The organism is Bradyrhizobium sp. (assembly GCF_035935975.1).
In the GTDB taxonomy this organism is placed as follows: domain Bacteria; phylum Pseudomonadota; class Alphaproteobacteria; order Rhizobiales; family Xanthobacteraceae; genus Bradyrhizobium.
Genome location: NZ_DASYWN010000026.1, coordinates 1 through 112,669, shown reverse-complemented (window position 1 = coordinate 112,669; position 112,669 = coordinate 1). Strand labels below are relative to the sequence as shown.

Sequence of the window (112,669 nt, the reverse complement as noted above, 5' to 3'; positions counted from 1 at the left end):
CAACCCGCCGCTGATGGCCGCCCCGACCTGAAACCCGAGCGAGGCACCGCTGTAGCGCAGCCGCGCCGAGAACAGCTCCGAGTACCAGGGCGCACCGATGCCGAACATGACCATCTGGCCGAAGGTGATCGCGACCACGATGGTGCCGATGACGATGGCGGGATCGCGGGTGTCGAGCAGCCAGAACAGGGGGAAAGCAAACAGCGCCGAGAACACGCAGCTGGCATAGAACATGGTCTTGCGGCCGACGAGGTCGGACAGCCAGCCGAACAAGGGAATGGCGAGCAGCGCGACCAGCGATGCGGCGAACGCGCCGTTCAGGACCACCGCGCGCGGCAGCCCCAGATTGGCCGTGGCGTAGGACATCACGAACACGCCGCCGATGCTGGCATAGGCGATCTCGGAGATCTTCAGACCAACCGCGGTGAAGAACGGCCTGCGGTGATGCCTGAAGATCTCGACCAGCGGCATGCTTGCGACCTCCTTCTTGGCCTGGACCTGGCGGAAGGCCGCGGTCTCTTCCATGTTGAGGCGGATGTAGAGACCGACGCCGACCAGAAGGATCGAGACCAGGAAGGGAATGCGCCAGCCGTACGTCATGAAGTCGCTTTCCGGCAGGCTCGCCACCAGCGCGAACATGCCGATCGCGGCGAGATTGCCGATGGGATTGCCGACCTGCACCATGCTGCCGAGCAGGCCGCGGCGATGCGTCGGGCAATTCTCGACCACCATCAGCACGGCCCCGCCCCATTCGCCGCCGAGGCCGATGCCCTGGAGAAACCGCAGGCCGATCAGGAGCAGCGGCGCGGCGATGCCGATCTGCTGGTAGGTCGGCAGCAGGCCGATCAGGAAGGTGCCGATCCCCATCACCATGATGGTGATCGCGAGCATCGCCTTGCGGCCGACGCGGTCGCCGTAATGGCCGAAGATCGCCGCGCCCAGCGGCCGTGCCAGGAAGCCGACGGCGTAGGTGCCGAAGGCGGCGATGGTGGCGAGCGTGGGATTGCCTGCGGCGAAGAAGACCTTGTTGAACACCAGCGCGGTCGCTGTGCCGTAGATGAGGAAGTCGTACCATTCGACCGCGGTGCCGATCACGCTCGACCACACGATCCGTCGCAAGCTCGCCGCCTCGTCCGGCGCTACGTTCAGGGTTACGTCGTCTGCTACGGTCATCGATCTCTCCAGAAAGGTACCGGCACCAGGGGAAGCAGTTGATTTGTCCGCGGAGCCCATCGGCAGCCGCGACGGTAAAATCGATCATGTTTACTATTGGAAATCAACGCCACGGGACGCGGCAACTGCCGCCGATCGCGGCAGAGAGCATAAAATGCACTATTATTCGGCTATTTTGCGCGATATACCAGCAAATCTGCTCACTTTATCTGCGGCCTTGCACGAAATTTCCGCTCGATAGTTTTCCTTTGGAATACACGCCGGCGCACGCGAAATGAGCAGCGCCCTTGCCGGGCTGGCGGTTCGGCCGCATCTGTTGCAAAAGGAGCCTCAGCAGTTCGGGAGACTCATGCGTGCTTGACGTCAGCAAAGCGACAGCGGTCGGGGCCAATATCCGCCAGGCGCGGATTGCCAAGGGCCTGACGCTGGACCAGCTTGCGAAGCAGAGCGATCTCACGCGCGGCTACATCTCGCTGGTCGAGCGCAACCTGAAGATCCCCTCGCTCGCCGCGCTGCTGCGGATGGCCGCTGCGCTCGAGGTCAATGTCGCGAACTTCTTCGACCCGAACGCCGAGCCGGCGCCGCGCTACACCTTGTTCCGCCGTGAGGACGGCAACGTCCCGCTGTTCCAGGATACGTTCGGCGTGGTTCCGCTGGTGACGGGCCGCACCCGCAAGATGATGGAGCCGTTCCTGCTGAGCCCGCCGCACAAGTCCGCGACGCGCGCCTCGCATGCGGGCGAGGAACTGCTGTTCGTCATCAACGGCAAGATCGCCATCAAGCTCGACGGCGAGGAGCTGACGCTCGGCAAGGGCGACTGCCTGTATTTTTCAGGAGAGACGCCGCACGAGGTCAGGAGTCTCGGCCGGCAGAAGGCCGAAGTGCTGGTCGTCGTGGCCCAGAGCCCGACGTAACGTCAGAGGTCGCGGGAGACCCTAGCGGAACCAGAAGAAGCGTCCGGGCGGCGGCGGGACCGGCTCGGGCGGACGCGGCCGCTTCGGACGCGGCGGCCTCGGCGACGGCTCGTCCGACGAGATCGTCTCTGCCGCCGGTAGGATCTCGCTGCCCGGCACCTTCACCGACAACAGCAGGTTCGATTCATGCATGCGCCAGCGATAGCCGACGCCGAAATCGATCGGCGGCGCGCGTGTGAACAGTTCGGCATAGCGCTCCTGATAGCGGCCGGGGAATTCGTCGATCGGTCCGAGATAGCGGCCGAACGGGAAGAACCGCCACTGCCGCGCATTGTAATTGGCGAGCGGAATGCCTGAATCATCCTGGATGATGGTCGCGCTGTTGGCCAACAGCCAGTCGCGGGTGGCCGCGAAGTCGCCCTTGTGCAGCAGGTAGGATGCGCTCTTGAGCAGGCTGTTGCCCGGCCCGAGCGTCTCGCAGAATCTCAGGAACCCCGTGTTGCGCGCGCCGGCATTGGAGAGGTCGGTCGAGAAATAATACAGCGTGCGCGCCTCGCCGTCGCTGCCGGCAAACGTAATGCGGACGCCGCGCGTGGCGTTCCGTCCGGGATTGTCGTTGCCGGTGTGCATCCCACCCCTGGCGTCGAGCGCGATCATCTCGACGTTGCGGATGGTCTTGCCGGAGCGCGCCAGGAAGACATAGAGGATCGGCAAGGTGCCGTTGACCTGGTTGGCGTGCAGGTCGACCTTCATCTGCTTTGTGATGAAGAAGGAGAAGCTCAGGATCGAGCCGAGCGAGCGCTCGACATTGTAGACCGCAGCGCCGACCGCCCCGCGCGGCAACCTCGACAGATCAGCCACGGCGCCGACCGGCTCCAGCGCGCCAAGCACATAGGTGCTGGCCTTGGAATAGAAGGCGTTGGCGTAGAGGAAGTCCGGGCCGCTGAACATGTAGAACATGGTCGGCCGGGGCGCAGCGAGGTTGACGTCGGACCAGGCGCGGATCTTCGAAAGCTGCCGCTGCTCGAGCTGGGCGAAGGCGCCGTCGAAGAACTTGGCGTGATGCTGCCAGCCCGGGTCCCGGGTCAACGGCACCAACGGCGAGTCCGCCGAGGGCTGCATGCCGGCGAGGAAGCGCGCGGTGTCGTCGAAGGTGACGTCGGCGGCACGCACGGACGAGACGGCCGCAGCCAACAGGGACACAGCAACGGCCGCAATTCTGAGGGCTCGAAACATGTCTATTCGCGATCGTGTGACGTGCCAGCGGCAACCGGCCGCCTGCGGAAAATAGCATAAATCAGCAGGCCCGAGAGCATGACGAGCAATCCTGCGAGGGAATGCACCGGTCGCTCGGTCAAAAGGTAGTACATCATGAACCCGGTCACGAGCAGGAAAACCAGCGGCGTGAAAGGGTATCCCCAGGCGCGAAACGGCCGCGGCAGGTCGGGATCGGTGATGCGCAGCTTGATGACGCCGGCAACCGTGAAGAACGAACAGAACAGCAGCGAGAACTGGATGAATTCGAGCACCGCCTCGAAGCTGCGGGTGAACAGCAGCAGGGTCGCGACGGCGAGCTGAAACAGGATGGCATAGGCCGGAGCGCCGCTTGCCGATCGCGTCGAGAACACGCGCAAGACCGGGATATCCTCCCCCATCGTCATCATCACGCGCGGGCCAATCCACATCATCGCGCTGATCGAGGAGATCAGGCCGAAGCAGATCATCGCACCGACGATGCGGCCACCGAAATTGCCGAAGATGGCGGTGCCGGCGACGCTGGCGACGTCGAGCTGGCCGGCGAGCGCGCTGATCGGCGTGGAATAGAGAAACACCGCGTTCAGCGCGACGTAGAGGATGAGCACGATCAGCGTGCCCGCGAGCAGCGCTCGGGGCAGATCCCGCTGCGGCATGTTCATCTCGCCGATGATGTAGGTCGCGGCGTTCCAGCCCGAGAACGAGTACATCACGAAGACGAGCCCGATCGCGAACGGCGCGCTGACGATATGGGCGAGATCGCCCGGCTGCGGCGTGAAGGCGATCGGCTGCGGCACGCCGATGACGAAGCCCGCGACCAGGAAGCCGACGATCAGCACGACCTTGAGGATGGTCGAGATCAGTTGGAAGGTCGAAGAATGCCTGACGCCGGTCAGTTGCACGATCGAGACCAGCCAGACCACGCCGATGGCAAGCGGGATCGGCGGCAGATCGGGCACGACCGATTTGGCGTACTCACCGAACGCCATGGCCGCGAGCGCGACCGGTGCGGCAAAGCCAACCGTCGCCGAGACCCAGCCCGCGAGAAACCCGAAGGCCGGATGATAGGCGCGGCTAAGGAAATTGTATTCGCCGCTCGAGCGCGGAAACATCGCCCCGAGCTCGCTGTAGGAGACCGCCCCGCACAGCGCGACGATGCCACCGACGGTCCACAGCAGCAGGATCGAGAAGCCGGACGGGATGTCCTTGACCTGGAAGCCGAGGCTGGTGAAGACGCCGACCCCGATCATGTCGGCGACGACGATGGCGGTTGCCACCAGAACGGAGACCCCCGGCCCGCTTCCGGTCAGCCGGCCAGTCGAGGACGCAGTACCCGCATCTGATGCCGTCATCGGGGTCCTTTTCAGCCGCCACGCTACGTGCGGGAACCATTGTGCAGTTGGCCCAGTCAATTCAAGCAGGGTTAACAAGGGTTAAATGAGGCGGTCAAAACAGGTATTTTAGCACCTTTTATGCACGCTCCCGGGCAATAAACCAGCGGAAACACCGGAGAATCACGTTTTCCTCCCCCACAATCACGACACGATTGCATGGTCCTTTTGAGCGTTCCGGATGTGGGGAAGTTTCTCCGGACACTTAACGTCGCCTAAACGCCAGTCGGCTCAATTGTCTAGAGATTGCCGGTGGGCGTGACTTTGGGGTCATGGGTGGATGGTCGGGGCCGTTCCGAAATCGAGAGCTGATGGTCGTGCGGACCGGACATCGTCCGGTCTGTACGGTCGCGTGCTCCGGATCGGCCTGATCTCAGCCTTGGTGCCGCTGTCGCTGACGCTGGTTCAATGCGGCAGGGCGCCCAATCCGGCGGCGCTCGCGGCGAACTCGCAGGCCAACGTCCAGGTTGTCGCCAAGACCAATCCCAAGGCCACCAGTCAGCAGGTTGCGAGCGGCGACACGTTCGAGGACCGCTTCCCCGCGCCGCAGTTCACGGAGCGCTTCCCGTCGGCGAGCGAGAGTTTTCTGCAACGGCAGATGTCGGACTTCTCGCCCAAGCGCGCCGTGCAGCAACAGCCGGAGCAGGCGCCCTACAAGGTCGCCTCGCTCACGCCGCAAGTCCCCTACCAGCGTCCGGCACGCGACGATCTGACGACGCTCGTCAGCATGAAGTCGTCGGCCTTCCCCTATTTCGGCAACAACCCCGCCTCCGACGCGCCCTTCCTCAACATCTCCAAGGGCGACCGCCGCGGCCATCGCAGCTATTCGGGCCGCGTCTATTGGCAGGACGAGACCTACAGTGACAGCCGTGTTCTGGTGCACGTCCCCGAGCATTTCGACGTGCGCAAGCCGGGCGTGATCGTGGTGTTCTTTCACGGCAATGGCGCGACGCTGGAGCGCGACGTGCGCGACCGCCAACTGGTGCCGCAGCAGATCACCGATTCCGGCGCCAATGCCATCCTGCTCGCCCCGCAGATGGCGGTCGATGCCGCCGATTCCAGCGCCGGAAAGTTCTGGCAGGCGGGCGGCCTGAAGCGCTTCATGGAGGAATCGGCGAACCACCTCGCCCGCCTCACCGGCGATCCCAACAGCGCGCGCGCCTTTGCCAACATGCCGATCGTGATCGTCGGCTATAGCGGCGGCTTCCTGCCGACGGCGTGGAGCCTCGAGGTCGGCGGCATCAGCGACCGCGTCCGCGGCGTCGTGCTGCTCGACGCCATCTATGGCGAGATGGACAAGTTCGCGTCCTGGATCGAGAGCCACCGCTCCGGCTTCTTCGTCAGCTCCTACACCCGTTACACCGCCAGGCGCGACCGCGAGCTGATCAGCATGCTCAGGCAGAAGGGCATCAGCGTCTCCGAGGGCATGGACGGCCCCTTGCGTCCCGGCAGCGTGGTGTTCGTCGAGACCGGCGAGGGCATCACCCATCGCGACTACGTCAACCGCGCGTGGACGCAATATCCGCTGAAGGACGTGCTGGTGAAGATGTCGGCAACGCCCGCGATGGCGCTGACGCGCGTGGCGGCGACCAGTTCCTCCGCATCGGGCCGATAGCCGCAATATTGCGCGCCCCGGCATTTCGGCGCGCTGCCTGCAATTGTCTCAGGCCTTGATCAAATTGTGATGTTGATGGCCGAGATCCCCGGAAGCCACCGGATTGTTTCCGCCGGCAACACACATAATTTGGCGGCCGAATTGCTTTTGGAATTCTGCGGGGACAGGCCGTGCGTCAGGGACTGTACAAGGTCGACTTCCACACGGTTCACGGAACCGGGTGCGGCGTGGTCTATGTGACGGATGGCAAGATGCGCGGCGGCAATTCCGCCTTTGCCTTCATCGGCACCTATACGGGTGAAGGCGACAGCATCAAGGTCAAGATCTCGACCCGGCGCTATAACGATGATCCGTCCTTCAAGGCACTGTTCGGCATCGACCGGATCACGCTGACGCTCAGCGGCCGGGAGGACGGCGACACGGCTGAATTCGAAGGCACCGCTCTGCAGGTGCCGGGCGTCGCCTTCAGGGCCGTGTTGAGCCGGATCAGCGACTAGCGCTGTCCGGTTCGAGCCATCAGGTCTTGGGTCGCTTCAGGTCTTGGGCGGTTTCAAGTCTTGGGCAGCTTCGGAATGCTCTCGGCAAAGCCGTTGAAGCAGGCCAGCCGCTCGTCCTCTTCCTTGATGAAACGGCAATCGGCGTAGCCCTTGGCCTTCGCCGGCTTCGGCTTCGGCGCCGGCGGGATGATGGCGTCGTAGCAATTGAGCCGGTCCTTGGTGCCGTCGTCGAGGTCGAGGCAGGCCTGGAGCCGCGCCGCGATCGATTGCGGCTTGCCCTTGGGCGCCGGAGTGGCCGCGGCGGCGGCCGCCTTGGTCCCCTTCGGCTTGACCTGCACCAGCGGCGCGTCCCCCACCATCGGCGGCTTGTCGGTCTGTGCAAACGCGGAAGCTGAATAGAGCACCGCGGCAACCGCCAGAATCATCCTCATTTCAGTCATCTCTCTTTGGTCCCTATGCCCGGCCTTCTAGCGCTCTGACGCGCCGTTTGCCAAGCACCTTGCGCACACGAAAATGCGGGATTCAGGCCGTGGCGGCAGCCGGCCGCGGCCTGGTCAGGACCACCAGGATCAGCGCGACCACGACGAAGCCAATCGCCGCGAAGCCGAGCGTATGCAGGAGCTCGCGGGCGAACAGCAGTCCACCGATGGCGGAGCCGACGGCCTGGCCGATATAGAGGACCGACGTGTTGAGCGCGACGGTCGCCGACGCCAGCGGTGGCGCGGCCGCCACCAGCCGCACCTGCTGCATCGAATTGGTCGAGGCAAAGCCGAGGCCCCAGATCGCGACCGCGCCTGCCATCAATACGAGCGCGCCGGCACCGATCGCCCAGCCCGTGATGCCCGCAAGCAACAGGCAGGTGAACAGCAGCGAGGTGCGGTAAGGTCCCCAGGTGTCGACGATGCGCGTCGCAATGACGACGCCGAGGAAGCCGCAGACACCGTAGATGCCGAACACCAGGCCGATAGCATCGGGGCTCGCATCGGTGAGCTTCTTGAGCAGCGGGCCCATGAAGGTGAACACCACGAACTGCCCCGACATCTGCAGCATCGTGATCGCAAGCAGCAGCAAAATCGGCTTGCTGCGCCCGACCGCGCTCCAGGTCTTCAGGTCCACCGGCGTGCCCTTCAGGCCCGACGGCAGGCGCAGCAGCAACAACAGCAAGCTGATGCAGCCGAGTGCGCCGATCCCGCCATGGGCCGCGCGCCAGCCGTAGCGGCTGGCCAGGAATGTGATCAGCGGTAGCCCGACGGCGGCAGCGAGCGACCAGCCGAGAAAGATGTAGGCGATCGTACTGCCGCGTCGCTCGGCCGGCACGATCAGCGCCGCCGTGCCGGCGGCCTGAGGTGTGTAAAGCGCGCCGACCGCGAGCATCACGAGGCGAATGACGAGGAGGCTCGTGTAGTCGGGTGCGAAAGCGGAGGCGAGATTGCCTAAGGCGAGCCCCGCAAGCGTCGTCGCAAGCAGTATCCGCCGTTCGATCCGGCTGGTGAGCCAGGCCGTCAGCGGCGAGCCGATGCACAGCGTGATCGCGCCGAAGGTGATCAGGAGCCCGGCCGCATGGATGCTGATGCCGAGCCCCGCCGACAATTCCGGCAGCATGCCCGCCGGTGCCAGCACCGAGCAGCCGGTGACGAGATTGCCAAGCATCAGGGCGGTTGGCGCGAAACGGCCGGCGCGGGAGCTTTCCATGCAAATGCATGTAGAACGGGCCTGCGGCCAGTTAAAGGGCGTTGCGCGAATTAGTTGGTGCGAGGCCCCGACTTTTGCGCGCTGCTTTCTTGGAAATGCCGGATTGCACAGGCCGAATCGCCTGATATATCGCTCGTTCCCGCTTACCTGCGCTCGTTCGCAGGAGTGAGCCTCAGGAGAAAAGCAATGTCCGACCAGCCCAAATCCGAATCCGGCTTTCAATACAGCCTCAGCAATCTGAAGCCCGTGACCCCCGCCGCCAAGGTTACCCTCACCTTCCCCGACGGCGCCCAGCGCCAATATGACAAAAGCATTACCGGCCTCGAGATCGCCAAGGGCATCTCGCCGTCGCTGGCCAAGCGCACCGTTGCGATGGCGCTCGACGGCGTCGTCGCCGACCTCGACGATCCCATCGAAGACGATGCCAAGATCGAGCTGATCAACCGCGACGATCCGCGCGCGCTCGAATTGATCCGCCACGACTGCGCACACGTGCTCGCCGAAGCCGTGCAGACGCTGTGGCCGGGCACCCAGGTCACCATCGGTCCCGTGATCGAGAACGGCTTCTACTACGACTTCTTCCGCAACGAGCCGTTCACGCCGGAAGACTTTGCCGCGATCGAGAAGAAGATGCGCGAGATCATCGCGCGCGACAAACCCTTCACCAAGGAAGTCTGGGACCGCGAGAAGACCAAGCAGGTGTTCCGCGACAAGGGCGAGGCCTTCAAGGTCGAGCTGGTCGATGCCATTCCCGGCAACGAGCCGATCAAGATCTACTACCAGGGCGACTGGTTCGATCTCTGCCGCGGCCCCCACATGACCTCGACCGGCAAGGTCGGCAACGCCTTCAAGCTGATGAAGGTGGCCGGTGCCTATTGGCGCGGCGACAGCAACAACCCGATGCTGACCCGCATCTACGGCACGGCCTTCGCCAAGCAGGAGGACCTCGACGCCTACCTGAAGCAGATCGAGGAAGCCGAGAAGCGCGACCATCGCAAGCTCGGACGCGAGCTCGACCTCTTCCACTTCCAGGAGGAAGGTCCGGGCGTCGTGTTCTGGCACCCGAAGGGCTGGACCATCTTCCAGCAGCTGATCGCCTACATGCGCCGGCGCCTCGCCGGCGACTACAACGAGGTCAACGCGCCGCAGATCCTCGACAAGGTGCTGTGGGAGACCTCGGGCCATTGGGGCTGGTACCGCGAGAACATGTTCGCGGCGCAGTCGGCCGGCGACGAGGCCGAGGACAAGCGCTGGTTTGCGCTCAAGCCGATGAACTGCCCCGGCCACGTGCAGATCTTCAAGCACGGCCTGAAGAGCTATCGCGACCTGCCGCTGCGCCTCGCCGAGTTCGGCGTGGTGCATCGCTACGAGCCGTCGGGCGCCATGCACGGATTGATGCGCGTGCGCGGCTTCACCCAGGACGACGCGCACGTCTTCTGCATGGAGGACCAGCTCGCCGACGAATGCCTGAAGATCAACGATCTGATCCTGTCGACCTATGCCGATTTCGGCTTCACCGGCGATCTCACGGTGAAGCTCTCGACCCGGCCGGAGAAACGCGTCGGCACCGATGCGATGTGGGACCACGCCGAACGCGTGATGGCGACCGTGCTGAGCCAGATCCAGGCGCAGAACAACCACATCAAGACCGAGATCAATCCGGGCGAAGGCGCCTTCTACGGGCCGAAGTTCGAATATGTGCTGCGCGACGCCATCGGCCGCGACTGGCAGTGCGGCACCACGCAGGTCGACTTCAACCTGCCGGAACGGTTCGGTGCGTTCTACATCGACCATGACAGCGGCAAGAAGGCGCCGGTGATGGTCCACCGCGCGATCTGCGGCTCGATGGAGCGTTTCATCGGCATCCTGATCGAGCACTATGCCGGCAACTTCCCGCTCTGGCTCTCGCCGGTGCAGGTGGTGGTCACCACCATCACCTCGGAGGCCGACGAGTACGCCAAGCAGGTGCTGGAGCAGGTCCGCCGCGCCGGGCTTCGGGCCGAGATCGATCTTCGCAACGAGAAGATCAACTACAAGGTCCGCGAGCACTCGCTGGCCAAGATTCCGGCGCTGCTCGTGTGCGGCAAGAAGGAAGCCGAGACGCACTCGGTCTCCGTCCGCCGGCTCGGCAGCGAGGGCCAGAAGGTGATGTCGACGGCGGAGGCGATCGCCGCCCTCGTCGACGAGGCCACCCCGCCGGACGTCCGGCGGGCGCGCGACGCGGCCTGATCCCTGAAATCGATCTAAATTCGCTTCCGGTTGCGGGCGTGCATGCTTATCTGAGCCTGGCACGCCCGACGACCAGCCGAAGAGGATATCGCAGTGCCCGATGCCATCGAACTCCTGAAAACCCGCCGCTCGGTCAAGCCGCGCGAGATGACCGGGCCCGGCCCTTCGGCGGCCGAGCTCGAGACCATTCTCACCATCGGCGCGCGCGTGCCTGACCACGGCAAGCTCGCGCCCTGGCGCTTCATCATTTTCGAGGGTGACGCCCGCCAGCGCGCCGGCGAGGTCATCGCCAAGGTATTCGCCCGGAAGAATCCCGGCGCGCCGGCGGCCGACGTCGAGGTCGAGCGCAAGCGCCTGATGGATGCGCCGCTGGTGATCGGCATCGTCAGCTTCACCAGGCCGCATCCGAAGGTGCCGGCCTTCGAGCAGGAATTGTCGGCGGGCGCGAGCGCCATGAACATCGTCACGGCCGCGACCGCGCTCGGCTACGGCGCCTGCTGGCTGACCGGCTGGTTCTCGTTCGATCGCGACGTGCTGGACGGCCTCGGCCTCAAACCGGACGAGAAGCTCGCCGGCTTCATCCATATCGGCACGCCGACCAAGCCGAGCGAGGATCGTCCGCGACCGTTCCTTTCGGAAATCGTGACGCGATTTTAATCGAAGTCCTGTTGACGCTTCCGACGTCTTGCGGCTTTGATCCCGGCAAGGGAGGAAGCCCGGATGAAGCGTCGTGAATTTCTGGTCGGAGCCGCGCTGCTGGCCGGCTCGATGGCGCAAGGCCGCGCCGCCGCCAACATCCCCGCCCCCTCGCCCGAGGGCCTCGACCGCATCACCGACTATTTCAACAACGAGGTGACGAGCGGCCGGCTGCCGGGCGCGGTGATCCTGGTGCAGCAGCACGGCAAGCCGGTCTACTTCAAGAATTTCGGCGTGCGCGACACCAGGACGGGCCTTGCGATGACGCCCGACACGATCTTCGCCATCCACTCGATGACCAAGCCGATCACGTGCCTTGGCGCGATGATGCTGATCGACGAAGGCAAGCTCGCGCTGACCGATCCCGTGTCGAAATACGTCCCGCTGTTTGCCGACACCAAGGTCGGCGTCGAGCCGGACGGCTCATCGACGCTCACACTCGAAGCGCCGGTCCGCCCCGTCAACATCGAGGATCTGCTGCGACAGACCTCGGGCATCAGCTACGATTATATCGGCGCGCCCTGGGTGATGAAGGTCTACGAGGCCGCCAATATCTTCGACGGCCCGTTCAACAACAGGCAATTCGCCGACCGCATCGCCAGGCTGCCGCTGACGCGCCAGCCCGGGACACTGTGGCGCTACGGCCATTCCACCGACGTGCTCGGCGCCGTCATGGAGATCATCTCGGGCCAGACGCTGTACCAGTTCCTCAAGCAGCGCATCCTCGATCCGCTCGGTATGACCAGCACCAAATTCGTGCTGACGACCGAGGAGGAGCGCACGCGCATGGCGCGGCCGCTGCCGAACGACCCGGTCCTGCTCGCCGGCGAGCGCGACCGCCTCGCCCATCCCGAATGGGAGTCCGGCGGCGGCGGCCTGCTCTCGACCATCACCGACTATCAGACCTTCTCGCAGATGCTGCTCAACGGCGGCGAATTCGGCGGCAAGCGTTACCTGAGCCCCGCGGCCTTCAAGGCGATGACGACCGATCACATCGGCCCCGGCTCCGGCGTTGCGCGCGACTATTTCTATTTCCCCGGCGACGGTTTTGGCTATGGCTACGGCATCGGCGTGCGCACCGATCCCGGCAACGCAAAGCCGCCGCCGGCGGGCTCGATCGGCGAATTGAAATGGGACTCAGGCAGCGGCACCTATTTCGGCGTCGATCCCAAGCTCGACATGGTCTACCTGATGATGCAGCAGACCCAGAACGAGCGCAGCCGCATCACGCCCGCGTTCAAGGAGCTGGTCTACGGCTGCTACCCGCCCGAACTACGCCGCCCGTGAGGCGCGCTGGCCGAATTCGGCAAGCAGCTTTGCGATCTCGGCGGCAGGCCGCGCCGCGCTGAACAGAAAACCCTGCACCTCGTTGCAGCCCTCGGCGCGAAGCCAGTCGAGCTGATCCTCGGTCTCGACGCCTTCCGCGGTCGTGGTGATGTTGAGGCTGCGGCCAAGGCCGGAGATCGCCCGCACGATCGCGCCGCAATCAGGTCGCTGCGCCAGATCCTTCACGAAGGAACGATCGATCTTGATCTTGTCGAACGGAAAGCTGCGGAGATAGCTCAGGCTGGAATAGCCGGTGCCGAAATCATCCATGGAGATGCCGACGCCGAGCTCGCGCAATTGATGCAGGATCGCGAGATTGGCATCGGTCTCGGCGAGGAAGATCGATTCGGTGATCTCGAGCTCGAGCCGCTTCGGCGACAGGCCCGACTGCGCCAGCGCGGAGATCACGACCTGAACCAGGTTGCGGCTGCGGAATTGCGCCGGCGACAGATTGACCGCGACCTTGACGTCGGAGGGCCACTTCACTGCTTCGGCACAGGCCTCGCGCAGCACCCACTCGCCGAGCTGCGAGATCAGGCCGATGTCTTCGGCGACCGGAATGAACTCCGCCGGCGAGATCATGCCCTTGTCGGGGTGACGCCAGCGCAGCAGCGATTCGAAGCCGGAGATGCGGTCGGAGGCGATCGACACCAGCGGCTGGTAGTGCAGCTCGAACTCGCCATTGGCAAAGGCGCGGCGCAAATCGAGCTCCATGTCGCGGCGCTTCTGCGCCTGCAGGTCCATCTCGCGCTCGAAGAAATGATGCACGCCGCCGCCGTCGGACTTGGCCCGGTACAGCGCCATGTCGGCGTTGCGCATCAGTTCTTCCGAGGTCACGCCATCTCCCGGCGACAGCGCAATGCCGATGCTGGCGCCGATCACCATCTCCTGGCCGTCGATGTCGTAGGGTGCTTTGAGCATGTCGATCAGCAAGGTCGCGCAGGCGCTGGCCTCGTTCGGCGAGACGTCGGCAGCGAGGATCACTGCGAACTCGTCGCCGCCGAGCCGGGCTGCGAGATTGGCGCCGCGGACGGCCGTGGTGAGACGTTCGGCAACTTCCTTCAGGAGGCGGTCGCCCGACGGATGCCCGAAGGAATCGTTGATGTTCTTGAACAGATCGAGATCGATATAGAGCACGCCGACCCGCTTGCCGGCGGCCTGGTCGAGCGCCTGCTTGAGGCGATCCTGGAAATATTCGCGGTTCGGCAGGTCGGTGAGCCCGTCGTGATGCGCCATATGGGCGATCCGCGCCTCGGCCTTGCGCCGCTCGGTGATGTCGGCGACCGCAACCAGATAGCCGTCGCGATCGTTGAAGGTGACGCGGCGGCCGAAGGTGAGCACCTCGATCTCGCTGCCGTCGGCGCGCAGATGCCGCCAGTTGCGCGAGGAGTGGTAGGTGTCGCCGACGCGTTCGAGCGCCTTGGCGTGGCTGTCCCACTCGTCCTCTGGCCAGATCTCGTGCAGCTTCATGCGCAGGAACACGGCGCGGCTATAGCCGTAATGCTGGATCGCGGCGTCGTTGACGCTGAGGAAATCCTTGGTCTCGGCGTCGAACACCCACATCGGCATCGGGTTGTTGTCGAACAGCAGGCGGAACGAGGCATCGCGCCGCTTCATCGCGGTGACATCGGAGATGGCCAGCGAGATGACGTCGGCGAAGGCCGTCGCGCTCATCCGCAGGTATCGGCCACCGCTCTCGATCTCGAGCTGCTCGCCGCGGCCGCCCGACACCGCCTTCACCAGGAATGCCATGACCTCGGAGGCAGCCAGCAGCGTGGTCCCCTCGCCGATCTGGCGCCACAACAGCTCTCCGCTCGCGACATTCAGCAGCAGCTCGGCGCTCTTGTTGTGATGCACGACCTGGAAATCGGAGGGTTGGCCGCCCGCATCGCGCAACGTCGCCAGCGAGATCACGGCGTCGTCGGTCGCGGAGAAAATCGCATCCAGCAGGTTGTATTGCGCGCCGCGCTCGTTGACATAGGCGCCGACCAGCGTGGCACCCCAGCGCGAGGCGGTCGGCAGTGCCAGCACGTCATAGGTCCGGACCATGCCGTCGCGCACGCAATGCGCGCTCGCCTGGTGCGGCCGTCCGTTGTTCAGCGCGTTCGCCACCGCTTCCGACAGGGCCGTGGCGCAATCCGGCGGCAGCTGCGCGACCGGAATGTCCCAGCGCTCCTCGCCGAGCCATTTCTGCACATAGCGTCCGCTGCGCGACAGCTCGAGCGTGCCGTCGTTCTTGAGCAGCGCGATGTGGTCGGCGAGCCTGCCGAGGCTCCCGAGCATCACGTCCTCATAGCGCGGCAGCCGTTCACCCGGCTTCAACGCTGCGCGCCATTTGCGCTGAAGCACCGGGATGTCGTCAAACATTTCGGTGGCCGGTTTTCCCGGCATCTTCTTCGCGGCAGTCATCGTAGTCCCCAACGCACTTTCCCCGCGCATCCAATGCAGCCGCGCTTAATGCCGTGTAAAAAGGACGCAGGTCGAGGTTCCATTCGGCGTATATGACAGTTTTAAGTCAGGTGTTGGTTAGTGGGCGTTAGAGACTATGACGGTTGCTTAAAATGCGATGCGTGTCTCGGCGCGCGAGATCGAAGTGTCGACGCATCGCTGCATCGACGCACTCTCTCTCGTGTCCCGGACGCGCTGCTGCGCTCTTGCGCTGCTGCGCAGAGCCGGGACCCAGGAGGCCGCGGAATTCGCTGATGCATGGGCCCCGGCTCTGCAGCGCACCGCTGAAGGAGCGCTGCGCTGCGTCCGGGGCACGAGAGCGGAGTTTGGCGCAAAATCGTAGGATGGGTAGAGCGAAGCGAAACCCATCGATGCTTTCTTCACACTGAAAGGTGATGGGTTTCGCTGCGCTCTACCCATCCTACGGCCGCAGACACACCTTCGCATCCTCGCGGCTTGTTTCGCCCGAGCTTTGCTTCTGCACTTCGCCCTCCAATGAAAGAGGGCGCAGGGAAGGCCGGGAGCCGGCTGGCTCCCGTTGACCGCCATGCGAGAAGCAGATTGCGCTACCGTGCACAGCGGGGAAACAGGGCAGTCGGGGCATCCCGGCCTTCCCTGCGCGATGGTTGGAACGGCTTATGTCGTGCGCTCCCCGGGGAGCGATGCACTATTGCCCCCGTCGCCTTGCCGATGACTGATGCGCGGGCCCGGTTGGGCCGCACGCATCACCGCAAGGCTTGACGCACAGACCCCGGGCGTCAGGACCACACGATTTTGCCGTACGCGAACCGCACCTGTCGTTGGCGCGAGGTCTTCGCTCACGGTTGCCCGCCCTGCGAAACTTGTCGCGCCGATGTGATCCGCGTCCACCGCCGCCCGGCCCGCGTGTCGTGACGATCGCGATACGCCCCTCTTCCTTGGGCCGGGTTGCGGCGATGGATACGCCGTTTCCGAATTTCGGTAAAGTAGAATATTTTCGAGACCACGGCTTGACCGACCGCTTGGGTGTTTTGCCCGACGGGCAACGCAAGGTCTCGTAGCCCGGATGAGCGAAGCGACATCCGGGATTTGCGGCATGAGCGGCCCCGGGTATCGCTTCGCTCACCCGGGCTACGAAGCTCCACCCGCCAGCTTCTCGATCACCAGATCCAGCAGCGCGCGCAACCGCGCCAGCCGCCTGAGATCGCGGTGATAGCCCACATAGGTGTCGCGGCCGGGCGGCGGCGTGCCGATGTCGAGCGCGACGAGGCGGCGATCGCGGTCGCCGAGCGGACGCGGCAGCACGGCGAGGCCGCCGCCACCGGCGCAGAGCTCCGCCTGCGCCTGCCTGTTGTTGCTGCGCGAGCCGACCTCCGCCTTCGGCAGCATGCGCTTCAGCCAGACCGCGTCGGGCATGTCGGCGAATTCAGCATTCATGGTCACGACGCGCACCCCGCTGCCGTCGCCGGCGCGCGGCGGCTTGCTGCCCTTCCTGCCGTAGAGCGCGTAGGGAATGTGGATCAATTTTCGCGAGATCACCTCGGGCTCGCTGAACGGCTTGATGCGGAAGACCAGATCGGCCTCGCGACGCGGCAAACTATATAGGCGCGCATCGGTCAGGAGCTCGACGGTTACCTTGGGGTGACGCTTGCCGAAGGCGGCGATGACCGGCGACAGCATCAGCGTTCCGAACCAGTCCGACGACGACAGACGCAGCACGCCGTCGAGCTGCGTCTCCGCGCCGGTCGCATGCCGCTGCAATGCGAGCGCCTCCTCCTCGATCCGCTCGGCGTGGCGCAGCACGGCGGTGCCTTCGTCGGTGAGGACGAAGCCGTCGGCGGTGCGTTGAAACAAGGTCTGCCCGAGCGCCTGCTCGAGCGCGCGCAGCCGCCGCCCCATCGTCGGCTGGGTCTGGCCGATCTTTCGCGCGGCAGCCCCGAGCGTGCCTTCGCGCGCAATCGCCAGAAAGATGCGCAGATCGCTCCACTCCATCGGAATCCCCGCTCATTCAAAAATGCACGGTGATCGTACATCCTTGATCCTTTCCATGCAAAAAATCATGGGCATATTGGAGGCCGACAACGGAGCAAGACGTTCATGACCAGACCATCGACGATGCGCGCAGGCGTGCTGGAAACCCACAATGCCCCCTTGCGCATCTCCACCATCTCGACGCCTGAGATCGGCCCGCGCGACGTGCTGGTGCGGGTGCGCGCAAGCGGGGTCAATCCGCTCGACACCAAGATCCATGCCGGGGCCGCGGCGCATGCCCGCCATCCGCTCCCCGCGATCCCCGGAATCGATCTCGCCGGAATGGTCGAAGAGACCGGGCGCGAGGTCACGCGGTTCAAGGTGGGCGACGAAGTCTACGGCATGACCGGCGGCGTCGGCGGCGTGCCGGGATCGCTCGCCGAATTCGCCGCGGTCGATGCCGACCTGCTGGCGTTGAAGCCGGTCAATCTCAGCATGCGCGAGGCCGCCGCCCTGCCCCTCATCTTCATCACGGCCTGGGAAGGCCTGATCGACCGCGCGGCCTTGAAAGCCGGGCAGCAGGTGTTGATCCATGGCGGCGCCGGCGGCGTCGGCCATGTCGCGATCCAGATCGCAGGTGCGAACGGAGCCAACGTGTTCGCGACGGGCTCGGCATCGCAGCGCGCGACGATCGAAGGTTTTGGCGCCGTCTTCATCGACCGCGACACCGCGATCGAGACTTACGTGGCAGAGCACACCGGTGGTCGTGGCTTCGACATCGTCTACGACACCGTCGGCGGCAAGGTGCTCGATGCCTCCTTCGCAAGCGTGCGCCGCTTCGGTCATGTCGTAAGCGCGCTCGGCTGGGGCACGCATGCACTGGCACCGCTGTCGTTTCGTGCCGCGAGCTATTCAGGCGTGTTCACGTTGCTGCCGCTGCTGACGGGCGAAGGCCGCGCGCATCACGGGGAGATCATGGCCGAGGCAACGCGCCTGGTGGAAGCCGGCAAGCTCGTGCCACTACTCGATGCCAGGCGCTTCACGCTGGAGAGCGTCGGCGACGCCTATGCGCTGATCAGGGATCATGCCGCGAAGGGCAAGCTGGTGGTGGATATTTGAGGTTTGGCTCGTAGCCCGGATGAGCGAAGCGATATCCGGGTATCAACGGAGCGAGCGGTCCCGGGTGTCGCTTCGCTCAGCCGGGCTACGAAACCGCCCGCGACTAGTCCTCGCTGGACGCGGCGGAGCGGTTGCGCAGATAGGCCTGCGACAACAGGAAGAATAATGCGCGCTCGCCATGATATTTGGCGGCCGGCCGGGTGCGGTCGAAGCCGTCGGCAAATATCTTGCCGGACTGGTCGCACACCTGCCACCGCCAACCGAACCGCTTGCGCCTGGTAAGGATCACTTCGAACATGCCGACGGAATGGGCCCCCTGCTCGTGCCGGTCTCGCAAGCTCATGCCTGCTCCAGCATCCCCCGTTAGACGGATGCCCGACATATAACGCAGCAGGATGGAAAGAGAATAAAATTGATTATCGGAAATACGTATCTTCCACCGTCGTGATGAACGGCACGACGTTCACGGAATAAGCTGATGCTGGCGGTGTTTGCGGGCCTCGCCGTCGCGCGTTGATAGCGCTTTCAACGATATTCAAATCAGAACACAAGACGCGGAGCCCGGTAAGCAAACGCTCACCGGGCCTTCACACAACATTTGTTAGCGGCCGACACGCGCCTGGAGATGAGCGGGATAGCGATCGCCCTGCACCGCCACCTTCGCCAGCACGCCTGCAATGGCCGCGAGATCGGCCTCAGACAACGTTACCACCGCCGCACCGAGATTTTCCTCGAGCCGGTGCAGCTTGGTGGTGCCGGGAATCGGCACGATCCAGGGCTTCTGCGCCAGCAGCCAGGCCAACGCGATCTGCGCCGGCGTCACTTTCTTCGCTGCTGCGATGTCGCCGAGCAGATCGACCAGCGTCTGATTTGATTTGCGTGCGCTGGATGAGAAGCGCGGTACGATGTTGCGGAAATCGCTCGCATCGAACGTCGTGCTTTCATTGATCGCACCGGTCAGAAAGCCTTTGCCGAGTGGACTGAAAGGAACGAAACCGATTCCGAGCTCCTCCAGCGTCGGCAGGATCTCCTGTTCCGGCTCACGCCACCACAGCGAATATTCGCTTTGCAGTGCGGCAACGGGCTGCACGGCATGAGCCCGGCGGATGGTCGACGCTCCCGCCTCCGACATGCCGAAATGCAAAACCTTGCCTTCGCGGATCAACTCCTTCACCGCACCCGCGGTGTCCTCGACCGGCACGTCGGGATCGACGCGATGCTGATAGAACAGATCGATGCGATCGGTCTTGAGCCGCTTCAAGGCGGCCTCCGCCACCGCCTTGACGTTGGCGGGCCGGCTGTCGAGCCCGGCCTCGACCTTGCCGCCCTTGAAACCGAACTTGGTGGCGATCACCACCTTGTCGCGGAATGGCGCCAGCGCTTCGCCGAGCAGTTCCTCGTTGACGAAGGGGCCGTAGGCCTCGGCCGTATCGAACAAGGTCACGCCGCGCTCGAACGCGGTCCGGATCAGTGTGATGGCCTGTGATGTCTCTGTCGCGGGACCGTAGCCGTAGCTCAATCCCATGCAGCCGAGGCCGAGGGCCGAGACCTCCAGACCACTTTTGCCCAGTTTGCGCTTCTGCATCTCAAGCTCTCCTTTGAAGATGATGTCGGCTGCGAATTTAGGTCGCATGCGGGTCTGCGATTAGGTGATAAAAGCGACATGTACTCATGATCGGGATTCATGAATGGCCCGCGCCAACATCAACGACCTGCTCGCCTTCCTCGCGGTCGCGCGCGAGCGCAGTTTTACCCGCGCGGCAGCACAGCTCGGGGTGTCGCAGTCGGCGCTGAGCCACACGGTGCGCGGCCTCGAGGAACGGCTCGGCCTGCGGCTGTTGACCCGCACCACCCGCAGCGTCGCGCCGACGGAGGCCGGCGAGCGCCTGCTGCGCAACGTCGCGCCGCGCTTTGCCGAGATCGACGCCGAGCTCTCGGCGCTGACCGCGCTGCGCGAGACGCCGGCGGGCAACGTGCGCATTACCACGGGCGAGCACGCCGCGCAGACCGTCCTGTGGCCGGCGCTCGCAAAACTGCTGCCGCGCTATCCCGACATCAAGGTCGAGCTCGTCGTCGACTACGGCCTGACCGACATCGTCGCCGAGCGCTACGACGCCGGCGTGCGGCTCGGCGAGCAGGTCGCCAAGGACATGATCGCGGTGCGGATCGGGCCGGAGATGCGCATGGCCGTGGTCGGCGCGCCCGCCTATTTCGCCACGCGCGGCAAGCCGAAGCAGCCGCAGGATCTCACCGAGCACAATTGCATCAATCTTCGCCTGCCGACTTACGGAGGGATCTATGCCTGGGAGTTCGAGAAGCGCGGCCGCGCCATGAAGGTGCGCGTCGACGGCCAGCTCGTGTTCAACACCGGCCTGCTCAGGATGAATGCCGTGCTGGCCGGCCTTGGCCTCGCCTATATCCCCGAGGATCTCGTGAAGCGCGAGATCGCGGACGGCCGGCTGATCCGCGTGCTCGCCGACTGGTGCGCGCCGTTTGCCGGCTATCACCTGTATTACCCGAGCCGGCGCCAGCCGACCCCGGCGTTCGCCGTGCTGGTGGAGGCGCTCAGGTATCGGAAGTGAGAAGGTCTCGTGCCCCGGACGCAGCGCAGCGTCTCTTCGACGGTGCGCTGCAGAGCCGGGGCCCATGTCTCCGCACTGTACCGTATCGCCTTCTGGGTCCCGGCTCTGCGGAGCGGCATTTCATGCCGCACCGCGTCCGGGACACGAGAGCTAACTTGGGGCTGCCTCTTTAAACGAAGAGAGGCGGCGTCAGCGCGCCACGACCTCGACTTCGCCGTCGACGCCGTTCACGACGTTGAAGCCGCGCTCGTAGACCTTGCCCTCGTTCTTGGCGATGGCGCGGTATTCGCCTTCGGAGAGCACGACGCGCGGGAAGGCACCGATCGATTCCTTGATGACGTCGCCGCCGGGGGTCAGCACCGACCAGGCGGTGTTGGCGAGCGCCTCGCCGCCCCTGTCGCTGACGAGCTTCAGCGTGATCACGGCGGCGCGATGGGTGATGGTGACGTCGGTGAGCTTGCCGGCCTGAACGCGGATGTCCGAGCGCACCACCGAGTTGGCGTCGCCATAGTTGGAGATGATGTAGTAGGTGCCCTCCGGGATCAGCACGACGTCGCCGGCGGCCACGTTCGGCACCAGCGAGGCGCGCTCGCCGGCCTCGAACTGGCTGCCCTTGTAGATCGCGAACGAGATCTGGTTCTGCGGAATGCGGCTGGTGCCGACGCGGCCCTCGATGCGCAGCCCCCCGGCCGGCAGCACGAAGGATTCGCGGTCGGTCTCGGCCTTCAGGCTGACGGTGCGCACCGCGCTGACGAGGCCGAAGGCGACGTGCACGACGTAATTGCCGGGCGGCAGCACGATGTTCGGCGTCGCGTTGCGGTCTTCCTTGATCAGCTTGAAGGTGCCGTTCTCGTCGGGACGGTCGGCGAACACCCGCCAGACCAGGCCGCTGGTGATCTGGGGCGAGTCCTTGCCGTATTTGGCGGTCAGCGACAGCACGCCCTGGCCGGGCACGGCCGCGTTGAGCGGCGGGGCCGACGGCACGGTCGTGACGGCGGGCGGCGGCATGCTCGGAGTCACCGGCTGCGTCAGGGTCGGCGGCAGGCTGGGCGGGCCGGCGCCCGGGCCGGTGGGCGGCGCCAGGCTCACGGCGCCACCGGGATCGGGCACCGAGGCCGGCGGGATCGGCGGCGGGCGATCGGAGAAAAGCTGCGCCTGCGCAGCGTTTTGGCCTGCGGTAACGAGGCACGCGGCAAGGATCAGCGCCGGCAGCAGCCTGCCGCTGCGCCGCCATCCGATGATGCCGTCACCCCCGCGTGTCATGTCCCCTGCTTTTCACCGAAAACGCGGCAAATTCAAGCCTCTGATACCCCAGGAAATACGGGCCGGATAGGTTCTGTGGAACCTGGTTGACGCCTGCGTGATTAGACCTGAGGCAACCGCCCTCGCCATACTCCTGCCCAGCCCCCTCCCCAAAGCGGCATAAACCATGCTTCGCCTCGGTTCTGGCGGAGAGCGAATGCGGTGCCTAGTCTCGTGGCGCGGGCTGGCCTCGGCATAGGAGAGTTTGAGTGCTGGACATCTTGAAGGGTCGTGGCGCGAACGGCTCGAACGGCGAGAAGATTGGCCTCGGCCCCACCCGCCGGCCGGTCATCGGCCTTGCCCTCGGCGGCGGCGCGGCGCGCGGCTTTGCCCATATCGGAATCCTGAGGACCCTGATCGCCAACGGCATCGTGCCCGATGTCGTGGTCGGCACCTCGATCGGCGCCGTGGTCGGCGGCCTCCATGCGGCCGGCCGGCTCGATACATTCGAGGAGTGGGGGCAGAGCCTGCAAGGCATGCGCAACATCCTCGGCTATCTCGACATCCGCCTCAACGGCTCCGGCCTGCTCGGCGGCGAGAAGCTGGCCGCCCGTCTCGAGGCGGCGATCGGCCAGACCCTGATCGAGGATCTTCCGATCAAGTTCGCGAGCGTCGCGACCGAGGTCCGCACCGGCCACGAGATCTGGCTGACGCGCGGCCGCGTGGTCGATGCGATGCGCGCCTCCTACGCCCTGCCCGGCATCTTCGCGCCGGTGCTGATCGGCGACCGCTGGCTGGTCGACGGTGCACTGGTGAATCCGGTGCCGGTCTCGGCGGCGCGCGCGCTCGGCGCCGAAATCGTCATCGCCGCAAATCTTTCCAGCGACATCTTCACCCATTCCACGACGATCTATTCGCACGGCGCCACGCCGGCACCGGTCGCGTCTGTGCCCGAGGAGGCAACCGCCAAGCGGCGCTTCCCGCGGCTGTTCTCGCCCGAGAAAACCATGAAGCGCGAGTTCTTCGGCGCCGGCGGACGGCCCGGCATCTCCTCGGTGATGGTCGATGCCTTCAACATCATGCAGGACCGCATCACCCGCGCCCGCCTTGCCGGCGATCCGCCTGATCTGTTGATCACGCCGCGGGTCGGCCAGTTCGGCTGGTTCGACTTCCACCGCTCGGAGGACTTGATCGCCCACGGCACGCGCGCAGCCGAGCGCGCGCTGGAGTCGATCCAGGAGGCGATCGATGTGCTGGCGCCCGCGCCCGCGGGTCACGCGCCCAAGGCGGACGAGTAAGGCAGACGCGCGCCTAAAGCCCGCTCAGGCGGTCTTGATGTAGTCGCGCAGCGCTTCCTGCTCGGACTCGTATTCGCGCACGCGCCATTTGACGATGTCGCCGATCGAGATCAGGCCGACCACCTTGCCGTTGTCGATCACGGGCAGATGGCGGAACTTGCCTGTCGTCATCGTCTCCATGATCTCGGCGACCGTGTCGGTCTCCTTGCAGGTGACGACCTTGCGGGTCATGACCTGGCTCACCGGCTCTTCGAGAACGCCGGCGCCGCGCTCGCCGATCACGCGGACGATGTCGCGCTCGGACAAGATGCCTTCGAGCCGGCTCTGGTTCATCACCAGCACCGCGCCGATCTTCTTCTCACCGAGCAGCTTGATGGCGGCGGCCATCTTGGCGTCGGGCTCGACGCTCATGATCTGGTGGCCCTTGGTATTGAGAATGGAACGTACCGTCATTGTTGCCTCCCTGAATCGGGTCCGTCCGCCTTTTGGCGGTCCGGACTTGTTCGCGAGTCTTCAACTAACAGTTACAGCGCAGGTTTCATGCTCGTGCGCTTTGCGAAGCATTGCCGCTAGCGGCTTGTCGCTTCGGAACATTCTTCACGGGAATGATGGATGAATTCGGGCCGCATCGCAAGCACCGCCTCAAATACGGTCCGAAACGTCCTGTGATGACGCATCCGCAGCATCGTTTCGCACGCGCGGCACCGGATCGAACAGCGCAAACAGCAGGAGCCCTGCGAAGAAGCCGCCGATATGCGCCTGCCAGGCGACGCTCGTGGTTTCGGAGTCCACGCCGATCGCGCCGACGCCGAAGATGATGTTGACGCCGAACCACACCGCAAGGAAGCCGAGCACCCGGCCGTCGCGCAACGCGCGCGACAGCGGCAATGCGGGAACCCTGGCGGCGGTATCGGCATCCGATCGGGTGAACGACAGGAAGCTGCCGCGGCCGAAGGCGAAGCGGATCGCCGCAGCCATCGCACCCGACACCGAGGCCGACGCGCCGATCATCGGCGCCACCGCATGCTCATGGGTCACGAGATGGGCGAGCGCGCCGGCCGCCGCCGTCACCGCCATGAACACGAAGAACCTGATGGCACCGAAGCGCCGCGCCAGCGCGCTGCCGAACGGCAGCAGCCACAGCACGTTGAAGCCGATATGGGTCAGATTGGCGTGCAGCAGCGAATAGGTGACGAAGGTCCAGACCTTCGCCCCCGCCCCGCCCGGGATCTGCAGATTGAGCAGCGAGGAATCGTAGCGCTTCGGGATGAAGCCGAAGACGTCGATGGTCCAGTTCTCCAGCTCCGGCGGCAGCAGCACCCGCAGATGGATCACCGCCAGCAGCGCGACATAGGCGGTCAGCGCCCCCGGCAGCGTCAGGATCGGCTCGCGCGGAGCCTCTTCCGTGACGGCAGGCAGGTCCGGCTGAGAACCCTTCGGCGGAAAATCTTGCGGGGAATCCAAGGCAGCTTCGCTTTCAGGCGCGATCGGAGCGATACGCTTGGAGATAGTCGCCTTTGCCGGCCTTGCGCAAGTGTACAAAAGGAAAAGGCGGGGCCCTGGGAAAGCCCCGCCTGTCCGTGTCGGCCTTCCGTGCCAGAGAAATGAAGGTGTATCCCCACCCCTCCCCGCGGCCCGTGACCAAACTGTTTGACGCCCTGTGTACAGGCCCCGCCGAGAACCTGGAGAAAAGCGGCGAGGCTTGCGACCGCGATCACCATAGCAGTGCACGGTCGGGTGCAAAGTCCATAGTTAATTTAACGTTAACGACGCAAAGGCGGTCTTAAGGGCCGCGAAAACACGCCTGCGGCATGGACGCTGCAAATCCCCTCCTGCACAACAACGAAAGGGATCGCGGGTGCACTGAAGCGGGACAGGTCTGTCCCGCGCGGTTGCGCCCCGGGGTTAGCGTTCACACATGAAACATCCGTCGAGCCGCGAGTTCTTCGCGTATTGGGACAAGAAGCGCGGCGCGGCGCGGGCCCCTGACCGGGCCGACATCGATCCGGCCGCAGTCCGCGGCCTGCTCGGCGACATCTTCGTGCTGTCCTGCGAACAAAATCTCGGCTTCCCGTTCCGCGTCGCCGGCACGCGCGTCTGCGCGCTCGCAGGATGCGACCTCAAGGATGCGAGCTTTGCCGCGCTGTTCACCGATGCCAGCCGCGGCGAGATCGAGGAGATCACAACCATCGTCGCCGACGAGACCCTGGGCGCGATCGCCGGCGTCACCGCCGCGCGCGAGGACGGCAGCAAGGCGCATCTCGAATTGCTGCTGCTGCCCTTCAACGCCCGCCCGCACACGCCTGTCAGCGTCACCGGCGTGCTCGCCCCGTTCGACGACGCATACGGCGCGCTTGGGCCGTTCACCCTCACCTCCTGGCGCTATCTGCACCAGCCGGAGAAGCTCTTGCCGCGCGCGATCCGCAAGCTGCAGATCGCACGCGGGTTGATGGTGTATGAGGGGCTGCGCTAGGCAGCCTCGCGCATCACGGCATCGCCAGGTGCCAGGCGCCATTCAGAAAGCCGTCGCCGGTGATGTCGCCGGGCTTGGTGTCCTTGGCGAAGGTGTAGAGCGGCTTGCCCTTGTAGGCCCACTGCTTGGAACCGTCGTCGCGCGTGATGATGGTGTAGCCATCGCCGGCGGCATCGCTGGCCTCGGCCTTCAGCACCGGCCAGTTCGTCGCGCACGGTCCGTTGCAGGCGGACTTGCCGTCCATGTCCTTGTCGAACGTGTAGAGCGTCATGCCCTTGGCATCCGTGAGCACGTTGCCCTTGTCGGTCTTGCCGGTCTTGGTCGGCGGCGCGGCGAAGGCAGCGGGAACGATCGCGAGTGAGACGGCGAGCGTGAGTGCGAGGCGGATCGAGGACGTCATGGGTTCTCCTGTCATGCAATTGGCTTGCATGGGATAGGACGCCGCACAGCGCCTCGTATTCCTCCGGCGGCGGCAACGATATTTTTCGCTGCGCGCATCATTGCAGCGGAATAAACTGGATGAGGTGAGACGGACCGACATGACCAAGCCGCACTGGCGCCCTGCGCACATTTCCAATCTGCCGGCGATCAGCGCGGTCGCGGCGCAGATCCATCCTGGACTCCCCGAACGCCCCGAAGTGTTCATGGAGAAAATGCAGCTCTATCCAAGCGGCTGCTGCGTGCTCGTTACGGGCGATGCGATCGCCGGATACGGACTCGCGCATCCCTGGACGCAGTACAACATTCCACCGCTCGACGGCTTCCTCGAACGACTGCCCGAGAATGCGGACTGTCTCTACATCCACGACGTCGCCGTGCTGCCTGATTTTCGCGGCGGCGTTGCGCGAAACTATGTCGCGGTCATCGAACAGCTCGCGCGCACATCCGGCATCGCGACGCTCGCGCTGGTCTCCGTCTACGCGACGCGGCCGCTGTGGGAGCGCCTCGGCTTTCGGCCCGTCGCGGTGGGCGCGCAACTGCGCGCCAAGCTTGCGTCCTACGGCGACAGCGCGACCTACATGCTGCGCGACTTGACTGCGACGTAACGTCCCTCCCCCTGCCGCCCCGGCTCACGTGGGCGTGAAGCAGCTAGCTCGAACCGGATTCAGCCGGCTTCCGTCGAAGTTGCGTGCGAGCCGTTCCGGTCTCGCCAATCCGAGGCTGGAGAAAATCCATGAAACTGACTTTGTCGAAACTTGCCTTGATTACACTCGCAGCGACGGCCGCGTTCAGCGCGACCAGCGCCAACGCCACGCAGTACCGCAGCTATGGCTGCGAGTTCGCCTTCTTCGAGGGCTGTGGCAGCTTGATCGAAACCCCGCAGCAGGGCGGACGCCGCGTCGTTCGCACCGATCACGACATCTCGCCGATCTACATGCGGCAGACCGATCCCCGCTACAACGGCTCGCTGCGCGATGCCGGCGGTGGTGGTGGCGGCGGAGGTGGCGGTGGTGGCGGCGGCGGCCGCTGAGCTCAAACCTGATCCTTAAAGTGATGCCGCCGGATCGCTCCGGCGGCATTGCTCGTATCCAGACCGTCAGACTGAAATTCAGCCGCGATGCTTTTTCTTCTTCGGCTTTTTTCCCGGCGCGCCTTTCGCGGGCCACGGCGTGACCGACGGCTCTGCGTGGCCCGGCTTGCCTTTGTGCTTCTTTTTCTTCCCGAAAGACGGAGCATCGTCGAATTTTGGCCTGCGCTCGCCGTGCGCCTTGTCGCGGGACTTGAATCCACCGGCATCGCGCGGGCGATCGCCCTGGTGTTCGCGACGCTCGCCCTCGCTGCGCTCGCGCCGCGGCGCGTGTGAGCGCTGTTCCGAACGCTCGTCCATGCGCGCTTCCGAACGTTCTTCGGAGCGCGCTTCCGAACGCTCTTGCCGCTGCGGTGCCTCCGCCATCAGCTCGATGCGGATGCTGTCTTCCTTGTCCGGACGCTTGACCTTGGCGGCGAAGGACTCCGCCACCCGCTCGGAAATCTCGAACTCGGTGGTCGTGTCCATGATCTTGATGGCGCCGATGTCGCGCTTGTCGATGCCGCCGCGGCGGCAGATCATCGGCAGCAGCCAGCGCGCTTCCGCATTCTTGCGCCGTCCGATCGCGGCGCGGAACCAGACGCTGCCCTCCGCCATGCCGTGCTTCGACGACGCTTTGCCCGGTTTCGACCGAGGCTTGGCGGCGCGATCGTCACCACCCTCGCCTCTGCCCTCAAACCTGTCGCGACCGCGATCGTCACGCGGCCGGCTGCTGCGTTCGCCGGGATCGATGATGTCTTCGGGCGACGGCAGCCGCTCGCGATAGAGCCGCGCCAGCGCCGCGGCGATGTCCTCGGCCGACCGCTCGGCGAGCAGGGCCTGCGCCAGCGCCAGATCGTCCGGCGTCGTCTCCTCCGTGAACAGCACGTCCTTCATGCGGTCGTGGTCGAGCTTGCGGATTTCATCGGCCTGCGGCGCGGTCCCCCAGGCCGCGTCGGTACCCGAGAGGTTCAGCAGCAGCTCCGCGCGCCGCCGCCGCGCGGGCGGCACCAGCAGGACGCTCGTCCCCTTGCGTCCCGCGCGCCCGGTGCGGCCGGAGCGATGCTGCATCACCTCGGCGTCGTTCGGCAGGTCGGCATGGATGACGAGATCGAGGCTCGGCAAATCGATGCCGCGGGCGGCGACGTCGGTCGCGACGCAAACGCGCGCGCGTCCGTCCCGCAGCGACTGCAGCGCCATCGTGCGCTCGTTCTGCGTCAATTCGCCCGAGAGCGCGACGACGGAGAAGCCGCGTTCCAGCAGCGCCGCCTGCAAATGCCTGACGTGGTCGCGCGTGCTGCAGAACACCAGCGCGCTCGGCGCCTCGTAGAAGCGCAGCACGTTGACGACGGCGTGCTCGACATCGCCGGGGGCGACCCGGATGGCGCGGTACTCGATATCGGCGTGACCGCCTTCGTCACCCGCGACCTCGATCCGGAATGCGTCGCGCTGATATTGCCGCGCCAGCGCGACGATGCCGCGCGGAAACGTCGCCGAGAACATGAGCGTGCGGCGCGTCTCCGGCGTGGTCTCGAGGATGAATTCCATGTCCTCGCGAAAGCCGAGATTGAGCATCTCGTCGGCCTCGTCGAGAACGACCGCCTTGAGTTCGGAGATGTCGAGACGGCCGCGACGCAAATGATCGCAGAGCCGGCCCGGCGTGCCGACCACGATGTGCGCACCGGCCTCGAGCTCGCGCTGCTCGCGGCGCGGATCCATGCCGCCGACGCAGGAGACGACTCGGCCGCCGGCATGTCCATAGAGCCATGCGAGCTCGCGCTGAACCTGCAGAGCAAGCTCGCGGGTCGGCGCCACGATCAGGGCGAGCGGCGCGGCCGCCCGCCCGAACTGCTCGGCATCATCGAGAAGATTTTTGGCGATGGCCAATCCATAGGCGACGGTCTTGCCGGAGCCGGTCTGGGCCGAGACCAGGAGGTCGCGGGCCGTGGCTTCGTGGGCGAGCACGGCGAGCTGGACGGGGGTCAGTGAATCATAATTCCGCTCGGCCAAAGCGCGGGCGAGCGGCGGGGTCAGGGCCGGAAGGGACACGAGATGGAGAACCTTGGTTAATTCAGGCGCGGAACGATGAACCGGCGGACCTGAGCTGGCATGCGCGGCAATTGGCCCGGCCGCACGCTGGCGATTTGATCAGGGCGCTCTTTACGCCAAGAGTTCGGAAATCACCATGGCTTTGATGCATGGCTTCGCGGTGAGCACCGCGCCTGAAGGTTGCAGCGGATTTTTGCGGCTACCTTGATTAACCTTGGCCACGACCGGACCTGACGCCGGGCCCCCTTGCAGCGGGCCCGGGACCCGAGAGAGGTGGATTCCGATGCCATACACTCCGTCATTGCGAGCGCAGCGAAGCAATCCAGAGTCCCTCCGCGGAAAGATTCTGGATTGCTTCGCGGAGCCTGTCATCGAGCCGCGCTACGCGCGGACCCGTTGGCTCGCAATGACGACGTTGAGGCACTGTCGTGAATGACCGCATGACGCCTCCCATCAAGCGCAGCTGCGGCGATTGCACGCTTTGCTGCAAGGTCATGGCCATCGAGGCGCTGGCCAAACCGGCGGGAAGCTGGTGCCGGCACTGCCAACCCCGCGAGGGCTGCGCGATCTACGCCGAACGCCCGGCCGAATGTGGCGACTTCGCCTGTCTCTGGCTCGTCAACGATCTCCTCGACGAGCGCTGGAAGCCGAACAGGTCAAAACTGGTGCTGACCACCTCGGACGACGGCATTGAAGTCCGCTGTGATCCCGGCACACCCAACGCCTGGCGCAAGGCGCCCTATGCGGCGGAGATCCGTGCATGGGCCGAGGAAGGCGAGCGCGACGACATGACGGTGCTCGTGATCGTCGGCCAGCGCATGATCCTCGTGACGCCGGACCGCGAGTTCGATCTTGGCGTGGTCGGGCCGGATGACCGCATCGTGCGGGAACTGGAGGGCACCAAGGTCGTCGGCGTGACGGTGGTGAAGGAGAGTTAGATCAGCCGTGGCTAGCTGGTGAACGTCCCATCAGCAGATGCTAGATAGATCCGATGACCCGGCAGAATTAAGTTCGGGCAAGACAGTATGAGGAGCACGACGATGCGATTGGCAGTCATTTCCGATATCCACGGCAACCTTGCCGCGTTGGAAGCTGTACTGGCCGACATCAAGGCGCGCGGCGTCGATCGTACGGTCAACCTCGGCGACTGCGTCACCAGCCCGCTATGGCCAAGGGAAACGTTCGAAGCTCTCCAGTCGCTGTCCTTGCCGACGGTGCGCGGAAACCATGATCGCTGGATCGAGGAGTTTCCGGACGACAAGCTCTCGCGGGCAGGCCTGTTTGCGCGCAACGCATTGACTGCGGAGCAGCGTCGCGCACTCCATAGCCTGCCCTCCCAAATACGGCTGGACGACGGGATCCTGGCCTGCCACGGCACGCCCGACGACGATACGACGTGCCTGCTGGAAGAATCGCTCGAGGACGGCCGCTTCGTGCCGGCCCGTCGCGACGTGCTGAGCGCGCGCCTCGCGGGCGCGCCAACGGCGCGCGTCGTGCTGTGCGGTCACAGCCATCGCCAGGCGGCCGTTCAGGGGCCAGGCGACTGTCTGGTTCTCAATCCCGGCAGCGTCGGCTGCCCGGTGTTCGCGGACATTCCGTTTGCCGCAAACCTGGAGCACCGCTCGCCTCACGCCCGCTACGCGATCATCACGAAACGAACGAGAGGCTGGCAAGTCGAGATGCTGGCCCTGGAATACGACTGGGACGCCGCGTCGGCTCAGGCGCTCGCCAACGGCCGTCCGGAATGGGCGCAGGCCATGTTGTCAGGATGTGTCAAATAGCGGGCCTTGCCGCACCGGCCATTCGACCCCAAATCGTGCCTCACGAGAGAGCAACGGGGGAAACATGGCCGACAGCATATCGCTTGCCGACAAGCTCGCGACTTTTCAGGATTACTGGTCGCCGCGCACGGTCACGACCTTCAACGATTGCGACGTGATGGTGGTGAAGGTGAAGGGCGAATTCACCTGGCACAAGCACGACGATACCGACGATTTCTTTCTGGTCCTGAAGGGCATTCTCGACATCGAATTGCGCGACCGCACGGTGACGCTCGGTCCGGGCGAGCTCTACGTCGTGCCCAAAGGCGTGGAGCACCGCCCGGTCGCGCGCGAGGAGGTTCACCTGATGCTGATCGAGCCGACCGGCACGCCGAATACGGGCGACAAGGCGACCGCGGCGGCGCGCAAGCTCGCATAGGCGAGCGCGTGGCAGATCTAATCCCTGGAGTCTAATCCCTGGAGGTCGCCAGCTTGCTGAAGCTTGCGACCAGCCTCGCTCTCGCTCGCGCCACGGTGTCCCTCACCACGTGGCTCACGGCGCGGATGGCACGCCAGGCCTCGGTCGCCTGCAGCCAGGCCTTCATCTCGGTGAACTTCCCATACACCCAGGCGAATGCGGGAATCCGCATCAGCTTGTCACGGGTGAGATGGAACAGGCGCTCGACCAGCACCAGCTTGAGCAATTCGCCGATGATGAACGTCACGGCGCCGCTCACGATCTGGCCGGTGGCGGCGAGATAGGCCGCCACGGGCTTGATCGGTTCCAGGATAATGACCGGTACCGAGAACAGGCAGAGCGACGGATAAGGCGGCAGCGACCTGATCCAGGCGCGCAACCGCTTGAATTCGAAATGCCGCCCGATCCAGCGCGCGATCGGCCTCGCCACGGCCATGAAGACCGCATCCACCAGGAAGTAGATGGCGGCGAGGACGTAAGTCAGGGGTTTCAGGATTCGCTTCAAATGACCTCTCCCGCAAACTGAAAGCCGGAACCTGGGCTTAAGTTTCACCGCTGCGTGAATAAGTCGCGGATTCCTGGTGGAACTTTTCGGGCAGCGGCCGCCCTGCACGCTCAGATTTCGGCATAGACCTCCAGCAGATTGCCGTCGGGGTCGCGGAAGAACAGCGTGCGATGCCCGAACGACTGGTTGGTCGGCGGCGAGAGCAGCGCCACGCCCTGCCGCACGAGCTCGTCGGCGCAGGCATCGACTTCGGCTGTGGACACCTTGAAGGCGAGCTGCAGCGAGGCGCTGCCCGCCGGCGTCGGCGCGTCGGTCGCGGTCCGGCTCGGTCTTGCGAGCGCCAGCGTGTTGGGGCCGATGGCGTACTCGATCCAGTTCGGCGAAAGCGCGCGCAGCAGGGATAGGGCGAGAACGTCTTCGTAGAAGCGGCGCATCGCCGCCATGTCGCGCACGAAGATGACGGTGTAGTCGATCGCGCGGATGGCGTGGAAGGGGGAGCGGTGGTTTGGTTCGGAGGTCTGTACGTTTGTCATGTCGTCGCTTATTCCAAACTCTAACTCGTAGCCCGCATGAGCGAAGCGACATGCGGGACAACTTCATCCACAAGCACCCCGGATATCGCTTCGCTCATCCGGGCTACGAGACGGGAAGCTTATCTCAGCAGACCGCCACCATAACGCAGCTCGTACAATTGCGCGCCATCATGCCGCGCAATCGTCTCAAGACCATGAAACCGTTCGAGCCCGCCGTCGATCTCGTTGCGATAGACCATGCCCATCTGCTCGAACAGGCGCGGCCCGCGATAAGGCGCCTCGACGCTCACGCCCAGCAGGGCCTGACGCAAGAATTTGTAGATCGCGAGAAACTCATCTCGCTCCGTAATCTCCGCGCGGACGCCGCCGCTATAGCTCATCGACCAGATCACGCGGTCGTCCCGCGACACCGTCTCCTGCCCGGCGAAGAACCCCATCCCGAAATAGATATCGCGATAGGCATAAGGCGGCGCGCGATGCTCGAGCTGTTTTGAGCCGGCGAGTAGCGGCACGGCCACGGTCGCGTCGTCGTCGAGGCCGGCATAGGTGCGGCGCTTGGCTTCGACCAGGAATGCCGCGAGATCGGGCGGGATGGACGGCATCGTCTATTCCACCAGTTCCGGCCACGGCACGATGGTCGACTTCACCGTCTTCATCGCCATCGCATCCTTCACCGCCTGCGCGACGCCCGCTTCCGTGAACGGATAGATCGTCTGCATCTTCAGCCAGGGATATTTGCCCGCCGTGCGGTAGAGCATGTCGACACCGAGCGGGAGGTCGTTGCCGGTAAAGCCCCAGGATCCGAGCACGTTGAGGTCCTTGGTGCAGATGCGGTGCCAGGAGGTGTCGATCGAGCCGGCGTCGGTGAACTGGCCCATCTCGACATAGGTGCCGCCGTCACGCAGCATCTCGATGCCCTCGGGGCCGGCGGTCGGATGGCCCGAGCAATCAATCACCAGATCGGCGCCGAAGCCGCCGACGATCTCGCGCACACGCGCGATGCGCGCTTCGGGCGATTTAAGCTCCTCGATGTTGACGGTCGCCTCCGCGCCGAACTCGCGCGCGAGCTTCAGCCGCGGCTCCTCCGGCGCGCCGACGCAGATGACGCGCCCTGCTCCCATCTCCCTGGCGGCCGCGACCGCCAGTATGCCGATCGGGCCCGAGCCCTGGATCACCACCGTGTCGCCCCAGGAAAAACCGCCGGCGCGGGTGGCGCGGTTGAAGGCGCGGATGCAGGAGGTCAGCGGCTCGGACAATGCGCCGAGGCGCAGCGACATGTCGTCGGGCAATTTGTAGATCTTGGTGCCCGGCAGCATCTCGAGATCGACATAGACATATTCGGCCCAGCCGCCCCACATGTGCGGCGCCTTGTCGAAGCCGAGATAGCGGCCGTAATAAACCGGCGTCAGGCATTTGTTGGCCGTCTGCGGATAGTGGATGCAGTAATAGCAATGGCCGCAGGGCATCAGCGGCGGGATCATCACCTTCGATCCGACCTTGAGCGGCTTGCTCATGAAGTCTTCCGTGAATTCATCGCCGCATTCGACGATGACACCGCCAAGCTCGTGGCCGAGCGTGAACGGCCAGGGCAGCGGCTTTGGCCAATGACCTTTGAGGATATGCAAATCGGTGCCGCAGACACCGCAGGCGCCGACCTTGATCAGCGCGGCTTTCCGGCCGACCTTCGGCCATGGTACGGTGCGGATGACGGGCTCCGAGCCCGGCCCTGCGTGGGTGCAGACGCGGATCTGGTCCATGCTGTTTCCTCGCTGCCCGTCTGTTATGATGATGGCGCGGGCTGAGGCGAAGCGTATGTGAGATGCGCGCGCGTGCCAAGCGGCCGGTCTCGTAGCCTGCATGGAGCGCAGCGGAATGCGGGGACAGCGGCCCCGGATTGCGCTTCGCTCCATCCGGGCTACGGATCGAGGACAACGTCGATGCTTCGTGACTATCAGCCAGCAGATGCCGACGCGATCGTCCACGTCGCGCTGGCCGCGTTCGCGGAGTTCGAGCCGCATTATTCCGACTGGCCGTTGTTCATGACCCATGTCGCGAAGATGCCGGAGCTCGCCAAGACCGGCGAGATCATCGTCGTCGAGGATGGCGGCCAGATCGTCGGCGCCGTCGCCTATGTCGGCCCGACAGCGCCGAAGGCGGCATTCTTCGATCCGGCGTGGCCGGTCATCCGCATGCTGGTGGTCGATCCGGCCGCGCGCGGCAAGGGCATCGGCCGGCAATTGACCGAAGAGTGTCTGCGCCGCGCCGAGCGCGACCAGTCGGGCGTCATCGCGCTGCATACGACGCCGATCATGACGGTGGCGCTGCCGATGTATCTGCGGATGGGATTTGTCAGGGTCGGCGAGGCGCCGGATATTCTGGGCGTGCCGTATGCGGTTTATGTGAAGGCGCTGGGGGTAGACGCGTAGCCCGCATGAGCGAAGCGATATGCGGGACCGGCGGCCCCGGATTACGCTACGCTCATCCGGGCTACGGAGCCTGCCACACACTCCGCCGTCATCCTGAGGTGCGCGCTCTTGCGCGCCTCGAAGGATGGGCTACGGGCGCTTGCGGCCCATCCTTCGAGGCTCGCTTCGCTCGCACCTCAGGATGACGGCGGAGTGAGTGGCCTCAGCGCATGGCTGATGTTCAGGCACACCCAAGTGTCTTGAGCCTTCACCAGCGACCGTGTACGGACGATTGAAGTCCTACCCTGGTGATCCCTTGAATCCCCTGCCCCAAAATCCCGTGGCCGCGTCCGGATCGTTCGCGGCGATGAAGTCCGTGCCGTACCGGCTGCAGTTCATCGCCTATGTGCTGGCGATGATGGCTGACAATATCGAGCATGTGATCAGCTATTGGGTGGTGTTCCAGAAATTCCACTCGCCGACGCTGGGGGGCTTTGCCGTGCTGTCGCACTGGCTGCCGTTCCTGTTGTTCTCGGTTGCGGTCGGCGGACTCGCCGACCGGTTCGATCCGCGCCGCATCATCCAGTGCGGCATGCTGCTGTTCATTGTCGCCTCCGCTGGCTGGGGATTCTTCTTCCTCACCGATACGATCCAGATGTGGCACGCGATGCTGCTGCTGGTGATCCACGGCTGCGCCGGCGTGCTTTGGCAGACGCCGAACCAGCTGCTGCTCTACGACCTCGTGGGTCCTGCCGATCTGCCGAGCGCGGTGCGGCTGAACGCGATGGCGCGCTATCTCGGCATCCTGGTGGGGCCAGCGGTCGGCGGCGTCATCATGCTGACGCTCGGCACCTCGCACGGCATCATCTTCAACACGCTGTTCTATCTGCCGATGCTGCTGTGGCTGTTCTGGGCGCCCGTGCGCGACAAGAGCGTCGCGGTGCGACGCTTCGCCGTGCGCGGCTTTGCCGACATCCTGCTGACAGTTCGCGCCATCGGCACGCAGCCGGTGCTGACGGCGATGACGTGGCTCGCCGGCCTCACCTCCTTCATGATCGGCAATGCCTATCACGCGCAGATGCCGGGCTTTGCCGGCGATCTCGGCCATGGCGATCCCGGCGTGTCCTACAGCGTGCTGCTCGCGGCGGATGCAGGCGGCGCGCTGCTCGCGGGCATCGCGCTGGAATCCTGGGGACGCCTCAAGGGCACGCCGCGCACTGCGATCATGCTGGCGATGCTCTGGAGCGTGGCGCTGTTCGGCTTCGCCGCGGTGCGGATCTATCCGGTCGCGATCGTGCTGCTGTTCTTCGCCGGCTTCTTCGAATTGTCGTTCAACACCATGGCGCAGGCGCTGGTGCAGCTGAACGCACCGGCCGACATTCGCGGTCGCGTCGTCGGTCTCTATAATATGGCGGGACTTGGCATGAGGGCGTTCAGCGGCATCACCGTCGGCGTGTTCGGTGCAGCGATCGGCATTCACTGGTCGCTCGGGCTGTCGGCCGCGGTGCTGCTTGCGCTGCTGTGCCTGCTCTATCAGCGCGCGACGCGAAAGACAGCCGGTTGACTCCGGTCCCTCTCCACCGCACCTTCGAGAGAAGGCATGGGGGATGAGGCATTGCGCAATCGCTGGGCCATTCTTGCGATCCTGTTTTTCGTTCGCCTCACCATCGCATTCCAGTTCCAGACCGTGGCCGCGGTCGCGCCGCTGCTCGAGAAGACCTTTGGCGTCGGGCTCGCCGATATCGGCCTCCTGATCGGGCTCTACTTCACCCCGGGCGTGGTGCTGGCGCTGCCGGGCGGCGCGATCGGCCGGGCGCTCGGCGACAAGCCCACCACGATTGCGGCGCTGCTGCTGATGACCGCGGGCAGCCTCGTCATGGCCACCACCGACATCTGGGGCTGGCAGATGGCGGGCCGGCTCGCCTCGGGCGTCGGCGGCGTGCTGCTCACGGTCCAGCTCACCAAGATGGCCACCGACTGGTTCGCGGGGAAGGAGATCGCCACCGCCATGGCGATCTTCGTCAACTCCTGGCCGGCCGGCCTTGGCATCTCGCTGCTGGTCCTGCCCGCGCTCGGCACCGCCTATGGCGCGGGTGCCGTGTTCCTCGCTGCAGCTGCTCTCACCGCGACCGGCATTGTGCTCATCATGCTCTACCAGCCGCCGCCGGGCGCCGCGGCCGGCCCGGCCGGCTCAGCCCGGCTCGATCCCCTCGCGCTGTCGGCGGTGATCGTCGCGGGCCTGATCTGGGGCCTCTATAATGTCGGCTTCGCCATGATCTTCTCGTTCGGCCCCTCGCTGCTCGCCGAGCGCGGCTGGAGCATTGCCGCGGCGGGTTCGGCCATCAGCCTCGTGATGTGGCTGTCGGTGATCTCGGTGCCGGCCGGCGGCTTTCTCGCCGATCGCTTCAAGCGACCCTATATGCTGGCGATCGCAGCCAGTATCGCGGTGGCTGCCCTTCTGGCCTGGCTGACCCGGACGGACGCCGTGATCACCATCCTCGTCCTGATCGGCCTGATCGGCGGCCATCCGGCCGGCCCGATCATGAGCCTCGCCGCCCAGGTGCTCGTGCCGGAGACGCGGGCGATCGGGATGGGCGTGTTCTACACTCTCTTCTATGCCGCGATGATGCTGGGACCGGCGGTGGCGGGCCGGCTCGCCAAATCGGCCGGAACCGCCGCGGTCGCGCTCGACCTCGGCGCGCTGACGGTGCTGGCCTGCCCGCCCCTGATGTGGCTTTTCGAGCGCATTGTGTCAGTCCGTAATCGACGCGCCCAATCCTAACGCGGCATTAACCCTATGCACCTTAGGGTCGTCCCGGACTCCGCCAGGCGGGGGGTCGGGTTGTGAAAATGGCGTTGGCGAACAAAAAATTTCTTCCGGCCGCCGAGGAACGTCGGCGTTTCCAGCGGGTGAAGGTTCACCTGCTCGGCCGCTACATGCTGCCGGACCGCCGTGAATTCCCCTGCCAGGTGATCAACATGTCGCCGGGCGGCCTCGCTCTGCTCGCCCCCGGCATCGGCAATGTCGGCGACCGCGTGGTCGCCTATCTCGACCATATCGGCCGCGTCGAGGGCAAGATCGCCCGCATCATCGACAATGGCTTCGCTATGACGATCGGCGCGACGCCCAGGAAGCGCGACAGGCTCGCGGCCCAGCTGACCTGGCTCGCCAACCGCGACATCCTCAATCTGCCGGAAGATCGCCGCCACGACCGTATCGTGCCGCGCAACCCGATCGCGGTGCTGACGCTCGAGGACGGCACCAAGATGACCTGCCGCATCATCGACCTGTCGCTGTCGGGTGCCGCCATCGCGGCCGAGAACCGCCCGCCGCTGAAATCGATCGTGCTGCTCGGCCGGGTCCAGGGCCGCGTGGTCCGAAACCTCGAAGACGGCTTCGCGCTGGAGTTCATGCACGAGCAGCCGATCGAGACTCTCGAAGAGAGCGTTACCGCGCGGTAAAGCGAAAGCGCGCCAAAACCACTGCTTTTCCAGCCTTGAAGGCGGCCTCCGCGATGCGGACGCCGCCTTTTTCTTATCTGGCAGCGCGCTCCACGCGGGTTAACGCGAGGCGTGTTTACGCGCGGATATGACGGTTCCGCCTGCGTTTCCGCGTTAATCGATCAAATTTGAATCAATTGCAGTATTATCGAATTTTATTCGAATTCGCTTCAAATATAGATCGAATTCGCCGCGCGTTTTACTTGCATTCGTCTCGACTTGACTTGGTCGATTTAGCGGCAACTCAAAAGCTCCATGCGAAATGTGGTCCCAACAAGAAACGGGGGCCGCAATGTTGGACTTCAGGGGACAGGGGAAGGGTCTGGCGCTCGCCGCCATGCTCTTCGGGATCAGCGCGACAGTGCAGGCCGGCGAGAGCCGTCTGCTCTACGCGAGCCTCGGTGACACCACGCGTGCGCCGATCGGCTGGGTCGAGTTTTGTGCTGACAATGCCGCTCAGTGCCAGGGCGGTCCGACGCAGCCGCGTGACATCGTGATGTCGCAGACGGCGTGGCGCGACCTCATCAAGGTCAATCGCTGGGTCAACGAGACCATCAAGCCTTTGACCGACCAGGAGCACTGGGGCGTGATCGAGAAGTGGTCGCTGCCGTCGGATGGCTACGGCGACTGTGAAGACTACGTGCTGCTGAAGCGCAAGATGCTGATCGATGCCGGCTGGCCTCGCGAGGCCCTGCTCATCACCGTCGTGCGCGACAAGAAGGGCGAAGGCCACGCGGTGCTGACGGTGAAGACCGACAAGGGCGAGTTCGTTCTCGACAATCAGAACGAGAACGTCGTTGCCTGGACGGAGACCGGCTACCGCTTCGTCAAGCGCCAGTCGCAGAGCGATCCCAATGTCTGGGTCTCGCTGGGCGATACCAAGCCGGCGGTCTCCACCGCCAGCGCGAGAGATTAGCAGGAACGAGACAACGAGTTACGCGACCCGGTCACATCCCCACCCCTCCCCGTCCCAGACCGGTTCGCGCGCGGCCAGCCATCCCCCAATGGCTGGCCGCAACTTTTTGGGGGATGCGCGATCAGTCCGGCGACGACCACGGCACGCGCGCCGCGGTGAAATCACGCCAGGTGCTCTGCAACGCCGGCTGCACGCCGAGCGATGCGCGGGCCTGCCAGCCGGCGATGGCGGCAGCAGCGATCGCGCTGTCGGGCTCGGTGCCAAGCCCGTCGAGCAGCGATGCCGTGACCGCCATGTCGTTGAAGGCGCCGAGCTCTTCCTGCAGGCCGGCGAGCCGGCGCGAGAAGCGCCGCGCGGATTTGCGCTCCTCGTAGAGCGGCAGCAGGAACTCGCTGAGATAGCGCAGCCGCTTGGTCGCGAGCCGCACGCGGTGCATCTGCTCGGCCGACAGCGACTTGAAGCGACGGCCGCGCTTGAGCACCTTGGCATGTTGCTCCGCGAGGACTCGCTCGGCGAAATTGACGGCGGGCTCGGCGAGCTGGCCGAGATCTTCGGCCGCAACGTCATTGCGCCAGCCGCGCGTCTCGATCCAGCCGCCGAGGCCGATCAGGAACGCAGCGCAGCGGCGATCGGCAAGCGCGCGATGCGCCTTGCGGTAGGCGTCGGACTGGCGCTTCGCCGCAGCCTTGCCCAGCGCCTCGAAGCCGGCAACCGAAGGGCAGGCCTTTGCGATCGTCGGCAACGTCTCGAGCTGGAACACGTCCCAGTCGCGTGCGGCTGAGAGGTCCTGCGCCAGCCATTTGGCTTCGGAGCGGAGCGCATCGAGATTGCTGAGCGCGCCGACCGATCGCATCAGATCGAGCGCCGAGCGAAGCCGGCGCAGCGAGACGCGGAGCTGATGCACGCCTTCCGGATTGCGGCCGTCCTCGGCCGCCGGCAGCGACTGCAGCAGATGCAGGTAGCAGGAGCGCAGGATCGTCGCGAAGGCCTCGTCGAGCGTCACGGACGGATCGAGGTGCAGCTTGCGCGGCCGCCGCGCCGACGGCGGCTTGCCGACGGCAAGATCGAAGCCGCGCGCCGACTTGCTGCGGATCGACGGCTTCACCGCCCCCTGCTCCGCAAGCCGTAGCGCGACCTCGTAGATCGTGCTTGCGCCGCCGCTCTTGAGTTCCAGCTCGATCTCGCTCACCGGCAGCGAACGCTCGCCGGCCACAAGCTCGCCCTGGTCGAACGCGATCTCGACCGCACCGGTCGGAAGATCGATCATCCGCGCATGGCGATGGATGTCGGCGGTGAAGACGGCTTCGAGCGGATGCGTCTGCAGATGCTCGCGAAGCTTCTCCGGAATGAACGGCATCGCGAGAGCGAGGTCCGGCGATAGCGACGGCACGTTCGCCTCCCACTCGCCGCGGCGCAGCGGATCGTCGGTGGCGTCGGTCTTCACCGTCTGCACGAAACGCGCGCCGCTCTGGCGCACACGCAAGCTCAACCCGTTGCGCCGCAGCAGGCGCTCGTGCGTGTCGTAGTAGACGGACTTCAGATGCTTGCGCGATCCCTTGTTGCGCGCATTGGCAGCGATGACGGGCGCGGCGTTGAAATCCGCCATGCGATCGGCATCGACGAGAAGCTTGAGCTCGATCTCGCCGGCGGGACTCGCGCCAACATCCGGCTGGGCTGGCTGCGGTGCAGGCGTCACGTCTTGCGATGGCGTCTGATCGATCACAGCGCCCTCGACGATCACAGGTTCCGCGCCGGGCTCGGCTGCGTCACGCTGCCTGAGGAAGCCGGCGATGACTTGCGTTCTCTTACTGTCCTTTGGGACAGGATTCCCATCCGGCGCGCTCATGTTTTTACGAGCCGGTGTAGCATCTGATTTCAACATTTCCGGTGACATGACAGTTCAATGACAGAGCGCCAGCATATAGCCGGTACGGTCGGCGCGGAATAGTCACGTTACGTCGCAGCACATCATGGTCCACATGCGCGTGCTGCACGCTCGATATCGGCGCGGACTGTCATAATTCGCCTGGCGCGACGAATTAAATTGCCGCGACGTCCAGTAAGTGATCGAATTGCTAGCGAATCTCGCGTTGGTCGAAACCGAGATGAAATGCGTCAGCGAGCTTGACTCATGCTAGCCGAGAAATTTTTTCTGGTTCTGGAGACGCTTAGAAGCCACGCCTCCGATGATGACCGGCCCGAAATTGTGATAAGCCCTGTTGTGACAAGTCGTATTGTGACAAGTCTTGATGCAACAGGTCTTGCGGTTCCGGAGGCCGAGTCTGCTTCGCGGCGCAAAAAGCCGCCTGCGGACGAACGGGCTTAGAAGTCCTCCAGCGTCGTGAGCTATCCGATGCGCGCGGGATGCGGCATCAGCGCACAAGGCTGTTCTTGTAGACCTTGCCGCCTTTCATGATCACCAGAAAATTCTTCGCGGGATCTTCGACGAGCTTGATGTTGTCGAGCGGATTGCCGTCGACCAGCAGGAGATCGGCGAGCGCCCCCTCCTCGACCACGCCGAGCTTGCCGGGATAGGGATTTCGCAGGCCTGACAGGCTCAGCAATTCCGCATTGGTCGACGTCGCCATGGCCAGCGCTTCGGCCGGCGTGTACCAGCGCGTCAGCGCGGCCACCATCGCGCCCTGCTTGTCCGCCAAGGCCTTCGAGAACAGGACATCGGTGCCGAACGCGGTCTTGATCTTGTACTTCTTCGCCAGCGCGTAGACACGGTCGGTGCCGGCAACCACCTGCCGCATCTTGTCCTGCTCTGAAGGCCCGAGCGCCGCGGCACCGGCGAGATCCAGGAACGGCTGCGTGCTGAGCCAGATGCCCTTCTCCGCGATCAGCTTTGCGCTCGCCTCGTCCATGAGGTGACCGTGCTCAATGCACTTCACGCCGGCTGCGATCGAACGCTGGATCGCGACCGGCGTATAGGCGTGCGTGGCAACATACGTGCCCCAATTGTCGGCGGCTTCGACCGCTGCGCGCAGCTCCGGCTCGGTGAAGGTGGAGACATCGAGCGGGCTGAAGGGCGACGCGACGCCGCCGCCTGCGGTGAGCTTGACCTGCGAAGCACCTTGCATCAATTGCTCGCGTGCGCGCACGCGGACCTCGTCGGGACTGTCGGCGACCATGCTGCCGCCGATCCGCTCCATCCGGCTCAGCATGCCGCCGATGGTGCGCGGCAGGTCGGAGAGCTGACGGAAGTCACCGTGGCCGCTGGTGACGGTGATGATGGCCCCGGACGGATAGATCCGCGGCCCGGCAACGAGGTCCTCGTCGATCGCCTGCTTCAGCCCGAAGGTCGGTCCGCCCATGTCGCGGATGGTGGTGAAGCCGCGCATCAGCGTCGCCGTCGCTTCGCTCGCGGCGAGCAGATTGTTGTAGCCGATATCGCCCGCGAGCGCGGCCATCGGCGTCGGGCGCACCAGCATCGCGTGCCAATGCGCGTCGATCAGCCCCGGCATCAGAACGCGGCCGCCGCCCTCGATCACCTGGCTGGCGGCTATAACGTCTGCGGTCGTAATCTTCTCGATCTTTCCGCCTCTGACGAGGACACTGGACGCGCCTGACAGCGCGGCGTTCTTTCCGTCAAAGATCCGGACGTTGCGAAACAGGACGGCCGATCCGTCCTGCGCGTTATCTTGAGAATTGTTCTGGGCCGTCGCAGGCGACGTGCTGCACGCGATCGCCGCCAGCAGGACGGCGAGCCCGGCCCGCATCTTCTTCAATCCCGGCATGGTCAATCTCCCCCGCCCCTACGCCACTACGCGGCTGCCGCCGCGGGCCGCCACGCCAGAACCAGCCAGCCAATGCCGTGCGACAGCAGGTCGATGCCGAGCAGCAGCCCCAAAACCCAGAGCCCGGTCGCCGGAAACCCTGTGAGGATGATGAGGCCGGCAATGACGCCAAACAGACCGGACGCGATCATGATGCCGCCGCCCTGCTGCCAGCGGCCCATTCCAATCAGCATGCGGATCGCACCGGAGACGAGAAGCGCCACGCCGAGCACATAGGTCAGCAGCAGCGCGCCGGCCACGGGCTGGCTGATCAGAACGACGCCGAAGGCAATGTAGAGAATGCCGAGTATCACCTGCCAGACGAAGCCGCCCCATCCCTTGGTCCAGAACGCGTGGAAGACCTCGAAGGCGCCCGCGGCGATCGCCATCCAGCCGATGAACAGCGCGCTGACCACGGTGAAGAACGCGATATCGCCCAGCACCATCAGTCCCGCGAACACCATGAAGAGACCGAGGAGCACGCAAACCCAGCGAGGCGGTTGCGGCAGACCGGTCGCACCCATCGGCGCACTATGATCGAACGTCGTCATGTCCTCCTCCCTTGGTCATCTCCAGCGTCAGCCGCAATGACGGCGGCCACGATGCCCACCAGCACGCCCAGCGCCGACGCTTCGGATGCCGCGGCGGTCGGCTCTCCCGCTGGGGACACGGGCAAGCGCGGGTAGACCCGCGAGGTGGTTCCGTCCCGATTTGACTGAAATCGCCGTTGCGCCTCGTTCACCAGCGCCTGCACCGTCTCCGGGCATATGGCCGGTCGCGACATACGCCGGCTCCCGCTCTTCGACGACGGACCGCAACGCCATTGCACTACTCCGCAGAACGGATTGGCCTGATGTCGGCTCCGTTCCAGAACTCAATGCGCGAGGTAAGTTGATGCCGACGCCAACCGTAAGTCAATTTGCAACTACTGGGCGCTTCTGCAATTCAGCCATACGACTTCCACGGTAATGCACTGCAACAGGATATTTTCCGGTAATTTACGGCAAATGAGTAAGCTCAGCTGCCTCACATGCTTCGAACTCAAATCAAATGCAGGCACTCCGAAACGTCCGCCATCAACGCCAGATTGCAACTGGCGCGTTCGGGAGTACGATCGTACGGGCCTGCTCGACTGGAGAGACAAGCAACGGGAGCAGCGAACGCAGGCGCAACATCAATTGGGCGAGGCGTAACATGGTGGCGCAAACGAGTGACGGACATGTCCTGCTGGTCAAGAAGCTCGGCGGGCTCTTCGCAATCATCGTCGGATGCCTTCTGACCGCGGTCGGCGTGACCTTCGAATCCGGCGGCACGACCTTCGTCGGCGTGCTCTTTCTGATCCTTGGTGCGATCCTGCTCGTTCTGAAGATCATCAGGCGAAACGAAGGATCGTCGCTGCCATAACCGGCTGGCGAAGTTCGCTCACGCGCTGAGCACGTCCGCGAGCCGCAGCTCATCGGCGGCGGGATCCTTCAGAAACAGCTCGGCCTCGATCTCGTTCAGATGCGACAGCATCTGAACGCGCGCCGCTTGCTTGTCGCGCTTGCGGATCGCGCTCACGATGCCGGCGTGGTGATCGGTGCCGCAGGCCGGCGTGTCGTGACGGCGGTAGAGCAGGATGATGAGGGAGGAGCGCGCGATCAGCTCCTTGAGGAAGCCGAGATAGATGCTGTGCCCGCTCATCTCGGCGACAAGCTTGTGAAATTCACCGGAGAGACGGACCGACGCGCGCGCGTCGCCGCGCAGCTCCGCCTCGTGCTCCTCGGCAAGATGTTGCTGGAGGCGATCGAGCCAGGCCGGCGACACCGCATCGATGGCGTGGTCGACGATGGTCGGCTCGATCAGGCGGCGCGCCTCGAACACTTCGCGGGCATCGGCAGGCGTCGGGCGCGCGACGAAGGCGCCGCGGTTCTTCTCGATGTTGACGATGCCTTCATGTGCGAGCTGCTGGAGCGCCGTGCGCACCAGCGTGCGGCTCGCGCCGTAGATCTCGCCGATCTCGTCCTCGCCGAGCTTGGTGCCCGGCAACAGACGATGCTCGAGGATCGCCGCGGTCACGCCTTCCCGAATGCGGCTGACGCGATCGCTCGCATCTGGCGCGTCGGCTTTCTGGCGGGTCTTGGCGGCCATTCGTTCGAAGGCTGGGTTTGAGGGCTCGATGGCGAATATCGGCCTGAATGTTAGTCGAGCTGTTGTATCCAATCACAGGCGAAACTTTATACAATCGGCGCCCGTTTTGTGTGCAGGCGGCTGCGCAGGTGGCGGGCAGCCTCAATGCGCCGGATTCGATCTAACGATCTGACTCCGCTGCACACTTTTCAAAATCGACCGTACAAGCGTGATTGGCACGGACCTTGCGGAGAGAGGCGGGAAGCACCGCCCTCCCCGGACACGCCATGGCCACTCCTGCCGCTCTCGAACTGGTCGCCGTCACCAAGCGCTACGACACCACGCTGGCGGTCGACAACGTCAACCTCAAGATCCCCGCCGGCACCTATTGCTGCCTGCTCGGCCCCTCCGGCTGCGGCAAGACCTCGACGCTGCGCATGATCGCGGGCCACGAGGCGGTCAGCGAGGGCGACATCGTCCTGGGCGCGCAGAACGTCACCGACCTCGAGCCGGCCAAGCGCGGCACGGCGATGATGTTCCAGTCCTACGCGCTGTTTCCGCATCTGACCGTGCTCGACAATGTCGCCTTTGCCCTGAAGATGCGCGGCGTCGACCGCGCCGTCAGGCACAAGCGCGCGGGCGAATTGCTCGAGCTGGTCGCGATGAGCCCCTATGCCGCGCGCCTGCCGGCGCAGCTTTCCGGCGGCCAGCAGCAGCGCGTTGCGCTCGCCCGCGCCCTGATCACCGAGCCGCAGATCCTGCTGCTCGACGAACCGCTGTCGGCACTCGACCCGTTCCTCCGCGTCAGGATGCGCGGCGAGCTGAAGCGGCTGCAGCGCGAGCTCGGCATCAGCTTCATCCAGGTCACCCACGGTCAGGAAGAGGCGATGGCGCTCGCCGACCACATCGTGGTGATGAACCACGGCAGGATCGAGCAGCAGGGCTCCGCCCGCGACATCTTCCACCATCCCCGCACCGAATTCGTGGCCCGCTTCATCGGCGGCCACAACGTCCTCAGCGACGCCGGCAAGCTCATCGCCGTGCGCGCCGATCAGCTCGGCATCAAGCCGTTCGCTGACGGCGCGTTCGGCGCGCCGGCGCTGCTGACCCAGACCGAGTACCAGGGCTCCTACATCGCCGTCTCGCTCACGCTCGACGACGGCACCGCCCTGTTCTCCCACGTTCCGGAAGCCACTTTCGACGTTCACCCGTTCCGTCCGGGCGATCGCGTGCTGGCCACCTGGGATCCCGCCAAGGCGCAGCGCCTGCAATAGCGCCGATCGATCACTGGAATGCGCAACAGAGGAGTGACTGATATGACCGAGACCACCAGGACAAAGGGCGTCAGCCGCCGCACGCTGCTCAAGGGCACCGCAGGTCTCGCCGGCCTTGCCGCCGGCTCCGGCGCCATCACCGGCTTTCCCTATGTGAAGTCGGCCGATGCGAAGGTGCTGCGCTATCTCGGCACCGCCGTGAACGAGGGCGACGACATATCCAAGCAGTGCCTCAAGGACACCGGCATCAAGATCGAATACATCACCGCGACCACCGACGACGTCACCAAGCGCGTGATGACCCAGCCGAACTCCTTCGACGTGCTGGACACCGAATATTTCTCGCTGAAGAAGCTGGTGCCGTCGGGCAACATCCTTGCCCTCGATGCCAAGAAGATCAAGGAATTCGACAACATCACGCCGGTCTTCACCAAGGGCGAGACGCCCGGCGGCAAGAAGATCGGCAACCAGGGCACCGCGCCCTGGAAGGTGCTCTATCTCGAAGGCAAGGACTCCAAGAAGTTCGCGACCTCGGCGACCGAGTTCGTCACGCTGATCCCGACCGTCTACAACGCCGACACGCTCGGCATCCGCCCCGACATCATCAAGCGCCCGATCAGCTCCTGGGCCGAACTGCTCAACCCTGAATTCAAGGGCAAGGCGTCGATCCTCAACATCCCGTCGATCGGCATCATGGATGCCGCGATGGTCGTGGAAGCCACCGGCAAGTACAAATATGCCGACAAGGGCAACATGACCAAGGAAGAGATCGATCTCACCATGAAGGTGATGACCGAAGCGAAGAAGGCCGGCCAGTTCCGCGCGTTCTGGAAGGATTTCAACGAGAGCGTCAACCTGATGGCCTCGGGCGAAACCGTCATCCAGTCGATGTGGTCGCCGGCGGTGACGAAGGTGCGCTCGATGGGCATCCCCTGCACCTTCCAGCCGCTCAAGGAAGGCTATCGCTCCTGGGCCTCGGGCTTCTGCGTCTCCAAGGGCGTGTCGGGTCCGAAGCTCGAATGGGCCTATGAGTTCGTCAACTGGTTCCTGTCCGGCTATGCCGGCGCCTATCTCAACCGCCAAGGCTACTACTCCGCCGTGCTCTCCACCGCGAAGGCGCACATGGAGCCGTACGAGTGGGCGTACTGGATGGAAGGCAAGCCGGCCGAGAAGGACATCAAGGCGCCCGACGGCTCGCTGCTGGAGAAGGCCGGCGCGGTGCGCGACGGCGGCTCCTACGAGGAGCGCATGGGCGGCGTCGCGTGCTGGAACGCGGTGATGGACGAGAACGACTACATGGTCCGCAAGTGGAACGAGTTCATCGCGGCCTGATGTGATGGACAGTTCGGGAGACATACTGCAACAGGCATCCCCGGACATGGTCCGGGGATCCGACACCGCGCGCGCCACCAAGGCCGCGCGGCTGTCGCCCTCCTTCATCTCCTGGCTTCAGGCCGGGCCGATGATGCTGGTGTTTCTCGCCTTCTTCCTGATCCCGCTCGTCTTCGTGGTCATCGTCTCCTTCTGGGACTACAACGAATACCAGCTGCTGCCGGCGTTCTCCGGCCGCGGCTATACCGACACCTTCGAAGGCTGCATCGCGCAGCTCCCCGATCTCTGCACGATCGGCAAGACCTATCTGAAGACGCTCAAGCTCTGCTTCATGGTCTGGGCGATCACCCTCTTCATCGGCTTCTGGGTGGCCTACTTCCTCGCCTTCCACGTCAAGTCCAAGACCTGGCAGATGGGATTGTCGCTGCTCTGCACGATCCCGTTCTGGACCTCCAACGTGATCCGCATGATCGCCTGGATCCCGCTGCTCGGGCGCAATGGCCTCGTCAACTCCGGCCTGGTCAAGACGGGGCTGATCAACCATCCCGTGGAGTGGCTGCTGTTCTCCGAATTCTCCGTGGTGCTGGCGCTGGTCCACCTCTTCACCTTCTTCATGGTGGTGCCGATCTTCAATTCGATGGTGCGCATTGACAAATCGCTGATCGAAGCCGCCTATGACGCCGGCGCCACCGGCTTCCAGACGCTGGTCAACGTCGTCATTCCCTTGTCAAAGCCCGGCATCGTGATCGGCTCGATCTTCGTCATCACCATCGTGATGGGGGATTTCATCACCATCGGCGTGATGGGCGGCCAGCAGATCGCCGCCGCCGGCAAGATCATCGAGACGCGGGTGAACGCGCTGCAATTCCCGGCGGCTGCGGCGAATGCCGTGATCCTGCTCGTGATCACCTTCCTGATCATCACCATGATGTCCCGCATCGTCGACATCAAGAAGGAGCTGTGATGAAGGAGGGACGCCCGCGCTCGTTCTATGTGCTCGCGATCTTCTTCGCGGCCTATGTGCTGTTTCTCTACGGCCCGATGATCGCGATCTACGTGCTGTCGTTCCAGGGGCCGCAAGGCGGCCTCACCTTCCCGATGAACGGCGTGTCGACCTTCTGGATCGCAAAGCTGTTCCAGGGCACCGGCATCGTCGATCTCGGCGCGGCGTTCCGCCGCTCGCTGCTGCTGGGCATCATCGTGATGATCGTCACCGTCGTGCTGTCGGTCGCCGCCGGCATGGCCTTCCGCCGCAAATTCAAGGCGCAGAGCATCCTGTTCTATTCGGCGATCGCGAGCCTGATCGTGCCCTCGATCATCACCTCGCTTGGGATCTCCCTGGAATTCCGCATCATCGACGATCTCATCAAGGCGCACTGGAACGAGAATTTTGAGACCTCGATGGGCCTGCTCACGTCAGGCCTCGGCGCGCACCTGACCTGGACGCTGCCGTTCGGGCTTCTCATCATGTTCGCGATCTTCAACCGCTTCGACCCCAGGCTCGAGGAAGCCGCGCGCGATCTCGGCGCGACGCCGTGGCAGACATTCCGCTATGTCGTGCTGCCGATCATCCTGCCTTCGGTGATCGGCATCGGCCTGTTCGGCTTCACGCTGTCCTGGGACGAGCTCGCCCGCTCCAGCCAGGCGATCGGCGCGGTGAACACGTTGCCACTCGATCTCCAGGGCCTCACCACCACGGTGACGAACCCCGACATCTATGCGCTCGGCACGGTGATCTCGGCGGTGTCGTTCACGGTGATCACGCTTGCGCTCGGCACCATCCACGTGCTCAACAAGCGGCAGGCGGCCAAGGGCTCGGACGCCGGCAAGGGACTCGTCTAACAAAGCGGTTGTCTGACAAGGGGCTCGTCTGATCGCGATGCGACTGCACGTCGTCAATCCCAACACCACCGCGTCGATGACGGCGAAGATCGCCGCCGCCGCGCGCGCGATCGCCCTCCCCGACACCGTGATCGACGCGCGCCAGCCGGCGATGGGCCCGGTCTCGATCGAGGGCTTTTACGACGAGGCCTTCGCCGTCCCCGGCATGCTCGGCTGCATCCGCGAGGCCGACCGCGACGGTGCGGATGCGCACATCATCGCCTGCTTCGACGACACCGGCCTCGACGCCGCGCGCGCCGTTGCGAAAGCTCCGGTGATCGGCATCGGCGAGGCCGGCTTCCACATGGCGAGCCTGGTCGCGGCGCGCTTTGCCGTGGTGACGACGCTCGGCGTCTCCATCGTGCCAATCGAGCATAATCTCAGAAAATACGGCCTCGCCGAGCGCTGCGCCCGCGTCCGCGCCGCCGAAGTCCCGGTGCTCGCGCTCGAGGAGCGCAATGCGGATGCGATCGGCAAGATCTCCGCGGAGATCACCGCCGCGATCCGCGACGACCGTGCGGAGGCGATCGTGCTCGGCTGTGCCGGCATGGCCGATCTCGCCACCGAGCTCGCCACCACACACGGCCTGCCCGTGGTCGACGGCGTCGCCGCCGCGGTGACGCTGGCCGAATCAGTGGTGCGGCTGGGGCTGAAGACGTCCCGACTCGGGCCCTACGCGGCCCCGCGCTCGAAAACATATGCCGGGCCGTTTTCGTCGTTTCAGCCCTGAATTCTGTCATTTGTCGGATTACAAGGGGCCAAGCCCGTTTTTTTGGGCTTCAGCCTCTTTTTGGTCCCAATTGTTGCCGAACAGTAACACTTTCGGGACATCCCGGCTGCCGTTTCCAGGCTGCCGGTCTTCGCCAACCACCAAGTTTCACTTTGGGCTTTGTCAGCGATGATCGATCTCGCAGAGGACAGACCGTCCAACCCCCTGTTTCGCCTCGGCGCCCAGCCGATCGCGCTGACCGCTGCCGCCCTGCTTTTGCTGATCGCCGGCGTGGCCTCGATCGCGATCTGGCGCGCCTATTCGGGCACCGCGCCGGAGACCGACCGTGTAGTCGCGTCGCGGCAGCTTCAGGCCCGCGCCGCCCAGGCCTCCGAGCAGCTCGTCGAGAAGACCAAGGGGCTGGAGGCAACCCAGCAGGAATCGATCGACCAGCTCCAGGTGGTGCAGGACCAGCTCCAGACCATGAAGCGGCTGATCACGGCGCAACAGGCCGATACCAAGCGCCTGTCGGAGCAGGTGGCGACCCTGAACGAGTCGATCGACAATTTGCGCCAGTCCTTCGCCAGCACCCGGGCTACCGAGGCCGAGTCGCCGTCGGTTACCCGCAGGAAACCGGCCCGGTACCGCGTCCATGCCAGCGCACGCAAGCGCTCTCGCGGATAACTTGCGGCTTTAAATTTTTCTACTTGTGAACTGGATCACATTCACCCGTATGATTCCGCGCCATGCTCGCCGGTACCGGATGGCGTGAGCCGATTTCAATATCCGGGGCTGGCAAGGTCGTTGACGGTATACTGCGTCAACGGCCTTGTTTTTTAGTGGGTCCGGCTGATCCAGCCGGCCCGCGGGCCGTCCCGCCTTACTCGCAGACGTCGACGCGACGGTATCGCCATCCCGACGGTGTCATCACGCGCTTCCGCACGACGTAGCAGCCGCCATAACCGCCATCGTCATAGCCGGTACCATAGTAATAGGGGTCGCCGTAGTAAGGGTATCCATAGCCGTAATACCCGCCGTAGAGGCCGGCGCCGGCGATACCCGCCCCGATCGCGAGCCCTGGCCAGAAGCCGCGGCCACGCCAGCCACCACCGTGCCAGCCGCCGCCACCACCATGGCCGAAACCGCCGTGACCACCCGCCTGTGCCGCCTGCGGCACCGACAACCCGACCGCCGCGACGGCCAGCGCCGTCAACATCATCTTCCGTAACATTTACTCGATCCTCCGCGTGGACACGCTCCACGCTTCAAAGCGGAACCAAGCTAACGTCACACAGGCATTCCTGACAGCCTTCCTGCCTCACTTCCGCGCGAGGATCAGCAGCCGCGGCGAAGACTAGTTCCGGAACAAATTCCGTCACATCAGCTTGAATCAGGAGGGCAGGCACGATCATGCGCAAACTGATCGCGTTCGACGACGACACGCTCGACAAGCTGAAGCAATTGGGACGCGACAGGATGGCGACGTTTCAGGAGCTTGCAGACGAAGCCTTCGCCGATCTCTTGAAGAAGCATGGCATCCCCGTCGATCTCAGGGACGCACTGCGCAAGAGCGCGAGGCTCGACGGCGAGGCGAGCAAGACGACGGCGCGCCCCAGAACCAGAAAGGCCAGATCACGATGACCCATCGCGATCCCTTTGCGGAAGGCGAACGCGCCGCCCGCGACAACATTCCGGCGGAAGCCAATCCTTACTCGGACGGCAGCGACGAGCATACGTTGTGGTCGCATGCGTTGTGGTTGGCGGGACACGAGACGATCGCGGCGCCATGGAAGCCCGCGCGTCGGAAGGCAGCTAGCCGATCCGCTTCAGGCCGTTCTTGAAGCGCGGGCCGTTGGCGACGTAGAACCGGGCGGCGCTTCCCATCTTCTGCACCTGGGCATCATCGAGCGTGCGGATCACGCGCGCGGGCGAGCCGATGATCAGCGAGCGCTCGGGGAACTCCTTGCCCTCGGTGATGACCGAGCCGGCGCCGACGATGCTGTTGCGGCCGATCTTCGCGCCGTTCATCACAATCGAGCCCATGCCGATCAGCGCGCCCTCTTCGACGGTGCAGCCGTGCAGGATGACGTTGTGACCGACGGTGCAGTTCTTGCCGATGACCATGGGGAAGCCGAGGTCGGTATGGCAGGTCGAGCCGTCCTGGATGTTGGCGCCCTCGCCGATCTCGATCCACTCGTTGTCGCCCCGCAGCACCGCGCCGAACCACACGCTCGCGCCCGGCTTCAGCCGCACGCGGCCGATCACGGTGGCGGTCTCCGCGATGAAGTAATTGCCGTCGGATGGAAGATCGGGCGCCTGCCCGTCGAGCTCATAGATCGCCATGGAGGTCTCCTGTCACATTGACCTCAGGCATAGCGAAACGGCAGCGCGGAGGCAAAGGGCCGCCGCGCCACGCAGCCCTGCAAGGCGTCAGCCCAGCACGCCGGTCGCGCGCAGCGTCATCAGGAAGAAGGTGCCGCTCATCATGCTCCAGAAGCCGGCGATGACGGTCGCCATCATCACGAACTCGACGCGGCGGCTTTCCAGCCGCATGCCGCGCAGCGTGTTGCGCATGATGATGAAGGGCGCCGCGAACACCAGGAACGGCACCGCCGCAAACGTCCTCGGCGCCACGCCGTCCTGCAGCAGGCCGAAGCCGGCGGGCCGCTGCGTGGCCGCCTGGTATCCGCTCACGAGCGCGCCCGCGAGCGCGAAGCCGATGAGAATCGAGAAGAGAGAATTGAAAGCCTCAGGTGTCATCGGAACGGTCCGCCCTTACGCAACGCCGGAGCCTTCCTGTGACAAATAGTGCTGGTTAACGCTACATTATCCTTAAGCGAAGGTTAACGCCGCCGCCCGGTCCGCGCAGGGCCCTCCCCCGGTCCCGGCAGCCGGGAACGCTGCGCGAATTCGCCGCCGCATGGCATATTCGCCGCTGATTCGTCGGCCATCGGCCGAGTTGGGTTTATGCGCGCATCATGACGGTGTTTTCGGTAGCCTCCCCTCGCTCTCCCCGCCGCACCCGGGCGCATGTCGTGCCGATCGTCTTCGGCGGCGCGGCGACATTGGGCGCTGTGGCGCTGGTGGCCTATCTGTTGTGGCCGACCTGGGGAACCGGCGGCGCGAGCGCCCCGGACAAGCTGCCGGTGAGCGTCGGCGGCACGCTGTTCAACCTGCCCGCGGCCGCGATCCGGATGAAGATCCAGCGGCACTCCGGGCCGCAGGAGCGCATCGACCTCGACTTCCTCTATCCCTCGCTGGAGCCACCGGGCGCACCGAAGCACGTCACCGCCGATGCGGTGGAGACGACGATGCAGCCGATCGACCGCATCTTCCTGTCGATCGCGGCCCATCACGATGCGCTCGCGCCCGAGCAGCGAACCGCCACGATCTATCCGCGCTATCTCGACCAGGCCGCGACCATGCCCGAGGACGGGCTGACGATGCGGATGTTCCGCGCCGAGACGCCTTACGGCGCTGAGGATCTGTATTCCGCGGCAAGCCCGGCGCTGACCGCGCGCTGCACGCGCGATGCGTCCACGCCCGGCATGTGCCTTTCCGAGCGCCGCGTCGGCGGCGCCGACCTCACCTTCCGCTTTCCGCGCAGCTGGCTGTCGCAATGGCGCGACGTGGCGGAGGCGATGGAGCGGCTGACGGCGCAACTGCGCGGACCGAACGGCTGAGCGCGGCCGCCCCGCCCCGCGCAAAAAGTTCGAAAACAACCCCATGCACAGTAGCCAAGCGATTGTTATTACTTCAATTTTTTCGAACCGAATTCAGGCAGCCGCTCCTGCGCGAGCCGGCAGCGTATCGCGCTCGGCAAGGATCCGTGCCAACCGGTCGACGTCCTCGGCCATGTTGAACAGGCCGAAGGAAATGCGGATGCCGTCGCGCTCCGGAGACACGCGCACATTCCGGCTGGCGAGATAGCCGGCCCAATCGTCCGCCGGCAGATCCAGCACGTAGATGTGCGGTGAGCGATCGGCGCGGCCGCGCGGCCCGACGAGGCGGATGCCGAGATCATCGATGCGCTCGATCAGGCGATCGCCGAGATCGTAAAGATGCGCCTCGATGGCCGACAGGCCGACGCTCTCGATCAGCGTGAGCGAGGCATCGAGCGCGTGGATGTCGGGCAGGTTGAGGTTGCCGATCTCGAACCGCCCCGCGTCCGGCCTCAGTGTCATGTTGTCGGCGCGCGCGATGTAGTCGCCAGGTGGATGAGCAAGACTCGACATCGCGAGATAGGCCGGCTGGAGCTCGTCGAGCCCACGACGGCAATAGAGGATGCCGAGGCCCTGCGGCACCAGCAGCCCCTTATGGCAGCCGGCCCCGATCAGGCTTGCTCCACAGGTCGCGACATCCAGCGGGGCCACACCGATCGACTGCATCGCGTCGATGACGAAATAGAGCCCGTGCTGCGCGCAAAGCGCGCCGATGCCGTCGATGTCGAAGCGGTGTCCGGCATGGAAGGTGACATGGGAGAGCGAGATCGCGCGCGTGCGGGCATCGATATGGGGCGCGAACATTTCGGCGCGAGCCGTCTCGCCCGCCAGCCGCACGAAGCGAACCTCGACGCCCTTGCGTCGCAGGTTGAGGAACGCATAGGCGTTGTTGGGATGGTCGCCTTCGACCAGCAGCACATTGTCGCCCGCCGCGAGCGGCAATGCATTGGCGGCAATGTTCATGCCCTCGGACGTGTTCTTGGTGAAGGCGATCTCGGACGGTGCGGCATTGAGCAGCTTCGCCACGCGGGCCCGGACCTGCTCGACCCGATCGAGCCAGACCGGCTTGGGACCGCCGAATTCGCTGCCTTCCCGATAGAAGCCGAGCAGCGCCTCGCGAACGCTGGTGGCGAGCGACGTCTGATGGGCGGAATCGAGATAGAGCAGGCGTTCGGTCACGGGAAACTGGCTGCGGACCGCAGCAACGTCGTAGTGGCGGTTCATGATGATGGCTCTGCGTGCGGATCAATCGACGAAGGACGGAATCGGATGGGCGTTGGCCAGATCCTTCAATCTGCGCAGCCGCGCGGCATCCACGGCCGCGCTTGGGCCCGCGCGCAGGATTTCCGCGACCTCGCGGCCGAGCGTCCTTGCCTCGGCGATGTCGAAGCCGCGGATCGTCAGCGCGACGCTGCCGAACCTGAACGCGGTACGGGGTTCGCCGGCTTGCCCCGGCGCGCGCATGGCGTTGCCGATGACACCATAGGCCCCGAGCCCCGCGACCAATTCCGGCTGCGTCCAGCTCTCGCCGGTGTAGGCCATGATCATGTGCGAGTCCGTGCCACCGGTGTAGAGCCCGATGCCGCCCTCCTCCAGGCCGGCGGCGAACGCCTTTGCATTCGCAACAACATCACGCATGAGCTGCGCAAAGGCCGGGCGGGTGATCATATCCATCTGCACGGCTCGTGCTGCGATCATGTTCGAGGCGGCCGGGCCTTGCAGGCCGGGATAGACGGCGGCGTCGATCGCGGCGCCGAAGCGCTCCTTCGCGAAGACGAAGGCGCCGTTCCGCGGTCCGCACAAGGTCTTCTGCGTCGAGCTCGTGGACACGTCGGAGAACGGGACGGGATTGGCATGCAGGCCGGCCGCGATCAAACCTGCGACATGAGCAATGTCGGTGAAGAGGAGCGCATCGACCTCGTCGGCGATGGTCTTCAATCCCGCAAAATCGATCTCGCGCGGATAGGAGGACGGGCCGGCGAGCAGGACATGCGGGCGCATCTTGCGTGCGAGCTCACGGGCCTGGTCCAGGTCAACCGCGCCGGTGGAGGTGACGCCGAAAGAGACGACCTCGCGGTTCGCGCCCGTGATATGGCGCATCGCGCCGTGGCTGACATGGCCGCCGGCGAGCTCGTCGAAGGTCAGCAGCCGCGCGCCGTCGGCCGGCAGGATCGCGCGCAGGACGGCGACATTGGCGATGGTCGAGGACAGCGCCTGCACGTTGACGTATTCGGCGCCGAAGATCACCTTCGCCCGGTCGATCGCGAGGTTCTCGATCGCGTCGAGCTCCTCGCAATTTGCGACGCTGCGACGGCCAGGCAGCCCCATCGGCGCGCGGTTGACGAGATGGGTCCCCTCGATCTGCCGCAGGCCGAGCGGCGCATAGGAGGCGGAGGCGATCATGTTGAGGGACAATGCCTCCCTCTTGCGATCCTGGTCGATCAGCGCGACGACGTCAGCGCCGGCCTGATGGGCATCGGCGCCGAAGAAGCTGTGCCAGTCGAGGTCGGCGGAATGGGCTTGGGCGGCGCCCGTGGAAAGTGACATGTGTCGTCCTCGTTCTAGGTGATCGGAATTCTGAGAAGCGGTCGCGCGTTCGTCAGTGACGGAGCACGCGCGAGAGAAACGTTCGGGTTCGTTCGTGCGTCGGCCGATCGAAGATCTCCGCCGGCGTACCGATCTCCAGGATGCGTCCGTGATCGATGTAGACGACGCGGTCGGCGACCTCGCGGGCGAAGCCCATCTCATGGGTGACGATCATCATGGTCATGCCTTCGCGCGCGAGCTCGCGCATGACGTCGAGCACTTCGCCGACCATTTCAGGATCGAGCGCCGAGGTCGGCTCGTCGAACAGCATGATATGCGGCTCCATCGCCAGCGACCGGGCGATGGCGACGCGCTGCTGCTGACCGCCGGAGAGCTGGGCCGGAAGCTTGTGGGCGTGGTCGCGCAAGCCCACCCGCTCGAGCAGGCGCAACGCGTTCGCCCCCGCCTCGTCAGGCTTGCGGCCGCGCACGCGGATCGGCGCAATCGCGACATTGTCGATCGCGCTCATATGCGGGAACAAATTGAACTGCTGGAACACCATGCCGACGCCCTTGCGGATCCTGGCCAGCTCCTTCTCGCCGCCGATGGCACGATCGGCCTCCGTCGGCATGCTGAAGCCGTCCACGGTCAGACGCCCGCTCTGGTACATCTCCAGACCGTTGACACAGCGGATCAGGGTCGACTTCCCCGAACCGCTGGCGCCGATGATGACGACGACTTCGCCGCGCCCGACGTCGAGATCGACATCCTTCAGGACATGAAACGCACCGAAGGATTTGTTGAGGCTGCCGATGCTGACGATGACATCGCGCGACGTTGCGGCTGCCGGCATCTGGATGGCGTTCATCGTGATCCCCTTGCGAGATGAGCTTCGAGGCGGCGCGAGGCGTAGGTGATCGCCCCGCCGATGGTGAGATAGACGGCGAACAGGAAGACGTAGATCTCGTAGGTCCGGCCGCTGTTCTGCGGATCGGCGAGGATCATCTGTCCGGCGCGCAGGAAATCGGTCAGGCCGATGATGAACACCAGTGTGGCGCCGTTGAAGATGTCGAGGATCTGTCCGACCAGCGAGGGAACGACAACGCGCAGCGCCTGCGGCAGGACGATAGCGACATTGAGCGTCCAGTTGCTCATCGCGAGCGACTTTGCCGCCTCGATCTGGCCCTTCGGGACCGCCTGAAGTCCGCTGCGGACATATTCGGCGACATAGGCCGCGAAGAAGAGCGCAAAACCCGCCATGCCGCGCAGCAGGCCTGGAACGGACGTATCCGGGGCCAGCAGCGGCACGATGATCCAGATCCAGTAGACGACGAGGATCAACGGCACCGACCGCATCGTCTCGATATAGGCCGTCGAGATCACGCGCAGGCTGGTGATGCGGCTTTGCCGGCCGAGCGCGAGAAGGATGCCGAAAGGCAGGGTCAGGATCGAGACCGCGACCGTCAGGACGACGCTGAGCAGCAGACCGCCCCAGACCTCGAAGCCCGGCGGCGAGAGCACGACGAAGATGGCGACCACACCCGCGAGGAGTCCTGACAGCACGATGCGCTGGTCCATCGCCGAACGATGGGTGCCGATCCATGCCGCGATGCCGAGCGCCGCGCAGGCCGCAGTGAGCATGCCGGAACGCACGTCGATCGCGGCCGCCAACGCCGCCGCGATCAGGATCGCGACCAAGGCAACGGCTGTCAGCGCGACCCGGCCCGGGCGCAGCGAAAGGCCGAGGCCCGCACCGAACATCGCGCAGAGCGTCGCCACGGAGAACCATGCCCGCCACAACTGGCCGGCGGGATAGATGCCGGTCATCAGCACCTTGAAGCTGCCGCCGACGACCTGCCAATGCGCCTCGACCAGCGCCCAGTGCGCAAAGGCATAGACCGCCCAGGCCAGCAGCGGGATGACCACGAGCGACAGCGCGGCATCGAACGGCTTGGCGAACAGATTGCGGTGAACCCACCGCACCGCGATCGTGGTCATCACCCCCTCCGTCCGTTGACGCGCGCATTGATGCCGTTCACGCAGGCGCTGATGATCCAGCTCAGTGCGAGGTAGGTCAGCATCACGATCACGACGCCTTCGAGGTTCCGCCCGGTCTGGTTCGAGACGGTGCCGTAGACGTTGAACAGATCCGGAAAGCCGATGGCGATCCCGAGCGAGGTGTCCTTGGTCAGGCTGATGTAGCGGTTGGCGAGCGACGGCAGGACGATCCGGAAGACCTGGGGAAGGATGATGTCGCGCAGCGTGTGGGAGCGCGACAATCCGAGCGAGGCCGAAGCCTCCCACTGCCCCTTCGGCAGCGACTCGATCGCGCCGCGGACGATCTCGGCGACATAGGCGGAGCTGTTGACGACGATCGCGATGAGGAGCGCCGTCATCTCCGGGGAGATGGAAAAGCCTCCGCGCGCGCCAAAGCGGGTCGCGACCGGCAGGTCGAGGCCAAGGGGGAAGCCGATGACGGCGGTTGCGATCAGGGCCGCGAGTGCCGCCGCCAGGAGGATCAGCCGGAGCCGCAACCCGCGCAGGACCACGCAGGCGACGACCAGGGCGAAGGCCGTGGCGAGCATTCCCGAGGACACAGCGCTCGCGCGCTCGGAGATCGCAAGGCCGGGAAAGAACACCCCCGAACGGCTGGCAAGCAGGCCGCCGAACCAGTTCGACGCGGCGTTAGCGGGAGGAAACCGCAGGACCACCGCGAAGTACCAGAACACGATCTGGATCAGCAGCGGCGTGTTGCGGATGGCTTCGACCAGTCCAAAGCAGAGATTGCGCACCAGCCAGTTCGTCGAGAGCCGGCCGATACCGACCAGCGTGCCGAACATGGTGCAGAGGACGATCGCCGAGAGCGCGACCTTCAGCGAATTCCACAGGCCCGCCAGCAGCGCCTGGAGATTGGTGTGCGTGGGCGAGAACGGCTCGAGAGCCAGCCAGTTGCCCTCGCGTGAAAGGACGAAGCCTTCGCTGAGACTGAAATTCGCGACGTTGCCGAGATAGCCAAACGAGAACTGGATGCCCTTGCGGGCCAGTGCCTCACGGACAGCGAGGCCAAGCCAGATGACGAGGCCGGCCGCCACGATCACGATCGCAGCCTGCAACAGCCATTTGAACGCGATCAGCAGGCCGCGACGCGCCGGCGGAATGCTGTGATATTCGGCGATCTCTGTGCTCACGACGCTCTCCCGAGATCGAGGCGAGCCGACCGGCTCGCCTCATGTGCTCAGTTCCACGGAGGCGAATACTCGGCGCCGCCCTTGGTCCACATCGCGTTGGGCGTGCCGGCACGATCGATGAAGTACGGTGTCTTGGGTCCGAGATTGCGGTCGTAGATCTCGCCGTAATTGCCGACGGACTTGATCATGCTCGCGACGAAATCGTCGGCGACGCCAAAATCCTTGCCGAAGCCGTCCTTCACGCCGAGGAATTTCTGCACGAAGGCAGTCTCGTCTTTCTGCCTGTCGGCCAGATTGGCCGATGTGATGTCCCATTCTTCCGCCTGGAACAGCGCGAACGTCGCCCAGCGCAGGAGGTTGCGCCATCTGGAATCGTTGGCGATGACGAAGCCGGCGAACGGCGACTTGTTGAGAGTCTCGGGCAGGATGGTGAAGTCGTCCGGCTTGGGCGAGTTGCCACGCCAGGCTGCAAGCGCGGATTTGTCCGTCGACATCGCGTTGCAGCGATCGCTCTGGAGCGCCCCGAACAGCTTCTCGAGATTCTCGAAGGTCAGCACCTTGGTGGTCTTGAAACCGCGCGCGCGCACGAAGCTGGCGAGCGTGGCTTCGGTGCCGGAGCCCTGCGTCGTGCAGATCGTCGCGCCGTCCAGTTCCGCAACGGATTTCACGCCGGATGACGATTTCACCATCATGCCGGTGCCGTCGTAGAAATTGATCGGCAGGAAATCGATGCCGATCGCGGATTCGCGCACCGGCTTGACGGTCGTGTGCGCGAAGACGACATCGGCCTGCCCGGTCTGCAAGGCGTTGAAGCGGCTCTTGTCGGTGACGATGACGAAGTTGACCTTGCTGGCGTCCCCGAGAACGGCCGCCGCCATGGCGCGGCAGAAATCGGCATCGAGCCCTTCGATCTTGCCGGTCTTGGTGTTGAGGTAGCCGAAGCCGGGGGCCGTGTTGTCGGTGCCGCAATTGAGCACGCCGCGCTGCTTGACGTTGTCGAGGACGGAAGCGGATGCACCGCTCGCCCACAGCGATGCTGCGGCGAGCACAGCGACCAGGAATTTCGAACGAGCCATCTGAGAACCCCTCTTTGCCTGTTGTCGTCCAACGCGTGTCAGCCGTGCCCGGGATGTGCTCCTCTTGTGACGACCCGAACTGCTCTGGGAATGAAGGCTACAGGGGCAAAACAATTCTGGTCTACTTAATTAATTTCGCGATATACGTAAGAATATCTGCATGATTGTGTTCTGGGCATTTGTGGGAGCTAACCGATGGATTTCGCCCGACTCCGCACGCTTCGTGAGCTTTCGCTGCGAAAAACAATGGCAGCGGTGGCCGAGGCCTTGTTGATCTCTCCGTCGGCCGTTTCGCAGCAAATCGCCCAGCTCGAGGACGAGACCGGCGTCGAACTGGTCGAACGCAGGGGCCGCGGCGTGCGGCTGACGCCGGCGGGGCAGCGTCTGGTGGACCATGCCGGGCGGGTCATCGGCATTCTCGAGGAAGCCAAGACCGACCTTGCGGAGCTGAAGAAGACTGTCGCCGGCGAGTTGCGCGTCTCGGCGTTTCCTTCCGTCGCCGCATCCCTGATTCCGCCGACGATCCGCGCGATGTCGGCCCGCTTCCCTGATCTCGCGACGATCTTCGAGGAGCTGGAGCCCGACGACAGCCTGGCCGCCTTGCGCGCCTGGCAAACGGACGTCGCGATCGTCGACGACCTCACGACGTCGGCGAGCCTCTCGGAGACGCAGGTCGAGATGCTGCATCTTCTCGACGACCACCTCCACGTCCTGCTGCCGCGCGACCATCCGCTGGCCGAGCGCCCTCACCTCACCCTGCCTGAGCTTGCGACGGAGCGATGGGTGCTCGACACGACATCCGCCACCTATTCAGACGTGATCGTCGGCGCCTGCCGCAACGCCGGCTTCGATCCGATCGTCAATGCCCGCTGCCACAGCTTTGAAGTGGTCCGGGCGATGGTCGAGGCAGGCTGCTCGGTCTCGATCAATCCGGGGCTGCGCGGGCGCGATCATATCGGCACGCTGCGCCTCAAGGAGATCCGGCCGATCATTACGCGGCGGATCTTCGTGGCGTTTCGCAGCGGTGAAAGGCGCAACCCGGCGATCGCCGAATTCGTCAAGGAGTTACGCGTGGTGGCGAATGCGATGACGGCGCGGCGGTGAAGGGCTGATTTTCGAGGCGTGCCCCGGACGCAGCGCAGCGTCTTTTCGACGGTGCGCTGCAGAGCCGGGGCCCATGTTGCAGTGATGCGTTGTGTGACTTCTGGGTCCCGGCTCTGCGCCGCAACGCTAAGGGCGTTGCAGCGCGTCCGGGACACGAGAGCACGCCGTGCTGCCGCTCATACGGCTTCATTGCGCACAGCGAAGACTCCGCTCCGCTCGCAATGACGGCGTCGACTATTCCTGATCGACGAGATCGTCCTCGAGGATCGCCATCTGGAACTGGAACGAGCGATCATCGTCCTCGTCATCGACGAAGAGCACGCCGATGAATTCCTCGCCGATATAGACCTCGGCGGAATCATCCTTCTTCGGCCGCGGCACGACGCGGATCTTCGGATTGCCGAATACGCGTTTCAGATACGCGTCGAGCTTTCTGACTTCTTTGACGTCCACGGCAAGTCTCCGATCGAAATTGCTCGGCGGGTTTTAGGACGAGACGCGACGAACCGCCAGCATGAATTGCCAAAGAATTTGGGGACGAAAAGGGCCGGAGAATCCGGCCCTTACACGCGAGCTCAAAGCCCCATCGCGTTGATCATCTGATCCATAGTGCGCGACGGCTCGGCACAGCCGGCCTCGCCGACGATCTTGGCGGGCACGCCCGCGACCGTGACGTTGTGCGGCACGGGCTTCACCACGACCGAGCCCGCGGCGATGCGCGCGCAATGGCCGATCTCGATGTTGCCGAGGATCTTCGCGCCGGCGCCGATCAGCACGCCATGGCGAATCTTCGGATGACGGTCCTCGTTCTCCTTGCCGGTGCCGCCAAGCGTGACGCCGTGCAGGATCGAGACGTCGTCCTCGATGACAGCGGTCTCGCCGCAGACAAAGCCGGTGGCGTGGTCGAGGAAGATGCCGCGGCCGATGCGCGCGGCGGGATTGATGTCGGTCTGAAACACCGCGGAGGCGCGGCTCTGCAGATAATACGCAAAGTCCTTGCGGCCCTTCAGCCAGAGCCAGTGCGCGAGGCGATGGGTCTGGATCGCGTGGAAGCCCTTGAAGTAGAGCAAGGGATCGATGAAGCGCGAGGTCGCGGGATCGCGGTCGTAGACGGCGACGAGATCGGCGCGGAAGGCGTTGCCGAGATCGGGATCGTCGCGCAGCGCCTCGTCATAGGTCTGGCGCACCAGATCGCCCGACAGCGCGGAGTGATCGAGCCGGTCGGCGAGACGATGGATCACCGAATCCTCGAGACGGCTGTGATGCAGCACCGTCGAATAGATGAAGGTCGCAAGCTCGGGCTCGCGGTGGACGATGTCCTCCGCTTCGCCGCGGATCCGGTCCCAGATCGGATCGAGCGATGCGAGCTTTCCTCCCGGATTGACCTGATGCACTGCCATGGGATCTGCTCTTTCAATGGGCTCGTTTGGCGGGTTCTATAGCACAGTCTAGGCGACAAAGTCCTGACGGGCTTGCCTGAGAGTGAACAGTGCCTTGCCCCCGCGAAAGCATGCCAACGCGTTGAAACACAACGATTTCTTCAGACGTCCCCAGACGGCAAGGTTGGCTCAAAATGGTCAGGCTTTTGGCAAATTCAAGTCGGGCGGCGTCAAACTATTGGTGAATTCTCTCCCAAGCTTTATTGCGGGCATGGTCCGGACGAGGACGGAGCGGAATTGACCACCACCACTGATCATTTGCGCGCGCGCGCCGCGAGCTCACTTTGGCTGCGGCTCGCCGCTCTGGCCCTGCCCCTCCTGCTGATCGCGCCGGCGTTCTGGAACGGCTATCCGCTATTGCAATGGGATACCGGCGGCTATCTGGCGCGCTGGTACGAGGGCTATCTGGTCCCCAGCCGCTCCACCGTGTTCGGCCTCTATCTGCATTATGGCGAGGGGTTCGGCTTCTGGATCAACCTCGCCCTGCAGTCGCTGGCGGCGCTGTGGCTGCTGCAGCTCACCCTGCGCGTGCTCGGCCTGATGCAAACGTCCCGCTTCGTCGCGATCAGCCTGGTGCTGATCCTGTCGACCGCGCTGCCCTGGCTCGCGAGCATGCTGCTCACCGACATTTTCGCGGGGCTCTCGATCCTGTCGCTGTTCCTGCTGGTGGTCGGTGGAGAGCGTACCTCGACGCTCGAAAAGATCTCGCTGTTCGTCTTCACCGCCTTTGCCGCCGCGACCCACAGCGCCACGCTCGGCGTGCTGCTGGGACTCTGCGTCGCCGGCTGGATGGCGCGGCCACTGGTCGGGCGCCGTCTCCCCGTGGCTGGACTGGCGCAGGCGAGCCTGACGATTGTCGTGGGCGGGCTGATGCTGGTGTCGGCGAACCATGCGCTGTCGGGCAAATGGGCCTGGACGCCCGGCGGCTACGGCGTCGCCTTCGGCCGCATGATGCAGGACGGCATCGTCGCGCGATTCCTCAACGACCATTGCCCGCGCGAAAACTTCAAGCTCTGCCCCTATCGCAACCAGTTGCCGGCGACCGCCGACGAGTTCCTGTGGGGCAAGAGCATGTTCAACACGCTCGGCCGCTTCGAGGGCATGAACGACGAGATGAGCTACATCGTCGTGCATTCGCTCGCCGACTATCCGGCCTGGCAGGCTGGCGCCGCCTTGCGGGCGATGGGGCAGCAATTGCTGCATGTGGCGACCGGTGAAGGCACCAATGGCTGGATCCCGCACACCTACGGCATCATCGAGCGCTACATCCCCGCCCAGATCGCGCCGATGCGCGCCGCGCGCCAGCAGAACTGGAGCCTCGATTTCGGCTACGTCAACTGGCTGCATGTGCCGGTCGCACTCGTCTCGATGCTGGCGCTGGTCGCGCTGCTCGCGCATGCGCTGGCGAAGCGCCGGCTGGACGATCTGACGCTGCTGGCTGCGACCGTGACGCTGGCGCTGCTCGGCAACGCCTTCATCTGCGCCGTCATCTCCGGCCCGCACGACCGCTACGGCGCGCGGATGGTGTGGGTCGCGACCTTCACCGTGCTGATGGCGCTGGCGCGCGCGCTCAGCGACGACGAGCCGGAAGACGAGATTTCAGCTGCGGCGTGAGAGGAAGTCGAGCACGCCGGTCTTGTAGACCTTGTCGCCGACCGCGCGCATGTGATCGCGACCCGGAATATCGAGCACTTCAGAGCCCGGAATGATGGCGCCGAGCGCGCTCGCGGATCCCGCCACGTCGTCGGTCGAGCCGACCGCGATCAGCACGGGCACTTCGATACGCGCCGCTTCCGCCTTCGTCATCAGATCGCGCGTGCCACGCAGGCACGCGGCGAGTGCCTTGCGATCGGAGCGGGTTTGGTCGGCGAACGCACGGAACGTGCGCCCCACGGGATCGGTGACGTCGTCGAGCGACGGCGCTTCCAGCGCCTTGGCGACGTTCTCGCCCGGCCCGGTGCCCTCGATCAGGCCGCCGATGCCGATGCCGCCGAGGATCGCCGAGCGCAGCCGCTGCGGCTCGTTGAGCCCGAGCCAGGCCGTCATCCGCCCGCCCATCGAATAGCCCATGATGTCGGCCTGCGGGATGGCGAGATGGTCCATCAGCGCGAGCACGTCGCCGGCCATGGTCGGAATCGAGTACTGCGTGGGCTCGTAGAGCTTCGCACTGTCGCCATGGCCGCGATTGTCCAGCGCAATGACGCGGCGGCCGTTCTTGCGCAGCTCCGAGACCCAGGTCGGATAGACCCAGTTCACGTTCTTGCTGGAGGCAAAGCCGTGCACCAGGATGATCGGCTCGCCCTCGCCTTCCTCGAGATAGGCAATTTCAACGGCGCCGTTGTGAAAGCTCGGCATCATCAGTTCCGCAGGTCTTGAGGGGGATGGGCTGATCTTAAAGCACGATCCGGAAAAGTGTGCAGCGGTTTTTCCTCGCGACAAACGTGGAACCCGTTTGCGCGGAAATTATGCCCAAACAATAACCCAAAAGCGTCTCGCGCTTCAGGCCGCCGCAGCCGAATCCGCCAGAGCAGCTTCGGCGGCAATCTGGGAATGGCGGAGGCGCCGCGCCCGCCTGCGATCGCACCAGGCCTGGGTCAGCCGCTCGGTGGTCGCCTTGATCGAGGACAACAGGCCGAACAGCGTCAGGGCCGCACTGAACAGCCAGAGCGCCAGATCGAACGCGCCGCTCATGAGCAGCAGCGCGCCGCGGCCGAGCAGCTTCATGATCGCGCGGGTCTTGCTGCCTTGTGCTTCCGCGAGCCGCGCCGCGCGTGCGACGTCTTTCGGGCCTTCGGCGATGCGCAGCGTATCCATCGCGCCGCGCGTGCCGGTCTTTTCGGCGACACGCGTCACGTCCTTGCCGAGCCGGACCAGCGCACCGGCCTTCTCGGCACGGAACGCCGCCTTGATCGCGCTCACGGTTTCGCCGGGACGGAACACCGAACCCTTGGCGACCGCGTTCTGCAGCATCGGCGCGTCGACCACTTCGCGTGCCGAGCGCCCGGCCCATTTGGCAAGCCCCTCGCCAAGCCGCCCGACCTTGCGGGCATCCTTCACCAGCGTCAGCCCGGCGCGCACCGGCGCGGCACCGCCAACGGAGACGTAGGTCACGGCCGTCACTGCGAGGCCGGCGGTCGCAAGGCCGAGCACGAGGTGGTCGGTGTCCTCGCCCATCGCGAGATGCTTGCCTTCCCGGACCACGTCCCTGACGTCGCCGATCACGAAGAGATCGCCGGCCACCGTTCCCGACAGGCTCGCGACATCGTCGGCATTGCCGGTGACGAGGCCGGTGGCAAACCGCTTGGCGAAATGCGAGGTCGAGTTCTCGTCCCTGACCGCATCGCTGACGCGGTTGAGCAGGTCGTCGGGAAGCGCGATGTTGCGCTCACGCGCCAGCGCGACAAAGCTGTCCGCGAGATCGGCATCGCCGGCGGCGAGCGCGGCCTCGATGTTGTCCTGGACCAGATGGTCGTTCTGCCGCAGCAGCGCATCGAGCTTGAGCTCGGAGAGCGCAGCCGGATCGTCCTGGGCAGCGAGAAGCGCGCCGGCTTCACGGGCGTGCGGCGCCACCTGCGCGAGCAGGAAGCCGCACGCGAGAATACCGGTCAACGCGGTGCTGATTCGCAGCCATTTCATGCGGGAAACCTGGACGGTCCTGAGATCATGCGCCCGATGATTCGTCTTTCGTCGCAAATGCGCGCGTCCACAGACATAGTATGCCAAAATTGCGACACAACGTCCCCGACGAAAGAAGGGCTTCTCTGGGGCGACAAGATTGTGTCGAATTTGCATGAGCAAATGAGCATGGGGCAGTTGCAACCTTTCGGTTCCGCTGGACTAGCAATCATCCGTACCCCCCAGTATGGTCCGCCGCGTCTCAAAAGATACCGCGTCAGCTCTGATTGTGTCTGCCGCCACTGCTACTCCAGGATGAGTTACGATGTCCGACCATGTCGTCCCGCACTTCCATAACGATGCCGGTGTCCCCGTCATCGAGATCGGCTCGCAAGAGTTCATGTGCGTGGGCGCCAACCCTCCGTTCGATCATCCGCACGTCTTCCTGGACCTCGGCAACGACAACGAGATCATCTGCCCCTACTGCTCGACGCTGTACCGCTTCGCGGCGGACCTGAAGGCCGGCGAAGCCCGCCCGCCGGAATGCGTCCTGAAGGACAAGGTGGCCTGACCGTATCCATCGGTCAGGGGTGGCGCTCTCCCGAACGATTGTCATCGCCGGTGCCGGCATCGGTGGACTGACGGCCGCTCTCGCACTCGCGGCCCGCGGCTTCCGCATCGTCGTGCTGGAAAAGGCCGAGCGGCTCGAGGAAGTCGGCGCCGGCCTGCAACTCTCCCCCAATGCCAGCCGCGTGCTGGTCGAGCTTGGCCTCGCCGATCGGCTGAAGGCGCGCGCCGTCGTCCCCGAAGCGGTCTCGATCATGAGCGCGCGGGCCGGCGGCGAGCTGCTGCGCATGCCGCTGGGTGAAGCCGCATCCGCGCGCGCCGGCGCCCCCTATTGGGTGGTGCACCGCGCCGACCTGCAATCCGCGCTCGCCGGCGCCGTCTCCGACCATCCCGATATCGACCTGAAGCTGGGGGCGAGCTTCGAGGACGTCGCGCCTCATGCCAAGGGGCTGACCGTTGTCCATCGCAGCGGCACGATCCGCCGCAGCGATCTCGCCAGCGCGCTGATCGGCGCCGACGGTATCTGGTCGACAGTACGCCAGCATCTGTTTCCCGAGGTGCAACCGCGCTTCTCCGGGCTGATCGCCTGGCGCGGCACGTTGGACGCCACGCAACTGCCGAAGGATTTCACCGCGCGGCGGGTGCAGCTCTGGATGGGCGCAAACGCCCATCTCGTCGCCTATCCGATCGCGGCCGGCCGCCAGATCAACGTGGTCGCGGTGCTGCCGGGCACCTGGAACAGGCCCGGCTGGAGCACGCCGGGCGATCCGCTGGAGGTGATGGAGGCCTTCGCCGCGCCAAGCTGGCCGCCGGCGGCGCGGATGATGCTGTCCGCGGTCGACAGCTGGCGGAAATGGGCGCTGTTCGGCGTGCCCGACGGCTGTCCCTGGAGCAACGGGCCGGTCGCGCTGCTCGGCGATGCCGTGCATGCGATGCTGCCCTTCGCAGCCCAAGGCGCCGGCATGGCGATCGAGGATGCCGCCGTGCTGGCGCAGCTCTTGAGCGTTGAAGCCGCCGAGAGCACGGCCGGCATCACTGCGGCGCTGACGCAATATGGCCGCGCGCGCCAGGCCCGGGTTCGGCGGGTGCAGCGGACCGCGCGGCAGCAGGGCCGCATCTATCATCTCGGCGGACCACTCGCGCTCGCGCGCGACGTTGCGATCCGCGCGCTTGGCCCGGACCGCATGCTGGCGCGGCAGGACTGGATCTACGGCTGGCGCCCGTGATGCGGGAGCAACAGTACCCTAGCGCTTCGGCGCAGGCTTGATCACCGGCGGTTGCGGCGTCGAAGCCGGCGGCGCTGCATTCGGCGGCGTCTCCCGGCATCTGTTGCGGCGCCAGGCATCTTCGGCGAGCTGCGCCTGACCGCGCACCGCGATGTAATCGTTGCGATAGGCGAGTTCAGCCACGACGGCGCCACCTGCCCCGGTCTCCGCCTTGTCCATCAGCCTCTGCAATTCGGCGGTGCGGGCCGCGAGCGCCTTGCGCTCAGGCTCGAGCTGCTTGCAGTCGTACAATTCGTATTTGCCGGGATCGGCAAAGGCCGGGGCGACCGTCTCGCTCATGCCGGCGCAGCCGGACAGCGCGGCGCCCGCAAGCAGCACAACAAGCGCGCCGCAACAGCGCAGCGGAGAGGAAAACGAAGCAACCATGCCGGATGAATAGTCCCCGTGGATTGAGAATGCCTAAAGCAGCAACAGATGTCCGGATTGAGGCTTTGCCTTGTGCGGCCGGCTCGCTTAAGGAAGAACCACCCACCCGGCCCGCAAAGCCCCAATTCCAGACGGCCGGACGTGGACTTAAGTGTTTGATCTCGTTGGATCAAGCGGGCATGGCGGAATTGGTAGACGCAAGGGACTTAAAATCCCTCGGTGCGCAAGCGCTGTGCCGGTTCGACCCCGGCTGCCCGCACCACGAGAGAGACGACCCGAGGCGAGCGCCCGGCGCCGCGACAGTCGGGGGCGGCCGTTATCCCTTGCTGAGATGTCTGAGCACGCCTCATGTCTTTTGGTAACCGCGTCCGTTCGGCTCAGTTGAGTGCACTTTCACCGCAATTCCCTGTGTTCTGCTTCACATTCCGGCGCAAGTTTAGGGTGTAATCTTTGTAGACACTCGCTTCGCCGCACAGTCCCGCGTTCCCGCTCGACTGGCAGAATCTGGAGCACCGCGCAGATGGCTACCACTTTGTCCGGACGGCGGTGCGTGATCCTGGTTCGGCACGCCCACCGTGATTTCGGATCCAACATTAAGGAATCCGCGCAAGCTATGGCCGGTTGGGCGGAGCCCTTGGAGAAGGCGAAAGTCCCCTACAAGCAGGACGGGCTTCCGCGGACGCTTGCGATCGCCAATCGTGTTCTGGATGAGCTGGCGCGCCTCTCAATCAACATAACCGAAGTCTGGCATAGCCCGCACACCGTGGCTCTCCAGACCGCGGAGGCGTACAAACACGCGATTGAAATGAGATCCGCGCCGCAGTGTTCCTTGCGGTCACGAATAGAGCTGGATCCTGACTCTAAACAGGCGTCCCCATCATGGATCGTAGGAGAATTCGCCGAAAGGCTGCCTCGCATTGCCGATCGATCTGCGATCGTCATTATCGGCCATCAGCCGATGTTGACGGTCATCGCCAGGAAGTTCGCAAGGAAGTTTTTAAGAAGACTGCCCGCCGACACCTTGCCCCTTGCCAACTCTGAAGCGGCGTGCATGGCGTTCGACGAGAAAGGAAAAGCGGTACTTCTCTGGATGCTCACCGAAAAATCGGATGATCTTCTCGAGGATTTGAAAGACAAGATCAAATCCAAATACGATGTGGCGAAATTCTTTCTCGGCGCATTTGTTGTCAACACGGGGTTCTTGTTCTCGAACACAATTTGGGGTGCAAAGGCTCCGACGGCCCTATGGCTGATCGTCTTCGGATTCCTCTTGGCGCTTATTGCGCTCGCGCTGACAGCGGCCACGCTCATGTCCTACGACAGTCTCCTGATGCCGGCGGAGTTTTGGAGCGGCTCGACACCGGTCGAGCCAAGAGCGGATGGCATCCAATTGCCGAAGAGATGGTCGGTCCACCGACCGCCGAGCCAAGCGCACGTTGTTCTCTTCTATGAAATGATACACGTCTGGCGGTTCTTCTTCATTCCTGCCCTCTGGTTCGCGCTCGCATCGATTGCAACCTTCATGGTGGCCATGGTCGTTCAACGTTTCAAAGGCCTGATCGGCCGGGAAGCCGGCGCTGCGGATCTGGCGTTAATGATCGGCGGCGCCGGGTTGGCTGCCGGGCTGGCACTTGTCGTGCCGCTGGTGATCTACCGACGGCTGTATGAGCCCCGACTCGGATTCGAGGATTGAGGGCGCACCACGGCGACGCGACGCTCAGGGTGCGATAAGGCGCTCTTCAGAGGACTCAAATCCCTCGGTGCGCAAGCGCTGTGGCGGTTCGCCCCCGGCTGCCCGCACCACTTGGGCTGATGGCGCAGGTCGCCGCGGCAGGATGCAGACGCGGGCTCGCGCCGCGCGACGCTCACGCAATCATTCGTTTACCAACACACCCTTCCGCTTGCGGAACCCTCCCACCGCAACCAACCTTTACTCGACTTTAGATCGTCTTCCCCTAAAGCGAATGAGGTCTGCATCCGTCGCTGCGGATCGCAGGGAAACGCGGAGCCCGGAGCGACCGGCTTCGATGGTGAGAGCTCTCATGGACGCGCGCGAGAATTGGTCGCAAGGCCGGGTTGGCGGAGCGCCCGCGGCGTTCGGACGCCTTTTGCACGGGCGCGAGGTCTATCTTTTCCTGATCGCGTTCCTGTCGGTGTTCTACCTGTCGAACGGGCCGATCCAGCTCGGCCATTACGACCTCGGCTGGCACATCGCCGCCGGCGACCTGATCCGGAAGCACGGCGCGATTCCGTTTCAAGACCCGTGGGCGTTCACGCTCGGCGACAAGCGCTGGTACAATCTGTCGTGGCTCTGGGACGTGATCGCCAGCGTGCTGTATCAGCACGCCGGCTTTGCCGGGATCGTCCTGCTCGTCGTCGCCTGCGGCGCGATCATCGTCGGATATCTGACATTCGCGGCCTTGCGCAGCGGCGCATCGGCCGCCGCCGTCGGCATCACCGTGTTCGCCTCCTGCCTGCTCTATCCCTGTTACGAGGCGGCGCCCAACACGTATCTCGCGGCCTCGCCCAATATCGCGACCATGCTGTTAGCGGTCGTGTTCTACGGCGAATGCCTGCGGCGGCGCGGATGGTTCCTGCTGCCCGTGATGATGGTGCTGTGGGTCAATCTGCATGGCGGCTTCATGCTGGCCTTTCCCATCATCGGCGTGTTCGCCGGCGTCGCCCTGCTGCGGCGGGATTGGGTGAACTTCGGGAACTACTGCCTCGCAGGCATCGGGTGCTTCGCCGCGATCTTCGCCAATCCGCTGGGCTGGCACATCTACGACGGCGTGATGGCGACGCTGGGCCACTTCATCCAGGCCAATATCGGCGAATGGCGTCCCTATCTCCACAACATGGAGATCCCCGGGAGCATTCCCGGCATCGCCTATGCACTGGCGTTCGTTGCGCTCGAGCTGACATATCGCAACTCGAGGCCCGTTCCATTGGAGCCGCGCCTGCTAGCGTGGCTGTTCCTGGCTCTCGGCCTCTATCAATTCAGGTACGCCGCGTTCTTCTTCATCTTCTCGACAGTGCCGATGGCGCTTCACGTCGACCGGCTGTTGCCCAAGAGCCTTGCAAGGTTCGACATCCGGCGCGCGATGCTGGCGGCAGGTGTCGTGGGTATCCTCGTGCTGCCGCTCGCCTACATCCAGGTGAGACCGGCGCTGGCGCTGCCGGAGATGCTGTCGCAGGAGGATGCCGACTATCTGCTGGCGCATGCCACGCATTCGCGCGTGCTGAACCACTGGAATTCCGGCGGGCTCCTGATCTTCCGCACGCACGGATCGGTCCCCATGTTCGTCGACGGACGGGCGGCGACCGCCTATCCGGACGATCTGCTGCGCGACTATCTCAAGCTGGTGCGGTGGGAGATCGACGAGGCGGCCTGGGACAATGTGATCAGGACGTACAAGGTCGATGCGGTGCTCTGGGTCAGAGGGCACGAGCAGCTCAGGCAATTCCTGGTGGGACAGCGGGGCTGGAAAGAGGAATATACCGGCGCGTATATGAGCCTCTACACCGCGCAGCCGGCCGCCGCGCGGTAGGATCAAATCGCCTGCGGAGTCGCCTCGCCTGACGGCTCACGCGGGAGCAGCAGCCAGAAGCAGATCAGCGCGATCGCAAGCTGGCCGAAGCCGCCCATGAAGGCGATACCCGAGACCGATGCCAGGGTTGGAATGGCCACCGCGATCGCGAGCACGGCCGCCATCATCGTCGCGGGCAGAGCGGGGACGAGAATGGCCGCATAGAGCGCCACCTCGAAGAAGGCATATTCCTTCAGCCGGGGCGCACAGAGATAGAGCGCATACATCGCGAGCACGGTGATGCGCATCGCGGCTTCAGGGTTTCTCATCAGCCAGTCGTCGAACGCGCGAAGCAGCGAGGTGTTAACGGCAAGGCCTTGCGCCTTCACCATGCGCCACACGGAGACGGCGAGTGGCGCGAGCACGAGCGCGACCGCGATGAGACCATAGAACACGGCCACGACCGGCTTGCTGCCGGCGAGCCCGACGCGGTCTGCGAGCGTCAACGACATGAACAGCAGCGACGGATTGACCTCGTTGCCCGGCGCATGCTGGCCGGGGATCTGGCCGAAGATCGCGCTCAGCCAACTCTTGAACAGGTCCGGATAGATCGCCAGCGACGCCAGGATCGGCAGGGCGAACATGGCGGCCGCGACCGCGATCAGGAGGAACTTGCGGCCTCTCGGCAGCGGCAGGAAATACAGCGCGGCGAGGACCGGGAAGAACACCAGCTTGAACGAGGTGACGAGGCCGAGCAGCGCAGCGCCGGCGAGTTGCGGCGCAATGCTCGCGCCGCCGCCATCAGACTGCGCGGGACGCAGCAACAGCGCCAGCGATGCCGCCGTGAAGAGGCCGCTGAGGATCGCGAAATTGCCGGTCGCGATGATCCATTCGAAGCCGAGGAAACCGCCAAGCGCGAACACGATCCGCGGCGCGACATCCTGCATACCGCCTCTACTCTTGCCGAGGCCCGGCAGCAGCAGCGCGCAGATCAGCGCGAGAACGAGAAAGATGGGCTTGTAATGCGCGACGAGAACGCCGCCGGCGCAGAGCGGACGAAACGCGTCGAGCGTCACGGGCAGATAGGGATAGGACAGCTTGGTGTCCTTCAGATTCTTGACGTAATAGGGATCGAGCCCCGCGACATGCGCATCGACCGCCGCGCAGTTCACCCGCGCGTCCCAGCCGAATGTCTCGTCCGCGCCGAGATCGATGGCGACGGACGTTGCGACCAGCACGGCCACGGCCAGGATGAAGCGGGTCAACCAGGTCCTCCCTGACGTGCCCGCAGCGACGGGGCGCTGTTGCCCGGAAACGACGGACGAGGCGAGACTTGTCATGAACGCGCGCTTTCCGGATCGAGGCGTCTGGGCTCGGCCCGAAAATCGAGCAGCAGGATCCAGAAGCATGTCAGTGCGACGATGAGGAGGGTGAAGCTGCCTTCGATCGTGTGGCCCATCATCGAGATCACCGCGGGCGCGAGAAGACCGACGACAAGAAGCGCGGCGAGCGCCAGGGCGGGAAGATCGACGACGAGGATCGCGGCATAGAGCGCGAGCTCGAAGAAGGCATATTCCTTGAGACGCGGCGAAGAGAGATAGAGCGCGAACATGGCCATCACCGTCACGCGCGCCGCGGTGCGGGGATGATCGATCAGCCAGCGATCCAGCCGCGCCAGCAGCGAGCCCCCTGCCCGCACCGGTCCGCTCCCGGCCGCACGCAGCACGGACAGCGCGAACGGCACAAGCACGAGCGCGAGGGCTGAGAGCGCATAAGTCGCGAACATGAGAAGCTTGCTGCCACCGAGCCCGGCATGCTCCATGAAACTCCGCGCCAACAGCAGCAGCGACGGATTGATCTCCACGATATCGACGGAATGCTGGTTCGGGATCTGTCCGGCAACCGCAAGCAGCCAGCTCGCAAACAGATCGGGATACAGCAGTCGCGACACCAGGATCGGCAATATGAAGCTGAAAGCCGCAACCGCGATCAGCGCCAGCTTGCGCGCGCGCGGCAGCGGCAGGAAATAGAGCCCCGCCAGCACCGGACAGAACACCAGCTTGAAAGAGGTCACGAGGCCGAGCAGCACGGCGCCGACGACGCGCAAGGGAAAGCCCTCGTCGTTCCATGCATCGGGTGTGGGCGGACGAAGCAGAAGGCTGAGCGCGATCGCGGTCAGCACGCCGCTCAGAATCGCAAAATTCCCGGATGCCGCCACCCATTCGAAGCCGACGAAGGCGCCGAGCGCGCAGAGCACCCTCAGCGCAACATCATTCGCGCTCGCGCGCGTTCGGCCGAGACCTGGCAGCAGCAGGCCGCACAGCACGGCCAGAACGAGATAGATGCCCCTGTAATGATCGACGATGAAGCCGCCCGCACATACCGGGCGAAACACGTCCAGCGTCACCGGCAGATAGGGATAGGACAGCCGCGTGCCTTTCAGATTCCTCACGAAGTAGGGATCGAGCCCCTCGGCATGCGCATCGACCGCCGCGCAATTGACGCGAACGTCCCAGCCATATTTCACGTCGAGCCTGGCGTCGTTGACGAGATTGCCGAGCACCAGCAGCGCGGTCAGCGCGATCAGGCCGAAAAGCCAGGCGTTGCGACGCGCAGCCATTCCGGCCGAAGGTCCGAACCATCGTGCTGTACCGGTGACGTCGGACACCGCGAAAATACCTGTCGTTCTGGGTTCCCTCGGCGCGCCCCACGCGGCGTCCGATCGGGCCACAATGGACAGGATGGGTTGCGGATTCATCTCTCGGATGCGGCGTCCCCGGTCTTATGGTGAACAGCTGGTTGCCGGCCGACAGACAAGGGCGGCGAGGAACCGGGTCACCCGCCGTCATGGCCTCAAACGGCCCAGCCGGCTAGCGCGGCGCGCGGGCCGCCAGCCAGGCATCGAGCGCTTCGCGGGTGTCCTGCGTCGCCGCCATGCGCGCGAACTGCTCGCTCTCGATGGCGAGGCCTTCGGAAATCGAGACATTGAGACCCCGCGTGGCCGCCGTGATGACCCGCGCGACCGCCAGAGGCGAATGCCGCGTGATGCGATCGGCCAGCGCGAAAGCTGCATCGAGAAGCTGCGCATGCGGGACGATACGGTTGACCAATCCCATCTCGAGGGCTCGCTGCGGTGAAAAGGAATCGCCGGTCAGAAGGTATTCCAACCCACGCTTGCGGCCTGCCAGCCGCGGCAGGCGCTGCGTGCCGCCGAAGGTCGGCGTGATACCGATGGCGATCTCGGGCTTGGCGAAGCTCGCCTGCTCGCTCGCGACGCCGAGATGCACGGCCTCCGTGATCTCGCAGCCGCCGCCGTAGGCGAGGCCGTTGACGGCGGCGATGATCGGCTTCGGAAACGCTTCCATTCGCGCGGTCATCCCCTGCCCGCGCCGCAAGAAAGCCTTCGCCGCGGCGTCCGGCCCGCGCTTCACGCTCTCCGAGAACTCGGCGATGTCGGCGCCGGCCGAGAAGGCGCGCTCGCCCGCCCCGGTCAGGACGACGGCACGAATGGTGGCGTCGTCCTCGATGCGGTCGAGGATCGCCATCAGGCGGTCGATCAACGCGTAGTTCAGTGCATTAAGCTTGTTGGGTCGGTTCAGGGTCAGCAGCGCGACGGTGCCGCGGGTTTCGGAGAGTATCAAGTCAGACAAGCGAGGCTTCCTTCCAGATCGAACAGGCCTGAAAGTCAGCCACACCGGTCTTGTTGTGTATACTCACTAGGAAGTATACATTGGGACCATGTCAGAAAGGGGCGACACTACGCGCGAGCAGATCGTCGTTGCGGCGACGCGCCTGTTCTATGGCGAGGGCATCAGGGCGGTGAGCATGGATGCGGTCGCCGAGAAGGCGGGCGTCACCAAGAAGACGCTGTACTACCACTTCACCAGCAAGGACGAGCTCGTCGCCGAAACCATTGCAGCGAGAGACCAGCCGACGCTGGAGCTCTATATGCGCTGGTTCGCCGAGACCGACGGCACAGTCGCGGACAAGGTCCGCGGACTGTTCACCAAACTCGGACGCTCCGTGAATACGCCGCGCTGGCGCGGCTGCGGATTCCTCCGCACCATCGCCGAACTCGCAAACACGCCGGCGCATCCCGCGGTCAAGGCCGGCGCCGCGCACAAGAAGCGCTTTGAAGCCTGGCTCGAAACCGAATTGCGCGGCCACGGCATCGCCGGTGCGGCCGCGCTCGCGCGCCAGCTCGTGATCCTGCTCGACGGCGCGACGACGGTGATGCTGATCCACCGCGACCTCGATTACGTGGAGACGGCGGGCCAATTGGCGCTCGGCCTGGTCGAGGCTGCTCAAAAGAGTGCCAGCGCTTGAGCCGCCTTTAACGCCTCGATGTGGTCGACACCCTCCCCCGCCTGACAGCCATCCCGAAACATGGGTTGTGCAACGCAGCATCGACGGTAGATAAGGGCTTGAATTTCAGAGGTGAGCTTCTTGTCCGACGTCAATGCCGACAGTTGGGTGTCCTCGGGACACCGTCCTATGGGTTTTCCCGAATTCGTCATCGTGATCGCGTCCATCATGGCGCTGAATCCGCTTGCGATGGACATGATGCTGCCGGCGCTGCCCAATATCGGGGCAGCCTTCAATATCCCCGTCGCCAACCATCTCCAGCTCGTGCTGTCGACCTTCCTGATCGGCTTCGGCGCCGGCCAGTTCATCATGGGCCCGTTGTCGGACCGCTTCGGCCGGCGCCCGGTGCTGCTCGGCGGCATGGCGGTCTATGCAGCGGCGAGCGTGCTGGCGGTTGCCGCGCCCTCGTTCGAGACGCTGCTGCTGGCGCGCGCGCTACAGGGCTTCGGCACCTCGGCGACGCGCGTGATCGCGACCTCGATCGTGCGCGATTGCTATGTCGGCCGCCGCATGGCCAGCGTGATGTCGCTGGCGATGATGATCTTCATCGCGGTCCCCGTGATCGCGCCCTCGTTCGGGCAGGCGGTGCTGCTGGTGACGCAATGGCGCGGCATCTTCGTCGTGCTGATGCTCTACGGACTGCTCGCGCTGGCGTGGTCGGTGCTGCGGTTGCCTGAAACCCTGCCGGTCTCGGAGCGCAGGTCGCTCGCGCCGGGTGACGTACTCGCGGCTTATTGGCAGACCGTGAGCAATCGCCAGACCATCGGCTATGCCCTCGCGGCCGGCAGCGTCATGGGCGCGCTGTTCGCCTATGTGTTCTCGGCGCAGCAGGTGTTCACCGGCATCTATCACCTCGGCCATTATTTCCCGCTCGCCTTTGCGGCGATCGCGGCCGGCACCGCCGTCGCGGGGTTCCTTAACGCCAGGTTTGTCGGGACCCTCGGCATGCGCGTGATCTCGCACGGCGCGCTGAGCCTCTACACCGCCGTCGCCGGCGTGATGCTGCTGACGGAAATCCTCGGCATGCTGCCGCTTCCCCTGTTCATGGTGCTCTCGGCGCTGATGATGTTCTCGTTCGGCATGATGGTCGCCAACTTCACCGCACTCGCCATGGAGCCGCAGGGTCACATCGCCGGCACGGCGTCCTCGCTCTACGGCTCGATCACGACGCTGATCGGCATCGTGGTCGGCATGGCGATCGGGCAAAGCTTTGACGGCACGCTGCTGCCGTTCTCGGTCGGCTTCTTCCTGTCGACGCTCGCCGCCCTTACGATCGTGCTGGTGGTGGAAAAGGGACGGCTGTTCAAGCCGCATCATCGCCCGATCAGCTGAGGAACTTCCCGGCGGCCTCGATGTTGTACTGCAGCAATTTGAAAGGCCGCGCCATGGAACTGGAACTCCGCAAAGACCCCAACGCCTCGGAACCGGCGGACACCAAGCGTTCCGAGCCAAATACGGAGCAGGCTGCGTTCAACGCACCGTTCGCCAGCGAGGGCCTCGAGCGCGTGCGCGACAGCCATTGCTGAGCACGCGCCCTACTCTGCGGCGCGTTTGCTGGCGCTGAAATCTTCGGCTGCGCCCTGCGGGGCCGTGCTTCTTTCTCGCGGCGGAACCATCAGCACCACCACCTCCCGCGTCAGGCCGGGCTTGCCCCATAGCGTTGCCTGGGCGGTGAACTCGCGCGTGACGAAATGCTCGGCGCGCGCGGACACCCACTCCATCCAACGGCCGCAATGGCCCTGGCCACGGAAGCAGACCGCGGCCCAGCCGCGGTCGAGCGTCGTCTTGCGCGGCAAGCCCCAATCATATTGGTACGCGAACGGCCGTGCATAACGCGGATGGTCGGGGCTGTAGAACGCCGTCGCAAAGGCCAGCGAATCGTCGCCGCTCACGGCGCTCAGCGGCTGCCCCGTCAGTTCGCGCCATTCACGCGTCAATCCGTTCGCCGCCTGCACATAGAAATTGCGGCCCTCTTCGTAGCCGTGCTGGTTGCGATAGACGGCATGGATCGGCGCTGCGACCAGGGCCGCGGCAAGCGCAACGCAGGCCACGAACACCGTGACATTGACGGTATAGAAGCGCTCGATCGGGTAGCGCGTGCCGCAAACGACGAGCACGACGAACAGGAACAACCCCTGCAGCGCCCATAGCGACGGCAGGTCCGTTCCCATCACGATCGACGTCAGCACCGGCAGCACGATCGTGCCGCTCGCAATATAGAAGAGAAGCCGCAGGCCCGGACTCATGGCCGCGAAGTCGGCCGGAAACTGCTTGAGCCGCGTCCCCGCGATCAGGACCCAGAGCACGGCCGCCACGCTCATCGCGGCCGCGAGGCCCAGCAGAAAGTTTCTGACCTCACCCATCGCACTCGCGGCGCTGCCGTTGGCGTGGGCCAGCGCATAGCCAAAGGTCGACGCGCCCGTCGTCGCCAGCCACCAGATGTGCGGCGACAGCACTGCGAGCCCGGTGGCCACCGAGATCCAGGGCGAGGCGGAGCTGAAATAGACGCGCCGCGCCGGATGCGCCAGCGCGGCGAAGGCAAAGCTCGCGACGAGGAAGATCGAGTAATATTTGCCGACCATCGCCAGCGCCGTCGTGCATCCCGCCGCGACGGCCCACAGCGGAGCGCGCGTCTCGAACGCGCGCAGGAAGCACCACGTCGCCAGCGGCCACGTCGCGAGCAGCACCGCATTGGCATTGAATCGCTGGGCATGGAATTGATAGGCCGGCGTCAGCATCAACAGCAGCAGCACCAGGATGCGCTTGTGCCCGGTGACGAATTGACGGGTGACCATGTCGACGAAGACCAGCGCCAGCCCGGCATTGACCATCGCCATCAATTGCAGCGACCAGTCGCTCAGCGGAAAGACCGAGGTCCAGACCGCGGCGACCCAGCCCATCAGGGGCGGATGCTTGTGGTAGCCGAAGGCGAAGTTCCGTCCCAGCGCCCAGGCCTCGAGCGTGTCGGGATGCAGGCCGCTGCCGGCATAGGCGATGGCGAGATAGAGCGTCCAGATCGCGACGAAGCACGCGATGAGAAGCGGCACCGCCCAGCCCGCCTCGATGCCGACCAGCCAGCGCAGAAACGGCCTGCGCCACGGCGCGGGCGCGCGATCGGACCGCTCGGCCATCGCCTGGAATGCAAAATCAATCGGCACTGGAATCGAATGCAGGAAGGAAGCGATGTGCGAACTGCGCACATCTATTTCAGAACAGAAACAAATAGCAATGATTGGAAACTGGAAGAGTTAAAAGCTCCGCGTCTCCAGCTGACGCGAAGCTGACAAACGACAACGGCGCCGCTGCCGACAGCGACGCCGCGTCACGTGGAAAACGGAAGGTGCGAGATGCACCCTCCGCACAGTCCGATTTATCCTATTCGGACTTGCTCATATTCCAGAACACCGGCGTTGCCGGGCCGTCGATCACGCCGGAGATCGACTTCCGCCACGCGCTCGGCGCCTGATACTGGCCGAGCGGGACGTAGAGCACCTGGTCATAGGTCTCCTTCTGAATCTCGGCCGCGATCTTCTTCTGGTCGTCGAACGAGGCCGCGCGAACGAACGCGTCCTTGAGCTGCTCGACCTTGGCATCCTCCGCCCAGCCGAACCAGCCGCCCTTCTTGCCCTGCCCGCCGACAGCAATGTTGGAGATCGGGTTCGACACGTCGGCGCTGACCCAGTTCGTGATGAACATGTTCCAGCCACCTTCCTTCGGAGGCTTCTGGCTGGCGCGCCGGCTCACCACCGTCTGCCAGTCGGTGGCCTGCAGGTCGACCTTGAAGCCGGCTTCGCGCAGTTGCTGAGCCACCACGATCGGCTGGGCCTTCAGTGTCAGCACATCGCCCGGCGCCATCAGCACGACGGGCGTCCCGTCGTAACCGGACTCGGCGAGCGCCTTCTTGGCCGCAGCAATGTCGCCGCCCTTCGCGAGGCTCTCACCGCCAATCTCTGTCGCGAACGGCGTGTCGCAGATGAAGACCGCGGCGCAAGTCTTGTAGTATTTGGGATTGCCGATCAGCGCATCGAGCACGTCCTTCTGGTTGACCGCCATGAGTGCTGCGCGGCGGACCTTGACGTTGTCGAACGGCGGATGAAGGAAATTCATCCGGGCGCCCGTCTGGAAGCCGAACTTGTTCAGGATCTCGAGCTTGAGCTCCTTGTCGGCTTCGATGGTGGGCAACATTTCAATGGCGGGAATTTCCATGAAGTCGATGTCACCCGACTGAAGCGCATTCAACGCGGTCTGCGCGTCGGGCATCGTGATCCATTCGACGCGATCGACCTTCACGATCTTGCCGCCCGCGGTCCAGCTCACCGGCTCCTTGCGCGGCACGTAATCGGTGTTCTTGACGTAAACCGACTTCACCCCGGGCTGGAATTCAGCCTGCACGAATTTGAACGGGCCGGAGCCGATCTGCTCGGGGATCTGCTTGTCGACGGGCGTCTCGGCGAGACGCTTCGGCATCATGAAGGCGACCCGCGAGGACGGCTTGCCGATCGAATCCAGTACGAGCGCGTACGGCTCCTTCAGCTTCAGCGTGATGGTCTTGGGGTCCGTCGCCTCGATGCTCGCGGTGAACAGCATCATCTGCTGCCCCATGCTATCGACAGCGGCCCAGCGCTTCAGGGAGGCAACGCAATCTTCCGCGGTGACCGGCGTGCCGTCATGCCACTTCAGACCGTCGCGAAGCGTGAAAGTGTAGGTCAGCTTGTCGTCGGAGATCTTCCAGTCCGCCATCTGCGGCTGGATCTTGAAATTCGAATCCGTCGCGAGCAGCGTGTCGTAGATCATGTAGCCATGATCACGCGAGATGTAGGCGCTGGTGAAAATCGGATCGAGGATGCGCAGGTCCGAATGCATCACGGCGGTGATGGTCCTGCCTGCGGCCAGAACCGGCGAGGCCAGTGCCGAAAGCGCCACGACTGAAATCGCAAGCGTTGAAATCGCAAATGTGGAGGCGAACGCCCGATACCGCCGGCGCATGGGTTGGAACACTGAAGCTCTCCTGCGAAGTTTTCTTGGGAAGGTCTGCTGAAAATTCTCCCGGCGAGCGGCGCCGCTGATGACAGCGGCGCCACGTGACGATCTTGATGAAGGGGGACTTACGCGCCCTCGCCTTACTCCGACTTGTCGATGTTCCAGAACACCGGGGTGGCCGGGCCGTCGAGCACGCCGGTGAGCGACTTGCGCCAGGCGCTCGGTGCCAGGTACTGGCCGAGCGGCACGTAGATCACCTGGTCATAGGCTTCCTTCTGGATCTCGGCCGCGATCTTCTTCTGATCGTCGAGCGAGGCAGCGCGGACGAAGTCGTCCTTGAGCTTCTCGATCTTGGCGTTCTCCGCCCAGCCGAACCAGCCCTTCTTGCCCTGGCCGCCGATCGAGAGATTGGAGATCGGGTTGGAGACGTCGGCGCTGACCCAGTTGGTGAAGAACATGTTCCAGCCGCCTTCCTTCGGAGGCTTCTGGCTGGCGCGCCGGCTCACCACCGTCTGCCAGTCGGTCGCCTGCGCGTCGACCTTGAAGCCGGCCTCGCGAAGCAACTGCACCGCCACCGTCGGCTGCGCCTTCAGCGTGACGACGTCACCGGGGACCATGACCACGACGGGCGTGCCGTCATAGCCGGACTCGGCGAGCGCCTTCTTGGCTTCCGCCATGCCGTTGCCCTTGACCAGCGTCTCGGAGCCGACATCGGTCGCCAGCGGCGTGTCGCAGATGAAGAACGCGCCGCAGATCTTGTAGTATTTGGGATTGCCGACGAGCGCGTCGAGCACGTCCTTCTGGTTCATCGCCAGGAACGCCGCGCGGCGGATCTTCGGATTGTCGAAGGGCGGATAAAGGAAGTTCATGCGCCCGAGGGTCTGATAGCCGAACTTGTTCAGCGTCTCGACCTTGAGGTCGGAATTGCCTTCAAGCACGGGCAGCATGTCCCACGGCGGCACTTCCATGAAGTCGATGTCGCCCGACTGCAGCGCGTTCACCGCGGTCTGCGCGTCCGGCATGGTGATCCACTCGACGCGGTCGACCTTCACGACCTTGCCGCCGGCGGTCCAGCTCGCGGCTTCCTTGCGCGGCACGTAGTCGGTGTTCTTGACGTAGACCGCCTTCACGCCGGGCTGGAATTCGCCCTGCACGAACTTGAACGGGCCGGAGCCGACCTGCTCGGGGATCTGCTTGTCCGGCGGCGTCTCGGCGAGGCGCTTCGGCATCATGAAGGGCACGCGCGAGGACGGCTTGCCGATCGAGTCGAGCACGAGGCCGTAGGGCTCCTTCAGCTTCAGCGTGATGGTCTTGGCATCGGTCGCCTCGAGGCTGGCCGTGAAGGTCATCATCTGCTGGCCCATGCCGTCGACGGCGGCCCAGCGCTTCAGCGAAGCGACGCAGTCCTCCGCCGTCACCGGCGTGCCGTCATGCCATTTGAGGCCGTCGCGCAGCGTGAAGGTGTAGGTCAGCTTGTCGTCGGAGATCTTCCAGTCCGCCATCTGCGGCTGGATCTTGAAGTTCGAATCCGTCGTGATCAGCGTGTCGTAGACCATGTAGCCATGGTCACGCGTGATGTAGGCGGTGGTGAAGATCGGGTCGATGATCCGCAGATCCGAATGCATCACCGCGGTGATGGTCTTGCCGGCCGCAAATACCGGCGAGGCCATCGCCGTGGATAGCGCGACGACCGACAGCGCAAGTGTGGAGGCGAACGCGCGACGCCCCCGGCGCATCAAGTTCAACATAAAAGTTTCTCCTGACGTGAAACTGTTCAAAGGCAGGTTATTGATTGAGCATTCGGTGCGTTCCTTGGGCGAACTAACCTCATGCAATGCCTTTATCTTTCGAGACTTGCAGACAGTCTTGAGCGCGTCAATCCGGTTTCGGTGCAGCCCATGGCGTCGCACGCACGGGCTCCACAAAGATCGGATTAGCTCTACAACTCTCTCCGCTTGTCCTGCCCCGCGGCAATGCAATGCGCGTTCCACCTTTCGCAGCTTGAGAGACATTAGGATGAATCCAGCCAATCTTCCCTTCGATTCCGAGGCCATGCTCGAGGGCCTGCGCACCTGGGTGGAATGCGAAAGCCCGACCTGGGACGCGAGCGCGGTGAACCGCATGCTCGATATCGCAGCGCGGGATATGGCGATCATGGGTGCGACGATCGAACGCATCGCAGGCCGTCAGGGCTTCGGCGGCGTCATCCGCGCGCGCTTTCCCCATCCGAAACAGGGCGAGCCGGGCATCCTGATCGCCGGACACATGGATACCGTCCACCCGGTCGGTACCATCAAGAAGCTGAAATGGCGGCGCGAGGGCAACAAATGCTACGGCCCCGGCATCTACGACATGAAGGGCGGCAACTACCTCTCGCTGGAAGCAATCCGGCAGCTCGCGCGCGCTTCGTTCACCACGCCGCTCCCGGTCACCATCCTGTTCACGCCGGATGAGGAAGTGGGAACACCCTCGACGCGCGACATCATCGAGGCCGAGGCCGCGCGCAACAAATATGTGCTGGTGCCCGAGCCCGGCCGCGCCGACAACGGAGTCACCACCGGACGTTACGCCATTGCGCGATTCAATCTCGAAGCGACGGGCCGGCCGAGCCATGCCGGCGCCACGCTGTCGGCGGGACGCTCGGCGATCCGCGAGATGGCGCGGCAGATCCTAGCGATCGACGCGATGACGACGGACGACTGCACCTTCTCGGTCGGCGTCGTGCATGGCGGACAATGGGTCAATTGCGTTGCCACGACTGCGACCGGCGAGGCGCTGTCCATGGCCAAGCGCCAGGCCGATCTCGACCGCGGGGTCGAGCGTATGCTGGCACTGTCGGGCACAGCGAATGACGTCACCTTCAAGGTGACGCGCGGCGTGACACGTCCGGTGTGGGAGCCGGATGCCGGCACGATGGCGCTGTATGAAAAGGCGCGCGGCATCGCCAAGTCGCTCGGCGCGGAACTTCCGCATGCGAGTTCCGGCGGCGGCTCCGATGGCAATTTCACCGGCGCGATGGGCATTCCGACACTCGACGGCCTTGGCGTGCGTGGCGGCAATGGCCACACGCTGGAAGAGTTCATCGAGGTGGACAGCCTCGTCGAGCGCGGCCGCCTGATGGCGGGCTTGCTGGCGACGCTTGAGTAATTGAATCAACTTTGCACTGCACAATACGTTGGCAGTCGCGGTTGAAATTTAGCCTTGTCTAAAAATGAGGCGCATCGTACTGCTCGATGGTCCACGCGACGATGCGGGAGAGATCGCAACGAGGGTTTCGGCCCTCTTTGCGGCGCCGACGGAGCAACCGCCCCGGAAACTCTCAGGCAAAAGGACTGTATCGTCAGGACGATCTGGAGAGAGACGGCACGATCTAGACGTCGTGACGTCCACCGAAGGGGATAGTCCGAAGCTGACCTCGCCGAGGTCCGCGTCGGATCAAGCTCTCAGGTAACCGTGACAGATGGGGCGCCGCCAACGGCCTTTGGCCGGCGGTTAGCCGTCTCTAATTCACGGGAGCCCCGAACCTGCCATGACCCATATCGCCATCATCGGCGCCGGTATCACCGGCGTGACGACCGCCTATGCCCTGCTCGAACGCGGCTACAAAGTGACGGTGCTCGACAAGCACCGCTATGCCGCGATGGAGACCTCCTTCGCCAATGGCGGACAGCTCTCCGCCAGCAATGCCGAAGTGTGGAACAGCACCGCGACGATCCTGAAGGGCCTGCGCTGGATGTTCCGGCGCGATGCGCCGCTGCTGATGAACCCGCGGCCGAACTGGCACAAATATTCGTGGATGAGCGAGTTCGTCGCCAACATCGGCAACTACCGCGCCAACACGGTCGAGACCACGCGGCTCGCGATCGAAGCCCGCAAGTACCTGTTCGAGATCGCGGAGCGTGAAGGCATCGATTTCGATCTCGAACGCCGCGGCATCCTCCACATCTATCACGACAAGAAGGGATTTGAATCCGGCCTGTGCGTCAACGCGCTGTTGCAGGAAGGCGGCCTCGACCGCCGCCCGGTGACGCCGGAGGAAATCCGCACCATCGAGCCGGCGCTGCGCAAGGATTACTTTGGCGGCTTCTACACGCCGTCGGATGCGACCGGCGATATCCACAAGTTTACCCGCGGGCTCGCGGAGGCCTGCAAGCGCCGCGGCGCGAGCTTCATCCACGAAGCCAACATCGATTCGATTGCCCAGGCCGGCGGCGGCTTCGTCATCGGCTGGGCCGATCTTTCGGCAAGCGATGCTGCCCCATCCGCGCGCGGCATGCTGAAGGCGGATGGCGTCGTGGTCTGCGCCGGCGTGGCCAGCCGTCACTTCGCAGCGCTCCTCGACGATCGCATCAACGTCTATCCGGTGAAGGGCTATTCGATCACCGTGCAGCTCGACAGCGCCGAGAGCCGCAACGCGACGCCGACCGTCAGCCTGCTCGACGAAGCCGCCAAGATCGTCACCAGCCGGCTCGGCGCCGATCGTTTTCGTGTCGCCGGCACCGCCGAATTCAACGACTTCAACCGCGACATCCGCGCCGATCGCGTGCAGCCGCTGGTCGACTGGGTGCGCAGCAACTTCCCGTCCGTCGAGACGTCGCGGGTCGTGCCCTGGGCCGGACTGCGACCGATGATGCCGAACATGATGCCGGTGGTGCGCGCAGGCCGGATGCCGGGTGTCTTCTTCAACACAGGCCACGGTCATCTCGGCTGGACCCTGTCGGCCGCAACCGCGCAGATGATCGCCGGAACCATCGACGGCTGGCGCGGGCTCAATGCGCCGCCCGCCGTGCCCTCACTTGGGGTTGAACTTGGGGTTGAGCGCGAGCTGCGTCATGCATCCTGAGTGGTCTCGATCCAGCGCGGGGCGGCCCCTTGCTCCCGCCCTGCCCTTGGCACACAATTTGCCCCGCAAGGACGGCTTCTCCGGCCGCTCTTCCCGTCCGAATGGCAGGCGCGCATGATAGACACGACAGATTCCACGGGCGCCTCGAGCCCCCACACATTCCGCAGCCGGAGATAGGTGCATGCTAGGTTATCTCATTCGCCGCGTTCTGGCCGCGGTGCCCGTGATGGGCGTCGTCGCGCTGTTCGTGTTCCTGTTGCTGCGGCTGACGCCGGGCGATCCCGCCGCGATCCTCGCCGGCGACAACGCGACGCCGGAACGGCTCGAGCGCATCCGTGAATCGCTCGGTCTCAACGAGCCGCTGATCGTGCAGTTCATCACCTGGGTGAACAAGCTCCTGCACGGCGATCTCGGGACCTCGCTGATCTCCAATTTGCCGGTCATCAAGATGATCGGCCAGCGCGTCGAGCCGTCGATCTCGATCGCACTCTCGACCATCATCCTCGCCGTCATCGTCGCGGTGCCGCTCGGAGTCATCGCGGCGTGGAAGCACGGCACCTGGATCGACCGTTTCGTGATGGGTCTGTCCGTGCTCGGCTTCTCGGTGCCGGTGTTCGTGGTCGGCTACATCCTGATCGAGATTTTCGCGATCGACCTGCGCTGGGTGCCGGTGCAGGGCTTCCGCAGCATCTTCAACGGCTTTGGACCGTTCTTCGAGCGCATCATCCTGCCGACCTGCGCGCTGTCCTTCATCTACATCGCGCTGATCGCGCGCATGACGCGCGCGGCGATGCTCGACGTGCTCGGCGAAGACTACGTGCGCACGGCGCGCGCGAAGGGCATCAACGAGGTCGCGGTGATGATGCGGCACGCGCTGCGCAACGCCGCCGTGCCCGTGATCACCGTAATCGGCACCGGCTTTGCGCTGCTGATCTCCGGCGTCGTCGTCACCGAGAGCGTGTTCAACATCCCCGGCATCGGCCGCCTCACCGTCGATGCGGTGCTGGCGCGCGACTATCCGGTGATCCAGGCGATGATCCTGCTGACCTCGCTGATCTATGTCGTCGTCAACCTCCTGATCGACGTCGCCTACACGCTGCTCGATCCCCGGATCCGGTACTAGGGCCAAGGATAAGAACAACAATGTCGGTCGATAGCCTCCCCCAGTCATCCATTCCGATCACGGCACCGCTGCGGCCGCGTTTCGGCTTCCTCACCTCGACGCCGATCATCGCGGCGGCCACGATCCTGCTCGTGCTGATCGTGCTGATCTCGATCCTGGCGCCGCTGATCGCGCCGCATGATCCGATCCAGCTTGCGCCGTCGCAGCGGCTCAAGCCCGCCTCGGCGCAGTTCCTGCTCGGCACCGACGCTTATGGTCGCGACCTGTTGTCACGCGTAATCTATGGCGGCCGCATCTCGCTGCTGATCGGCATCGGTTCGGCGATCCTCGCGATCGCGATCGGACTTGCGATCGGCCTCGTCTCCGGCTTCTTCAAGCTGGTCGATTCCATCCTGATGCGCGTCATGGACGGCCTGATGGCGATGCCGAGCATCCTGCTCGCGATCGCGGTGGTGTCCCTGTCCGGCGCCAGCATCTGGACCGTGATGGTCGCGATCACCATCCCGGAAATTCCGCGCGTGGCGCGCCTGGTGCGCTCGGTCGTGCTGTCCGCACGCGAGGAGCCCTATGTCGAGGCCGCGATCTCGGTCGGCTCGTCGCTGCCGAAAATCATGTGGCGGCATCTGATGCCGAACACGATCGCGCCGCTGATCGTCCAGGGCACCTATGTCTGTGCGTCGGCGATCCTCACCGAGGCGATCCTGTCCTTCCTCGGCGCCGGCATCTCGCCGGAGACGCCGACCTGGGGCAACATCATGGCCGAAGGCCGCCAGTATTTTCAGCTCAAGCCGACGCTGATCTTCTGGCCGGGCCTGCTGCTCTCGATCGCCATCCTCAGCATCAATCTGATCGGCGACGCCGCCCGCGACGCTCTCGATCCCCGCATGAAGCAGCGGGAAGGCAAATAATGGCTGATCAAGTGATGACCAAAGACATCGTTCTCGACATCAACAACCTCGTCGTCTCCGTCGGCAAGAAGCCGGGCGGACCGAAGATCATCGACGGCATCTCGATCCAGGTCCGCGAAGGCGAGACGCTGTGCCTCGTCGGCGAAAGCGGCTCGGGCAAGTCGGTGACCTCGCTCACCACCATGGGCCTGCTGCCGAAGGGCACGCTGGTTCCGACCAGCGGCAGCGTAAGGCTCGTCGGCGAAGAGATCCTCACCGCGACCGACCGCCGCCTGCGCCAGTTGCGCGCGACCAAGATGGCGATGATCTTCCAGGAGCCGATGACCGCGCTCAATCCGGTCGTGCCGGTCGGCCGCCAGATCGACGAGGTGCTGCGCGCTCACACCGACCTCGATGGCAAGGCGCGCAAGAGGCGCATCCTCGACATGATGGAGCAGGTCCACCTGCCCCAGGTCGAGCGCATCTTCGCCTCCTACCCGCACCGCCTCTCCGGCGGCCAGCGCCAGCGCATCATGATCGCGATGGCGCTGGTGCTGGAGCCGAAGCTGCTGATTGCGGATGAGCCGACCACCGCGCTCGACGTCACCACCCAGAAGCAGATCCTGTCCCTGATCCGCGAGCTCCAGCGCGATCACGGCACCGCGGTGCTGTTCATCACCCACGACATGGGCGTGGTCGCGGAGATCGCCGACCGCGTCGCGGTGATGCGTCAGGGCCGCCTGGTCGAGACCGGTCCGCTCGAGACCGTGCTGCGCAATCCGACCATGGAATACACCCGCAACCTGCTCGCCTCGGTGCCGAGCCTGGTGCCGCGGCCGCCGCGCGAGGAGAGCCGCGAGCCTGTGGTGCTCGAGGCCAACGACCTCAGCAAGGTCTACAAGGAACGCGCATTCTTCGGCAAAGGCCGCGAGGTCGTTGCCGCCGACAAGGTGACCCTGACGCTGCGCAAGGGCCGCACGCTCGGCATCGTCGGCGAAAGCGGCTCGGGCAAGTCGACGGTGGCGCGCTGCATCGTGCGGCTGATCGATCCGACCTCCGGCGGCGTGCGGCTTGCCGGCCGCGAGATCTCCGACATCTCGCGCCGCCTGCTGCAGCCTCACCGGCAGAAGATCCAGATCGTGTTCCAGGATCCCTACCGCTCGCTCAACCCGCGCATCACCGTCGGCGAGAGCATCGCGGAAGGCCCGGTCAATTACGGCACCTCGCATGCCGATGCGATGAAGCGGGCGCGCGAACTGCTCGAGCTGGTCGGCCTGCCCGCCGATGCGGTGTCGCGCTATCCGCACCAGTTCTCCGGCGGCCAGCGCCAGCGCATCGCCATTGCGCGCGCGCTCGCGCTCGATCCCGACGTGCTGGTCGCGGACGAAGCGGTCTCCGCGCTCGACGTCTCCGTGCAGGCGCAGGTGCTGGAACTGCTCGACGAGATCCAGCGGCGGCTCGGCATCGCCATCCTGTTCATCACCCACGATTTGCGCGTCGCAGCGCAAATCTGCGACGAGGTCGTGGTGATGCAGCACGGCCGTGTGGTCGAACAGGGCCCGGCCGCCGAAGTGCTGACGCATCCGCAGCAGGCCTACACCAAGGCGCTGCTGGATGCGGCACCGGGGCGCAACTGGGACTTCGCGAACTTCCGGCCGGTGTCGGAAGGCGTGGCGGCCAATGCGTAGGCTTGTCCCCTCGTCATTGCGAGCGTAGCGAAGCAATCCAGAGTCCCTCCGCGGAAACAGTCTGGATTGCTTCGCGGAGCCTGTCATCGGGCCGCGCTTCGCGCGGACCCGTTGGCTCGCAATGACGGTGGTTGCGGCCAGCATTCCCAAAACGGCTTGAGGCCATGCACGGCGCGATTGCTTCCCGCCTTGCTCTCTCCTCAAGGCCAAGGCTAACGTCGCGCTCTCTTGATCGACTGGACCTGAATTGATGACACGTATCGCCGTCGGCGGCTTCCTGCACGAGACCAACACCTTCGCCCCGACGAAGGCGACTTTCGCGGACTTCCAGCATGGCGGCGGCTGGCCGGCGATGACTGTAGGTGCCGACGTCCTGAAGGTGATGCGCCGCATCAATGTGGGCCTCGCCGGTTTCGTCGACAGCGCCGAAGCCAATGGCTGGGAACTGGTTCCGACCATTGCGTGCGGTGCAAGCCCCTCGGCGCATGTCACCAAGGACGCCTTCGAGCGCATCGTGAAGGTGATGGTGGACGGCATCGCCGCCGCCGGCCCGATCGACGCGGTCTATCTTGACCTCCACGGCGCGATGGTGACCGAGCATCTCGACGACGGCGAAGGCGAGATCCTGGCGCGCGTGCGCCGCGTCATCGGCAAGGATGTTCCGCTGGTCGCGAGCCTCGACCTGCACGCCAACGTCACGCCCGCGATGATGGAACACGCGGACGCGCTGATCGCCTACCGCACCTATCCGCATGTCGATATGGCCGACACCGGCCGCGCCTCGGCGAAGCATCTTGCCCTCCTCCTGAAGACCAAGCAGCGCTTCGCAAAGTCGTTCCGCCAATTGCCGTTCCTGATCGCGATCAGCTGGCAATGCACCAATGACTTTCCCACCAAGGGCATCTACGAAAAGCTCGCCGCGCTGGAGAACGATGCGGTGCCCACGCTGTCCTTCGCGCCGGGATTTCCCGCCGCCGACTTCCGCGATTGCGGGCCGAGCGTGTTCGCCTATGGCAAGACGCAAGAGGACGCCGACCGTGCGGCGGATGCGATCGTCAAGCTGATCGAAAGCCACGAGGACGATTTCGACGGCAAGATCTGGACGCCCGACGATGGCGTGCGCCACGCCATGGAGCTCTCGAAGGGCGCGAGCAAGCCGATCATCATCGCCGACACCCAGGACAATCCCGGCGCCGGCGGCGATTCCGACACGACCGGCATGCTGCGCGCGCTGGTGCGCAACAAGGCGAGTGCCGCAACGGGCGCGATCTACGATCCCGAGTCCGCCAAGGCTGCGCACGCGGCCGGCGTCGGCGCCACCGTCACGCTGTCGCTCGGCGGCAAGTCCGGCATTCCCGGCGACGAGCCCTATACCGAGTCCTTCGTTGTCGAAAAGCTCTCCGACGGCCGCTTCATCGCACCGGGCCCCTATTATGGCGGCCGCGAGATGGAGATGGGCCCCTCCGCGGCCTTGCGCATCGGCGACGTCCGCGTCGTCGTCTCCTCGCACAAGGCGCAGCTCGCCGACCAGGCGATGTACCGCTATGTCGGCATCGAGCCGACGCAAGAGAAGATCCTGGTCAACAAGAGCTCAGTGCACTTCCGCGCCGATTTCGAGCCGATCGCGGAAAAGCTGATGATCTGCGCCGCCCCCGGCGCGATGCCGGCGGACACTGCCTCCCTGCCCTGGACGCGCCTGCGGCCGGGCATCCGCATCAAGCCGAACGGCCCCGTTTTCAATCCCCCTTCACGCTAACCGGACAGGACACATGCCCACCATCGACCGCATCGACGGCTACGCCGACGAACTCACCGCCATCCGCCGCGATCTCCACGCCCATCCCGAGATCGGCTTCGAGGAAGTGCGCACCTCCGGCATCGTCGCCGACAAGCTGAAGAGCTGGGGCATCGAGGTGCATCGTGGTCTCGGCGGCACCGGCGTGATCGGCGTCATCAAGGGCAAGGGTTCGGGCGACAAGCGCATCGGCCTGCGCGCCGACATGGACGCGCTGCCGATGGAAGAGAACACCAATCTGAAATGGAGCTCGAAGATTCCCGGCCGCTTCCACGGCTGCGGACATGACGGCCACACCACCATGCTGCTCGGCACCGCGCGCTACCTCGCGGAAACCAAGAACTTCGACGGCACCGTGCACCTGATCTTCCAGCCGGCCGAGGAAGGCCTCGGCGGCGCCCGCGCGATGATCAAGGACGGCCTGTTCGAGAAGTTTCCGTGCGACGAGCTCTACGGCCTGCACAATGCGCCCGACCTCAACCACGGCGAGATCGCGATCCTGCCCGGCCCGGCCATGGCCAGCGCCGACTTCTTCGACCTGCGCATCACCGGCTACGGCGCGCATGGCGCGATGCCCGAGCGCTCCAAGGACGCGGTGATCATCGCGACCACGCTGGCGCAAGCGATCCAGACCATCGTCAGCCGCAACGTCGAGCCGTTGCAGGCCGCCGTTATCTCGATCACGCAGATCCATGCGGGCTCCGCCTACAACGTCATTCCCGGCGACGCGCATCTTTGCGGCACCATCCGCACCTTCTCGAAAGAGGTCCGCACCCTGGTCGCCGAACGCATCCGCACCATCTGCGCCGGCATCGCGAGCGCCTACCAGTGCGCGATCGACGTCGACATCCGCGACACCTTCAACGTGCTGGTCAACCAGGTCGAGCAGTCCAAGGTGGTCGAGGACGTCGCACGCACCATCGTCGATCCCGCCAAGGTGATCACCCGCACCCAGCCGAAGATGGGCAGCGAAGACTTCGCTGACATGCTGGAGACCATTCCCGGCGCCTATTTCTGGGTCGGCCACGACGGCTCGGTGCCCGTGCACAATCCCGGCTTCGTGCTCGACGACAAGATCCTGCCGATCGGCGCCAGCATGTTTGCGCGGATCATCGAAACGCGCATGCCGGTGGGTTAGCGATGCATAAAAAGAGCGTCGAAGAGGCGGTCACCTCGTTGCACGATCTGTCCGCGGTCGATCTGATCGCGGGCTATCGCGCCAAGCAATTCTCGCCGAGCGAGGTGCTGGAGGACGTGCTTGCGCATGTCGCTGCGTGGGAACCTCACCTCAAGGCGCTCTATGCATTCGATCCCGACAGCGCGCGCGAGGCGGCCAAGGCCTCGACTGCGCGCTGGTCCGGAGGCGAGCCGTCAGGCGCGCTCGACGGCGTGCCTGTCACGGTGAAGGACAACATCGCGACCAAGGGCGTGCCGGTGCCGCTGGGCGCTGCCAGCGTCAAGCTGGTGCCGGCCGAGAAGGACGCCCCGCCCGCCGCGCGGCTGCGCGAGGCCGGCGCGGTCATCTTCGCAAAAACGACCATGCCCGATTACGGCATGCTGTCGTCCGGGCTCTCCTCCTTCCACGCGTTGGCGCGCAATCCCTGGGACCTCTCGAAGAATCCCGGCGGCTCCAGCGCGGGCGCCGGCGCCGCCGCCGCGGCGGGCTACGGCCCCTTGCATCTCGGCACCGACATCGGCGGCTCGGTGCGCCTGCCCGCGGGCTGGTGCGGCCTTGTCGGCCTGAAGCCGAGCTTCGGCCGCGTGCCGATCGACCCCACCTATGTCGGCCGCGTCGCCGGCCCCATGACCCGCACGGTCGACGATTGCGCGCTGATGATGAGCGCGATCGCAAAGCCCGACCGGCGCGACGGCATGAGCCTGCCCGCCGAGCCGCTCAACTGGAAGGGATTGGAAAAGTCCCCGCGAAAACTGCGCATCGGTCTGATGCTCGATCCCGGCTGCGGCCTGGCGCTGGAGAAGCCGGTGCGCGAGGTCGCGGTGAAGGCTGCGAAGGCGTTCGAATCCGCAGGTAGCGTCGTGACCGAGGTCGACGGCATCCTGACGCGTGAAATGCTCGACGGCCTCGACAATTTCTGGCGCGCGCGGATGTGGGACGATCTGTCGAAGCTGACGCCGGCCGAACAGGCAAAGGTTCTGCCCTATATCTTCAAATGGGGCGAGTCCGGCGCAAAACTCTCGGGCGTGGAGGTCATTCGCGGGTTCAACCAGACCATGGCGATCCGCGCGGCCGCGTCGAAGCTGTTCTGCGAGCTCGACTACGTGATCTCGCCGACCGCGCCGAACGTCAACTATCCCGCCGAATGGGCCTCGCCGACCAACGACCCCATGAAGCCGTTCGAGCACATCGCCTATACCGTGCCGTGGAATATGTCGGAGAACCCGGCCGTCTCCATCAACGGCGGCTTCGATGCCAAGGGCTTTCCGATCGGCGTGCAGATCGTCGGCCGCCGCTTCGACGACATCGGCGTGCTCGGCATGGCCAAGGCATTTGAGGGCCTGCGCGGCGCGCAGCTTCCCTGGCCGCGCCCGCCGGCACACTAAGTACACTCTCGTCATTCCGGGTTGCGCCCTCTTGGCGCAAGCCCGGAATCCCTTCCTCGGCACTACTGGTGCGGAGAGATGGATTCTCAGGTGCGCAATTGCGCAGCGGAGCTCGCGCTTCGCGCGCACCGGAATGACGTGCTAGAGAGACCGACAAAGAAACAAGGAAGGAAACCACCATGGCGTATGAGACGATCAAATACGAGGTCGCCGAGCAGATCCTCACCATCACGCTGAACCGGCCCGACAAGCTCAACGCCTTCAACGCGCAGATGCAGGCCGAGCTGATCGACGCGTTCGACGCCGCCGACAAGGACGACAATGTCCGCGCCATCATCGTCACCGGTGCCGGCCGCGGCTTTTGCGCCGGAGCCGACCTGTCGTCGGGCGCCGACACGTTCGATCGCGACGCACGGCGCGGGCCGGTGAAACGCTTCGCCGACGGCAAGGTCGACTACGGCGATCCGCAGGTGCGCGACGGCGGCGGCCAGGTCACCTTGCGCATCTTCAAATGCCTGAAGCCTGTGATTGCCGCGATCAACGGTCCCGCGGTCGGCATCGGTGTCACCATGCAGCTCGCGATGGACATCCGCATTGCCTCGGACGCTGCGCGCTTCGGCTTCGTATTCTCCCAGCGCGGCATCGTGCCGGAGGCGGCGTCGAGCTGGTTCCTGCCCCGCATCGTCGGCATCTCGCAGGCGCTGGAATGGTGCTATTCGGGCCGCGTCTTCCCGGCCCAGGAGGCGCTTGCCGGCCGTCTCGTCAGCAAGGTCGTGGCGCCGGATGATCTCTTGCCGACCGCCCGCGCGCTCGCCAAGGAATTCGCGGCGAAGACCGCGCCGGTGTCGGTGGCGCTGATCCGCCAGATGATGTGGCGCATGATGGGCGCGGACGATCCGATGGAAGCCCACAAGGTCGACAGCCGCGGCATCTACGCGCGCGGCCGCTCCGACGACGTCAAGGAAGGCGTGGTGTCGTTCCTGGAGAAGCGTCCGGCGCAGTTCAAGAACAAGGTATCGAGCGATATGCCGGACTATTTCCCGTGGTGGACGGAGCGGGAATACAAGTGACGCGAAGCGTCATCCCGGGGCGATGCGAAGCATCAAACTATGGTGCGCAGTTGCGCACCTGAGGATCTCGAGATTCTCCGGTGCGCAACTGCGCACCAGAGTTCGCCCTTCGGGCGCCCCGGAATGACGACGATAGAAGTCACTCCATCACCAGCGCTACCCGCCCGATCGCCTTGCGGTCGAGCAACAGCCGCATCGCCTTGGCGTAATCCTCCAGCGGCAGGCGGTGCGAGATGTTGGGGCGCAGCTTGCCCTCCTCCGCCCATTGCAGCAGCGCCCTCAGGCGCACCTCGCCCAGCGCCGGATTTTTCCGAACCGCTTCTCCCGCACGTACGCCGAGCACGCTCGCGCCCTTGATCAGCAGCAGATTGGTCTTGGCCGAACCGATGCCGCCGGTAAAACCGATCACCAGCAGCCGCGCGCCCCAGGCGATGCAGCGCATCGAATTCTCGAACACCTCGCCGCCGACGGGATCGAACACGACGTCGGCGCCGCGGCCGTCGGTGATGCGCTTGACGGCATCGCGGAACGGCTCGCGGTCGTAGCGCACGAGATGATCCGCGCCGCGCGATTTCGCGATCGCAAGCTTCTCGTCGCTGGACGCCGTCGCGATCACGGTCGCGCCGAGCATCTTGCCGATCTCCACCGCAGCAAGGCCGACGCCGCCGCCGGCGCCATGCACGAGCAGCACTTCGCCGGGCTCGACCCGGCCACGATCGATCAGCGCGTGATAGGCGGTGCCGTGGCCGGCGAGATAGGTCGCAGCCTCCGCATAGTCGAAGGTGGATGGCATCCGCGTGAGCTGCGCCGGCGTCACGACAGCCTCGTCGGTGAAGGCGCCATGGCGCATCTTGACGATGACCTTGTCGCCGACGGCAACGCCCCTCGCCTCCGCGCCAACCTCGGTGACGTCGCCGGCGGCCTCCATGCCGGGCGTGAACGGCAGCTCGGGCTTGAGCTGGTATTCTCCGGCGGCCATCAGCACGTCGGGAAAGTTCAAGCCAGCGGCGCGGATCGCGACGCGCACCTCGCCCGGCTTCAGGGCGCGCGGCGGAAATTCTTCCAGCCGCAGCGTTTCCGGCGCGCCGAGCGCGCGGCAGACGACAGCCCGCACCATCAGGCCGCGCTCGCCTTGCTGCGCAGCAGCGCCTCGCGGATCAGTGGCAGGCGGTCATTGCCGAAATACATGTCGGTCTTATTGACGAAAATGGTCGGCGAGCCGAACCCGCCGCGGGCGACGACCTCTTCGGTGTTGGTCTTGAGCTGATCCTTGATCCCCTGCTCCGAAATGCCCGCGAAGAACTTCTGCTCGTCAACGCCTATCTTCTTGCAGATCTCGGCCAGCACCGCATCCTGCGAGATGTCCTTGTCGCTCCCCCAATAGGCCTCGAACACGGCGGTCGCGAACGGCACCATGTCTTTCCCGAGCCAGATGCAGCCGCGCATCGCCTTCACGCTGTTCACCGGAAATACCGTCGGCGGCATCTTGATCGCAAGGCCGGCCGAACTCGCCCAGTCCTGCAGATCCTTCTTCATGTAGCGCGCCTTCAACGGCACCGGTTTTTCACGTTGCGCGTAGACACTGGGATTGACGGTGTTGAAGATGCCGCCGACCAGGATCGGCCGCCAGGCGATCTCGGCCCCGAGCTCCTTTGCCAGCGGCTGGATGTTGTGGAAGGCGAGATAGGTCCAGGGGCTGGAGCAGTCGAAGAAGAATTCGATCATGGCGTTTTCCTTGTGGCTTGTTTGCGTTGTTCTCTCCCTCGTCATTGCGAGGAGCGGAGCGACGAAGCAATCCAGAGTCTTCCCGCGGAAACAGTCTGGATTGCTTCGCTTCGCTCGCAATGACGCGGAGAGAGCGGAGGCCTAGTTCTTTCCCAAAACTTCCTTCGCACGCTGGCCGAACATGATCTTGCGTGATTCCTCGTCGAACGGCTCTTTCACGAATTTTCCGATCGCAAGCCCCGCCTGCACCTGCGGCCGGGCGCGCACCTCGGCGTACCAGCGTTTCACGTTCGGATAGTCGTCGAGCGTAAAGCCCTGCGCCTTGTGGGTCATGGTCCAGGGGAAGCAGGCGATGTCGGCGATGGAGTAGTCGCCGGCGACATAGGCGCCGGTCCTGGCGAGCTGCCGGTCGAGCACGCCATAGAGCCGCGCCGCCTCGTCGCGGTAGCGCTCGATCGCATAGGGAATCTTTTCCGCCGCATAGAGCGCGAAATGACCGTGCTGGCCGAGCATCGGCCCAAGCCCCGCCATCTGCCACATCACCCATTGAATGGTGGTGGAGCGGCCGCGCAAATCAGCGGGGAGGAAGCGGCCGGCCTTCTCCGCCAGATAGATCAGGATCGCGCCGGTCTCGAACGCCGAGAATGGCGCGCCGCGATCGGCGGGCTCATGATCGACGATCGCAGGAATCCGGTTGTTCGGCGAGATCTCGAGAAACTCGGGGGTGAACTGCTCGCCGGCTCGGATGTTGACGGGCTTCACCGTATAGGGAAGCCCGAGTTCCTCCAGCATGATCGAGATTTTCCAGCCGTTCGGCGTCGGCGCGTAATAAAGATCGATCATGCCGCTTCCTCTGGCCTTTCCTTGGGTCTTCCTTGGCCCTTTCTTTGGGCCTTCCCTGTCATCGCCGCTGGAATAGAAAGCGACTTTTGTTGTTCTGTACCTTGACGTTAAGACATGGCAGGAAGGGGCGCAACACAACCTGCCGGGAGGGCCGCCATGCTGTTTCCAACCACGATCGCCGGCTCCTTGCCGAAGCCGGAATGGCTCGCCGAGCCCAACATGCTCTGGGCGCCCTGGAAGTCGGAAGGCGATGAGCTTCTCCGCGCCAAGCGCGACGCGACGCTGATCTGGCTGAAGATCCAGGAAGACGCCGGCATCGACATCCTCACCGAGGGCGAGCAGGCCCGCCAGCATTTCGTGCACGGTTTTCTGGAGAAGATCGAGGGCATCGATTTCGCCCACAAGGTCGAGATGGGCATCCGCAAGGACCGCTACAAGGCGATGGTGCCGCAGGTGGTCGCGCCGCTCCGGCTCAAGGGCCGCGTCCACGCCTTTGAAGCGCAAGCGGCGCGCGCGCACACGAAGAAGAAGCTGAAATTCACCCTGCCTGGCCCGATGACCATCATCGACACCATCGCCGACCGCTACTATGGCGACCGCGTCAAGATGGCCTTCGCCTTCGCCGAGCTGCTCAACGAGGAAGCCAAGGCGTTGCAGGCCGACGGCGTCGATCTCGTGCAGTTCGACGAGCCCGCCTTCAACGTCTACATGGACGAGGTCAACGACTGGGGCATCAAGGCGCTGGAGCGCGCGGCACAAGGGCTGACCTGCACCACCGCGGTCCACATCTGCTACGGCTACGGCATCAAGGCCAACACCGACTGGAAGGAGACGTTAGGCAGCCAGTGGCGGCAGTACGAGCAGATCTTTCCGGCGATCGACGCCAGCCCGATCCGGCAGGTCGCGATCGAGTGCCGCAATTCCAAGGTCCCGCTCGACCTGCTCGCGCTGCTCAAGAACAAGGTCGTGCAGGCCGGCGTGATCGACGTCGCCAGCGATACGGTGGAGACCGCCGAGGACGTCGTGCAGGTGATCGACGCCGTGTCGAAGTTCGTGCCGAAGAGCAACATCATCGCCACCACCAATTGCGGCATGGCGCCGATGCGGCGCGAGATCGCCGAAGCCAAGCTGATGGCGCTCGGCGCCGGTGCAGCGCTGGCGCGCGAGAAGCTGGGCTGATGGTGGTGGTCCGGACGGCACTCATCGCCGCAACACTTGCGGCGACCACCTTTGCGCGCGCGGAGGATCGCTCCGTGCTGCTCAATTGCAAGGCCTTGGTAGAGCGTGCGGAGAAGGAAGCCGGCAGCGCCAGCGAGGCCGAGCTGACCCGCTGCCGCCAGATCATCCGCGAATGGGCCTTACGCGATGCGCGGACAACGGTGGACGAGCAAGGGCGGCCGCTGAAGTAGCCACGCGTCGCGCTATGTTCCCTCCCCCGCAAGGTGCGCGCTGGGATGCAGGGTGGCCTGATAGCCAGCATTCATCGTGCGCAGCGTCGATGGCGGCGTCAGCAACGCGGCTTCGCTCGGAAGATGCTCCACTGCGGCATATCCCGCCGGCGACCACAGCAGCGCCCTGCCCTGCATCACCAAAAAGCTCTCTTCACCCTGCTGCACCATCGCGCCGTCAGGGAGCTGGTCGAGCGGCACCAGCAGCACATGCAGCCGTTTCCTGCCGTGGTCGAGCCGCTCGTGGTGCAGCACCGTGTCGATGTCGTGCATGCGGACGTCGTGCACGCGGTTGCCTTTCTCCCATGCGGCGCGGAAGCGATTGGCGTCGTCGCGGCGGCAGTAGAAGCAGGGACGATGGCCGGCGGCGAGCGCGGTGGCCTCGTCGAGAAAGAACAGCTCGGTCCAGCTTTGCTGCGCCATCACCTCGCGGCGGCGACCGCGGAATTCGCAGGTGCAGGTGAGCCAGGCCGGCGACGACCAGCGCTTCTTCAGAAGAGTCTGCGTCGCGGGATCATGGATGATGCCGCGATTGCCGGTGAACATCCCGCGATGCGGGGTGGCGATGATCTCGCCGGTCGGCATGACGCGGTTTTGCAGGGGCATGGTGGCCTCTTCTCCTTCTCCCCGCGTGCGGGGAGAAGGTCGGGATGAGGGGGAGCCTCCGCAAGGTCGGTGAGAATTGGACTCTCGGAGAGCCCCCCTCACCCGCGCCTTCGGCGCGGCCTCTCCCCGCACGCGGGGCGAGGCGAAGAAAGATTACGCCGCCCCATCACGCAGCGGCGGGTGATAGGACAGCGCGGTGTCCCAGGGGAAGAAGATCCAGGTGTCCTGCGAGACTTCCGTAATGAAGGTATTGACCAGCGGGCGTCCCTTCGGCTTGGCGTAGACGGTGGCGAAATGCGCATCCGGCAGCATGTCGCGGACCAGCTTGCCGGTCTTGCCGGTGTCGACGAGGTCGTCGACGATCAACAGGCCCTTGCCGGTGCCGCCACCGAGCTTCATCGCCGATTCGGAAATGCCCTTCAGGACCTGTAGCTCGCCCTGCTTGTCGTGGTCATAGCTGGCGATGCAGACCGTATCGATCACGCGCACGCCGAGCTCGCGGGCCACGATCGCAGCCGGGACGAGCCCGCCGCGGGTGATCGCGATCACCGCGTGGAACGGACCGACCTCGTTGAGCCGCCAGGTCAGCGCCCGGCAATCGCGGTGGAACTGGTCCCACGAGACCGGAAAGGCCTTGCCCGCCCGCTCCTGCGCGCTCAGTTCCGGTGCCTCACCTGCCATTGTCGTCTCCTGCCAATCGTCGTCCGGCAGCTTCTCTGCCAAAGCATGATCCGGAAAAGTGTGCAGCGGTTTTCCGATAAGATCATGCTCAAATAAAAAGCTAAAGGGCTCGGCGAGCCGAGCGCTTTAGCGGGTGATGTTCAATCCCGCCAGCATTTCCTTCACCGCCGCCATTGCGGATGCGAGCTTATCCGCATCGCGCGAGCGCACCACCAGGTTGGTGTTGGGCTTCTGCTCCTCGTCCATGAAGGGATAGCTGCCGATGATGGTGTCGGGATGGGCCTCGGCGATCGCCCGCAAGGGGCTGCCGATGTCGCCCTCGCGCGCATTGGCGCGGACCGATTCGGACAGCATCCGCACGCCCGATTTCAGCTTGGGCGAGACGATGTCCATCATCGCCTGCATGATCGAGGGCACGCCGGCCATCACGATGACGTTGCCGATCTTGAAGCCGGGGGCGAGGATGGTCGCGCTCTGGATCAGCTCGGCACCGTCGGGGATGCGGGCCATGCGCAGGCGGGCCTCGTTGAGGTCCTGCTCGCTCCAGCGCTCCCTGAAACGGGCGACCACCTCCGGGTGATGGTCGATGCCGACGCCGAACGCCTTGGCGACGCTGTCGGCGGTGATGTCGTCATGGGTCGGCCCGATGCCGCCGGTCGTGAAGACGTAGGTATAGCGCTTCCGCAGTGCATCCAACGCGGCAATGATGTCGGCCTCGTCGTCGGAGACGACCCGGACTTCCTTGAGGTCGATGCCGATATTGGTCAGGTATTCGGCGATGAAGCCGATATTCTTGTCCTTGGTCCGGCCGGACAGGATTTCATCCCCGATGACCAGAATGCCCGCCGTGACGATCTCGCTCATACCTTAAGTCCCTCACCTGTCGGTCCGACTTTGCCGAGGTAACGCGTTGAAGTCACGCGGTTTTGCTGCGGAAATAAGCAGTCCTCAGCCATTTTTTCAGGCAAGCCGCCGGCCATCCCCGGTAATTCGTGCCCGTCCATGCTTATCGCGCTGGCCCGCCCCTTGCTACCACATGAAAGTCATGCACTCTTGCCGCATGGCCAGGACGTTGCGGTCTTCACCAGGGCCGGCGACCTGTCACATGGCGCAACGCCTTGCGGAGACAAGTCGGGATCTATGGCAGTCGCGTTTGATGAAATGAATATTCCCGGCGGGGACCTTCGCCCTGCCTACCAGGAGCTGGCGCGGTGGCTCAAGGAGACGCCTCCCGAGGCGCTCGAATATCGCCGTCAGGAGGCTGAGCTCCTCTTCCGCCGCATCGGCATTACCTTCGCGGTCTATGGAGACTCCGACTCCACCGAGCGCCTGATCCCGTTCGACGTGATCCCGCGGATCATGTCCGGCAAGGAATGGGGGGTGCTGGAAAAGGGGCTGAAGCAGCGCGTGAAGGCGCTGAACATGTTCCTGCGCGACATCTATCACGAGCGCGACATCCTTCGCGCCGAGGTCGTGCCCGACGACCTGATCTTCCAGAACCCGGTGTTCCGGCCCGAGATGAACGGCCAGCAGGTGCCGCACGACGTCTACGTGCACATCGCCGGCATCGACATCGTCCGGGTCGACGCCGAAGACTTCATCGTGCTGGAGGACAATGCGCGCACGCCGTCGGGCGTGTCCTACATGCTGGAAAACCGCGAGATCATGATGCGGCTGTTTCCGGACCTGTTCGCCCGCCACAGGGTGGCGCCGGTCGAGCGCTATCCGGACGAGTTGCTTTCGGCGCTACGCTCGGTTGCGCCGCACGGCGCATCCGGCGAGCCGACGGTCGCGCTGCTCACGCCGGGCGTCTACAACTCCGCCTATTACGAGCATTCCTTCCTCGCCGACAAGCTCGGCATCGAGCTGGTCGAGGGCCGCGACCTCGTCATCAAGAACAACGAAGTGTTCATGCGGACGACCGAGGGCTTGAAACGGGTCGACGTGATCTATCGCCGCGTCGATGACGATTTCATCGACCCCCTCACCTTCCGCCCCGACTCCGTGCTCGGCGTGCCCGGGCTGATGTCGGCCTATGCGGCCGGCAACATCACGCTCGCCAACGCGGTCGGCACCGGCATCGCCGACGACAAGGCGATCTACTCCTACATGCCTGACATCGTGAAGTTCTACCTCGGCGAGGAGCCGATCCTGAAGAACGTGCAGACCTGGCGCTGCCGCGAGCCGAAGGATCTGGCTTACGTGCTGGACAATCTCGGCGATCTCGTCGTCAAGGAGGTTCACGGCTCCGGCGGCTACGGCATGCTGATCGGTCCCGCCGCGACAAAGGCCACGATCGAAGCGTTCCGCGAAAAGCTCAAGCGCGAGCCGGAAGGCTTTATCGCACAGCCGACGCTGGCGCTCTCGACCTGCCCGACCTGCACCGCATCCGGCCTCGCGCCGCGCCATGTCGACCTGCGGCCCTTCGTGCTGACCGGCAGCAAGAGCACGACGATCGTGCCGGGCGGACTGACACGCGTCGCGCTGAAGGAAGGCTCGCTCGTGGTGAATTCGAGCCAGGGCGGCGGCACCAAAGACACCTGGATCCTGGACGAGTAGAGAGATGCTGTCGCGTACCGCCGAAAACCTCTACTGGCTCGCCCGCTATGTCGAACGGGCCGAATATCTCGCGCGCACCATCGATGCGACGCTGCGCGTCACTGCGCTGCCTGCCGCCTATATCGGCAAGACCAACGAATGGGACTCGGCGCTGCTCACCGCCGGCGTCGCCGCCAGCTTCTATCAACAATATGAGGAAGCCAACGAGCACAACGTCGTCGACTACCTCTCGTTCTCGGCGGACAACCCCTCTTCGATCAGGAACTGCATCGAGGCGGCGCGGCTGAACTCGCGCTCGGTGCGCACGGCGCTGACCAGCGAGATGTGGGACACCATCAACTCGGCCTGGATCGAGTTGCAGGAGGTCTGGAGCAAGGGCACCTCGACGCGTGAGGATTTGGCAAAGTTCCTGCGCTTCGTGCAGGAGACCTCGCTGCGCTTCGACGGCTCGGCCTACCGGACCATGCTGCGCAACGACGCCTACTGGTTCTCGCGCCTCGGCCTGCATCTGGAGCGCGCCGACAACACCGCCCGCATTCTCGACGTGAAGTATCACGTGCTGCTCCCTGAAGAGGAGCACGTCGGCGGCCCGCTCGACTTCTATCAGTGGAGCTCGATCCTGCGCTCGGTGTCGGCGCTGACGGCCTATCACTGGGTCTACCGCGAGACGCTGAAGCCGTGGCTGGTCGCGGATCTCCTGATCCTCAACGGCACGCTGCCGCGCTCGCTGGCGAGCTGCTACGACAATCTCGTGCGCAACCTCGACCAGATCGGCGTCGCCTATGGCCGCCAGGGTCCGGCCCAGCGCCACGCCCGCGGCATCCGCAACCGGCTCGAACACAGCAATATGAACGACATTTTCCAGCATGGCGTGCATGAATTCATTCAGGAATTCATCGCGGACAATTCCAGGCTGGGCGAAATCATCACGAAGCAGTATTTGATCTGATACATGCGGTCGTTCCGGGACGCTCGACGGGCGAACCCGGAATGACGGAACCAGAACACCATGCGCCTGCGAATCCAGCACACCACGACCTATCGCTACGAGCCGGCGGCGACCAGCGTGATCCAGATCCTGCGCATGACCCCGTGCAGCCATGACGGGCAATATGTGGCGGAGTGGCAGATCGACGTCTCCACAGACACCAAGCTCGACACCCATGAGGACGCCTTCGGCAACGTCACCCATGTGCTGTCCTGCGGGCCGGTCGGCGACATCAAGATCATGGCCGAGGGGCTGATCGAGACCCACGACACCGGCGGCGTGCTGCGCGGCGCCGACGAGCGCTTTCCCGCCGGGATGTTTTTGCGCCCCACCGACCTCACCACCGTGAACCCTGCCATGATGGCCGTCGCGCGCCAGCTGCGCAGCGAGGCCGAAAACGACACCCTCGGCTTCCTGCACACGCTGATGACTGAGATCAGCGATCACATGACCTTCGACGAAGACCCGACCAACAGCGGCACGTCGGCAGCCGAGGCGTTCACGCTCAAGCGCGGCGTGTGCCAAGACTACGCGCATATTTTCATCGCCTGCGCGCGCAGCGGCGGCGTGCCGGCGCGCTTCGTCTCCGGCCATTTCCTGCGCTCGGACGGAACCGTGCATCAGGACGCCGGCCACGCCTGGGCAGAGGCCTATGTTCCCGATCTCGGCTGGGTCGGCTTCGATCCCGCCAACTCCATCTGCACCACCGACGCCCATGTCCGCGTCGCGATCGGGCTCGACTATCTCGGCGCGGCCCCGGTGCGTGGCACCCGCTACGGCGGCGGCGCCGAGACGCTGACGGTCGCGGTCAAGGTCGAGCAGGCCAATCGCGGCGGCCAATCGCAGTCGCAATCACAGCGGCAGAGCTAGCCTGGCGATATCTCGGGGCGCAATCGTTACAGCCGTAATCGACAGCCGCCGGCTGAAACCGCGCCGTAGCACGCGCCGTCCAATTTCCGTTGCGATCCGTTTCCGCAACAGAGGTTGAGACAGATGCGGCTTCAAGAGAAAATCAAAAAGCATTCCGTGCCACTGCGCGATCCCCACCAGGAGATGCTTGCAGGCATCCGGGATCTGGCACCCGAGATCACGGCACGCGCCGCCGAGATCGAGGTGGGACGCCGCGTCCCGCGCGACATCGTGGAGCGGCTGCGGTCGATCGGGATCTTCCGGATGTTCGTGCCGCGGAGCCATGGCGGGCTGGAGCTCGATTTTCCCGATGGCCTCGAGGTCATCAAGGCGCTCGCCCGTCTCGACGGCTCGATCGGCTGGATCAGTGTTGTCGCCGGAGCCAGCAGCCTCTTCGTCGCCGCATCGCGCCCGGAACTGTACAACCGCATTTACAAGAACGGTCCTGACACGGCGATGTGCGGCTCATCCCAGCCGGGCGGCACGGCCGAGCGCGTCGCCGGCGGCTATCGCGTCAAGGGCCGCTGGCCGTTTGCCAGCGGCTGCACGCATGCCGACTGGATCGGCGGGTTCTGCATCGTCACCGAAAACAGCAAGCCGGTTCCCGGTGCGCAAGGCAAGCCGCTAGTTCGTGTGGTTGCACTGCCGGCGTACGAGTGGGAGATCGAGGACACCTGGCACGCGGCGGGTCTCAAGGGCACCGGCAGCCACCACGTCACGCTGCGGGAAAGGCTGGTTCCCGAGGACGATTTCTTCGATCTCGATACGCCCCCGCAGCAGCCGGGTCCGCTCTATCAGGCGCTGCGGCAATGGCTGCCCTTGATGCACGGCGCATTCACGGTCGGGATGGCCGAAGGCACCGTCGACGAGCTGCTCGCGCTGGCCCACACCGGTCGGCAGCAATTATATGCGGCCACGGCGATGCGGGAGTCCGAGACCTTCCAGTACGATCTCGGCCGGATTTCCGCCAACCTTGCCGCCGCGCGGGCGTTTCAAGAGGTCCAGGCCGCCAGCCACTGGCGTCACGCGCTGGCGGGAACGCTGAACGACGAGGACCTCGTGATCGAGGGCGCCCGCTCCGCGACCTGGCTCGCCACGACCTGTGTCGGCATCGCGGATGCCTGCTTTGCGCTGGCCGGCAGCGGCGCGGTCTACGACAGCTCGCCGCTGCAGCGGCGCCTGCGCGATCTTCACGTCGCCGCCCAGCACGCCCACGCGCAGCAGCGGCAATATGTCGATGTCGGCAAGCTGGCCCTGCGCCGTTCGGCCGACCGTGCCGGCTGACCGCAGCAGCCGTGCTACAATCGCAGGGTCAGACCAGACCCTGCGAGGACCCCCATCATGGCGACCGTGAAGCTGCTTTCGGACGATGAACTCTCCAGCGAGGCGCGCGCCGTCTTCGAGGACATCCGCAAGGTGCGGAAGTCGGACTTCATCAACAATTTCTGGCGCGCGCTGGCGCATGATCCGAAGACGCTGCGGCGGACCTGGGAGAGCCTCAAGGAGGTGATGGGCCCGGGCACGCTCGATCCCAAGGTCAAGGAGATGCTCTATGTCGCGGTGTCGATCGCGCATGGCTGCAGCTACTGCGTCCACTCCCACACCGCCGCCGCCCGGGCCAAGGGCATGACCGAGGCCGAATATGGCGAGCTGCTCGCCATCGTCGGCATGGCGGCGGAGACAAACCGGCTGGTCACCGCACTCGGCGTCCCCGTCGACGCGGCGTTTCTGGCCGATGCGGCTGATTGAGGTCGATCGCCGCCGCAGAGCCCACCTGTCATTCCGGGTTCGCGACTCCGTCGCGCCCCGGAATGACGGTCTCGCCCCCGGGAATCGGGGGTTGGAGTAGCCCCCGAAATTGGCTAGTAATTTCGCGCAAACGCGTTCGGGGACTGGAAATGACCTATTGTTGCGGAATCCTGGTTCGGGACGGTCTGGTGATGATCGCCGATACCCGCACCAATGCCGGCCTCGACAATGTCTCGACCTTCCGCAAGCTGCACATCTTCTCCAAGCCCGGCGACCGCATCATGGCGATCGCCAGCGCCGGCAACCTCGCCATCAGCCAGTCGGTGCTCTCGACCCTGACCGAGGGTCTGGAAGACCCCAATACGGGCGAGATCGAGACGCTGATGAACGCGCCGACCATGTTCCAGGCGGCCCAGCGCATCGGCCGGGCGATCCGGGCGGTGCATGCCACCGAGGGGCCGGCGCTGAAGTCCGAGGACGTGTCCTTCGACGTCTCCTTCCTGTTCGGCGGCCAGATCAAAGGTGCACGGATGCGCCTGTTCATGGTCTACACCGCCGGCAATTTCATCGAGTGCACCACCGACACGCCTTACCTGCAGATCGGCGAGCACAAATACGGCAAGCCGGTGCTCGACCGCGCCATGCATTACGACGTCGAGCTCTACGAGGCACTGAAGACCGGCCTGATCTCGATGGACTCGACGATGCGCTCCAACCTCGGCGTCGGCCTGCCGATCGACGTGCTGGTGGTGCGCTCGGACGCCTGCGATGCCGATCTCAACCACCGCATCGAGGCGGGCGAGCCCTATTTCCACGACCTGCGCTCGCGCTGGTCGGCGGCCTTGCGCGCGGCGCATCAGAACATTCCGCGGCCGCCCTACAAGAACGAAAAAGAACCCAAAACCTGACAGCTTGAGAGAAAAGGCAGGAAACGATGAGTGAAGCGAAAAAGATCGCAGTGGTGACGGGCGCCGGCACCGGTGTCGGGCGCGCCGCGTCCTTAGCGCTGATGAACACCGGCTTCACCGTGGTGCTGGTCGGGCGCCGTATGGAGATGCTCGAGGAGACCGCGAAGCTTGGCCCCGCGGGCAAGAGCCTGTGCGTCACCGCCGACATGACCAAGCCGGACTCCATTGCCGCGCTGTTCGACAAGGTGAAGGCGACCTATGGCCGTCTCGACGTGCTGTTCAACAATGCCGGCATGGGCGCCCCCGCCGTCAACTTCGAGGACCTCAGCCTCGAGCAGTGGCAGGCCGTGGTGAACACCAACCTCACCGGCCCGTTCCTGTGCACCCAGCACGCCTTCCGCATCATGAAGGACCAGACCCCGCGCGGCGGCCGCATCATCAACAACGGCTCGATCTCGGCGCACGCGCCGCGTCCGTTCTCGGCGGCCTACACCTCGACCAAGCACGCCATCACCGGTCTCACCAAGGCTTCGAACCTCGACGGCCGCATGTATGACATCGCAGTCGGCCAGGTCGATATCGGCAATGCCGCCACACCGATGACCGACCGCATGGTCAACGGCCCCGGCGTGCTGCAGCCCGACGGCACCACCAAGCACGAGCCGCGCATGGACGCCAAGGCGGTCGGCGATGCGGTCGCCTACATGGCCGGCCTGCCGCTCGATGCCAACGTGCTGACCATGACGGTCATGGCCACCAAGATGCCGTTCGTCGGACGGGGCTAGTCGATATCTCGTGCCCCGGACGCAGCGCGGCATGCAATGACGCGCTGCTGAGCCGGGGCCCATGCCTCCGCGATTTCGTTCTTGGCCTTCTGGGTCCCGGCTCTGCGGCGCGTCACTTCGTGCCGCACCGCGTCCGGGACACGAGACCTGCCCTACTCCAAGCTCTCCACCTGCCGGAGGCTCGGAAACAGCTTCATCCACAGCAGCGCGACCGCGACCGTGCAGACGCCGCCGAGCACGGCTGCCGGCATCGCGCCGAACAACGCGGCGGTGAGGCCGCTCTCGAACTGGCCGAGCTGGTTCGAGGCGTTGATGAAGAGGAAGTTCACCGCGCCGACGCGGCCGCGCATCTCGTCGGGCGTCGACAGCTGCACCAGCGAGAAGCGGATCACGACGCTGATCGTGTCGGCCGCGCCGAGAACGGCGAGCGACAGCACCGACAACCACATCCAGGACGACAGCGCGAACACGATCGTGGCAATGCCGAACACGATCACCGCCTGGAACATGCGCAGGCCGACATGCCGCGTGATGGCGTGGCGCGCCAGCACCATGGTCATCAGCAGCGCGCCCACCGCGGGCGCGGCACGCAACACGCCGAGCCCGACCGGGCCGGCCTGGAGAATGTCGCGGGCATAGATCGGCAGCAGCGCCGTGACGCCGCCGAACAGCACGGCGAACAGGTCGAGCGAGATGGTGCCGAGGATGGCCGGATTGCTGCGGATGAAGCGGACGCCGGCAAAGATGTTGTCGGCATCCGTCCCCTCCTTGAGGGCCGCCTGCGGGCGCGGCTGGATGAAGCCGGTCAGGATCATCCCGAGAATCCAGAACAGCAGCATCACGGCGTAGGCGAGATGCGGCGCGATCGCATAGGCAAAGCCGCCGAGCGCCGGCCCTGTGATGGTCGCAACCTGCCCCGCCCCGCTCGCGACCGCCGTCGCGCGCTGGAGCGAGCCCTGCGGCGCAATCAGCGGCAGCAGCGCCGCGGTGGTCGGGCTCTCGAAGGCGCCGGCAATGCCGAGCACGAAGGTCGCGATGAAGATCTGCACCTCGCTGACCGCGCCGAGATAGGTGATGATTGCAAGATAGAGTGCGGTCGCGGCCTCCACGAGCTGGCAGAGCTGCACCACCCGCTTGCGTTCAAAACGGTCGGCGGCGTGGCCGGCGACGAAGACGAGCAGCGCCGTGGGGGCGAACTGCACCAGCCCGACCATGCCGAGGTCGAAGGCCGAGCCGGTGAGGTCGTAGATCTGCCAGCCGATCGCGACCGCCGCGATCTGGCTGGAAAAGCGTGACAGGCTGCGCGAGAGCAGGAAGAACAGGAAGGCGCGATGGCGGAGGAGCTCACCGGCGGTGACCGGCGGACTGACGGATACTGGCTGCTCTGGCATCGCCGCTTCGGTCACGCTCGGATAGTTCGCCCCAAAAATATCGACGCGCCCCGCGTGGCTGACGCGGGCCTGCTTGTCAACAGCGGGCGGCACCCAGGGCCATCCGGCATTGCGTTTGCAACGCACGCGCGGCCATAATCATTGGGGCTTTGGGGACATCATGCTACGGCTGCAATCGACACTCGGCGTTTTCGCATTGCTGCTGATCGCCTTCGCGCTGGCGGAGAATCGCCGCGCAGTCTCGTTACGCCAGGCGGCGATCGGCCTCGTCGCGACCTTCGCCACCGCGATCCTCCTTTTGAAGGTGCCCGTTGTGGCGCGCGCCTTCGGCGCCATCAACGACGCGGTCGGCGCGATCTCGGCGGCCTCGCGCGCCGGCTCATCCTTCGTGTTCGGCTATGTCGGCGGTGGCACCCTGCCCTTCGACCTCAAGGTGCCGGGCGCCGATTTCATCCTGGCGTTCCAGGCGCTGCCGATCGTGCTGGTCATGAGCGTGCTGACCACACTGCTGTTCTATTGGCGCGTGCTGCCGCCGATCGTGCGCGGCATGGCCTGGCTGCTGGAGCGGACGCTCGGCGTCGGCGGCGCGGTCGGGCTGTCGACCGCGGCCAATATCTTCCTCGGCATGGTCGAGGCGCCGCTGTTCGTGCGGCCGTATCTGGCGCAGATGACGCGCAGCGAATTGTTCCTGGTCATGACCGGCGGCATGGCCGGTATCGCCGGCACCGTACTGGTACTCTACGCAACGCTGCTGGCGCCGCTCATTCCCGACGCGGCCGCGCATTTCGTCATCGCTTCGGTGCTGGGCGCGCCGGCGGCGATCCTCGTCAGCCTGATCATGGTGCCGGAGACCTCGGACAAGCGCACCGGAGGCACGCTCGAAGATCCGGAGACGGAAGTGTCCGGCACGATGGACGCGATCGTGAAAGGCACGAGCGCGGGGATCGAGCTCTTGATCAACATCGTCGCCATGCTCCTGGTGCTGGTGGCGCTGGTCTATCTCGTCAACGCGGTGCTTGGCCTGTTGCCGCATGTTGGCGGCGCCGCGATCTCGCTGCAGCGCCTGCTCGGCCTCGTCATGGCGCCGGTGTGCTGGCTGATGGGATTGCCGTGGGATCAGGCGGTGACGGCCGGCAGCCTGATGGGCACCAAAACCGTGCTCAACGAGCTGATCGCCTATGTCGACTTTTCAAAACTGCCGCCCGATACGCTCGATCCGCGCTCGCGCCTGATCATGCTCTACGCGATGTGCGGCTTCGCCAATTTCGCCAGCCTCGGCATCATGATCGGCGGCCTCGGCGTGATGGCGCCGGAGCGGCGCGATGAGATCAACGCGCTGGGCCTGAAGTCGATCGTGTCGGGGACGCTGACGACGTGTCTGATGGGCGCGGTGGTGGGGGTGTTGAGTTAGCGGCGGCTCCGTAGCCCGGATGAGCGCAGCGATATCCGGGACCAGCTTCGCCGCGGAGAGTGGAGTGCACCCCTATGGTGAGACACGATAACCGGGGACAGGTTGGGTCTGCCGCCTTAGAGCGGCTGGACAGGTTGAGCGATCGGGGCCGCTCTGCGAGGCTGCTGCGCAGCAGCCCCGCAGAGCGGTAAAATTTCTTCGAACTCGGCGGGGGGCCGGTAGGCCAGCGCCGAGTGCAGGCGTTGTCTGTTGTATATCTCCTCGATGAAGTTGCCGATGGCATTTCTGGCATGCTGCGCA

Annotated in this window: 106 protein-coding genes, 1 tRNA gene, 1 pseudogene and 2 riboswitches (1 of these 110 cut by a window edge); of the genes and pseudogenes, 58 read left to right on the top strand and 50 right to left on the bottom strand. The window is 64.9% G+C overall.

Annotated features, from left to right (window positions below; genetic code table 11):
• Positions 1 to 1,173 carry the 5' portion of an MFS transporter gene (locus tag VGR99_RS14640; protein ID WP_326899158.1) on the bottom strand. 141 nt of this gene lie to the left of the window's left edge, so the window shows 1,173 of its 1,314 coding nt (coding positions 1-1,173); its start codon is at positions 1,171 to 1,173; the stop codon falls past the left edge of the window.
• 353 nt (positions 1,174 to 1,526) lie between these two features.
• Here VGR99_RS14640 and VGR99_RS14635 point away from each other — a divergent pair, with 353 nt between their 5' ends.
• Positions 1,527 to 2,087, top strand: a complete 561-nt coding sequence (locus VGR99_RS14635) for a helix-turn-helix domain-containing protein (protein WP_326899157.1) — start codon at positions 1,527 to 1,529, stop codon at positions 2,085 to 2,087.
• Between the two features lie 21 nt (positions 2,088 to 2,108).
• Here VGR99_RS14635 and VGR99_RS14630 read toward each other — a convergent pair whose 3' ends face one another.
• Positions 2,109 to 3,323, bottom strand: a complete 1,215-nt coding sequence (locus tag VGR99_RS14630) for a hypothetical protein (RefSeq protein ID WP_326899156.1) — start codon at positions 3,321 to 3,323, stop codon at positions 2,109 to 2,111.
• A 2-nt stretch (positions 3,324 to 3,325) separates the two neighbouring features.
• The gene (locus VGR99_RS14625; RefSeq protein WP_326899155.1) at positions 3,326 to 4,693 is read right to left on the bottom strand and encodes an APC family permease; all 1,368 of its coding nucleotides are present in this window, start codon (positions 4,691 to 4,693) and stop codon (positions 3,326 to 3,328) included.
• A 319-nt stretch (positions 4,694 to 5,012) separates the two neighbouring features.
• Here VGR99_RS14625 and VGR99_RS14620 point away from each other — a divergent pair, with 319 nt between their 5' ends.
• Both VGR99_RS14620 and VGR99_RS14615 read left to right on the top strand, forming a co-directional pair.
• On the top strand, positions 5,013 to 6,347 hold the full coding sequence (locus VGR99_RS14620) for an alpha/beta hydrolase (protein ID WP_326899154.1): 1,335 nt from the start codon (positions 5,013 to 5,015) through the stop codon (positions 6,345 to 6,347).
• Between the two features lie 170 nt (positions 6,348 to 6,517).
• Positions 6,518 to 6,844, top strand: coding sequence for a GrlR family regulatory protein (locus tag VGR99_RS14615; RefSeq protein WP_326899153.1), 327 nt, complete (start codon positions 6,518 to 6,520; stop codon positions 6,842 to 6,844).
• A 53-nt stretch (positions 6,845 to 6,897) separates the two neighbouring features.
• On the opposite strand, the gene VGR99_RS14610 is transcribed toward VGR99_RS14615, so the two are convergent.
• Positions 6,898 to 7,275: a hypothetical protein gene (locus VGR99_RS14610; protein ID WP_326899152.1), complete on the bottom strand. Its 378-nt coding sequence runs from the start codon at positions 7,273 to 7,275 to the stop codon at positions 6,898 to 6,900.
• Between the two features lie 91 nt (positions 7,276 to 7,366).
• The gene (locus tag VGR99_RS14605) at positions 7,367 to 8,536 is read right to left on the bottom strand and encodes an MFS transporter (protein ID WP_326899151.1); all 1,170 of its coding nucleotides are present in this window, start codon (positions 8,534 to 8,536) and stop codon (positions 7,367 to 7,369) included.
• A 186-nt stretch (positions 8,537 to 8,722) separates the two neighbouring features.
• Between VGR99_RS14605 and thrS the strand changes: the two genes are divergently transcribed.
• From thrS to VGR99_RS14590, 3 genes are all read left to right on the top strand, one after another.
• Positions 8,723 to 10,765, top strand: coding sequence for a threonine--tRNA ligase (gene thrS, locus VGR99_RS14600; protein ID WP_326899150.1), 2,043 nt, complete (start codon positions 8,723 to 8,725; stop codon positions 10,763 to 10,765).
• Positions 10,766 to 10,858: 93 nt separating this feature from the next.
• Complete coding sequence (locus VGR99_RS14595) at positions 10,859 to 11,422, top strand: nitroreductase (RefSeq protein WP_326899149.1); 564 nt, start codon at positions 10,859 to 10,861, stop codon at positions 11,420 to 11,422.
• Between the two features lie 63 nt (positions 11,423 to 11,485).
• Positions 11,486 to 12,748 carry a serine hydrolase domain-containing protein gene (locus VGR99_RS14590; RefSeq protein WP_326899148.1) on the top strand — a complete coding sequence of 421 codons (1,263 nt, stop codon included), beginning with the start codon at positions 11,486 to 11,488 and terminating at the stop codon, positions 12,746 to 12,748.
• Here the strand turns inward: VGR99_RS14590 and VGR99_RS14585 are convergent.
• Positions 12,734 to 15,196 carry a putative bifunctional diguanylate cyclase/phosphodiesterase gene (locus VGR99_RS14585; protein ID WP_326899147.1) on the bottom strand — a complete coding sequence of 821 codons (2,463 nt, stop codon included), beginning with the start codon at positions 15,194 to 15,196 and terminating at the stop codon, positions 12,734 to 12,736. The two genes, VGR99_RS14590 and VGR99_RS14585, sit on opposite strands and share 15 nt — an antisense overlap.
• Before the next feature lie 1,149 nt (positions 15,197 to 16,345).
• Positions 16,346 to 17,206 carry a LysR family transcriptional regulator gene (locus VGR99_RS14580; RefSeq protein ID WP_326899145.1) on the bottom strand — a complete coding sequence of 287 codons (861 nt, stop codon included), beginning with the start codon at positions 17,204 to 17,206 and terminating at the stop codon, positions 16,346 to 16,348.
• A 105-nt stretch (positions 17,207 to 17,311) separates the two neighbouring features.
• Between VGR99_RS14580 and VGR99_RS14575 the strand changes: the two genes are divergently transcribed.
• Positions 17,312 to 18,304 carry a zinc-dependent alcohol dehydrogenase family protein gene (locus VGR99_RS14575; protein ID WP_326899144.1) on the top strand — a complete coding sequence of 331 codons (993 nt, stop codon included), beginning with the start codon at positions 17,312 to 17,314 and terminating at the stop codon, positions 18,302 to 18,304.
• A 103-nt stretch (positions 18,305 to 18,407) separates the two neighbouring features.
• Here VGR99_RS14575 and VGR99_RS14570 read toward each other — a convergent pair whose 3' ends face one another.
• Positions 18,408 to 18,647 carry a hypothetical protein gene (locus tag VGR99_RS14570; protein WP_326899142.1) on the bottom strand — a complete coding sequence of 80 codons (240 nt, stop codon included), beginning with the start codon at positions 18,645 to 18,647 and terminating at the stop codon, positions 18,408 to 18,410.
• A gap of 258 nt (positions 18,648 to 18,905) precedes the next feature.
• Complete coding sequence (locus VGR99_RS14565; protein WP_326899141.1) at positions 18,906 to 19,889, bottom strand: aldo/keto reductase; 984 nt, start codon at positions 19,887 to 19,889, stop codon at positions 18,906 to 18,908.
• A gap of 103 nt (positions 19,890 to 19,992) precedes the next feature.
• Between VGR99_RS14565 and VGR99_RS14560 the strand changes: the two genes are divergently transcribed.
• Entirely contained in the window at positions 19,993 to 20,886 is an 894-nt protein-coding gene (locus tag VGR99_RS14560; protein WP_326899140.1) for a LysR family transcriptional regulator, read from the top strand.
• Positions 20,887 to 21,075: 189 nt separating this feature from the next.
• On the opposite strand, the gene VGR99_RS14555 is transcribed toward VGR99_RS14560, so the two are convergent.
• On the bottom strand, positions 21,076 to 22,149 hold the full coding sequence (locus tag VGR99_RS14555; RefSeq protein ID WP_326899139.1) for a hypothetical protein: 1,074 nt from the start codon (positions 22,147 to 22,149) through the stop codon (positions 21,076 to 21,078).
• 248 nt (positions 22,150 to 22,397) lie between these two features.
• Between VGR99_RS14555 and VGR99_RS14550 the strand changes: the two genes are divergently transcribed.
• The gene (locus tag VGR99_RS14550; protein WP_326899138.1) at positions 22,398 to 23,426 is read left to right on the top strand and encodes a patatin-like phospholipase family protein; all 1,029 of its coding nucleotides are present in this window, start codon (positions 22,398 to 22,400) and stop codon (positions 23,424 to 23,426) included.
• 24 nt (positions 23,427 to 23,450) lie between these two features.
• Here VGR99_RS14550 and VGR99_RS14545 read toward each other — a convergent pair whose 3' ends face one another.
• The gene (locus tag VGR99_RS14545; protein ID WP_326899137.1) at positions 23,451 to 23,879 is read right to left on the bottom strand and encodes a CBS domain-containing protein; all 429 of its coding nucleotides are present in this window, start codon (positions 23,877 to 23,879) and stop codon (positions 23,451 to 23,453) included.
• 189 nt (positions 23,880 to 24,068) lie between these two features.
• Positions 24,069 to 24,890, bottom strand: a complete 822-nt coding sequence (locus tag VGR99_RS14540) for a rhomboid family intramembrane serine protease (protein WP_326899136.1) — start codon at positions 24,888 to 24,890, stop codon at positions 24,069 to 24,071.
• Positions 24,891 to 25,344: 454 nt separating this feature from the next.
• Here VGR99_RS14540 and VGR99_RS14535 point away from each other — a divergent pair, with 454 nt between their 5' ends.
• Positions 25,345 to 25,899: a PAS domain-containing protein gene (locus VGR99_RS14535; RefSeq protein WP_326899135.1), complete on the top strand. Its 555-nt coding sequence runs from the start codon at positions 25,345 to 25,347 to the stop codon at positions 25,897 to 25,899.
• A gap of 13 nt (positions 25,900 to 25,912) precedes the next feature.
• Here VGR99_RS14535 and VGR99_RS14530 read toward each other — a convergent pair whose 3' ends face one another.
• Complete coding sequence (locus tag VGR99_RS14530; RefSeq protein ID WP_326899134.1) at positions 25,913 to 26,299, bottom strand: hypothetical protein; 387 nt, start codon at positions 26,297 to 26,299, stop codon at positions 25,913 to 25,915.
• Between the two features lie 139 nt (positions 26,300 to 26,438).
• Between VGR99_RS14530 and VGR99_RS14525 the strand changes: the two genes are divergently transcribed.
• Positions 26,439 to 26,945, top strand: a complete 507-nt coding sequence (locus VGR99_RS14525; RefSeq protein WP_326899132.1) for a GNAT family N-acetyltransferase — start codon at positions 26,439 to 26,441, stop codon at positions 26,943 to 26,945.
• 128 nt (positions 26,946 to 27,073) lie between these two features.
• Positions 27,074 to 27,370, top strand: a complete 297-nt coding sequence (locus tag VGR99_RS14520) for a hypothetical protein (RefSeq protein ID WP_326899131.1) — start codon at positions 27,074 to 27,076, stop codon at positions 27,368 to 27,370.
• Between the two features lie 78 nt (positions 27,371 to 27,448).
• Here the strand turns inward: VGR99_RS14520 and VGR99_RS14515 are convergent, their stop codons facing one another.
• The gene (locus tag VGR99_RS14515) at positions 27,449 to 29,455 is read right to left on the bottom strand and encodes a DEAD/DEAH box helicase (protein WP_326899130.1); all 2,007 of its coding nucleotides are present in this window, start codon (positions 29,453 to 29,455) and stop codon (positions 27,449 to 27,451) included.
• A gap of 440 nt (positions 29,456 to 29,895) precedes the next feature.
• Here VGR99_RS14515 and VGR99_RS14510 point away from each other — a divergent pair, with 440 nt between their 5' ends.
• The 3 genes from VGR99_RS14510 to VGR99_RS14500 all read left to right on the top strand — a co-directional run bounded on the left by VGR99_RS14510 (position 29,896) and on the right by VGR99_RS14500 (position 31,654).
• Positions 29,896 to 30,393: a hypothetical protein gene (locus VGR99_RS14510; protein WP_326899129.1), complete on the top strand. Its 498-nt coding sequence runs from the start codon at positions 29,896 to 29,898 to the stop codon at positions 30,391 to 30,393.
• Positions 30,394 to 30,495: 102 nt separating this feature from the next.
• Entirely contained in the window at positions 30,496 to 31,236 is a 741-nt protein-coding gene (locus VGR99_RS14505; protein ID WP_326899128.1) for a metallophosphoesterase family protein, read from the top strand.
• Positions 31,237 to 31,300: 64 nt separating this feature from the next.
• Positions 31,301 to 31,654 (top strand): cupin domain-containing protein, encoded by a 354-nt coding sequence (locus VGR99_RS14500; RefSeq protein WP_326899127.1) that lies wholly within the window; start codon positions 31,301 to 31,303, stop codon positions 31,652 to 31,654.
• 31 nt (positions 31,655 to 31,685) lie between these two features.
• On the opposite strand, the gene VGR99_RS14495 is transcribed toward VGR99_RS14500, so the two are convergent.
• From VGR99_RS14495 to VGR99_RS14480, 4 genes are all read right to left on the bottom strand, one after another.
• Positions 31,686 to 32,198, bottom strand: a complete 513-nt coding sequence (locus VGR99_RS14495; RefSeq protein ID WP_326899126.1) for a hypothetical protein — start codon at positions 32,196 to 32,198, stop codon at positions 31,686 to 31,688.
• Positions 32,199 to 32,308: 110 nt separating this feature from the next.
• Positions 32,309 to 32,731, bottom strand: a complete 423-nt coding sequence (locus VGR99_RS14490) for a VOC family protein (protein ID WP_326899125.1) — start codon at positions 32,729 to 32,731, stop codon at positions 32,309 to 32,311.
• A 119-nt stretch (positions 32,732 to 32,850) separates the two neighbouring features.
• The gene (locus VGR99_RS14485) at positions 32,851 to 33,333 is read right to left on the bottom strand and encodes a DUF5680 domain-containing protein (RefSeq protein WP_326899124.1); all 483 of its coding nucleotides are present in this window, start codon (positions 33,331 to 33,333) and stop codon (positions 32,851 to 32,853) included.
• A gap of 3 nt (positions 33,334 to 33,336) precedes the next feature.
• Complete coding sequence (locus VGR99_RS14480) at positions 33,337 to 34,488, bottom strand: zinc-binding dehydrogenase (protein WP_326899122.1); 1,152 nt, start codon at positions 34,486 to 34,488, stop codon at positions 33,337 to 33,339.
• A gap of 180 nt (positions 34,489 to 34,668) precedes the next feature.
• Between VGR99_RS14480 and VGR99_RS14475 the strand changes: the two genes are divergently transcribed.
• From VGR99_RS14475 to VGR99_RS14455, 5 genes are all read left to right on the top strand, one after another.
• Complete coding sequence (locus VGR99_RS14475; RefSeq protein WP_326899121.1) at positions 34,669 to 35,157, top strand: GNAT family N-acetyltransferase; 489 nt, start codon at positions 34,669 to 34,671, stop codon at positions 35,155 to 35,157.
• A 295-nt stretch (positions 35,158 to 35,452) separates the two neighbouring features.
• Entirely contained in the window at positions 35,453 to 36,700 is a 1,248-nt protein-coding gene (locus tag VGR99_RS14470; protein WP_326899120.1) for an MFS transporter, read from the top strand.
• Between the two features lie 51 nt (positions 36,701 to 36,751).
• On the top strand, positions 36,752 to 37,918 hold the full coding sequence (locus VGR99_RS14465) for a CynX/NimT family MFS transporter (RefSeq protein ID WP_326899119.1): 1,167 nt from the start codon (positions 36,752 to 36,754) through the stop codon (positions 37,916 to 37,918).
• A 68-nt stretch (positions 37,919 to 37,986) separates the two neighbouring features.
• Positions 37,987 to 38,598 (top strand): PilZ domain-containing protein, encoded by a 612-nt coding sequence (locus VGR99_RS14460; RefSeq protein WP_326899118.1) that lies wholly within the window; start codon positions 37,987 to 37,989, stop codon positions 38,596 to 38,598.
• 331 nt (positions 38,599 to 38,929) lie between these two features.
• On the top strand, positions 38,930 to 39,553 hold the full coding sequence (locus tag VGR99_RS14455; protein ID WP_326899116.1) for a transglutaminase-like cysteine peptidase: 624 nt from the start codon (positions 38,930 to 38,932) through the stop codon (positions 39,551 to 39,553).
• Positions 39,554 to 39,674: 121 nt separating this feature from the next.
• Here the strand turns inward: VGR99_RS14455 and VGR99_RS14450 are convergent, their stop codons facing one another.
• The 3 genes from VGR99_RS14450 to VGR99_RS14440 all read right to left on the bottom strand — a co-directional run bounded on the left by VGR99_RS14450 (position 39,675) and on the right by VGR99_RS14440 (position 43,883).
• Positions 39,675 to 41,435: a CHAD domain-containing protein gene (locus tag VGR99_RS14450; protein WP_326899115.1), complete on the bottom strand. Its 1,761-nt coding sequence runs from the start codon at positions 41,433 to 41,435 to the stop codon at positions 39,675 to 39,677.
• A 490-nt stretch (positions 41,436 to 41,925) separates the two neighbouring features.
• The gene (locus VGR99_RS14445) at positions 41,926 to 43,275 is read right to left on the bottom strand and encodes a metal-dependent hydrolase family protein (RefSeq protein WP_414645123.1); all 1,350 of its coding nucleotides are present in this window, start codon (positions 43,273 to 43,275) and stop codon (positions 41,926 to 41,928) included.
• A 44-nt stretch (positions 43,276 to 43,319) separates the two neighbouring features.
• Positions 43,320 to 43,883, bottom strand: a complete 564-nt coding sequence (locus tag VGR99_RS14440) for an HdeD family acid-resistance protein (RefSeq protein WP_326899113.1) — start codon at positions 43,881 to 43,883, stop codon at positions 43,320 to 43,322.
• 643 nt (positions 43,884 to 44,526) lie between these two features.
• Here VGR99_RS14440 and VGR99_RS14435 point away from each other — a divergent pair.
• Positions 44,527 to 44,736, top strand: coding sequence for a hypothetical protein (locus VGR99_RS14435; RefSeq protein WP_326899112.1), 210 nt, complete (start codon positions 44,527 to 44,529; stop codon positions 44,734 to 44,736).
• Between the two features lie 18 nt (positions 44,737 to 44,754).
• On the opposite strand, the gene VGR99_RS14430 is transcribed toward VGR99_RS14435, so the two are convergent.
• Entirely contained in the window at positions 44,755 to 45,462 is a 708-nt protein-coding gene (locus VGR99_RS14430) for a GntR family transcriptional regulator (protein ID WP_326899111.1), read from the bottom strand.
• Between the two features lie 266 nt (positions 45,463 to 45,728).
• Here VGR99_RS14430 and VGR99_RS14425 point away from each other — a divergent pair, with 266 nt between their 5' ends.
• The 6 genes from VGR99_RS14425 to VGR99_RS14400 all read left to right on the top strand — a co-directional run bounded on the left by VGR99_RS14425 (position 45,729) and on the right by VGR99_RS14400 (position 51,321).
• Positions 45,729 to 46,715 carry an ABC transporter ATP-binding protein gene (locus tag VGR99_RS14425; RefSeq protein ID WP_326899110.1) on the top strand — a complete coding sequence of 329 codons (987 nt, stop codon included), beginning with the start codon at positions 45,729 to 45,731 and terminating at the stop codon, positions 46,713 to 46,715.
• A gap of 42 nt (positions 46,716 to 46,757) precedes the next feature.
• The gene (locus VGR99_RS14420) at positions 46,758 to 48,047 is read left to right on the top strand and encodes a PotD/PotF family extracellular solute-binding protein (protein WP_326899109.1); all 1,290 of its coding nucleotides are present in this window, start codon (positions 46,758 to 46,760) and stop codon (positions 48,045 to 48,047) included.
• Between the two features lie 4 nt (positions 48,048 to 48,051).
• Positions 48,052 to 49,011 (top strand): ABC transporter permease, encoded by a 960-nt coding sequence (locus VGR99_RS14415; protein WP_326899108.1) that lies wholly within the window; start codon positions 48,052 to 48,054, stop codon positions 49,009 to 49,011.
• Entirely contained in the window at positions 49,011 to 49,889 is an 879-nt protein-coding gene (locus VGR99_RS14410) for an ABC transporter permease (protein ID WP_326899107.1), read from the top strand. The genes VGR99_RS14415 and VGR99_RS14410 overlap by 1 nt, the downstream gene beginning before the upstream one ends.
• Before the next feature lie 37 nt (positions 49,890 to 49,926).
• Entirely contained in the window at positions 49,927 to 50,658 is a 732-nt protein-coding gene (locus VGR99_RS14405) for an aspartate/glutamate racemase family protein (protein WP_326899105.1), read from the top strand.
• Between the two features lie 168 nt (positions 50,659 to 50,826).
• Positions 50,827 to 51,321, top strand: coding sequence for a hypothetical protein (locus VGR99_RS14400; protein WP_326899104.1), 495 nt, complete (start codon positions 50,827 to 50,829; stop codon positions 51,319 to 51,321).
• A 196-nt stretch (positions 51,322 to 51,517) separates the two neighbouring features.
• Here the strand turns inward: VGR99_RS14400 and VGR99_RS14395 are convergent, their stop codons facing one another.
• Positions 51,518 to 51,868 carry a hypothetical protein gene (locus VGR99_RS14395; RefSeq protein ID WP_326899103.1) on the bottom strand — a complete coding sequence of 117 codons (351 nt, stop codon included), beginning with the start codon at positions 51,866 to 51,868 and terminating at the stop codon, positions 51,518 to 51,520.
• Positions 51,869 to 52,047: 179 nt separating this feature from the next.
• On the opposite strand from VGR99_RS14395, the gene VGR99_RS14390 reads away from it, so the two are divergent.
• On the top strand, positions 52,048 to 52,278 hold the full coding sequence (locus VGR99_RS14390) for a hypothetical protein (protein ID WP_326899102.1): 231 nt from the start codon (positions 52,048 to 52,050) through the stop codon (positions 52,276 to 52,278).
• Positions 52,279 to 52,449: 171 nt separating this feature from the next.
• Here VGR99_RS14390 and VGR99_RS14385 read toward each other — a convergent pair whose 3' ends face one another.
• Both VGR99_RS14385 and VGR99_RS14380 read right to left on the bottom strand, forming a co-directional pair.
• Positions 52,450 to 52,980 (bottom strand): gamma carbonic anhydrase family protein, encoded by a 531-nt coding sequence (locus VGR99_RS14385; RefSeq protein ID WP_326899100.1) that lies wholly within the window; start codon positions 52,978 to 52,980, stop codon positions 52,450 to 52,452.
• Positions 52,981 to 53,067: 87 nt separating this feature from the next.
• Entirely contained in the window at positions 53,068 to 53,397 is a 330-nt protein-coding gene (locus VGR99_RS14380; RefSeq protein ID WP_326899099.1) for a DUF6949 family protein, read from the bottom strand.
• A 218-nt stretch (positions 53,398 to 53,615) separates the two neighbouring features.
• Between VGR99_RS14380 and VGR99_RS14375 the strand changes: the two genes are divergently transcribed.
• Entirely contained in the window at positions 53,616 to 54,320 is a 705-nt protein-coding gene (locus VGR99_RS14375; RefSeq protein WP_326899098.1) for a hypothetical protein, read from the top strand.
• A gap of 93 nt (positions 54,321 to 54,413) precedes the next feature.
• Here the strand turns inward: VGR99_RS14375 and VGR99_RS14370 are convergent, their stop codons facing one another.
• Genes VGR99_RS14370 through VGR99_RS14345 form a run of 6 tightly spaced genes read right to left on the bottom strand, consistent with a single transcriptional unit; the run spans position 54,414 to position 61,149 of the window.
• Complete coding sequence (locus VGR99_RS14370; RefSeq protein WP_326899097.1) at positions 54,414 to 55,583, bottom strand: aminotransferase class V-fold PLP-dependent enzyme; 1,170 nt, start codon at positions 55,581 to 55,583, stop codon at positions 54,414 to 54,416.
• 21 nt (positions 55,584 to 55,604) lie between these two features.
• The gene (glyA, locus tag VGR99_RS14365; protein ID WP_326899096.1) at positions 55,605 to 56,906 is read right to left on the bottom strand and encodes a serine hydroxymethyltransferase; all 1,302 of its coding nucleotides are present in this window, start codon (positions 56,904 to 56,906) and stop codon (positions 55,605 to 55,607) included.
• Between the two features lie 52 nt (positions 56,907 to 56,958).
• Positions 56,959 to 57,753, bottom strand: a complete 795-nt coding sequence (locus VGR99_RS14360; RefSeq protein ID WP_326899095.1) for an amino acid ABC transporter ATP-binding protein — start codon at positions 57,751 to 57,753, stop codon at positions 56,959 to 56,961.
• Positions 57,750 to 58,883 (bottom strand): amino acid ABC transporter permease, encoded by a 1,134-nt coding sequence (locus tag VGR99_RS14355; RefSeq protein ID WP_326899094.1) that lies wholly within the window; start codon positions 58,881 to 58,883, stop codon positions 57,750 to 57,752. Before VGR99_RS14355 ends, VGR99_RS14360 begins: the two co-directional genes overlap by 4 nt.
• The gene (locus VGR99_RS14350) at positions 58,883 to 60,073 is read right to left on the bottom strand and encodes an ABC transporter permease subunit (protein WP_326899092.1); all 1,191 of its coding nucleotides are present in this window, start codon (positions 60,071 to 60,073) and stop codon (positions 58,883 to 58,885) included. The genes VGR99_RS14355 and VGR99_RS14350 overlap by 1 nt, the downstream gene beginning before the upstream one ends.
• Positions 60,074 to 60,120: 47 nt before the next feature.
• On the bottom strand, positions 60,121 to 61,149 hold the full coding sequence (locus tag VGR99_RS14345) for a transporter substrate-binding domain-containing protein (RefSeq protein WP_326899091.1): 1,029 nt from the start codon (positions 61,147 to 61,149) through the stop codon (positions 60,121 to 60,123).
• A gap of 195 nt (positions 61,150 to 61,344) precedes the next feature.
• On the opposite strand from VGR99_RS14345, the gene VGR99_RS14340 reads away from it, so the two are divergent.
• A complete protein-coding gene (locus VGR99_RS14340; protein WP_326899090.1) occupies positions 61,345 to 62,253 on the top strand; it encodes a LysR family transcriptional regulator in 909 nt (302 codons plus the stop codon).
• A gap of 234 nt (positions 62,254 to 62,487) precedes the next feature.
• On the opposite strand, the gene VGR99_RS14335 is transcribed toward VGR99_RS14340, so the two are convergent.
• Entirely contained in the window at positions 62,488 to 62,706 is a 219-nt protein-coding gene (locus VGR99_RS14335; protein ID WP_007602550.1) for a DUF3126 family protein, read from the bottom strand.
• Between the two features lie 122 nt (positions 62,707 to 62,828).
• Positions 62,829 to 63,653 carry a serine O-acetyltransferase gene (gene cysE / locus VGR99_RS14330; RefSeq protein ID WP_018647046.1) on the bottom strand — a complete coding sequence of 275 codons (825 nt, stop codon included), beginning with the start codon at positions 63,651 to 63,653 and terminating at the stop codon, positions 62,829 to 62,831.
• A gap of 276 nt (positions 63,654 to 63,929) precedes the next feature.
• Between cysE and VGR99_RS14325 the strand changes: the two genes are divergently transcribed.
• Positions 63,930 to 65,306 (top strand): hypothetical protein, encoded by a 1,377-nt coding sequence (locus tag VGR99_RS14325; RefSeq protein ID WP_326899071.1) that lies wholly within the window; start codon positions 63,930 to 63,932, stop codon positions 65,304 to 65,306.
• Here VGR99_RS14325 and VGR99_RS14320 read toward each other — a convergent pair.
• Both VGR99_RS14320 and VGR99_RS14315 read right to left on the bottom strand, forming a co-directional pair.
• Complete coding sequence (locus VGR99_RS14320) at positions 65,292 to 66,047, bottom strand: alpha/beta hydrolase (RefSeq protein WP_326899174.1); 756 nt, start codon at positions 66,045 to 66,047, stop codon at positions 65,292 to 65,294. The genes VGR99_RS14325 and VGR99_RS14320 overlap by 15 nt on opposite strands.
• 144 nt (positions 66,048 to 66,191) lie before the next feature.
• Positions 66,192 to 67,328 (bottom strand): hypothetical protein, encoded by a 1,137-nt coding sequence (locus tag VGR99_RS14315; RefSeq protein ID WP_326899070.1) that lies wholly within the window; start codon positions 67,326 to 67,328, stop codon positions 66,192 to 66,194.
• A gap of 304 nt (positions 67,329 to 67,632) precedes the next feature.
• Here VGR99_RS14315 and VGR99_RS14310 point away from each other — a divergent pair, with 304 nt between their 5' ends.
• Positions 67,633 to 67,878 carry a zinc-finger domain-containing protein gene (locus VGR99_RS14310; RefSeq protein WP_007602543.1) on the top strand — a complete coding sequence of 82 codons (246 nt, stop codon included), beginning with the start codon at positions 67,633 to 67,635 and terminating at the stop codon, positions 67,876 to 67,878.
• 19 nt (positions 67,879 to 67,897) lie between these two features.
• Positions 67,898 to 69,100 (top strand): FAD-dependent monooxygenase, encoded by a 1,203-nt coding sequence (locus VGR99_RS14305; RefSeq protein WP_326899031.1) that lies wholly within the window; start codon positions 67,898 to 67,900, stop codon positions 69,098 to 69,100.
• Positions 69,101 to 69,118: 18 nt separating this feature from the next.
• Here the strand turns inward: VGR99_RS14305 and VGR99_RS14300 are convergent, their stop codons facing one another.
• The gene (locus tag VGR99_RS14300) at positions 69,119 to 69,526 is read right to left on the bottom strand and encodes a twin-arginine translocation pathway signal (protein WP_326899030.1); all 408 of its coding nucleotides are present in this window, start codon (positions 69,524 to 69,526) and stop codon (positions 69,119 to 69,121) included.
• A gap of 173 nt (positions 69,527 to 69,699) precedes the next feature.
• Between VGR99_RS14300 and VGR99_RS14295 the strand changes: the two genes are divergently transcribed.
• The 3 genes from VGR99_RS14295 to VGR99_RS14285 all read left to right on the top strand — a co-directional run bounded on the left by VGR99_RS14295 (position 69,700) and on the right by VGR99_RS14285 (position 73,074).
• Positions 69,700 to 69,788, top strand: a tRNA-Leu gene (locus VGR99_RS14295).
• A gap of 258 nt (positions 69,789 to 70,046) precedes the next feature.
• Positions 70,047 to 71,219: a hypothetical protein gene (locus VGR99_RS14290; protein ID WP_326899029.1), complete on the top strand. Its 1,173-nt coding sequence runs from the start codon at positions 70,047 to 70,049 to the stop codon at positions 71,217 to 71,219.
• Between the two features lie 334 nt (positions 71,220 to 71,553).
• Positions 71,554 to 73,074, top strand: a complete 1,521-nt coding sequence (locus VGR99_RS14285) for a hypothetical protein (RefSeq protein ID WP_414645122.1) — start codon at positions 71,554 to 71,556, stop codon at positions 73,072 to 73,074.
• A 2-nt stretch (positions 73,075 to 73,076) separates the two neighbouring features.
• Here the strand turns inward: VGR99_RS14285 and VGR99_RS14280 are convergent, their stop codons facing one another.
• From VGR99_RS14280 to VGR99_RS14270, 3 genes are all read right to left on the bottom strand, one after another.
• A complete protein-coding gene (locus tag VGR99_RS14280; RefSeq protein ID WP_326899028.1) occupies positions 73,077 to 74,318 on the bottom strand; it encodes a hypothetical protein in 1,242 nt (413 codons plus the stop codon).
• A gap of 71 nt (positions 74,319 to 74,389) precedes the next feature.
• A complete protein-coding gene (locus tag VGR99_RS14275; protein ID WP_326899026.1) occupies positions 74,390 to 75,673 on the bottom strand; it encodes a hypothetical protein in 1,284 nt (427 codons plus the stop codon).
• Between the two features lie 250 nt (positions 75,674 to 75,923).
• Positions 75,924 to 76,703 carry a crotonase/enoyl-CoA hydratase family protein gene (locus VGR99_RS14270; protein ID WP_326899025.1) on the bottom strand — a complete coding sequence of 260 codons (780 nt, stop codon included), beginning with the start codon at positions 76,701 to 76,703 and terminating at the stop codon, positions 75,924 to 75,926.
• A gap of 88 nt (positions 76,704 to 76,791) precedes the next feature.
• Here VGR99_RS14270 and VGR99_RS14265 point away from each other — a divergent pair, with 88 nt between their 5' ends.
• From VGR99_RS14265 to VGR99_RS14255, 3 genes are all read left to right on the top strand, one after another.
• Positions 76,792 to 77,379: a TetR/AcrR family transcriptional regulator gene (locus tag VGR99_RS14265; protein WP_326899024.1), complete on the top strand. Its 588-nt coding sequence runs from the start codon at positions 76,792 to 76,794 to the stop codon at positions 77,377 to 77,379.
• 120 nt (positions 77,380 to 77,499) lie between these two features.
• Positions 77,500 to 78,750 carry a multidrug effflux MFS transporter gene (locus tag VGR99_RS14260; protein ID WP_326899023.1) on the top strand — a complete coding sequence of 417 codons (1,251 nt, stop codon included), beginning with the start codon at positions 77,500 to 77,502 and terminating at the stop codon, positions 78,748 to 78,750.
• 53 nt (positions 78,751 to 78,803) lie between these two features.
• Positions 78,804 to 78,944, top strand: a complete 141-nt coding sequence (locus VGR99_RS14255) for a hypothetical protein (protein ID WP_326899022.1) — start codon at positions 78,804 to 78,806, stop codon at positions 78,942 to 78,944.
• A gap of 9 nt (positions 78,945 to 78,953) precedes the next feature.
• Here the strand turns inward: VGR99_RS14255 and VGR99_RS14250 are convergent, their stop codons facing one another.
• The 3 genes from VGR99_RS14250 to VGR99_RS14240 form a co-directional block, all read right to left on the bottom strand.
• The gene (locus VGR99_RS14250) at positions 78,954 to 80,549 is read right to left on the bottom strand and encodes a glycosyltransferase family 39 protein (RefSeq protein WP_326899021.1); all 1,596 of its coding nucleotides are present in this window, start codon (positions 80,547 to 80,549) and stop codon (positions 78,954 to 78,956) included.
• A gap of 244 nt (positions 80,550 to 80,793) precedes the next feature.
• Positions 80,794 to 82,416 (bottom strand): ABC transporter substrate-binding protein, encoded by a 1,623-nt coding sequence (locus VGR99_RS14245; protein WP_326899020.1) that lies wholly within the window; start codon positions 82,414 to 82,416, stop codon positions 80,794 to 80,796.
• A gap of 122 nt (positions 82,417 to 82,538) precedes the next feature.
• A complete protein-coding gene (locus VGR99_RS14240; protein ID WP_326899018.1) occupies positions 82,539 to 84,146 on the bottom strand; it encodes an ABC transporter substrate-binding protein in 1,608 nt (535 codons plus the stop codon).
• A 268-nt stretch (positions 84,147 to 84,414) separates the two neighbouring features.
• Between VGR99_RS14240 and VGR99_RS14235 the strand changes: the two genes are divergently transcribed.
• The 9 genes from VGR99_RS14235 to VGR99_RS14195 all read left to right on the top strand — a co-directional run bounded on the left by VGR99_RS14235 (position 84,415) and on the right by VGR99_RS14195 (position 96,366).
• Entirely contained in the window at positions 84,415 to 85,545 is a 1,131-nt protein-coding gene (locus VGR99_RS14235; protein WP_326899017.1) for a M20/M25/M40 family metallo-hydrolase, read from the top strand.
• A 94-nt stretch (positions 85,546 to 85,639) separates the two neighbouring features.
• A riboswitch (glycine riboswitch) is annotated at positions 85,640 to 85,743 on the top strand.
• A 3-nt stretch (positions 85,744 to 85,746) separates the two neighbouring features.
• Positions 85,747 to 85,860, top strand: a riboswitch (glycine riboswitch).
• A 67-nt stretch (positions 85,861 to 85,927) separates the two neighbouring features.
• Entirely contained in the window at positions 85,928 to 87,241 is a 1,314-nt protein-coding gene (locus VGR99_RS14230; RefSeq protein ID WP_326899016.1) for a D-amino acid dehydrogenase, read from the top strand.
• A gap of 181 nt (positions 87,242 to 87,422) precedes the next feature.
• A complete protein-coding gene (locus tag VGR99_RS14225; protein WP_326899015.1) occupies positions 87,423 to 88,364 on the top strand; it encodes an ABC transporter permease in 942 nt (313 codons plus the stop codon).
• Positions 88,365 to 88,384: 20 nt separating this feature from the next.
• Positions 88,385 to 89,272, top strand: a complete 888-nt coding sequence (locus VGR99_RS14220) for an ABC transporter permease (protein ID WP_326899014.1) — start codon at positions 88,385 to 88,387, stop codon at positions 89,270 to 89,272.
• On the top strand, positions 89,272 to 90,939 hold the full coding sequence (locus VGR99_RS14215) for an ABC transporter ATP-binding protein (RefSeq protein WP_414645121.1): 1,668 nt from the start codon (positions 89,272 to 89,274) through the stop codon (positions 90,937 to 90,939). Before VGR99_RS14220 ends, VGR99_RS14215 begins: the two co-directional genes overlap by 1 nt.
• A 250-nt stretch (positions 90,940 to 91,189) precedes the next feature.
• Positions 91,190 to 92,695, top strand: a complete 1,506-nt coding sequence (locus tag VGR99_RS14210; RefSeq protein ID WP_326899013.1) for a M81 family metallopeptidase — start codon at positions 91,190 to 91,192, stop codon at positions 92,693 to 92,695.
• 13 nt (positions 92,696 to 92,708) lie between these two features.
• Positions 92,709 to 93,872, top strand: a complete 1,164-nt coding sequence (locus VGR99_RS14205) for a M20 aminoacylase family protein (protein ID WP_326899012.1) — start codon at positions 92,709 to 92,711, stop codon at positions 93,870 to 93,872.
• A 2-nt stretch (positions 93,873 to 93,874) separates the two neighbouring features.
• On the top strand, positions 93,875 to 95,296 hold the full coding sequence (locus tag VGR99_RS14200; protein ID WP_326899010.1) for an amidase: 1,422 nt from the start codon (positions 93,875 to 93,877) through the stop codon (positions 95,294 to 95,296).
• 179 nt (positions 95,297 to 95,475) lie between these two features.
• The gene (locus tag VGR99_RS14195) at positions 95,476 to 96,366 is read left to right on the top strand and encodes a crotonase/enoyl-CoA hydratase family protein (RefSeq protein WP_326899009.1); all 891 of its coding nucleotides are present in this window, start codon (positions 95,476 to 95,478) and stop codon (positions 96,364 to 96,366) included.
• 139 nt (positions 96,367 to 96,505) lie between these two features.
• Here VGR99_RS14195 and VGR99_RS14190 read toward each other — a convergent pair whose 3' ends face one another.
• The 3 genes from VGR99_RS14190 to VGR99_RS14180 form a co-directional block, all read right to left on the bottom strand.
• Entirely contained in the window at positions 96,506 to 97,483 is a 978-nt protein-coding gene (locus VGR99_RS14190; protein ID WP_326899008.1) for an NADPH:quinone oxidoreductase family protein, read from the bottom strand.
• The gene (locus VGR99_RS14185; protein ID WP_326899007.1) at positions 97,483 to 98,091 is read right to left on the bottom strand and encodes a 2-hydroxychromene-2-carboxylate isomerase; all 609 of its coding nucleotides are present in this window, start codon (positions 98,089 to 98,091) and stop codon (positions 97,483 to 97,485) included. Before VGR99_RS14185 ends, VGR99_RS14190 begins: the two co-directional genes overlap by 1 nt.
• Before the next feature lie 141 nt (positions 98,092 to 98,232).
• Positions 98,233 to 98,934: a glutathione S-transferase N-terminal domain-containing protein gene (locus tag VGR99_RS14180; RefSeq protein ID WP_326899006.1), complete on the bottom strand. Its 702-nt coding sequence runs from the start codon at positions 98,932 to 98,934 to the stop codon at positions 98,233 to 98,235.
• A 156-nt stretch (positions 98,935 to 99,090) separates the two neighbouring features.
• On the opposite strand from VGR99_RS14180, the gene VGR99_RS14175 reads away from it, so the two are divergent.
• Both VGR99_RS14175 and VGR99_RS14170 read left to right on the top strand, forming a co-directional pair.
• Positions 99,091 to 100,113 (top strand): methionine synthase, encoded by a 1,023-nt coding sequence (locus tag VGR99_RS14175; protein WP_326899005.1) that lies wholly within the window; start codon positions 99,091 to 99,093, stop codon positions 100,111 to 100,113.
• Positions 100,113 to 100,343 (top strand): hypothetical protein, encoded by a 231-nt coding sequence (locus VGR99_RS14170; RefSeq protein ID WP_326899004.1) that lies wholly within the window; start codon positions 100,113 to 100,115, stop codon positions 100,341 to 100,343. Before VGR99_RS14175 ends, VGR99_RS14170 begins: the two co-directional genes overlap by 1 nt.
• A 12-nt stretch (positions 100,344 to 100,355) precedes the next feature.
• Here VGR99_RS14170 and VGR99_RS14165 read toward each other — a convergent pair whose 3' ends face one another.
• The 3 genes from VGR99_RS14165 to VGR99_RS14155 form a co-directional block, all read right to left on the bottom strand.
• Entirely contained in the window at positions 100,356 to 100,988 is a 633-nt protein-coding gene (locus VGR99_RS14165) for a hypothetical protein (RefSeq protein WP_326899002.1), read from the bottom strand.
• Between the two features lie 153 nt (positions 100,989 to 101,141).
• Complete coding sequence (gene gpt, locus VGR99_RS14160; protein ID WP_326899001.1) at positions 101,142 to 101,669, bottom strand: xanthine phosphoribosyltransferase; 528 nt, start codon at positions 101,667 to 101,669, stop codon at positions 101,142 to 101,144.
• 126 nt (positions 101,670 to 101,795) lie between these two features.
• Positions 101,796 to 102,533 carry a competence/damage-inducible protein A gene (locus tag VGR99_RS14155; RefSeq protein WP_326899000.1) on the bottom strand — a complete coding sequence of 246 codons (738 nt, stop codon included), beginning with the start codon at positions 102,531 to 102,533 and terminating at the stop codon, positions 101,796 to 101,798.
• 276 nt (positions 102,534 to 102,809) lie between these two features.
• Between VGR99_RS14155 and VGR99_RS14150 the strand changes: the two genes are divergently transcribed.
• The 7 genes from VGR99_RS14150 (at position 102,810) to VGR99_RS14120 (ending at position 109,567) form a co-directional block, all read left to right on the top strand.
• Positions 102,810 to 104,228, top strand: coding sequence for a circularly permuted type 2 ATP-grasp protein (locus VGR99_RS14150; RefSeq protein WP_326898999.1), 1,419 nt, complete (start codon positions 102,810 to 102,812; stop codon positions 104,226 to 104,228).
• A 4-nt stretch (positions 104,229 to 104,232) separates the two neighbouring features.
• A complete protein-coding gene (locus VGR99_RS14145; protein ID WP_326898998.1) occupies positions 104,233 to 105,177 on the top strand; it encodes an alpha-E domain-containing protein in 945 nt (314 codons plus the stop codon).
• Between the two features lie 60 nt (positions 105,178 to 105,237).
• Entirely contained in the window at positions 105,238 to 106,086 is an 849-nt protein-coding gene (locus tag VGR99_RS14140; protein ID WP_326898997.1) for a transglutaminase family protein, read from the top strand.
• A 156-nt stretch (positions 106,087 to 106,242) separates the two neighbouring features.
• Positions 106,243 to 107,409 (top strand): flavin-dependent monooxygenase, encoded by a 1,167-nt coding sequence (locus tag VGR99_RS14135; protein WP_326898996.1) that lies wholly within the window; start codon positions 106,243 to 106,245, stop codon positions 107,407 to 107,409.
• A 57-nt stretch (positions 107,410 to 107,466) separates the two neighbouring features.
• A complete protein-coding gene (locus tag VGR99_RS14130; RefSeq protein ID WP_326898995.1) occupies positions 107,467 to 107,874 on the top strand; it encodes a carboxymuconolactone decarboxylase family protein in 408 nt (135 codons plus the stop codon).
• 149 nt (positions 107,875 to 108,023) lie between these two features.
• Positions 108,024 to 108,782 carry a proteasome-type protease gene (locus VGR99_RS14125; protein ID WP_212239299.1) on the top strand — a complete coding sequence of 253 codons (759 nt, stop codon included), beginning with the start codon at positions 108,024 to 108,026 and terminating at the stop codon, positions 108,780 to 108,782.
• A 26-nt stretch (positions 108,783 to 108,808) separates the two neighbouring features.
• Positions 108,809 to 109,567 (top strand): SDR family oxidoreductase, encoded by a 759-nt coding sequence (locus tag VGR99_RS14120; protein WP_211403846.1) that lies wholly within the window; start codon positions 108,809 to 108,811, stop codon positions 109,565 to 109,567.
• A 152-nt stretch (positions 109,568 to 109,719) separates the two neighbouring features.
• Here the strand turns inward: VGR99_RS14120 and VGR99_RS14115 are convergent, their stop codons facing one another.
• The gene (locus VGR99_RS14115) at positions 109,720 to 110,958 is read right to left on the bottom strand and encodes an MFS transporter (RefSeq protein ID WP_326899171.1); all 1,239 of its coding nucleotides are present in this window, start codon (positions 110,956 to 110,958) and stop codon (positions 109,720 to 109,722) included.
• A gap of 160 nt (positions 110,959 to 111,118) precedes the next feature.
• On the opposite strand from VGR99_RS14115, the gene VGR99_RS14110 reads away from it, so the two are divergent.
• Positions 111,119 to 112,369 carry a NupC/NupG family nucleoside CNT transporter gene (locus VGR99_RS14110; RefSeq protein ID WP_326898991.1) on the top strand — a complete coding sequence of 417 codons (1,251 nt, stop codon included), beginning with the start codon at positions 111,119 to 111,121 and terminating at the stop codon, positions 112,367 to 112,369.
• 116 nt (positions 112,370 to 112,485) lie between these two features.
• Here VGR99_RS14110 and VGR99_RS14105 read toward each other — a convergent pair.
• Positions 112,486 to 112,669: pseudogene (locus VGR99_RS14105) on the bottom strand (hypothetical protein); the annotation flags it as partial.

Excerpts from the sequence above, each read along its gene's own strand:
- VGR99_RS14480 (WP_326899122.1), bottom strand. The coding sequence starts at position 34,488 with ATGGACCAGATCCGCGTCTGCACCCACGCAGGGCCGGGCTCGGAGCCC.
- VGR99_RS14565 (WP_326899141.1), bottom strand. The coding sequence starts at position 19,889 with ATGCAGAAGCGCAAACTGGGCAAAAGTGGTCTGGAGGTCTCGGCCCTC.
- cysE (WP_018647046.1), bottom strand. The coding sequence starts at position 63,653 with ATGGCAGTGCATCAGGTCAATCCGGGAGGAAAGCTCGCATCGCTCGAT.
- VGR99_RS14200 (WP_326899010.1), top strand. The coding sequence starts at position 93,875 with ATGCATAAAAAGAGCGTCGAAGAGGCGGTCACCTCGTTGCACGATCTG.
- VGR99_RS14205 (WP_326899012.1), top strand. The coding sequence starts at position 92,709 with ATGCCCACCATCGACCGCATCGACGGCTACGCCGACGAACTCACCGCC.
- VGR99_RS14440 (WP_326899113.1), bottom strand. The coding sequence starts at position 43,883 with ATGACGACGTTCGATCATAGTGCGCCGATGGGTGCGACCGGTCTGCCG.
- VGR99_RS14535 (WP_326899135.1), top strand. The coding sequence starts at position 25,345 with ATGAAACATCCGTCGAGCCGCGAGTTCTTCGCGTATTGGGACAAGAAG.
- VGR99_RS14300 (WP_326899030.1), bottom strand. The coding sequence starts at position 69,526 with ATGGTTGCTTCGTTTTCCTCTCCGCTGCGCTGTTGCGGCGCGCTTGTT.
- VGR99_RS14505 (WP_326899128.1), top strand. The coding sequence starts at position 30,496 with ATGCGATTGGCAGTCATTTCCGATATCCACGGCAACCTTGCCGCGTTG.
- VGR99_RS14130 (WP_326898995.1), top strand. The coding sequence starts at position 107,467 with ATGGCGACCGTGAAGCTGCTTTCGGACGATGAACTCTCCAGCGAGGCG.
- VGR99_RS14285 (WP_414645122.1), top strand. The coding sequence starts at position 71,554 with ATGGTGAGAGCTCTCATGGACGCGCGCGAGAATTGGTCGCAAGGCCGG.
- VGR99_RS14410 (WP_326899107.1), top strand. The coding sequence starts at position 49,011 with ATGAAGGAGGGACGCCCGCGCTCGTTCTATGTGCTCGCGATCTTCTTC.
- VGR99_RS14555 (WP_326899139.1), bottom strand. The coding sequence starts at position 22,149 with ATGACACGCGGGGGTGACGGCATCATCGGATGGCGGCGCAGCGGCAGG.
- VGR99_RS14150 (WP_326898999.1), top strand. The coding sequence starts at position 102,810 with ATGGCAGTCGCGTTTGATGAAATGAATATTCCCGGCGGGGACCTTCGC.
- VGR99_RS14510 (WP_326899129.1), top strand. The coding sequence starts at position 29,896 with ATGACGCCTCCCATCAAGCGCAGCTGCGGCGATTGCACGCTTTGCTGC.
- VGR99_RS14175 (WP_326899005.1), top strand. The coding sequence starts at position 99,091 with ATGCTGTTTCCAACCACGATCGCCGGCTCCTTGCCGAAGCCGGAATGG.
- glyA (WP_326899096.1), bottom strand. The coding sequence starts at position 56,906 with ATGTCACTTTCCACGGGCGCCGCCCAAGCCCATTCCGCCGACCTCGAC.
- thrS (WP_326899150.1), top strand. The coding sequence starts at position 8,723 with ATGTCCGACCAGCCCAAATCCGAATCCGGCTTTCAATACAGCCTCAGC.
- VGR99_RS14375 (WP_326899098.1), top strand. The coding sequence starts at position 53,616 with ATGACGGTGTTTTCGGTAGCCTCCCCTCGCTCTCCCCGCCGCACCCGG.
- VGR99_RS14225 (WP_326899015.1), top strand. The coding sequence starts at position 87,423 with ATGCTAGGTTATCTCATTCGCCGCGTTCTGGCCGCGGTGCCCGTGATG.
- VGR99_RS14385 (WP_326899100.1), bottom strand. The coding sequence starts at position 52,980 with ATGGCGATCTATGAGCTCGACGGGCAGGCGCCCGATCTTCCATCCGAC.
- VGR99_RS14485 (WP_326899124.1), bottom strand. The coding sequence starts at position 33,333 with ATGCCGTCCATCCCGCCCGATCTCGCGGCATTCCTGGTCGAAGCCAAG.
- VGR99_RS14520 (WP_326899131.1), top strand. The coding sequence starts at position 27,074 with ATGAAACTGACTTTGTCGAAACTTGCCTTGATTACACTCGCAGCGACG.
- VGR99_RS14585 (WP_326899147.1), bottom strand. The coding sequence starts at position 15,196 with ATGACTGCCGCGAAGAAGATGCCGGGAAAACCGGCCACCGAAATGTTT.
- VGR99_RS14275 (WP_326899026.1), bottom strand. The coding sequence starts at position 75,673 with ATGGCTGCGCGTCGCAACGCCTGGCTTTTCGGCCTGATCGCGCTGACC.
- VGR99_RS14250 (WP_326899021.1), bottom strand. The coding sequence starts at position 80,549 with ATGGCCGAGCGGTCCGATCGCGCGCCCGCGCCGTGGCGCAGGCCGTTT.
- VGR99_RS14400 (WP_326899104.1), top strand. The coding sequence starts at position 50,827 with ATGATCGATCTCGCAGAGGACAGACCGTCCAACCCCCTGTTTCGCCTC.
- VGR99_RS14360 (WP_326899095.1), bottom strand. The coding sequence starts at position 57,753 with ATGAACGCCATCCAGATGCCGGCAGCCGCAACGTCGCGCGATGTCATC.
- VGR99_RS14110 (WP_326898991.1), top strand. The coding sequence starts at position 111,119 with ATGCTACGGCTGCAATCGACACTCGGCGTTTTCGCATTGCTGCTGATC.
- VGR99_RS14420 (WP_326899109.1), top strand. The coding sequence starts at position 46,758 with ATGACCGAGACCACCAGGACAAAGGGCGTCAGCCGCCGCACGCTGCTC.
- VGR99_RS14310 (WP_007602543.1), top strand. The coding sequence starts at position 67,633 with ATGTCCGACCATGTCGTCCCGCACTTCCATAACGATGCCGGTGTCCCC.
- VGR99_RS14165 (WP_326899002.1), bottom strand. The coding sequence starts at position 100,988 with ATGCCCCTGCAAAACCGCGTCATGCCGACCGGCGAGATCATCGCCACC.
- VGR99_RS14460 (WP_326899118.1), top strand. The coding sequence starts at position 37,987 with ATGGCGTTGGCGAACAAAAAATTTCTTCCGGCCGCCGAGGAACGTCGG.
- VGR99_RS14195 (WP_326899009.1), top strand. The coding sequence starts at position 95,476 with ATGGCGTATGAGACGATCAAATACGAGGTCGCCGAGCAGATCCTCACC.
- VGR99_RS14265 (WP_326899024.1), top strand. The coding sequence starts at position 76,792 with ATGTCAGAAAGGGGCGACACTACGCGCGAGCAGATCGTCGTTGCGGCG.
- VGR99_RS14170 (WP_326899004.1), top strand. The coding sequence starts at position 100,113 with ATGGTGGTGGTCCGGACGGCACTCATCGCCGCAACACTTGCGGCGACC.
- VGR99_RS14140 (WP_326898997.1), top strand. The coding sequence starts at position 105,238 with ATGCGCCTGCGAATCCAGCACACCACGACCTATCGCTACGAGCCGGCG.
- VGR99_RS14355 (WP_326899094.1), bottom strand. The coding sequence starts at position 58,883 with ATGACCACGATCGCGGTGCGGTGGGTTCACCGCAATCTGTTCGCCAAG.
- VGR99_RS14380 (WP_326899099.1), bottom strand. The coding sequence starts at position 53,397 with ATGACACCTGAGGCTTTCAATTCTCTCTTCTCGATTCTCATCGGCTTC.
- VGR99_RS14320 (WP_326899174.1), bottom strand. The coding sequence starts at position 66,047 with ATGCCGAGCTTTCACAACGGCGCCGTTGAAATTGCCTATCTCGAGGAA.
- VGR99_RS14590 (WP_326899148.1), top strand. The coding sequence starts at position 11,486 with ATGAAGCGTCGTGAATTTCTGGTCGGAGCCGCGCTGCTGGCCGGCTCG.
- VGR99_RS14190 (WP_326899008.1), bottom strand. The coding sequence starts at position 97,483 with ATGGTGCGGGCTGTCGTCTGCCGCGCGCTCGGCGCGCCGGAAACGCTG.
- gpt (WP_326899001.1), bottom strand. The coding sequence starts at position 101,669 with ATGGCAGGTGAGGCACCGGAACTGAGCGCGCAGGAGCGGGCGGGCAAG.
- VGR99_RS14455 (WP_326899116.1), top strand. The coding sequence starts at position 38,930 with ATGTTGGACTTCAGGGGACAGGGGAAGGGTCTGGCGCTCGCCGCCATG.
- VGR99_RS14370 (WP_326899097.1), bottom strand. The coding sequence starts at position 55,583 with ATGAACCGCCACTACGACGTTGCTGCGGTCCGCAGCCAGTTTCCCGTG.
- VGR99_RS14235 (WP_326899017.1), top strand. The coding sequence starts at position 84,415 with ATGAATCCAGCCAATCTTCCCTTCGATTCCGAGGCCATGCTCGAGGGC.
- VGR99_RS14430 (WP_326899111.1), bottom strand. The coding sequence starts at position 45,462 with ATGGCCGCCAAGACCCGCCAGAAAGCCGACGCGCCAGATGCGAGCGAT.
- VGR99_RS14415 (WP_326899108.1), top strand. The coding sequence starts at position 48,052 with ATGGACAGTTCGGGAGACATACTGCAACAGGCATCCCCGGACATGGTC.
- VGR99_RS14425 (WP_326899110.1), top strand. The coding sequence starts at position 45,729 with ATGGCCACTCCTGCCGCTCTCGAACTGGTCGCCGTCACCAAGCGCTAC.
- VGR99_RS14530 (WP_326899134.1), bottom strand. The coding sequence starts at position 26,299 with ATGACGTCCTCGATCCGCCTCGCACTCACGCTCGCCGTCTCACTCGCG.
- VGR99_RS14610 (WP_326899152.1), bottom strand. The coding sequence starts at position 7,275 with ATGAGGATGATTCTGGCGGTTGCCGCGGTGCTCTATTCAGCTTCCGCG.
- VGR99_RS14390 (WP_326899102.1), top strand. The coding sequence starts at position 52,048 with ATGCGCAAACTGATCGCGTTCGACGACGACACGCTCGACAAGCTGAAG.
- VGR99_RS14210 (WP_326899013.1), top strand. The coding sequence starts at position 91,190 with ATGACACGTATCGCCGTCGGCGGCTTCCTGCACGAGACCAACACCTTC.
- VGR99_RS14230 (WP_326899016.1), top strand. The coding sequence starts at position 85,928 with ATGACCCATATCGCCATCATCGGCGCCGGTATCACCGGCGTGACGACC.
- VGR99_RS14435 (WP_326899112.1), top strand. The coding sequence starts at position 44,527 with ATGGTGGCGCAAACGAGTGACGGACATGTCCTGCTGGTCAAGAAGCTC.
- VGR99_RS14145 (WP_326898998.1), top strand. The coding sequence starts at position 104,233 with ATGCTGTCGCGTACCGCCGAAAACCTCTACTGGCTCGCCCGCTATGTC.
- VGR99_RS14340 (WP_326899090.1), top strand. The coding sequence starts at position 61,345 with ATGGATTTCGCCCGACTCCGCACGCTTCGTGAGCTTTCGCTGCGAAAA.
- VGR99_RS14545 (WP_326899137.1), bottom strand. The coding sequence starts at position 23,879 with ATGACGGTACGTTCCATTCTCAATACCAAGGGCCACCAGATCATGAGC.
- VGR99_RS14345 (WP_326899091.1), bottom strand. The coding sequence starts at position 61,149 with ATGGCTCGTTCGAAATTCCTGGTCGCTGTGCTCGCCGCAGCATCGCTG.
- VGR99_RS14450 (WP_326899115.1), bottom strand. The coding sequence starts at position 41,435 with ATGTTGAAATCAGATGCTACACCGGCTCGTAAAAACATGAGCGCGCCG.
- VGR99_RS14315 (WP_326899070.1), bottom strand. The coding sequence starts at position 67,328 with ATGAAATGGCTGCGAATCAGCACCGCGTTGACCGGTATTCTCGCGTGC.
- VGR99_RS14220 (WP_326899014.1), top strand. The coding sequence starts at position 88,385 with ATGTCGGTCGATAGCCTCCCCCAGTCATCCATTCCGATCACGGCACCG.
- VGR99_RS14580 (WP_326899145.1), bottom strand. The coding sequence starts at position 17,206 with ATGGAGTGGAGCGATCTGCGCATCTTTCTGGCGATTGCGCGCGAAGGC.
- VGR99_RS14395 (WP_326899103.1), bottom strand. The coding sequence starts at position 51,868 with ATGTTACGGAAGATGATGTTGACGGCGCTGGCCGTCGCGGCGGTCGGG.
- VGR99_RS14500 (WP_326899127.1), top strand. The coding sequence starts at position 31,301 with ATGGCCGACAGCATATCGCTTGCCGACAAGCTCGCGACTTTTCAGGAT.
- VGR99_RS14445 (WP_414645123.1), bottom strand. The coding sequence starts at position 43,275 with ATGCGGGCCGGGCTCGCCGTCCTGCTGGCGGCGATCGCGTGCAGCACG.
- VGR99_RS14115 (WP_326899171.1), bottom strand. The coding sequence starts at position 110,958 with ATGCCAGAGCAGCCAGTATCCGTCAGTCCGCCGGTCACCGCCGGTGAG.
- VGR99_RS14120 (WP_211403846.1), top strand. The coding sequence starts at position 108,809 with ATGAGTGAAGCGAAAAAGATCGCAGTGGTGACGGGCGCCGGCACCGGT.
- VGR99_RS14625 (WP_326899155.1), bottom strand. The coding sequence starts at position 4,693 with ATGACGGCATCAGATGCGGGTACTGCGTCCTCGACTGGCCGGCTGACC.
- VGR99_RS14605 (WP_326899151.1), bottom strand. The coding sequence starts at position 8,536 with ATGGAAAGCTCCCGCGCCGGCCGTTTCGCGCCAACCGCCCTGATGCTT.
- VGR99_RS14240 (WP_326899018.1), bottom strand. The coding sequence starts at position 84,146 with ATGTTGAACTTGATGCGCCGGGGGCGTCGCGCGTTCGCCTCCACACTT.
- VGR99_RS14185 (WP_326899007.1), bottom strand. The coding sequence starts at position 98,091 with ATGATCGAATTCTTCTTCGACTGCTCCAGCCCCTGGACCTATCTCGCC.
- VGR99_RS14405 (WP_326899105.1), top strand. The coding sequence starts at position 49,927 with ATGCGACTGCACGTCGTCAATCCCAACACCACCGCGTCGATGACGGCG.
- VGR99_RS14490 (WP_326899125.1), bottom strand. The coding sequence starts at position 32,731 with ATGACAAACGTACAGACCTCCGAACCAAACCACCGCTCCCCCTTCCAC.
- VGR99_RS14125 (WP_212239299.1), top strand. The coding sequence starts at position 108,024 with ATGACCTATTGTTGCGGAATCCTGGTTCGGGACGGTCTGGTGATGATC.
- VGR99_RS14290 (WP_326899029.1), top strand. The coding sequence starts at position 70,047 with ATGGCTACCACTTTGTCCGGACGGCGGTGCGTGATCCTGGTTCGGCAC.
- VGR99_RS14560 (WP_326899140.1), top strand. The coding sequence starts at position 19,993 with ATGGCCCGCGCCAACATCAACGACCTGCTCGCCTTCCTCGCGGTCGCG.
- VGR99_RS14570 (WP_326899142.1), bottom strand. The coding sequence starts at position 18,647 with ATGAGCTTGCGAGACCGGCACGAGCAGGGGGCCCATTCCGTCGGCATG.
- VGR99_RS14525 (WP_326899132.1), top strand. The coding sequence starts at position 26,439 with ATGACCAAGCCGCACTGGCGCCCTGCGCACATTTCCAATCTGCCGGCG.
- VGR99_RS14180 (WP_326899006.1), bottom strand. The coding sequence starts at position 98,934 with ATGATCGATCTTTATTACGCGCCGACGCCGAACGGCTGGAAAATCTCG.
- VGR99_RS14575 (WP_326899144.1), top strand. The coding sequence starts at position 17,312 with ATGACCAGACCATCGACGATGCGCGCAGGCGTGCTGGAAACCCACAAT.
- VGR99_RS14620 (WP_326899154.1), top strand. The coding sequence starts at position 5,013 with ATGGTCGGGGCCGTTCCGAAATCGAGAGCTGATGGTCGTGCGGACCGG.
- VGR99_RS14215 (WP_414645121.1), top strand. The coding sequence starts at position 89,272 with ATGGCTGATCAAGTGATGACCAAAGACATCGTTCTCGACATCAACAAC.
- VGR99_RS14155 (WP_326899000.1), bottom strand. The coding sequence starts at position 102,533 with ATGAGCGAGATCGTCACGGCGGGCATTCTGGTCATCGGGGATGAAATC.
- VGR99_RS14630 (WP_326899156.1), bottom strand. The coding sequence starts at position 3,323 with ATGTTTCGAGCCCTCAGAATTGCGGCCGTTGCTGTGTCCCTGTTGGCT.
- VGR99_RS14255 (WP_326899022.1), top strand. The coding sequence starts at position 78,804 with ATGGAACTGGAACTCCGCAAAGACCCCAACGCCTCGGAACCGGCGGAC.
- VGR99_RS14475 (WP_326899121.1), top strand. The coding sequence starts at position 34,669 with ATGCTTCGTGACTATCAGCCAGCAGATGCCGACGCGATCGTCCACGTC.